The sequence below is a fragment of the Pleomorphomonas sp. JP5 genome (assembly GCF_023721815.1).
Classification (GTDB): Bacteria; Pseudomonadota; Alphaproteobacteria; order Rhizobiales; family Pleomorphomonadaceae; genus Pleomorphomonas.
Map to the genome: position 1 here is coordinate 230,687 of NZ_JAMDLI010000008.1, position 110,736 is coordinate 341,422.

Below are 110,736 nucleotides of genomic sequence, written 5' to 3' on the forward strand. Positions count from 1 at the left end.
AGGGCCTTGAGGCCTTTCTCGGCGAGCTGACGGGCGGCACGAGCGGTCAGCTTGCGACCGGCGCCCACCACGACTTCGCCGGTGTCGGCGTCGATGAGGTCGGCGACAGCCTTCATGCCCTTCATGCGATTGGCATCGTAAGGCATGCGCCAGCCGTCCTTGGCGCGCTCGTAGATGATCTTGTTGTAGAAGGTGTCGAGGATTTCCTCGCCGTCGAGACCGAGGGCGAACATCAGGCTCGTCACCGGGATCTTGCGGCGACGGTCGATGCGCGCATAGACGATGTCCTTGGCGTCGAACTCGATGTCCAGCCAGGACCCGCGATACGGGATGATGCGCGCGGCGAACAGAAGCTTGCCCGACGAGTGGCTCTTGCCCTTGTCGTGGTCGAAGAACACGCCCGGCGAACGGTGCATCTGCGAAACGATGACGCGCTCGGTGCCATTGACGATGAAGGTGCCGTTGTCGGTCATGAGCGGCATGTCGCCCATGTAGACGTCCTGCTCCTTGATGTCCTTGACCGACTTGGCGCCAGTATCCTCGTCGACGTCGAACACGATGAGACGCAGCGTCACCTTGAGCGGCGCCGCGAAGGTCATGCCGCGCTGGCGGCACTCATCGACGTCGTACTTCGGCGCCTCGAACTCGTAGCGAACGAACTCGAGAAAGGCCGTGCCGGCGAAGTCGGAAATCGGGAACACAGACTTGAAAACGGCCTGGAGGCCCTCCTCGGGACGTCCGCCCTTGGGCTCCTCCACCATGAGGAACTGGTCATAGGACGCCTTCTGGACCTCGATCAGGTTCGGCATCTCGGCAACTTCCCGGATGTCTCCGAAAAACTTGCGGACACGCCTGCGGCCGTTGAACGTTTGCGCCATTGCTTCCCTCGTACACCGTGATCGGCAGACCGGAACCCTTTGATACGCAACGCTCTCACGCCGCCGAAGGGCTCGGGACAAACCGACCGTCGACCGACAGGCCAAGTCTTTAGCCAATTCGATCCGATTCGGGCCAAAAAAAGGCCATCTCAAAAACAACCGTTGGGCGGCCCGATTTTGTCGAGCCGCCCACCGTCATAAATGCTAGGTCGATTACTTGACGTCGACCTTGGCGCCAGCTTCTTCAAGCTGCTTCTTGATCTTGGCGGCCTCGTCCTTGGCAACGGCTTCCTTGACCGGCTTCGGAGCGCCTTCGACCAGGTCCTTGGCTTCCTTGAGGCCGAGACCCGTGATGGCACGGACTTCCTTGATCACGTTGATCTTCTTGTCACCGGCGTCGACGAGGATGACGTCGAACTCGGTCTTCTCTTCCTCAGCGGCGGCCGGAGCGGCACCACCGGCGGCGCCAACGGCGGCGACGGCGACCGGAGCAGCGGCGGACACGCCCCACTTCTCTTCGAGGAGCTTGGACAGCTCGGCGGCTTCCAGGACGGTCAGGGCCGACAGTTCATCGACCAGCTTGGCAAGATCAGCCATTTCACTTCTTCCTTCAGTAACGGTTCGAACCAGATTTTTGTTTCAGGTCGAACGGCCTCACGCCGCTTCGTCCTTCTTGGCATAAGCCCCGAACACGCGGGCCAGCTGGCCCGCGGGTGCCTGCAGAACGCCTGCGACGCGTGTCGCCGGGGTATTGATCATACCCAGCAGCTTGGCGCGCAGTTCGTCCAGCGACGGCAGGCTCGCGAGAGCCTTGACGCCGTTGGCATCGAGGTTGGTCTTGCCGAGGGCACCACCGAGAACAACGAGCTTGTCGTTGGTCTTGGAGTACTCGACAGTGACCTTGGACGCCGCAACCGGATCCGCCGAATAGGCGATGACGGTCGGACCTGTGAACAGGTCAGCAATGTGCTCGGCATCGGTGCCTTGAAGAGCAAGCTTGGCGAGGCGGTTCTTGGCGACCTTGACCTTGCCGCCGGCATCCCTCATGCGGGCGCGATACGCCTGCAGGTCAGCGACGGTAAGGCCTTGGTAGTGGGACACGACGATGACGCCCGCGCCCTTGAACGAGGCGTTGAGTGCGTCGATCAGTTCCCGCTTTTCCGCTCTATCCACGGCCTGTCTCCAGATAAACGACAAGGTTTTCACCCCGTCGTCAGGTTGCTGTTGCCACGCCTTCGCCCGATGGCTTGGCGCGACGCTCGCGGCCTGTCCGCCAACCCGTTCCGGAAAACCGGCGTAGCTGGAGGGAAGAGTTCGAACCGGTACTCGTCATGGGAAGAACGGCGAACCGCCCTTCGGATGATACGGATCTCACTCCCGTCTCATGCAGGCCCCGACGTCACCCCGAAGGGATCGGTCCGGTAGGCTTAGGTCACGGCACAGGCCGGACACCCGCAATCTCGGACAGGGTCGGCGCCTCCTTGAGGACGGATCCTCGGGGAAGCCACCGATCCCGCCGGCCGTAGCCGACGGGAAACTCTTGGCGCCCTCTCGGGAGCCGCCGGCCCGAAGGCCGGAACTCATCGTCAGGAAGCCGCGCCCAGGGAGCCGACTTCCACCTTCACGCCCGGTCCCATGGTCGAGGAGACCGACACGCGCTGCAGATAGGTACCCTTGGCACCCGTCGGCTTGGCCTTCTGGACGGCATCGACGAGCGCACGGACGTTGTCCAGCAGCGCCTCGGCAGAGAACGAAGCCTTGCCGACGCCGGCGTGGACGATACCAGCCTTCTCGACGCGGAACTCGACAGCACCACCCTTGGAGGCCTTGACGGCAGCGGCGACGTCCTGCGTCACCGTACCAACCTTCGGGTTCGGCATCAGGCCGCGCGGGCCGAGAACCTTGCCGAGACGGCCGACGAGCGGCATCATGTCCGGCGTGGCGATGCAGCGATCGAAGTTGATCTCGCCCTTCTGGATCGCCTCGACCAGCTCCTCGGCGCCGACGATGTCGGCTCCGGCGGCGGTCGCCTCATCGGCCTTCAGGCCACGGGCGAACACGGCGACGCGGACGGTCTTGCCAGTGCCGTGCGGCAGCTGGACGACGCCACGGACCATCTGGTCGGCATGACGAGGATCGACGCCGAGATTGATGGCAACTTCGACGGTCTCGTCGAACTTGGCCGTGGCGCGCTCCTTGATCAGGCCGAGGGCCTCGGTGAGCGGATAGAACTTCTTGCGATCGATGCCTTCGCGGCTCGCGACGACGCGCTTGGGAAGCTTGGCCATATCGGTCACTCCGCGATCTTGAGGCCCATGGAGCGGGCAGAGCCCTCGACCATGAGCATGGCGGCGTCGATGGAGGTGGCGTTCATGTCGACGAGCTTCTTCTCGGCGATTTCACGCACCTGCGCCTTGGTGACGGAGCCGGCGACGGCGGCGCCCGGCGTCTTCGAGCCCTTGTCGAGACCGGCGGCCTTCTTGAGGAAGTAGGTCATCGGCGGCGTGCGGAGCTTGAAGGTGAACGAGCGGTCCGCATAGATGGTGAAGAGCACCGGGATCGGCATGCCCTTTTCCATACCCTGCGTCTGCGCGTTGAACGCCTTGCAGAATTCCATGATGTTCAGGCCGCGCTGACCGAGCGCGGGGCCGATCGGCGGCGACGGGGTCGCCGAACCGGCCGGTACCTGAAGCTTCAGGTAGCCAGTGATTTTCTTCGCCATTTTCTTCTCCTCGTCGGCGTGGCCGGATGAGCCGGTTCGCCTTCAGGTTCGTGGTCGGAGGACCGTGTCCCGGCGGCGATGGCCGGGGCCCCTCTCCCACGGGGTGGGTGCCGACCGGAAAACCGGACGGCGAACGCGACACCGGCGAGCCGGCATCGCAAACGTGCGTCAGACCTTTTCGACCTGACCGTATTCGAGTTCGACCGGCGTGGCTCTACCGAAGATCGACACCGCCACCTTGAGGCGGCTGCGCTCCTCGTCCACTTCCTCGACAAGGCCGGAGAAGGACGCGAACGGGCCGTCGGAAACCTTGACCTGCTCGCCGATCTCGAAGCTGACGGAGGGCTTGGGCCGCTCGACGCCAACCTCGACCTGATTCATGATGCGCTCGGCCTCACGGTCGGGAATGGGAACCGGCTTGTTGTCGGACCCAAGGAACCCGGTAACCTTCGGCGTGTTCTTGATGAGGTGGTAAGCCTCGTCGGTCATGTCCATGCGCACAAGGACATAACCCGGGAAGAACTTGCGCTCGGCCGCCACCTTGCGACCGCGACGCACCTCGGTGATGCTCTCGGTCGGCACCAGAACCTGCTCGAAGAGATGCGCGAGACCACGCTGCTGCGCCTGCTCCTTGATGGAGTCAGCCACCTTCTTCTCGAAATTCGAGTAGGCGTGGACGATGTACCAGCGTTTTGCCATGTCGATGCTCCCTCGGCGGTCGTTCGTCAGCCGCTGAGGCCGAGCAGCAACCCGACACCCCAGTTCATGATCATGTCGGCGACCAGGAAGAAGATCGCCGCGAGGATGGCCATGATGAACACCATGGTCGTCGTGATCGCAGTCTCGCGCCGGGTCGGCCACGTGACCTTGCCGGCCTCGGTCCGAACCTGCTGCAGAAACTCAAGGGGGCTAGTCTTGGCCATACATCCACTCATGACGGTCGGGCGCGCGGAACGGCAGTTCCGCGCGCCACGAGATAGGAACCGTTATCTATAGCGTTCGACAGGTCCACGCAAGAGGGAAATGGCAGGGGCAGCAGGGCTCGAACCCGCGACCTGCGGTTTTGGAGACCGCCGCTCTACCAACTGAGCTATACCCCTAGACTTCCGCTCGCGGACGTCAGTCCGATCGCTTATAGCCGAACCGGCTTCCGGATCAAGCACCAAAAACGCGGTGCGCCCTTCTTACCGATTCCTGCCGGCGGGGCAACCCCCGCGCGGCAATTTCTTTGTCTCCCGAACGACTTGGCTGTGGATCAGCCCGGAAATCCGGGAGATTCCGGCGACCGAAGCCGCCGGATAGGTATCATCACTCGACGATGGCGGCGACGACGCCGGCGCCAACGGTACGACCGCCTTCACGGATGGCGAAGCGGAGCTTCTCTTCCATGGCGATCGGAACGATCAGCTGGACGTTCATCGTCACGTTGTCGCCCGGCATCACCATCTCGACGCCTTCGTTCAGCGTCACCACGCCGGTCACGTCCGTCGTGCGGAAGTAGAACTGCGGGCGATAGTTGGTGAAGAACGGCGTGTGACGGCCACCCTCTTCCTTGGTCAGGATGTAGGCTTCGGCCTTGAACTTCGTGTGCGGGTTCACAGAAGCCGGCTTGCACAGCACCTGGCCGCGCTCGACGTCTTCACGCTTGGTGCCGCGCAGCAGAGCGCCGATGTTGTCGCCAGCCTGGCCCTGATCGAGCAGCTTGCGGAACATTTCGACGCCGGTCACCGTCGTCTTAGTCGTCGGACGAATGCCGACGATCTCGACTTCCTCGCCGACCTTGACGATGCCGCGCTCGACACGGCCGGTCACAACCGTGCCACGACCCGAGATCGAGAACACGTCTTCGATCGGCATCAGGAACGGCTGGTCAACCGGACGCTCCGGCTGCGGGATGTAGGCGTCGACTTCGCGCATCAACTCGAGGATAGCGTCGTGGCCGAGCTTCGGGTCGCCGTTCTCCAGAGCAACCAGGGCGGAACCCTTGACGATCGGGATATCGTCGCCGGGGAACTCGTAGGACGACAGAAGCTCGCGAACTTCCATCTCGACCAGCTCGAGCAGCTCGGGGTCGTCGACCATGTCGCACTTGTTCAGGAACACGACGATGGCGGGAACGCCAACCTGACGGGCGAGCAGGATGTGCTCGCGGGTCTGCGGCATCGGGCCGTCGGCGGCCGAAACCACCAGGATCGCGCCGTCCATCTGCGCGGCGCCGGTGATCATGTTCTTCACGTAGTCGGCGTGGCCTGGGCAGTCGACGTGAGCGTAGTGACGGTTCTCCGTCTCGTACTCGACGTGCGCCGTGTTGATCGTGATGCCACGGGCCTTCTCTTCCGGAGCGGCGTCGATCTGGTCATAGGCCTTGAACGTCGCGCCACCGGTCTCCGCGAGCACCTTGGTGATCGCAGCGGTCAGCGACGTCTTGCCATGGTCAACGTGACCGATCGTGCCGATGTTGCAGTGCGGCTTCGTCCGCGAAAACTTTTCCTTGGCCATCGCTTCGTCTCTCTCGAAAGGTTTGTGGGGCCTTTTCGTGCGCTGCCCCCGAACCGGGGCGGCCGGTCGGCGGGTCGAATAGTGCCTTTTAACGCAAGGTTCAAGCCCTGATTGACGCCGCTCTCCCCGCAAAGAGCAATCGGCGCCAAGGCTGAGCCATATGGACCGCTTTCCCTGAAATTTCAAGCTCACCACAGGGCTAAGGTTGCCGTCAATATGCGTCCGCGGTTCGCGCCCCGATACGGCGACCAAGACCGACATCGTAACGGTGCGCCGACGCTCGACAATCGGAACGACAACCGGCGGCCCACCGGCCGGCGATCGCGTGGTCGACGCGAGCCCCGGACCGGCCAAAGCCGGAGCGGCACTAACACGTTCATCATTCCCAAGGAGAAATAACCCGTTATTAATGGTGGCGGCGCTTAGCTGAGCGAGAGGAGAGCTGGCGTGAAGTGCAGAACACGCGCGCCAGATGGAATTTCGGAAACGTCGATGAATCAACAGTTCTCCCTGTTCCTCTCCCGCGTCGTCGCCTCGCTGCTGGCAATGGTTCTTGCCCTCTCCGCGATGGGATTTTTTCTCGTCTGGGTTGCTCGATCGATCGACAGCGAAGACATCCGGAGGCAGGCCGAGCTCGCCGGTTACGCCATCGGAGAAGTTCGCGCCAACATCTCGCACAACCAGGAGAGTTCGACTTTCTGGGACGAGGCGGTCAAGAACACCGCCGGAGGTGGCAACGCCGAGTGGATCGACGGCAATCTTGGCACATGGATGCACACGTTCTTCGGCATCGACGAAGCCTATGTCCTCGATGAACAGAACCGGCCGATCTATGCCTTCGCGGACGAGCGGCCGAAGGCGGCCGCATTCTTCGAGTCGCGCCGCGACGTGCTGGCGCCTTTCCTGCAAGCGTTGCGAGCCAAGATCGCTGCCGGCGAACCCCCGGCCGAGGGAAGCCAGGAACTGTCCGTCGGCGTGGCCGACTATGTCTACATTGCCGGCCGTCCGGCGATCGTCAGCGCCAAGCCGATCGTTTCCGACTCCGGCGAGCTGGAGCAGCCCCTCTCGACCATTCGGATTCACGTCGTCGTCCTGTATCTGGACGGCGCCATTATCGACAGGGTCGGGCAGTCGCACGTCCTGGAGGATTTGAAGTTCGTCGCCTCTGGACAGGGCGACCCCAGGCGTAGCTCGATATCCCTGTCCAGCAGCATCGGGAGCGCCGTCCTCTCGTTCCAGTGGGTGCCCTTCCGTCCGGGCCAGCGTCTCCTCGCGTCGCTCTCGCCAGTTCTGGCCCTGGTCGGGTCGGTGTTGCTGATCGGCACGCTGGTCATCTCGTCGGCGTCCTACCGGCGCAAGCTGGACAGGATCAGGAACGAAGAACACATCCGCTACCTTGCCACCCACGACCCTCTCACCGGCCTTCTCAACCGCTCGGCCTACGAACGGGCAGCAGACGAACTGATCGAGCAGTTTTCCACCCGCCAGCAGTCCGATCCCCTCGCCTTCCTGTTCATGGATCTCGACCGGTTCAAGCAGGTCAACGACATCCTGGGCCATCAGGTGGGCGATGCCGTACTGGTCGAGTTCGCGAGGCGCACGTGCGAGATCCTGCCGGCCAATGCGCCCGTCTACCGCGTCGGCGGAGACGAGTTCGCCGCCCTGATCCCCAACAGGACCCGGCGAGAAATCGAGCAGCTTTGCAGCCAGCTCATCGATAGCCTGGTCGAGCCGATGGAGTTTGACGGGCGGCGCGCGTTCGTCGGCGTCTCCATCGGCGTTTCGATGGCCCCCTACGACGGATCCGACCGGGCCGAGTTGAACCGCAAGGCCGACGTCGCCCTCTATCATGCCAAGACGGCCGGGCGGCGCCGTTTCTCGATCTTCGGCACGCAGATGGACGACGCCATACAGAACCGGGCGGCCATGGAGGCGGAGCTTCGCGAGGCGCTTCGGACGAAGAAGGGGTTTTCCGTCGTCTACCAGCCCAAATACGCCGGCCACGGCAGCCACATGCTTGGCGTGGAAGCGCTCGTTCGCTGGGAGCAACCCGGACGCGGGATGATTTCGCCCGCGCTGTTCATTCCGATCGCCGAGGAAGCGGGCCTCATCGCAGATCTGGGCCTGTGGGTGCTGGAAGCTGCCTGCCGGGACGCCGTCGCCTGGCCCGTCGAGCACCTGGCCGTCAACGTGTCGCCCGTCCAGCTGCGCACCGCCGGCTTTGCCGAGACCGTACTGGACACGTTGGAGAAGATCGGCTTCCCGGCCAGCCGGCTCGAGCTGGAGATCACGGAGACGGACTTTGCAGATGCCGAGGAAGCCGGCATGCAGACCATCAAGACCTTGAACGCGGCCGGCATCTCGATCGCCATCGACGATTTCGGAACGGGGTCGTCGACCTTCGAGCGGCTGAGGAACATCGACTGCGACCGCATCAAGATCGATCGAAGCTTCGTGAAGAGCATCACGGAGTCCGAGGGCGACTCTGAAATCGTGCGGGCGATGATCGCCATGGCGCATGCCAAGGGCCTCAAGACGACGGCGGAAGGCGTGGAAACCGCCGAACAGAGGGATATTCTGCGCTCTTTCGGCTGCGACGAGCTGCAAGGCTATCTCCTCGGCAAGCCGATGCCGCCACAGGACCTCACGCAGATCCTGAACGAGACCGAGACTCTCGCGAGGTAGGAAGCCGTCCGCCGGCCACGCCCCCCCCCCTTTCAAGCCCCCTTCCCCACCGAACCGGCGTGCGCCGTTGGCCGCCCGATGCCCCCGACGCTCACCGAACGCTCCGCCGAACGTGATCGCACGAGCCATTTACTCCCGGCCTAGGTAATATACTTATCCAATTGTAAGGGCTGGCAAGTCGGCAACGACGAGACAGCCCCCCTCGGGCCTTGGACGACGAGCCGCCGAATTCCGCGAGGGCGTTTCCGGAGAATGACAATGCAGATCGGAATGATGGGACTGGGCCGGATGGGCTTCAACATGGCGCGGCGGCTGATGGCGGACGGTCATGAGGTGGTCGCCTACGATCTCAACCGCGACAGCGTCGCCGCGCTCGAAAAGGAAGGCGCCATCGGTGCGTCCTCCATCGACGACCTCGTGGCCCGGCTGAAGCCGCCGCGCGCCGTCTGGCTCATGCTGCCCGCCGCCGTCACCGAGGGCGCCGTGCGCGACCTTGCGGCCCATCTCGCCGCCGACGACGTCGTGATCGACGGCGGCAACTCCAACTATCGCAACGCCGTCGACCTCGCCGCCGAGCTCGCTCCGACCGGGGTTCACTTCCTCGACGTCGGCACGTCGGGCGGCGTGTGGGGCGCCGAGCGCGGTTACTGCCTGATGATCGGTGGCGATGCCGCCGCCGTTGCCCGCCTCGATCCGATTTTCGCGACGTTGGCGCCTGGGGGCGATCCGTCGTCCGGCACCGCCGAGCGCGGCTATCTCCATTGCGGCCCGGCTGGCGCCGGCCACTTCGTCAAGATGATCCACAATGGCATCGAATACGGCATGATGGCCGCCTATGCCGAGGGGCTGAACATTCTGAAGTCGGCGAACGCCGGCGCCGAGACGCGCAAGGCCGACGCCGAGACCAGCCCGCTCGATGAGCCCCAGTATTACCGCTACGACCTGGACGTCGCCGCGATCACCGAGGTGTGGCGACACGCCAGCGTCATCAGTTCGTGGTTGCTCGACCTGACCGCCTCGGCGCTGGCCGCCGAACCGGACCTCGCCTCCTACAAGGGCAACGTCGCCGACTCCGGCGAGGGCCGCTGGACGCTCAAGGCCGCCATCGACACCGGTGTGCCGGCGCCGGTGCTGTCGTCGGCGCTCTACAGCCGCTTCTCATCGCGCGGCAACGACGAATTCGCCAACAAGGTTCTGTCGGCCATGCGCCAGGCGTTTGGCGGACATATCGAAAAGCAGGGAAAGGGGCACTGACATGCCGAGAGCCATCAAGGAAGCCCACAACGGCCGGTCGGACGCCCTGGTCATCTTCGGCGCCACCGGCGACCTCGCCCGCAAGATGATCTTCCCCTCGCTCTACCAGATGGTCCGGCGCGGCAACCTCAATGAGCCCATCGTCGGCGTCGCCCGCGAGGGCTGGAGCGTCGAGAAGCTGCTGGAGCGGGCGCGAGAAAGCATCGCCGCAAGTTGCGGCGATATCGACGAGGCGACCTTTGCCAAGTTCGCCGGCCTCGTGCGCTTCGTTCCCGGCGACTACCAGGACCCCTCCACCTTCACCCGCCTCGGCGAGGCGCTGTCGGACCGGCGGCGCGTTCTCTATTACCTCGCCATTCCTCCGTCGATGTTCGCTTCGGTGACGGCCGGCCTCAAGCAGGCCAACCTTGCGAACGGGGCCCGGTTGATGGTGGAGAAGCCCTTCGGCCGCGACCTCTATTCGGCCCAGGAGCTCAACCGCGTCCTGCATGCCGTGTTCAAGGAAGACGACCTCTTCCGCATCGACCACTATCTCGGCAAGGAAGCGATCCAGAACCTGCTCTACTTCCGCTTCGCCAACTCCTTCCTGGAACCCTTGTGGAACCGCAACTACATCGACAGCGTCCAGATCACCATGGCGGAGGACTTCGGCGTCGAGGGGCGCGGCCGCTTCTACGAGGAAGTCGGCGCGCTGCGCGACGTGGTGCAGAACCACCTCGTCAACGTGCTGCTGCTGCTCGCCACCGAGCCGCCGGTCAACGCCCTGTCCGACGACCTCATCGACGAGAAGGTCCAGGTGCTGAAGGCGATCCGGCCGCTGGAGGAGCGCGATGTCGTCAGGGGCCAGTTCGAGGGCTATCGCACCGAGCCGGGCGTTGCCACCGACTCGCGCGTCGAGACCTTCGTCGCGGTGCGCCTCTACGTCGACACCTGGCGCTGGCAGGGCGTTCCCTTCTACATCCGCGCCGGAAAGAACCTTCCGGTGCGCGCCACCGAGGTCGTCGTTCGCTTCAAGCGCCCGCCGCTCGAGGTGTTCGACCCGATCCGGCCGGGCGAGGCCAACTACATGCGCTTCCGCCTGGGACCGGAGGTCTCGATCGGCATCGGCGCCCGGCGCAAGGCCAACGGCGGCGAGATGGTCGGCGAAGCGCTGGAGCTCACGGCTGTCAGCGACGGCATGGACAACATGTTGCCCTACGAGCGGCTGATCGGCGACGCCATGAACGGCCGTCGCCAGCTCTTCACGCGCGAGGACATGGCCGAGCTCGCCTGGCAGATCGTCGAACCGGTGCTGGAGGCGAGTACCGCCCCGTCTCTCTACAAGCCCGGCACCTGGGGGCCGAAGGAAGCCATGGCCGGCTTTGAGCCCGTCGGCGGATGGGTCGACCCCAAGAGCTGAGGAGCTATCCTTCCGTTCGCCGTGGAACGATCAGTTGAACAACCTGAGAGAGAGCGCCAGAGACTGCGGCAGCGGGGTCCACAGCCCCGACCGCAGGCCGGTCGTTCTCAGGGCGGCGGCGGTCCAGGTGTTGCAGCCGAGCAGGATATTGAAGAGGCCTCGTGCCTCAAAGAAGCGGTCATAGGCTCCGTAACCGGCGCCCGGGATCGCCGCCGTGGCGCCACGCTCAGAGGCGAAGCTGTCGGCAACGAAAGCGATGAGCTTCTCCAAGCCGCCCCGATCCACATCGAAAACCGCGACGCCGGGCTGGGCGGCAAGAGCGGCTCCGGCAACGTCGACGTGCAACACCGACCTGTCGACGGTCAAGGCGCGCAACACCGGAAGCGGCTTCAGGTCGGCCCAGGTTGGGGTTTCGAGATAGAAGGCGCGGCCGCCCCAACCGACGATCAGCCATCGCGCCTCGGGATGGCCGACCGGAATGCCCGACGCCTCCAGAAAGGAAAACGTCGAGCGCGTCGCGCTATCGAGCGGAATGGCGATGTCGGTGTGGATCGGTCCGGAGAGCACGAGGATGCGCCGGAGATCATCGGGACCGGAAGAGGACCTCACCGGCGCGAAAAATGGCCGAGGAACGATCGCGCCACCGACCAGCAAGAGCATGAGCAGCAGCAGCAGGCCGATCAAGGCGATACGAACGGATGTCATGGCGCCTCGTCTTGTACTGTCCGGTTTCCGGAACGCTTGGCGCGACGGCAGTCTTTATGCCAACGTCTCCAGGAGAGCGATCCGCTCAGGCGAGCTCCACCCGATCGCGGCCATTGGCCTTGGCGCGATAGAGCGCGGCGTCGACACGCCGGAAGAAGGCGCCTGCGTCTTCACCGAGAACGACCTCGCCGACACCGATGCTGACGCTCAGTCCATCCGCGGACAGTCTGGCTTCGGTAACGGCCGACCGGATGTCGCTGGCGAGCGCCGAGGCCAGCCCCATCGTTGTGGCCGGCAGCAAGAGCACGAACTCCTCCCCACCCCAACGCGCGACGCAGTCGGACTGGCGGGACCGAAGGCGCAGGGTGTCGGCCAGACAGCGCAGCGTGTCGTCGCCGGCACCATGGCCATACCGATCGTTGAGCTGCTTGAAGTGATCGATGTCGATCACGATCAGCGAATAGGGGCTGCCGGTGGTGGCGTGAAGCCGTTCCGATTCCTTCAGGGCGATCTCGAAGCGCCGCCGATTGGCGAGACCGGTCAGGGGATCGGTCAGGGCGGCGTCCTCCAGACGGGCCTCCAGCAGCTTGCGATCGGTGATGTCCAGAAGCACGCCATTGAACACGACGTCGCCGTTGGGCTGGCGACGTGTGCTTGCCCGACCGAGCAGCCACTTGCCTTCGCCCATGCCCCCGATCGGGAACTCCCGTTCCCAGGCGCCGAGCCGCCGGGCTGCCCCCCTGAGGCTGCGCACCAGACCGACCCAGCCGGGCCGTGTCAGCAACGGCGAGAGCACGGCGGGAGATGTCGGATCGTCGCCGTCTGCGAGACCGAGAAGGCTCCTGGCGGCGCCGTTGAAATAGGTGATCTCGATCTCGCCGCGCGGTTTCATCACGGCGCGGAAGACGGCGCCCGGGATGGCGTTCATGAGGTCGGCGACCTCGTCCTCGCGCTGGCGTTCACGGGTCAGATCGGTGAAGCTCAGGACAGCGCCTTTCACCTCATCGCCAACCCGGATGGGGCTGGCGACGAGCCTGACGGGAAAGAGCGTGCCGTCTTCCCGGCGCATGGTGCATTCCAGTCCCTGAACGGCCGCGCCCGTCGCGGCGGCCTCGAGAACGCGATGCGCCTCGCCGTCCATCGGCCGGTCGGCCGTGCCGAGAAAGCGCCGGATATCCAGCTTGATGACTTCGCTTTCGTGAAGAAAGCCGAAGGCCCTGACCGCCTCGGGATTGACGAAGGTGAAGGCACCGGCGTTGTCGATGCCACAGACGCCGACGTTGACGCTTTCGAGCAGCAGCCGGTTGAACTGCTCCCCCTCGATCACTTCCGTGATGTCCTGGACGACACAGAGCAGCAGCTTGCGGTCCACGAGATCGATCGGACCGGCATAGACATGCACGTCGCGCACCGTTCCATCGGCCAATCTGTGCCGGAAACGCTGCGGGTAATGCCCGCCGGACCAGGAGGAGATCTCCCGCATCACGGCCAGCACCGCCCGGCCGAGGGTGTTGATGTCGTAGACGTGAAGCTGCCTGAACTCGTCCCGGCTGTAGCCGTAGAACTCCAGCGCCTTCTTGTTGGCGTCGACGACGGCTCCCTCGCTTTCGGGGTCGATCAGCAGAATGGGCGCCGAGTTGGTGCCGAACAGGGTATCGAAGAGAATGCAGCGGGTATCGTTCAGCGTCGGACAGCGCAGCAACATCCCCGTGCACTCTGGCCCGGCACAGCTGGAAGCCAGATCGGGTCGTACCGCCGGATACACATTTTGCTCGCCCATCGTCGAACCTCACAACCACTAATCGGCAAAAACCGATCGATGGTCAGCCTGTCGCTCCCAACAGCGCCCAAACTACCCAAAAAACTCTTAAGCTTCCATATGTTGTGGATCACCCCACCCAGGGCCCAAGCGCTTGGCGCGTGATCGGCGTCGCATCGCGCCGGGCCCATTCGGCGCCGGCTGCGGGCATCAATTACCGCGCAGGGGCGCCGTTCCTCTCCGCCCAGGTCTTGCCGAGCCCGTTGTCGTCCACGCCGGACCGCTCAACTTGCGAACACGACTTCGCGACCATTCATCAAATCGACCGCCCGCAAGTGTCATCCGGAGGCCATTTGAGCGTGAACGGAAGCCACCTAAATGACGGTCATCGGCAGCGAACAAAACCTCCCCGCTGCCAAGCATGAAACGAACGCTGATACAGAAATTGGAGTTTTGAAATGAAGACCTCCCTCATTGCCTCGCTCGCCTTCGCCGCCGTTCTGGTTCCCTCGCTCGCCAGCGCCGGCTCGCTTTCCTTCGACCCGGCCGCCGGCACCAACGATCCCAACTTCGTCGCCGCCCCGGTCAACGTGAACAGCGCCAACGCGCTTGCCGCCAAGGCTGACGCCGCCCGCTATGCTGAAGCCGCCCAGGCCGCCAAGTCCGGCGCCATCATCGGTACGCATGGTTCGGCCACCGGCGCCAGCGTGGTGACCACCTTCGACCCGGCCGCCCGCGACAACGACCCGCAGTTCAGCAGCGCCGTCGTGATCGAAAACCCGGCCAACGCTGAAGCCGCCAAGGCCGACGCCGCCCGTTATCCGAAGCCGGTCTTCTATCGCAACGCCAGCGAAGAGTGGGAACACAACCTCCGCGGCTGATCTCGATCTAAGGAGATCGCCTCGGGTGAGGGAGGGGCCGGCCGTCGACTCCAGCGGCCGGCCATCCCCACCCCTTGATGCCCCCTCTTGATGACATCGACTGGAGTCACAGCAAATCGGCTGCCCGGAGGGGCGGCCGATTTCGCGTTTCGACAGCCGCCCCGGCAAAGGGGGCGATTTCACTCTGAGCGCAGGACGCGACCGTCCGAATACGACAAAGCGCCCGAACCGGTCAGATATCGAGCGCTGGACGTCGTCTGGATCAATCGTGGCGACCGGGTCGCCGCACCGTCAGAAACCGAGGTTGCGGTTGCGGCGAGTGAGGTTGCGTTCGCGCGCCTCGAGATCGTAGCGGTCGCCGGCTTCGTAGATGTAGGCCAGTTCCATCTCTTCGGCCGTCGGAACGCGGAGGGCCTTGGCAGCACGCTTCAGAGTGGCGAACATTTCGTCTTTTCCTTCTTCCAGACCGGAGGTTTCCGGCCTCTTTCTCTCATTTCTTTCGACGCCCAAAACATAGCTCCAAAAGTCCCTGCGACCTAATCGCAAGTTCTGAAAGCCATGTTCAGATTCTCTATCGGTCCGCCGCGGTGGACGACTGTCGCTCGCCGGTCGGGCAAGACTCTGGCATGGGTAAATTTGCTTAGAAAGCCATTGCCAATGTTGAGCTTCCGTGCAGATGATGCGGTGTCGACAAGAGCCCCGGGGAAGGCCGATCATGAAGCGATATTTGTTTGGTGCCGCTGTTTTCTCGATGGTTGCCTTTCAGGCACCCCTTGCGTCCGCCGGTGGGTGCGGAGACATGAAGCCGCCATCGCCCGAAACGAACATTCCGACCGGCGTCCGCTTCACCAACGACACCAACTCCATGGTTCGAATCTATTGGTCGGACTTCGACGGGCAACTGAAGGACTACGGTCTGGTTCAGCCGGAAGAGACGGTCGGATTCAAGACCTACGTGCACCATCGCTGGTATGTGGAACTCTACATGTCGGACGAGGCCCTCTGCGCCGGGCCGGTTTCCGCTCCCGACACGGAGACCTGTGACATGCGCCTCATGTTCGATGGAGAACGGGGGATGATCGACATGGACGGCGGCTACTGCGACTACTGACGGAGGGTATGGCGCGTCCGTCGGTTTCCGGCTCGCAATGCCTCGCATACGACAAAGCGCCCGAACCGGTCAGGTCGAGCGCTCGAGGTCGTGTTGCTTGTCGGCTTGGCGCCGATCAGGTCTCAGAAGCCAAGGCCACGGCTGAGGTTGCGCTCGCGGGCTTCGAGGTCGTAACGGTCGCCGGCTTCGTTCAGGTAGGCCATGTCGCGCTCGGCCTGGGTGGGAACGCGGAGGAACTTGGCGGTGCGCTTGAGGGTGGCGAACATCTCGGTTTTCCTTCTTTCAGACCGGAGGTTTCCGGCCTCTTTCTCTCTTCTTTCTTGACGCCCCCAATATAGGCCCGGCTGCCACCGTGGCCTAATCGCAAGTTCTGAAGAGCAGCTTCAGATTCTCTTTGGATAATGGTTGGTTAGCGACAGGCGAGGTGGTGAGCGTCTCCGGCCGAGCCCCCGTCGCCGCTGTGTCGGGCATGATCCGATATTGCCACAATGCCATGAGAGCCTGTTGTGTGTTCACCCTGGGCATGCGCGATGCTTTTGCCGGACTACGATACAAAATAGATCTTTGGAGACACATCCTCCAAAACCCTTTTTGTATTGAACGGGCGTTACATGAGGCGTATGAGGCTACTCGGCGAATTATTCTTAGTCTTGGAGACATTCTAGTGAACGAATACGATGATATGACTACCCTCGATATAGCGGCAAGCATTGTTGCTGCCTATGTGGGCAACAACTCCCTGCCGACGCCTGAGCTGCCTGCGCTCATCGCCAGCGTTCACGCCGCCCTCATTCGAGTCCGTGGAGGCTCTGCCGCCGGCAGCAGCCAGGAGCCGACGGCCGAACCGGCCAAGCCCGCCGTTCCGGTCAAGAAGTCGGTCACCCCCGACTACCTCATCTGCCTTGAGGACGGGAAGAAGTTCAAATCGCTGAAGCGCCATCTTCGCACGCACTACGACATGTCGCCCGAAGAGTACCGCGAGAAGTGGAACCTCCCCAGCGATTACCCGATGGTCGCGCCGAACTATGCCGCCGCTCGCTCGAACCTCGCCAAGCAGATGGGCCTCGGCCAGCAGCGCAAGCGGTCTGCCTCCTGATTGCTCCGGCAGGCGAGCGTCATCCGGCCGGAGTGAAGCGAAGGCCGACAAGATGAAGCGTCACTAGCAGGAGCCTGAAGCACCAAAGCCCCGCCCTCACCGGCGGGGTTTTGTCTATCGGCATCGTCCTTGGCCGGACTGCAAGAACGACAAAGCGCCCGAACCGGCCAGGTGTCGAGCGCTTGACGTCGTCTTGCTGCGGGTGCCCGTCAGAGACCGAGGGTCCGGTTGAGGTTGCGGCGGCCGAGGTTCCGTTCGCGAGCCTCAAGGTCGTAACGGTCACCGGCCTCGTTCAGGTAGGCCATGTCGCGCTCGGCCTGGGTCAGGGGGCGCAGGAGCTTGGCGGTACGCCTGAGGGTGGCGAACATCTCGATTTTCCTTCTTTCAGACCGGAGGTTTCCGGCCTCTTTCTCTCATCTCTTTGACGCCCTCAATATAGGCGAGGAAAGGCTTGCGACCTAATCGCAACTTCTGAAGGGGGGCTTCAGATTCTCTTCGGCGGGGCGGTGTCGTCGGGCGCGGTTGTCGTGGTCGCGTCGGGCCACCGGCCGAATGCCCCGAGGCCGAGTGCCCCGAGAATGTCGGATGGCACCTTTCGCCGCAGTTCCGGCGGCACAATGCGCTCCACCCTGCCTGCCAATAGCCGCCGGTAGCGCCATAGCGCGCTGCGCATCTTGGACAGTTCATCAAGAGCCAGCGCACGAAGCTGGGGCGGCGATGGCGGGAAGGAGAGGTTCGGCTTGTCGCCAAGGGATGCCACATCGCCCTTGATCCAGCGCTTGGCCGCCGCTTCGACCGTCCAGGCAGGCACATCCTCAAGGGCGATGTCATAGGCTTCCGAACGGGCTTCGATAACGGCGTCGCTCATGTTGCCGGCGGGGAACGCGGCGAGGAGCTTTGCGACATGCCTCAACGCACTGAACGCGTCGGGCCTGGCCTCGGCATACGGCGCGACCTCATCCACCAACTGCAACAAGATCGATCGTTCCTCCGGCGTGAGAGCCCGGCTCAAGGTCGGGGTTCGGCTCGCCGCCTCCGTGGGCTGCAAGGTGCGCTCCAGCTCGGCGAGCGAAGGCGGCAAGGATAGCGTCGTGGGGCGATGCTGCAGCAGGTTGGCGAGTGCTGCGGGAAGCGCGGAAGGATTGGACACGGTTCGACTCCGGTGCGGGTTTCAGACGATTGTCGCGAGCCTGGTAGACGGCTTCGGTGAAGTAGCTCCAGGAACGGATGCTCGACGGTCCGGCCCGGCTACATCGGGCCCGGATGGTCGGGAGAATGTCGGCCTGGAGATCGCAGCCGTTGCGGATCCAGTTCATCGGCTCGGAGAGGACGATGAGCCCTGGCGCCGAGGCGAGCTTCGCCAGCGCCTCTCCCCCGGCCTCCGTCAGTTCCTCGCCCAGCGTTTCGCCATCCGGCTTCGAGATCGGTCGCGGTTCGGGCTCCGGTACCGACCGACGTTCGGAAACCGGGTCGCGCGCCTCGTCCGGTGTAGTCTGGGGGGATATAGGGGGGTGTTTGGGGGTGTGGGGGAAAGAGGGGGGAGAAGGGGGATACCCAGAGGTGTCGGGCGACTGTCCGGTGACCGTCGCGTGACCGTCACGCTTCCTGTCCCGCTCCCGGCGCTTGCGCTCGGTGCCCCTGGCGCGACGCTCGGCCTCGACGGCGGCGCCCTCCTCCACCGCCCGGACGGCGAGGACGATGGCGTCGATGGGCGCGCCGGCGGCGGCCATCTGTTCGATCAGGCCGGCAATGCTCATCGATCGGCCCCGCTTGCCCAAATCCCCATGTCCACCCTCCCGTCCCAAAGGGAACTTCACCTTGCAAAGGCTTGGAGCCCTCGCTGCGTGACTCAGTCATACGGGATGAGGGTTGCCGCACTCGAATGAAGGGCGGGAGATGGGGCACGATCTGAGAGTCGCGACACGAAGACGCGGTTGTGAACGCATCAGGAATATGGTCGGCAGACACCTTCAGACGGCACCGGTCCCAGCGCCGCGAGACGGCCGGCTTCACGCTCGTGAAGGTCATCCGGTTCCGTCGCAAGTTCAGGAAAGGCGACAAAACCTCACTGTTCCAACCAGTCTGTTTGGGATGTGTTGGAGGGAGGCTTTCTCCTTGCCGCTCCTCTGGTCAGCCTGACCGGCAGGGATTTTCCGCTTTAGGTGCAGAACGAGATTGCCCGGCCGATAGAGCGCTCGAAGCATGTGAAGAGCCTGACACGGTGCTGACGGCTCTCTCGTACTGAGCACCCGAGCCAAAACGCAGGGCGACAGCCCTTCGGGAGGCTACGAGTTTGGCGCCAATAGTGCGGCGGGAGCGTTCGCGGCCTGGGAAACATGCCCAAGACAACGCTGAACAGGGTATTTTCTAAAGAGATCTGGAGCGGGTGAAGGGAATCGAACCCTCGTATTCAGCTTGGAAGGCTACCGAAAAAACCTGCGAAAACAATGCTGCCGTGTCAGGCATTTTTGACCGCGTGTCACCGGCTGTTCTCTATATGTACACTTCGTTTCGGACAGAAGCGATGGAGCTACCCCCATGACCAACCGCAGCCCGCAAGACCCATGGCTCATTTGATGGACTTATGTCTACTCGCCTGCCTTGCTCTTTCTGGCACTGATCTCGCAGAGAACGCCAAGGGCTACAGCGATTACAATGAACTTCATACCCTGATCGATCGCCTGTCCGCTGGTGAATGATCCGAAGTAGCGACGCGACAAGGCAACTCTGCTTTCCATATCGGGCGAAGCGTAACCCACGAAGACGCCCATTGCACAGCGTAGGAAACCGAGCGCGAGGCCTAGATAGGCAATCACTTTTCCAACTCGAGTGAAGAACATAGCGCCGAGGTCTCCCGTGTCCTGTCGTAAGTCGCCACCTTGGCGTGCAGACACAAAGAAATCAACTGCTAACACTCCGTGCCCTCCTCGGAGATCCTCAACGATCCCCGATCCCCCTGGAGGATGGCCGAGGCCCTATGAACACCACGGGTGCCGCGCCCCATCCCACTCCCGAGCGAGGCCTTCGTCGACGAGTATGAGCCCGATAGACCTGCCGTCGGCCCGATGAACTGTGCGGAGCTTGCGACCATATCTGTCCTCGTCGCGATCCGCCTTCCGGAGGGTGAACGGACCGACGTTGAGCAAGTCACGAAGGCGCGCCTTTGCCCTCTCGCCGAGCTCCCGCTCATAAGCGCACCTGGGCGGGCTAAGCTCCGGCGTGTCGATATCGGCGATGCGGATCTTGGTTCCATCAAGCCAAATGGTGTCGCCGTCGACAACGCATGTCCTGGAGATCTTTGAGCAGTATGAGAATGAGCGCTCATAGACGGTCGATTCAGCTGCTTGCGAGGGCTTTAAGCTCGCGGGGATGAACCCAGATAGGCGATCGCCGACAGTCTCAAACGCCGCAGCGCCAGCCATGAGCACCCCGAATACCAAGAACCCAACCAAGGAGTTCCTCCGGCGGAAGTAGCGCCGCCGTCTCGGTCTGAACTGTCGAAAACTGTTTTGGCGCCACCCGTACACAATCCCCACCCCTTCAAGTCATCATTGCACCGATGGCCTAACGCAACCTTTCCTGAGCGTTTGCCGGCGCAGCGCGGCGAAGAAGCACTAGAACAATAGACGAACAGATGCCAGTATGGGCGCGGATGACGAGGAGCCGCTGCGATGTGCAATCTCTACAGTCTCACCAGAGCTCCGGCCGCGATCCGAGCAATCGCCAAAGCGATGGTTGACCAGACAGGCAACCTTGAGCCCCTGCCCTCGATCTTTCCTGATCAGTTGGCGCCGGTGGTTCGCAATGGCGATGACGGCCGCGAAATTCTGAGAATGCGTTGGGGAATGCCGGGACCAGCCACTTACGGCGGCGCGCCTATCACGAACATTCGGAACACCGATTCCCCGTGGTGGCGCCGTTGGCTTGGCCCGGACAGCCGTTGCGTCGTCCCCGCGTCGTCGTTCTGCGAATATCTCGACGCAAAGCCCCGCAAGATCCCCACGTGGTTCGCGTTGGACGAAGACCGGTCGCTGTTCTTCTTTGCCGGCGTTTGGGCAACATGGACCGGAACACGAGGGACCAAAGCGGAGCCCGTGACTGGCGAGCACTTGCTGTACGGCTTCCTCACTACCGAAGCGAACGCGGAGGTGAAGCCGGTCCACCCAAAGGCAATGCCGGTTATTTTGACCACAGAGGAAGAAGTCGACGTGTGGCTACGCGCGCCCTGGAAAGAGGCTCAGTCCCTCCAGAGACCTCTTCCAGACGGGGGGCTGACGATAGTGGCAAGCGGCAAGAAGGAAGATGCTTGAGTCTGTGCCGGCCTACCTGTCGACAAGACGGGCCGTATACCAAGGATTCTCGCCGTATTGCATGGTCTGACCATTGCCTATTGGATCGAGGAATGTGGAGCGATAGGGATCACCCACTTCGCGACAACAGTTGATGATCTCCTCTGACACCAAGTCAGCGCAGACCAGCCGTTGCAAAATCACCGATATGCTTTCCCGGCTGTAGGAACCCGGAAATTCCCAGTGGCCCACCTCGTCGAGACTGTCATGCTTGATTATTTGCCAGACTTTCTCACCCATAATCGTCCCCCACTAGCTTTGACAATTTTATGGGGGACGACAACTTATGCCTATGCTCAAATAGGCCATGTTTGAAGTCTACGCTTAGCCCGTTCGTCATTAGAAAAGATCGAGCGAAAATCGCAAGGACTACTTGCGTGGCTCCTCCCTCTCCATCGCTTGCCGCAAGTACCTCAGATCCGTTTTGATCTCGGCAATATCTTGGAGCACGCGAGTCGTGTCGGCTCGGCCGGCTCTTCCGTCCGTTTCGATCTCGCCAATGCGCCGATCATGATCCGCGACTTTCGCCTCCACTCCGGTAATGGACGTCTGTAAAGCGGTCCAGCCACCTGCGAGTGCCATCGCCAAGGTCGCGAGAGCAACAACGGTCGACAGGTTTAGACTCTTCCTGAAGTCAGGCATCATCGCGCTTTCTTTATAATTGCATCATTTCCCAGGGCGCGCTTCAGCGCGTCGGGATCGGTTTGAGCGAGACACACGGCGGCGGCCGGCTTCAACGGCGTGACAAGCTTCAGCCCCGCGCCACCTTCAGGGGGAACCGTCGCGCAAGCCGTCGCAATCGCGGCCACCGCCAGCAGCGAGGCATAGGTCGCGAGGCGAAAGGCCATCGAGCTTTTCATCAATCCGCGTCCTTTCCTCATAGGCCTTCACCGAGGCCCGCGCCTGTCCGGCCCGCTCGATGTCCCTGCCGGTTTCGATCAGCCACCACGCGGCCAGCAGGAGGGCGACAGTGGCTATTCCAGCCAACACCAGCCGCCAGTTCTTGAGGGCCACAGCGATCACGCCCGCATCTCCTTGCGGATGATCAGGAAGGCCGCCAATGCAGCGGCACCGACGATGACAATGGAAATAGCCCACGACAGCGGGCCATTGCCGGACGCCGCCGTGGCAAGACCGCCGCCCACAGTGGTCGCAGCCGCCAGGACTTCCGGCCGTGTAATCGCCTGCTTGATCGTCGAACCAGCCGACACCGGAGCGGAAGCGCTGGAAACGAACGCACCGGTCGACCACAAGCCAGCTTCCGCCGCGCGCCGATTGACGAGCCCCTGGACCACCTTGCCGCCCGCCTTGTTCCACTTGGCAAGCTCCGACGGGACGGCTTCGTAAGCGCCCGCGTTCAGCTTTCTCAGCAGCGTCGATTTCAAGAATGCGGCGTTACCCACATTGAAGGCGAACGACACCAGGGCGCCAAACTGAGAGTCGTTGAGCGGCACTTTCACCGCGCCATCGACAGCTTGTTCGGCCTCACCGAGATCATGCCGAAGCAGCTCCGTTGCCTTCGCTTCGGTGATGGACAGTCCGTGGCCGACCCGGAAAGCGGAATCGCTCGTGTGGCCGTATCCGATCGTCCACACACCCGCACTGTCCTGGTAGGAACGAAGGCGAAGCCCTTCCCACTGCTTGATCTTCTCAATGGCGAGGTCGGATGTGGTTCGCATCAAAGTCTCCGGATCGCTTCAGAGCGACATGGCATCGCGCCAAGCCGCGTCAATCTGATCGGCCGAGAGGCCGAAGGTCTGCCCGAGCGTGGCGATCAGCGGGTGGTCCCTGCGGTACTCACTTGCATAGTCCCACTCGATTTCGGCTTGGTCTCGTTGATCCTCCGGCAAGGCGTCGATCGCTGCTGCGACGTCGGCCGGCTTGATGCCAATCTTGAGAAGGCCTAGCCGGAGCTGTCGGGCTGAGAGTGGCATGAGCGGAGCCGGTTCGGTCGGGGGTAGGTCCGGAGCGGTCCATACGCCGTTGATCAGCTTCCAACCGATGCCGGCCTCGGACGGCAGCGCGCTCGTGTCGACACCACCAAATGCAGAGGCATCAACGTCATCTGCTACGACAATCGAGTTGGTGATCTGATCGGCTTCGATAATATGGATGATCTTAGCCATCATGCAGCTCCTTCCCCCTTGATCGGGTAGATGAACAGGGCGCCCCCGGAGCCTCCGGCTCCGAATTGGTTTGGGCTAGTGTTAATTCCCCCTCTGCCACGGGTTCCCGGTGTATAAGCACTGTCCTCTGTCCAGACACTGGCCGGCGTATTTGTTCCGGGCGTGATGCCGACGGCGTTCTGATAGGTGGCCGTGCTTAGCCTGACGCCCGCCAAAAAATCGATGAGTCGACCTGCGACAAACCCCTTGGCGTCCTTCCAGGCAAATGCTTGGTCGACGTAATCACCACCTGTCCCAGTGCCAGGCGCTCCGGAGGCTCCGGTGTTTGTTTTCCCTGGGCTGGAACCACCACCTCCACCCGTTGCGGTCAGGTCCGCGAATGCACTGTCGCCGCCAGCGACGCCCGTATTACCACCAGCTCCGATCGTCACCGGGAGCACGTCCCCTGGCGTGACGTCCACCACCGCCATCGATAGGCCTCCGAAGCCGCCGTATCCCCCCGTATAGCCACCAACAGCCCCGTTAGCGCCACCACCACCGCCACCAAACAGAATGGCAAAGATGCGCGTCAGACCTGCGGGGACCTCCCACGACCCTGTCGCGTTGATAATCGTCGGAGCAAGCAAGGCATCAAGAGACGAGCCGAGAGCATCGAACGCCGCCTTGAGGCCGGCGGGATGCACTGGCAGATCGTCGCGCTCGCCGGCAATCGTTACGGCAGGGGGGGCGAAAGCCATCGTGAAGGCCAGATCGGCAGTCAGGTCCGCCTCTGCCGGCTCCGCATCGGTGCCGGCGACGCCATCGAGGACCAGGCCAGAGCCAACCTTGAGCTTGCGCGAGACAGAGGCATACTCCGAAGGATCAAATGTCTGAGCAGCTTCGGATGCTGCCACCGCCGCTTTGGCTGCGGCTGTAGCAGTTGCTGCGGCCGTCGTTAGCTCGATAAAGCCGCCCGCAGCAACGGGGTTCCCATCAATATCAAAGCCCAGAAGCTGCCCTGACCTCTTTACCTTTGCAGGAAGCGTCAGGTCTCCCTCGCCGACCGGCACCTTCAGCGAGCGCGTGAACTTCGTCCACATTTCGCGCATCGCCGCCATCAGCAGCGAGAAGGCAAAGTTGAAATCCCGAGTACCATAGGGCGCCGTGGCCTGGATGGTCCGGCGCGGACGGAAGTTGCCGAAGATCTCCAGCTTGCCAGCGGAGATCGGGGCATTCAGACGAACGTAGGCATCCGTCACCGGAGCCGGGGTGAGCGTTGCTCCGTTCGCAGTGGACCGGATCGTGTAGCCGCTCGTCAGCTCGAGAAGATCGCCATCGAGATAGACCGAAACGTCGGCTGCCTCGCCGAACAGAGGAAACCCGAGCGCAAAATCAGTAGTCGCCGCCGTCGGCTGATAGGCAGCGTAGCGGTCTTGATCGAGGACGGGCGGGATCGGTGACGTGCTCATGGCTGGACCATGTCATCGCCGCCGCTCCCTCGCACTGCCCCGGAGTTTGCTCAGCGCCCTTCCATCTTGTCGAACAGGCGACGAAGGGCGAAGTGGTTCTGAAGCCAAGCCCAGCGGCGAAGAGCATCAGTGTCGTTCGCCGTCCACGTGCCTTGCGACAGGCTGTAGAGAGGCCCCTGAAGCCGCTCCAGCCGCCCATAGGTCGGCCCGAGGAAACTGGAGAGAGCCGACCGTTGGGCGTAGCGAGAAAGAGGGCGGTCCGAACCGATAAGCCTGAAAAAGTCGGTCTGCCCGGCAAACAGTTTTGCCTGAGCAGCATTAATGTCGCTGACCCATCCGGAGATTCCGGAGCGGTTCACCCCTTCCTTGACCCAGTCCTGCGGCTTGTCGCTTGTCTGCTGACCGGTCGCCACCGCATAGAGCTTATAGCTCAGCATGCCGGCCGCCAGGGTGGATACGAGTCCAGAGGCGGTGCGCGCGTCCCGGCGCTGAAGGTTGGCAATGAACACCCTCTCATGGGCGGCAGCGGTGAAGCCGCGGAACTGCCCCAGCAGCGCGCCGACTGGCCGGGAAAGGAACAGGGGCTTCTCCTGTCCCGGAGACACCACGGCAATATCCGCTTCGCGGGCAATCGCGGCCTCGAAAGACTGCCGCGCTTCGGCATCCGCCCAAGTAGCCGTTTCCGGCAGCATCACCCCGTCTACCGGCTCAACGCCGGACGCTTGATGTTGCTGCCAGATGCGAGCGGCCTTGTCCGGAGCGATGTTCGCCGCAGCCAGGTCGCGCACGTCCGCCTTGCTTGCCTTGCCGGCGGCGACGCGCTGGCACATGCGCAACAGCTCATCACTGGCGGCGGAGGACGCCATCGTTTTCATGAGGTCGGTGAACGGCGCCATGCCGTTGGCGATCATCGACTTGTCACCGGCCCAGCCGGCTAGCTTCTCTACTCCCGAGCCAGCTTTGTAATAGTCGATCACGTCGCCCAGCTGGCGACCATTGAGAGCGTGATGCGCATCGAGGGCGAGCCCCATCGCCTTCGCCTGCCGGCGCGCCGTGGGGTTGAACTTCGTGTCAGCAATCAGGCCCTTGAAAAACGGACGCCAAGCCGAACGGAACGCTCCCTCCAGTCCGAACCTGAACACGACACCAGTCGCGTCATTCAGGCTCGAAATCAGAGAGGATCCCATATCCGTCGCAAGCCCCCAACTCCGGAGCGCTCGGGCGACCGAAGCCAACTTCCTGATGCCTGGATCGGCGCTGTAGCCGTAGACACCGCGCACTCGGTCTCGGATGGCGGCCAGATCGCGAACAACACGCTGCTTCTCTGCCTCCAGCTTCACCCTCGCTTTCTCGGACTTGAGCTGAGCCGCCTTGGCCGCGTACTCCTCCGTCACCTTCTTCAAAGCCTCGGTCATGCGAACGTCGCCGAACCGACGGGTGAGAAGGATGTCCGGCACGGTGGTCCTGAGGAAGGCATGCAGTACCTCCGTGGGCTCACGGACAAGGAACTGGCTCACCATAGCGGTGGGGATGGCGAACTCGCGCTCGTTGAGTGAGCCGCGCACCTCCCCGCCACCGATCCCACCATCAGCGTGAGGCGTTGGCTCGTCATAGGGGAGCCGGCCGTCCGGAGTACTCAGAATGCGGTCGGCGATCTGGTTCGCGCGATCCCTCAGCTCCTGTTCGCCCAGGTTCCTGTTGGATGCAAGAATGCGGCGAACGGCGCGCTCGACCGCGTTATCGGCGGAGGTCAGTCGCTCCCCACGCCCCTGATAGGTTCCATCTGCCTTCGCAGTTTCGCGCTCGGCTTCTGCCTTGGCGCGAGCCTTCAATGCGGCCTTGACCTCGGCCGTAGACTTGCCTTGCCACTTTCCTAGCTCTTCCTCGATCTGCTTCCTTGCGCCACTACGGAGCTCCTGTAGAGCCTCAAGATCTTCGTAGAGCTTGTCGAGCTCGGCCGACTTGCCGCTTACTCGGTCTTGAAGCTCATTGCCCCGGTTTCGGACACGTGTTTCGAACACCGCGCCACCGAGAGCACTCTGGATTTTTGCTTCGCGCTCGGTCCTGAGCTGCCGGCGTATTTTAGTGAGCTGCTTTTTTAGAGGGGCAATCGCTCGGTTGATGTTGTCTCGCTCTTTTTCCAGAGCCATCAAGTCGTCAGCACCAAGACCGATACGCGCTCGCTTTGCCGAACGAGACGCTTCCCGGATGCCTTCGCGCAACATACTGCGCGCCTCGTCCACGGCGTCGGCAAATGATGACAGAGCATCGATGTTCTCAATGAGACCGCCGCCCTGCTTCACTTTCTGTCCGGCACCGATCAGTTTGAAGATCAGGCTGTCGATTTCCTTGATGTCCGGATACCGCTCTTTCGCTTCCCCGATCTCGCGACGCAGGGCTTCCAAGCGCTGAAGGGGCTCCTGGATCTGGCTGGATACCTGGCGTGAAAGCTCGCGTAGCTCGTCGGACTTCGCGGTCATGTCCTCTGAACGACGGAATGCGAACTGGTTGAGCGAAGTGAGTTCTTCCGCCCGATTTTCGACCGACGCTATTTGGCGCTCGCGGGTTTCAATCGCGCTCTGCTTCTTGTTGATCCGGTCGTCGAGATCGTCGGCATGGGTCTGCCAACTTGCAACTCGGTTTTGAATTTCCGCCTTTGAGGCCTGCTGCTTCTTGAGCCAATCGGTGGTCGTCGCAATGAACTCGTCACGCTTGCGCGTAACCGCAATCTTGTTCCAGAGACGAGGCACGAAACTCTCATCCCCAGCCGGGGCGCCCACCTCACCGAGCAGCGCCCGGCCGTCGGCCCCGACGGTTTCCTGAGCCGCCTTCTTCACTGGCTCCAGAATGGTTTTGCGAATGTGTTGGGCGACCTGTTGCACCTGAGGAACCGGGCTGGCGTCACCAGAGTAGAGCGCATCGAAGACGGCCTCGTTGAACTCCTTTGGCGACATGACGCCTTCAGGCGTCGTTCCTCGCAGTTGTTCCCAGCCGGCGCGGAGCATTGGCGCTTTCGGCGCATTGGGACCATAGCGATAGTCGACATAGGCGTTCTTCAGAACGTCGTCGGCCTGGGCGAGAGCTGGCGCGGTCCACTGGCGAACGGCACGGTCCAGCGGAGGCAATCCATCCCCGGTTGTCGTGATGCCCTTCTCGTTGTCGGTGAACATGCGCGGCGTCTCGGCAAGGTCCGCCAACGTGCGGCGAGCTTGCACCGATTGGCTGGACCAAACGCGCCCCGTCGGCGACAAGCGGTCGCTTACGTTCTGGAGCGGCTTCGGAAGGTAGGGGATTTGCTCAAGCTGCCGAGCGTCCGACGCCGCTGCTCCGGCGGCCTGCGGCATCGGTGCGCCGGCAATGTGTGCCGTAGCGTCAGCGCGAAGCTGATCCATCCCTTGAGTCAGCGAAGCGATCTCGCCTTTCGTCAAATAGCCGAGGCCAGCGCCGAGTAAGCCAGAGAGGATCGTTGCGGACGCTACGTTGCCCGCCCCCTCCTCCCAGCCGCGCCCAGGCTGAGTTGCCTGTAGAAACGCCTCGCCGGTGCCGGCCTGAACTGCCCCGAGGGCAGCCGACCGAGAGGCGACGCGCGCTATCTTCATCCCCTTGGCGGCACCTGACAGAACATCAACAAACGGGACGTAGTTGAGCGGATCGACGGCACCAACGCCGATCTGCGCCACAGTCCCGGCCCACCCAGCGTCCGATAACGTCCGAAGGCGCTCCTCCCGAGCGTCAATGCGCGCCATCAGCGCTCGCGCCGCCGCCTCGTTCGGAACGCCTATGAACTCGTCGCCATACTCGGCCTCGTACCGGCTTCCCCGGATCAACTCGAAGGGATTGAAGTCTGTTTCGAGTCCAGCCGTTGGGTCTGTCGACAGGAGGTCATAGACCTTGCGGCCAAACTCCCAGGCCGCATATGGCACTCCCTCTTTCCAGGCTGCTTTGACAGTGCTGGCGTAGGTGGGGCCACTTGCTAGAGGATCCGGCGGGGTGACACCCGTCATCTGACGCGGCGCGCTACCGACCTCGCTCAGAACATCGGTTTCAGCGATCAGGGGCATTCGATCCTCACGGCAACTGGTAGGGGCGAGCTTCGTCACGCTCTTCGAGACTGAGCGGCTTCCCAATGCGAGCGAACGCCCGCTGGTCCGCGTCGCGGCGCTCGCGCTCGGCGGTCACTGGGGCCTGCGCAGCGGCACGGTCAGGCTGGAAGCGGAGCGGCACCCCGGGCGACTGCTCTAGGAGGTGCCAAGTTCCATCATCGGCCTGGACCACGACGCGATACGTCGGCGGCCTCTTTGATGAGACCCCGGCTTCCGTCAACTGATCGGCGACAAGCCCATAGTTCTCAGGCAGGCGACCGCGAACCTCTTTCCCTGTCGCGAAGGAGACGAACTCACTGGCCAGCGGCATGAGCGCCTTCGCCACAGTGCTGGTCTCGGGGTTGAGGCCAAAATGCTTCTCCACGTCGGCAACAAGCTGTTCCCGGATGTAGTCGTAGGAGCCATCGACGGGTTCGAGATACTTCTCCGGCGGGTTCGCCATGATGCGCCCATCATTGGCGACCGATGGCCCCCATTTCTGCGCGACCTGTTTGGCCGCGAACTCGGCCGCCGCGCTTTCGTTGCCACCGTTCCGCACGAACGCCTCAGAGAACTGACGAGAGAAATCCGCGTAGAGCTGGCTTTCGCTACCGAGTGGGCCATCGGAAATCGGCGCAACGCTGGTCACGTAGCCGGCAGGGTTGAACCAAGAGCGATTGTCCAAGAGACCAACGACATCCGCCGGGTTCGGATAGCTCTTGGCAAACACCTTGGACGCCTGCTCCGACAGAGTTTTGCGCGCCTCCTTGGCCGCTGGATCGAGCGCGGCCATTCGCTCTTTTTGGAACTGCTCAGGCGAGACGAACGACAGCTTGGATTTCCACTCCTCAAGGTCGCCCGCCGCTTTGGCACCGAACAGCTCGTTGAAGTCGAGCGGCATCTTCCGATCGACCTGATCCATGAAACCGAAGGCGCTTGATGCCTTTTGCCAATCGGGACTTGCCGACATCGCGACGATCGCGCCCGATACGGCTTTTGACGAGAGCGTGGCTTTGAGGCTGTCACGGTCCATCGCCGCAAGGCTGTTCAGAGTGCCGGTGATGACGGCGGCCGACTGAGACCGCATCACATCTCCAAAACGCGCCTCTTCGGCCGGCGTAAGCAACGAGGGCTGAGAGCCGGAGTGAGCTGCGATTTTCTGGTTGTCGCGGAAGCGCGCTTGCAAGGCCGTCGGCATCATGTCCGGAGCGTCCAGGGGGAGCGGAGCCCGCAGGCTGGGTAGATCCATGCCGAGCCGCTGGCCGGCGGCGTGAGGGTCACTCTTGAACTGCGCAACGAGGCTTTTCGCAGTGTCCTCGATGTTCGGGATCAGTGCCTTAAGTTCGGTGTTGGTGCCGCGTCGAATCTCCTCAACCGTGCTGCCGACGAAAGCCTGGAACTGATCGGCCGGTAGGTCCTGGGCGGCTTCGGCCATCTTGGACCGAACGGCGAGTTCGGCATATTTCCGAGCGTCGTCAGGCGTACCGGCCAGTTGGATCAGGCTCCCGAGCGTGCGAAACTGGGTAGGGTCCGGCACCTCAAACGCGTTCAGGGCCGTGAGCATCTTCGGGATCTGTGCGCCGATCAGGTCGCGCGCGACCTTGCGGAAAGCCAGGAAATCGTAGGCGTCACCGGTGGCTGCCTGCCCTTCGCCGGCGGACATGGCTTCATCCACCACGTAAGAGCCGGTTGAGCCGCCCGCGCCGCTGCTTTGCGCGCCCATGCGCGCATAGTCGGAAAGGCTGGTCCCGTTGGCATCGGCCGGATTGTCGGCGCCGCCGCTGGTCAGATAGCGGATAGCGCCCTCCTTCCCGCCGAGGTGCATCATGTTTCGAATGCCCTCGCGGGTGATCATCACGCCGCCGACGGTCTCGCCAATGAACCGGTCGAGCCCATTCGCCTCGATGTCCGAATCCATTCTGGCGATGTGCAAGCGGAAGGCCTCCTGCTGCGCGGCGGGGTTTGCGCGGAAGTCGTCGAGCGTCTTCACCTCGGGAAACCCTGGAATGGAAAAGGTGCCGCTCCACTTACCCGGCGCGTCCTTCCCTGACTTCGACCAGGTCTTCAGGTTCTCGCCGGCTCCAGGTGCGTAAAGGCCAAGATCGGCAAGGCGCGGAGCGCCAAACTGATAGAGGCCCGCATAGCCAAACCCATTGACCACGCCGGGCCGACCACCGCTCTCGGACTGTAGTAGCGAGTTATCGCCCAGCAGTCCCGCGCCACGCGCCGCGAGTTCGGCCGGGGTCAAGGCTTGGAGCTGACGGGTCGTATCGGCCTGATGTTTGGCGGCCATGATGGACTGGATTTGCCGGTAACCGCCAGCGCTGGAAAGGTCGCTGATCAAGCCATCGAGGGTCGACTGAGGAACGTCGATACCTGAGTTCAGCGCTTGCACCGTCCGATCCACTTCCGGAGACAGCGACGTGACGATGGCGCGCTTCTCTTGCTCCTGACCGCGAACGTAAGCGTAGCCCATGGCGCGATAGCTCTTGCGGTCGCTCGGGCTGAGATCCTTGAACTGAGGATCGGTTTCGAAGCCATCGGCAAGCTCCAACGCGCCCTTTGCGCTGCCCCCGTTGGCCGGATCATAAGCTCGCTCGACGGCTCCCATGGTCGCCTCTGCGGCGAGCATGCTCGTCAGCCGGGTCATTCCCTGTTTTGCCAGCTCCGGCGAAATGCCACTTCGCGGGTCGGCGGCCAGCACCTCATAGGACTTCTGGATGTCGGCGACGGCCTTCTGAAACTCCGGCCCATTGTAGGCGGACCTCGCCAGTTGGGCGGCGTCGTTGGTCATCAGGTCGATGTGACCGAGCAACGTCTTTGCGTTGGCGGCGCTGTCGAGGGTGGCGCGCTGTTCGATCGCCCGGCGCATGTACGGGGTGGCGATCTCTTCGGCCTGCTGCTGGAGCCGGAGCTGATCGCCGCCGGTGGCATTCTGAGCGGCGCCGATGGAGACTTGTCTCCACTGCTGCGCAAACCATTGCGGATCGCCGCCGCCACCGCCCTGTTCCTTGGGCGCCCAAAGCTTCGTGTAGAGCTCCTGAGCCTGAAGGCCGAGCGACGTTTGCGTCCGAGCCCCCTGCGCGGCGAGCGCCGTATCTCGATAGGCATCAGCGGCGCGCCCAACGAGACCGGAGCCAGGAATCTGTTGGACGACGATTTTGCCGTTCGCGTCACGCTGGACGGATTTGTAGCCCTCCTCCTCGCCGGTCTTCTTCCCATAGCTCAGAGCGATGTCGTCCACGGTCCCTTTCAGGCTATCGAAGGCGCCAGCCCACGCGGAGCCAAGGCGGGCATATTCGCCGGCCGACACCATTGAGTTTGGCGCTTCGGTGAGCGCGGGAGCACTCCGAACGGACGGAAGAAGATCAGCCACCGAACACCCCCTTGAAAGCCCCGTCCTGCCCCATCTGGTAGAGCCCGCCAGCCAACCCGCCGAACGCCTTCAGCATGCCGATCCCGGCGTACTGCTTGGCTGCCGACTGGTAGAACTTGGCGTCGGACGCATATTGCGTTGCCTGCGCTCGGATGCCGGAAACCTTGGCAATCCGCTCGTTGTCCGAGACGCGGCGGTTTTCATCCGCGATGGCTTGACCGGTGGGGCTATCGGACAATCCCACGCTTGAACGGATCGCCGAGATATTGGCGAGGGTCGTTCTCAGGTCGTCTCGATAGTAAGCGTCGGTCGCGTCCGCGTTGGCGCGAGCCGCCTGCCCGGCATAGGTCGCCTGCTGTGCCTGATGCTTTGCGCCGGCGGCATTGGCGTTGCCTTCCGAGATCGCCGAGGCGGCGGATAGACCCAACGACGCGATGCCAAGTGCAACCCCCATCAGATGGTCACCTCCATGCCGATTTCGACGATTTCCAGGCTGCCGGGGCGATCCTTGACGAGCGGACCAGGACGAGGGTCCATGTGGCGCCCCATCTCTCGGAACTTGTAGGTGTTCTCGCGCTTCGCCGGTGCGCTGCCGCCTTCCTCGCCCCATGCCACGGGCGGGATAGAGCGCCGCCCCCACGAGAAGCCGGTCGAGCGAAGCACCGAGACCATGACCTGACGAACGCGGCGGCGGCGCTGGGTCTGTTTGTAGTCGGTACCGCCGGAGACGTGCGGGACGAAAGGCTCGATGGTCGACGCCCAGGCGCGGCCGGCAAGGATGCCCGCCGAGGAGAAGTCGTCGTTGGGGAGCGTGACAAGGTTGCCGTCCTCATCGATTTCGCGGTTCCCGAGATCCCGACCTCCGTCCTGAAGATCAACCGTTTCCCCTGCCCAGAACCAAAGCGGGCCTTGGCCTTCACCGGCCGCAAGGCTCGCCATGATGCCGTTGAGGGTCACGACGCCGTCCATGTCGACGTCATCGGTCATCCGCTCGACGATGGTCGCGCCCGAGTACTGGACGTTGAACAGAATGTCGGTACCGAGTGCCGAAACCCACTTCACCGAGCCGGCGCCGGACCAAGGCGACCAGCCAACCCACTGCCGATTGCTCGCCATCCGGGCCACGGCCATGGTGCCGTCGGCGTTGACGACATGCAGATATCGCTCGGAAAAGTTGGCGTCGCCTCGCGAGAAGGCCATGCAGACAGGCGTCTTCAAAAGGTGGTCGGCCAACTCGTTGATGTCCGTTGCCTCGTAGGGCTTGTTCGCGGCACCGAGGAGGGTAATGGCAATGGCGCGCCGAAGGCCGACGTTCAGGAACACGATGCCCTCGGTGGTGATCGCCGGACGCACGGGACCGCAGCCGTCGGATGAGACCTGGATGAACTGGACGTTGCCGGGCTTGAGCGGGACGCTGGAGCTGATTGGCACGTAGAAAACGCCGTCGTCCGTGAACACGAACTGATCCGGGCCGCCGAGCATGTAGAGGACATGTTTGCGGCCGGGCACGAGTTCGAAGATCGCGTTGTTGGCGTCGGCGCCAACCAGGAAGTCGGTGTAGGTGTCGAGCGATGACCAGATGACACCCTCCGGAAGGGCCGGGAGGTCGAAGAAGGTCAAGCGCGTCCGGTCATAGAGGCACGCCTGCGGCCAGCCACGGCGGGCAGAGATCGCCTGTTCGTCCCAGTCGGCTGTTGGCTGAGGGTCGGCAGCGGCGACCGCCGAACTATCCGACCGGCTGATCGGTCCGATGATCTTCTCCGACGCCTGAAAGCCCGAGAAGACGGACTTGATCTGAACAGTAATCGTGTTGCCAGCGACGGCGGTCACCTCGCCGGTCGCATTGCTGGTGTAGCCGCTCACCACGTGCCCGACCAGGAAGCCATCCGTGCTCGCAAGCGTGATGACCTGAGCCGGTGGAAGTGGCTGGAGCACCGTGCCGGTGCCGACTGTCGGGCTCGTGATCGCCGTAATGAGGATCTGGTAGGTCTTGTAGCGGATCACCGTGCCGATGAGGTCGGAGGTCAAGAACGCCGCGGAGAATGTGAGGGTGATCGATCCGCTTCGCGCCGACGGCGTGAGCTTGATCCCATAGCTTTCCGGGAAGCGATAAAAGGGCGCCCTGATCTCGCCCTGGGCGCCGGTGGTGAAAGCCCAATTGCTGAACGACCACGTGCCGTCCGACGCGCGCTTGACGACGCGCGTCATCATTCCGGGGAAGCAAATGACGATGTCGCTGGAGATGACCGCGAAGGAAACCTTGCCAACTGTTGCCTCGGTCCAGGGATAGCCCGCGTCGGAGGTGACGAGCGCGCCTGTCGTGTCCCGAATGATGATCGTGCCGGCGCCAAAGGACAGCCGATACCGGAGGTCGCCCGGCAGCATGACGGTTTCGGTTCGTCCCTCCTGCCGGAACAGCGCCATGCGCCCCGGCCGATCGGTGAGACCGCCGGAGCTCATCATGCGCCAGTTCTCCAGTCGGCGCGCCCCGCACTGAACCTGCTGCACGTCATCGCGGTGCTTCAGATCCTCGCGTAGCTCCCCGCCTGAGAAGTCGACTTGCCTGACGATGTGTGAGGCCTGGGCCATTCCCTTACCTCACCGCTTGGCCGCTCGACACGGCATAGCCGCCGCGCCGGATGCGCCGCGCCGCCCTGAGCTTGGAGTTCAGCATCGCCTTCGGCGGCTTCTCCTGACCGGTGCGCGTAGCCGCCTCGCCGAGCATGGCTTCCGCCTTCATGTCGACGCGCTCGGCTTCGCCGGTGTCCTCGTTCAGGCCGCGATAGGCATGCGCCATCAGCTTCAGGCGCAAGGTCTCGAGAAAAGTTGGCGGCCACTGGTCGGCCGAGGGGATGCGGATGAACCGCGCGACCGGCACGTACGCCCCGGCGGTACAATGAACCTTGTTGTCGATGATGTCGTAAATCGCCGGCACATCGTTGATGGTGACGGACTTCAAGTGCAGGCAGCCAACCGGCTTCGTGAAGACATCAGCAAAGCGTGGATCCTCGCTGGCGCCGATCCGCGCCATGCTCGCCATGAGTGATGCAAAGCCCCAATCGCGACGTTCGATCAGAAGCGACAGCTCGGTCTCGTAGGCGTCGTCCATGACGAGCCATTCCGGGCTGTCGTCGCCTTCAAAGTCGACCGGGTTGTTGCTGGTCCGAATAAGCGCGGAGTTGATGAGCGAGAGCTTGTCGTACATGCCGTGAGCAGACAGGAAACCGGCGCAAGATGCACTGCCCCGGCATACGCGAACCCAAATATAGGATTTGCAAACTAGGCCTGAGATTAGCTCGCCTAGAACCAAGGAATATGTTCTCGCTTTGGATTCTGTGTGCTCTTAATGTTTCTTGATACGCCACATCTATGTAGAGAAGCGCTATGGATGACTGGTCCATGAGCAATGAACGTCAGTTCGTAGAAAATACTCTCGGACTGAGGTTCAATTTCCTCCTCGTCTTTGTTTCAATCATTGCAGGCGCAGCAAGCAGGCCCGACATATATGAAGTTATAAGATCTTTAATGCTTACTTTTGCCACCGTTATATGCTTTTTACTTTCACTTGCGATAGAAAGATCGAGCAATCAACTTGATATAATTATCGAACAACTAAAGAATACCCCTGATCATCCGATAAAAATAGTCCGAGAAAAGGTGGGAGAATCAGGGAGCAGAAGGTGGATAATAGGAATAGTCATTCCTCGTATATGCTGGATGATACTTCTGGTTTTTACCGCAACAAGCTGGTCTTTTTCTTTATATTATATAGTAAATCCAAATAACTGAAGACACAAAAAGACCCGATGCGAACCGCACTGAAACAGTGCCCGTGCTTTATTTCGGGCCTGCTGCATGAACGTTTTCTTTAATTTTCTTCCCTTCTTGACGACTTTTTGTCCACCTCACTTGTCCTAGCGGTTTCGCCGTCATCGGGCGTGACCTCCAACCAAGGCTCAGCGGACCACTCCGCAGGAAACCGAGCGATGGCGTTGCGAGCATCCACCTCGAACATGCGGACCTCACCCTGAACCTTGTGATAGGCGTTCATGTACATGGAAGCGTTCCTCGTTAGGCGAGATCGGGCGAGATCCACGCGCTCAGCGTGATCGATGGCGTCGTTCCGCCGATCAGCGCGTAGAGCTGGAGATAGCGGAAGACGTAGGCGCCCATCAGGTTGGTGAAGGGGATGGTGAACTTGGTGGCCGACCGGCCCGTCATCGGAACGGGATAGGACGCCGGACAGATTGTCCCGAGAAGCCGGCCAGCCGAGGCGGCGGCGAAGTCGCGCGCCGCGAGCATTTCGACGTTGCCGTTCCCCCAGGCCGCATCATTCGAGCCGAGCAGGAAGAGCTTATAGGTCTCGTCGCCGCTCGAAAGGTCCATCGCCGAAACGTCGAGGTTGAGATAGCCATCGAACCGGCCGGGCATGATGTCGAGCTGGGCATTGAGGGCGTTGACGTAGCCCGACGCAGCGAGCGTCTGCGGGTTGGCGAAGGCCATCGCAGCATCGAACGGAACAGCGCGCTCGGGCAGGATCGACGGCAGGGGAAGATTGGTAAGCGCCATGTTGTCGGCTCCTTACTGGACGATGGTCGCGGCGGTGACGGAGGTGAGGCGGGCCACCGAGCGCGGATGCTCGCGGGCGATACCCCAATCCCAGCTGATGTGATCCGACAGGAACGGCGAACCGACAACAGCGCCCTCGTCGACCACGTCGAGCGGGGTCTGCTCGATGACGTAGAGACCGCCGTCCCGAAGGCTGACGCAGTAGATGGACGCGGTCTGAGCGAGACCACCGCCAACACCAACCTCGGTGAAGGGCAGAAGGTCGGGCGTGTCGTCCGGCTCGTAGCCAAACAGGATCGGCAGGCCCTTGTAGCGCATGATGCGCCGGCCGAGGTTGTCGGTGTCGTTGTCGTAGGCGATGGACTGGCCGGTTAGGTTGGAGTTGCGAGCGGCAATATCGAGGAACGGCATTAGGCCGCGCGGGAACACCCAATGCGTCGGCTTGTTGACCAGCCAATAGAGCTGATCGAGGCTGGCGAGCGACAACGGCGCGCCGCCGGCAGCAACCGAGTTGTGCAGCAGATTGGTGTTGAGGCTCTGGCAACGCACCTGAAGGCCGTTCGGCTGCTTGGCACCGGTGGCCGAGTTGTCGCCCTTGATCATGACCTGACTGAAGTACTGGCCGAGGGCGATGGTCTTGAGCTCGCGCTGCTTGTTGCGATGGTCCGGGCCAAGGCGGGCGACGAGCGCGCGGTCGACCTTGATGTACTCGTCGATTGGGAAGGTGTCTTCCTCGCGCAGATTAAACGAACCCGTCGACTCGTTGCCCTGAGAGTTGAAGTTGCGGAAGCCGACTGTCGGAACGCTGCTGATATCCGTGAACGCCCGCTTGCCCTGGACGGCAGGCAGGATGGGCGTTGCCGCCATGACGTCGGATACCCTGACCATGTTCTCGACGAACACACGCGTTGCGCTGTCCTGAGGCATGGTCTGGGCATATTCCGCCATGGTGATCGGCGCGGAAATGGTGGGAGTGATGGGATTCATCAGGGTCTTTCTCCGTTACGAGCGAGCCTTGCGGGACTCGATCGCCGCCATCCGCTGGCGGAAGGTCATGGTTTCGTAGCCCTCGATTTCGTGAGGGTCGGTCTCGGTTCGGCCGGAATTGTTGAAGGATGTTCCACTCTGCCGAAGCAGGGTCTCGAAGGCTTCGACGGCGGCGGCTGTCGCCATCAACGGCAGCAACGCGCGCCCCTTCTCGCCGAGCCGGCCAACCAGCGAGTTGGTAACGGCATCGATCCGCTTGCCCGCGTTGTCGCCGAGCTTGGCGCGCTCTTCGGAAAGGCGGTTGTTGTAGGCGGTTCGTTCGGCGATCTGGCGCTGAACCTCGAAACCGACGAGTGACTGGAACTCCGCCTTCGTGAACTTCTTCTCGAAGGCCAGCTCGCGCGCCGCCTTCAGGGCCGGGTCGTTCTCGTCGAGTTCGACACCGTCCGGCAGGCCCAGGGCGGCCACATCGACGACATAGCCGCCAGCCTCGGCCGGCGTATCGGTGGCGCGCTCTTCAGCCTTGGCCTTGAGGTCGGTGAGGGTGGCAGTCAGGTCGGCAAAGGCCTTGCCGAACTCGTCGGCCTTGAGGCCGTTCTCGTCATCCCAGAACTCGGCCGGGATGGTCTCGGGTCGCGTGGGTAGCTCCGACACGGGATCGGTAGCGCCGGCATTGCCTTCGGCGTCGGCCGTGATCTGGTCGTCAGCCGAGGCGGCCGCGTCGGGCTGCCCCTCGGTGGGTGTGCCGAGCGGCGCGGTCTGTCCGTTCTGTCCCTGGTTGTTGTTGTTCACCAGCATCGCTGTCGCGTGGTCCTTCAAGCAAACTGAGGATTTCGCGGACCATGCTAAGTCGACCGACTTCCTCCCGCACTGCCCCGGACTTTTGCCCCGGCGTCGGGCCGCGCATCAGCTTCTCGGCCAGAAACTCGCGGATAACAGCGCCGTCGCGCGTACCGCCGACGTTGGCGAACGCGGCGAGGATTTCTTCCTTGGTGTAGATCATTTGCCCCTCGCGGATCGTCAGGACACACCGGGCGCGCCGATCGAGCCCGGCTGTAGCTGACCGCCGCCGCCGCCAATGCCGGCGACCTTGGCGAGCATGTCAGTGGCCTGGGCGATCTGGTTCTGATCTCGGAACGCGACCACGTCGCCGCCGCCCATCTTGTCGACGATGTTCTTGAGCGTCACGGTGCCGTCGACCGCCACCTTGGTTTCTTCCGGGAACAGCTCGGCACCGATCTGCAAGGAGCGGACGGCGTTGCTGACTTCCTGCTGGTCCTGAGCGCGCCGCGCCGGATTGTCCGCGACGACGGAGACAATCTTGCCGCTCTGCCCCGGATATTCGATTTCCTTGAACAGTCCGCGCTCAAGCCCGATGAACCGGAACCGTGTGAAGATCGCGCCCGGCCCCTCCTCCCAGAAGACGACGCCAGGGGTACCGATCTTGCGCTGAGCAAGGGCCATTTCGTCGAGCCACTGCGTCGCCGTCGGCGGCGTGTCGCCGCGCTGCTGGGGGAAGTCGTTGTAGAACAGCCGGCGGACGCGACGCTCGCGCTTGTCCTGGTCGAAATAGACCGCGTCGAGCCGGTTGGGCTCGTACATCTTCCGGACCGCGTCCTGTGTCCCGTTTCGGATCGGATACCAAGCCCCCGGCTCAACCCCGTCTTCGACGTTGACGAAACTGTCGTCCGGATAGGTCATCGGCGGCCGAAGGCTCAGGTCGATGTTGTCGACCTCGGCGGCGGCCATCTCGTCGAGAACTCGAAGATCGGGTGCCGCCTTCAGAAGCGGACCATTGCCGAAAGCGAACTCCGAATGACGGTTGAAGGTGACGGGGACGAATGGGCATGAGCCGGCGCCAACCAAGACCTTCTCGTAGACCAGCTCTCGGTTGACCATTTGGACGTACTGCCAAGTCTCCTCGGACTTGGCGTAGTCCCGCCACCACCCCCAGGTCACTGAAGCCTGACCGTTGGGTTTGTCGGCAATGGCCTTGGTGAGCTTGTCGGAGAGCTTGGCGTCCTTCTCGATCAGCGCGCGGACGAAACGGTTCTTGGTGTAGCGGACCACGAACCTGTCGCCGATCTTGCCGTCGGGACCGATGTTGATCTCCATCTCCCGGAGCGGCACCGCGTAGCAGGAGACGGAGCTGTGTAGATCCTTGGTGTCGATGAGAAGGCCGAACGTGCCGACCGCGCCGTCAGGGTTCAGTGCCTTGCCGATCTCCGAATAGAAGTTGCTCTCCCAGATCAGCCCGAACACCTTGCCGCGCTGCTCTTTGCAGGCCTCTTCGACCTCCTTTTTCACGACCTCCTCAACTTCGATGCTGGGGCGCTGGTTCGCCCACATCACCCCTTCGGGCATGAAGGAGTTGAGCAACGTCGTCGCAAAGTTCTCCGTCTCCTCGATGGCGATGGAGGTCTGAAGATCCACGTCATCCTTGGGCGGCGTTGCCGAGGCGGCGGCGGTCGAGGTGACATTCCGCGCCTTCTGCGGAGCTGCGAAGAAGTAGGCCTCCTGAATGTCCGGGGCGAAGCGCGCCTTCTGTGCTCGGGCGTCGGCGAGCCGGTCCAGCGTTTCCTTCTGCAGGTCCGCCATGCTCAGCGCGCCCCGCCCAGGAGGAGCTTCAGAACCGAGCTTTGGACGGCGTCCGACGTTCCAGTCGGGTAGCCCGTCATGATCGGTGCCGCCTGCGAGCCCGTCGCCGGAGTGGTCGCGAACCGGCCAAGCTGAGAGGTTTGGCCCTGAACGTCCTTCTGGATCGACGTGTAGTCGTTCTCCTGGTTCCGCTTCTCGACCGCAGCGAGAACCGGATCTTCCTTCACCTCAACCTTCGGGGCTCTCATAGCAACTCTCCGCCTTGTTGGAGCAATTCTCGCAGAAAGCCATCGGGGCGCACTGCCCTGGACCGGACCCCGAGAATGTGAGCCACCGTCGGCACACACCAGAAGCCGAGACGCCAATGCCGCCCGGTCTTTCGCTGGAGGTTGATACGAACGATCTTTGCGCCGTTGGCGGTCCAGACCTTGAACACGTCGTCGGCGTCTTCGTCGGCCACGACCGAAAGCCGCATCCAATCGATGGCGGGGTCACAGAATACCCACGCCCCGGTACTCGGCACCTGACCGAAGCATGAGACGTGCTTGTATCGGCCAGGGATAAGCCGCACCCAACGTGAAGCGCAACTCGGATGGAAGCAGACGAACCACGTGAACGGGGTCTCGATGGGAAGCGCGAGCGAGCTGTCACCCATGGCTGAACGCCCGGCTTGAGTTGGCAGTCTGTAAGCGTCCAGGCGGCGCGGCTGCCCTATGAAGCCTGAGGCTGGCCACACCGCGACGGCGAGCGCCGCGGCTAAAGCGCGCCGACTGACCGCCGGCAGCGCGAGACGGCACATAGGGCGTCGGCCGGTTCGCCGCGTCGAGGCCGACCATCGCCTTCCCCTCGCCCATGCCGAGTACCATGTACTGGAGCGCGTCCGCCGGGTTCGACCACTGATCCTTGACCGGCTCCAGCTTGTTGAAGTCGTTCTTCCGATAGTGGTACTTGCCCTGCATCGCCATCTTGATCGTGCGAGCGTTCGCCGTGACGAGGAACTTCGGCTTCCCGTCGACAAGCTGGGTCAGGCAGTATTCGACCGCCTCAAGGCGCGTCTTGATGTTGTTGGTCGGCACCGGCGCCGGCTCGACGATCATTCCATGCTGGCGGAAGATGTCGTAGGCCGTGCGCTCGTCGGCCTGGGTCTTGTCCGCGCCCTTCGGGTCACCATGGAAGCGCACCCGGAAGCCCGGATACTTCCGCTCAAGCAGCGCCTTCACCTTCGGGGCAAAGACCGTCGCGCTCTCGTCTCGGCCGATTAGCTCGTCATAGACGATCACCCGCCCATTAACGCTCTGTCCGATGATCGCCGACGGCTGCCGGCCAAAGTCGAGCCCCACATGCAGATCGTGGCCGCGCACCGGCGAGAGGATGCGATTGACGAAGTGGATCTCCGGCCGGAACGTCGGCCAGACCGGCGAGCCTTCGAGGATCACCGTCACCACGTTCATGATGCGGCTGTCGATCCAGCTCCGCGTCTTGCCCTTGATCTGGTCGAGATAATAGTTCGGCTTCAGCCACTTCACGTTCTCAGCGATCGGATTGTCTTCGTAGCCGATGATCGAGCCGTCGGCGTCGCGAATGGCGATGAGGCCCGGCGGCTGCATGAAGAAGCCCCATTCGACCGGCCAGCGAAGCGCCTCGCGCTCTTCCTCGGGCATGCCGTCGGGGAAAGGAACCTGACCGGTCATCATGCCGGTCCAGTGGTCTTCCTCCGGCGCGTTCATGTCGAAGATCACGCCCGACCACGTGCAGCCGCCATCCTTGACCGCCGGATACCGGCCGGCGCGGCTGGTTGCCTCGTCGAACAGATCCTTCGGGATGTACTGCATTTCGTTGAAATAGAAGCCCGTGTACTCGCCGGAGCGGAGCTTCTTCACGTCGTCCGGCTTATCGAGCGCCAGGAAGTCGACCTCGATGACCATGTCGTCGAGGCGAATGACGTGCTGATAAGGGATCGACCACCGAAACTTGCCGTAGACCTCCTCGGGGAAGGTGTCCAACCAAGTTCGGATGGTGGTGTTCTTGAGCTCGGGATAGGTGTTGCGAACCACCGCCCAGCGGGTTCGCCGAATGCCGTACCGATCCGGCCGCTGCTCCGAGGCGAGCGCGTAGAGCAGCATGTTCGCGCCCTTCGACTTGCCCGAGCCGACCGGCCCCTGAATGCCGATCACGGGCTTTCGACACAGCAGGAACTCAACGAGGATCGCACCGTCAGGCTCGTAGATTTGCCGGCCGTCCGGGGTGAAGCGGATCTCCGGCATCAGCGACGCTCCAGCCCGTCATTGAGAACGGATTGCTGAACGACCGAGATGCCACCGAGCAGGATATGAACCGAACCGGCATCACCACGCCGCCACCCGGTCAGCATGCCGCTGTCGGAAGTCTCGGCAGCGATGGCGAACGATACGATCTCTCCGCGCACGGCCATCGCATGGATGTCGCCGAGCATTTCGACGATACGGGCGTCAGGCTCGTTGGAAGGGATCGCAGCCCCAGGGAATGCGATGATCTTGCCGTCGTCGGCCATAGCGTCTCCAAACTTTTTAAGCTGAAAAAAACTCGGATTTGTTTTGGGGAAGTTGTGTGTGTGGAGTTGGAGCTCTTGCGAGGCGACCGGTTTTTCCGGGCGGGGTCCGTCCGTGCCGCACTGTCTGCGAGCTACCCCCCTCCCCCCTCCGATGTGTCGTCCGGAGAGTCGTGGCACTCGCCATCGCTTGGCGTCACGTCGATTATGCGAGCATTTCCAACGGGTTGCGCATTCGCATCAACAGCCGTCCCAGCTGAAGACGGGGCATTGATGACGATGACATAGCCGCGCGACTGCCCCGGAGCTGCCGAGCCCTGCTCCTGATCTGCCAGTTGTTCCAAGGCCTTAACCGCCTGAACCACCGCTAGGCTGTTGTCGCTGGTGTCCCGAACGCGTTGCAGGGCGTGGATGTTGCCGGCCCGAGCGGATGAGCGCAGCACTTTCTCCTCAGCCTTAATCGCTGCGAGTACGGCAGGGTCACGCATCCAGCGGTAGGCAGTCCTTTCGGGAATACCGAGCTTCTGGAATACATGGGTGAATGGCAATCCATCCCAGACAATCGACTGGACGAAGGGTATCTGCCTCCTGGAGAGAACCGAGAGGTGACCATCTGGGTTGGCTATTCCCCCTAGGGGAGAACTAGCTTGTGTCTGGGTTGGGTTGAGGCTCTGGGGTTGGGCCTGAGGCTGAGCCTGGAGGGTGTTTGTCTCCTCGCTCATGCTGCTACCTCTTCCCCCTCTATGAGGGGACGTCCATGCTCATCGAGCTTGACGAGGACGAGGGCGACGTTGAGCGCACCTAGGACGGCGGCAAGGGAGATCGGGCCGAAGCACTTATAGCCCGCCTCTAGCTTGGCGGTGTACCCGTCGGCGATGAACGCGACGGTGTCCATATCGATCTGGGAAAGGCCCTGCCGCTTACGTTCAGCGACAAGCTCAGCAAGAAGGGAGTTGTAATCCCTGATTATCGGGTTTCGCATTGGTGCGGCAATCTCTCGCCGCGACCACGTCACTTAAGGCACTGATGAATCTATCAGAACAGGGATTCCGGGGCAACTAGAAACGCGGACATTTGCAGAACGACAGCCAAGGCAGACGACCAGCACTGACCTGCCCGCCGCCCCCTCCACCGCTGGAGCGTCATGCAGCCTTTGATTAATGCTACTACTAGAAGGAGTGGGGGGCTTAATCGTTTCCCGTATTGCCTGCTTTCTCTGCCCGCGTAAATTGTCCGCCTCAACAAGGAGAACGAAATGCGCGCAGCCTTACTCGCCGTCCTACTTGCCCTCACCGCACTCCCCGCCTTTGCCGGCTCATGCGATCACTCTTGGCAGTCTGCCAGCGACGGTTCGAGATGCGGTGGACGCGCTGCCGATCAGCGGCCCGGTGGCGATTGATCCATCACGCTAGATAAAGCGTTACTCAACCCCGCCGGTGTCGTACCGCGCGGGGTTGTTTCATTCATGAGCCTTGGGCGGTCTTTGTTTGTCCGCCCCGTTGGCCACTGCCTCATTCCCCTACTAGGAAGACAATCATAGCGCGAATTTCTTCCGATCGCCTAACCCTCTGATAACACCTCCTCATTAGCTTTCTGACAAGTTGCAGGTTACCTATTGGGGCTGAAGTTGAAATGCGAAACGAGTTTGAACAGTTCATTCAGAATTTTCCAGATCCTCCGGTGATCGGAAACGGCTCCTTCAAAATAACCCCGCTCAGGAATACCGTACTACCAAATCTGAGAACACTATTTAGGGGGATAGTTCACGCCAAAGAAAATCTCACCTTCGATCTCAGCATCGGTGATCGTGATTGGACATACACACCTTGGGTCGCAATTCTAGATAAACGCATAACAAAGTCGGTCCAAAGACAGTACTATATTGTCTACCTCCTCAGCAAAGGGAAAGATCGACTTTACTTGACGCTCGCTCAGGGTTGCAATGACTTGAGAAAATCCGCCGGGATGAGGGTGGCTAGACGCGAGCTCGCCTCGCGCGCCTCGGTCATGCGCGGGCGCGTCGAGAGGCATGCTTCGCGACTGGCCCCTGTTGAGATGGATCTTAATACTAACGGCTGGAGAGCCAAACTATATGAGACAGGGTGTATCGTAGCCCGTGAGTACGATGCACATCACCTTCCGACCGATAGGGAAATGATCGAAGACCTTGAGGAGGCTCTAAGGCTATATAAGCACCTTGTAAGTGAAGGTGGCTGGACAACTGACGGCGATATCCTGCAGGAGGCTGAAGAGGCTGGCCTTGCCGATAAATCCCTCAAGGAAGCAAAGCGCTACAAGGAGCATCGTGCTATCGAGCGCAGCCCAGACCATTCGCGTAAGGTCAAGGCGGCTCAAGGGACACGGTGCCGTTGCTGTGGGTTTGAGATGTCTGAAGTCTATGGGGCCATCGCAAAGGAAATGTGTGACGCCCATCACCTCGTCCCGTTGAGCGACCTCAAGAATGGGCAGACGGTTCTCCTTGACCCCCGCAAAGACTTCGTCGTGCTGTGTCCTAGCTGCCACCGTGCGATTCACCGCCAAAAGAATGTAGCCGATCTAGGTCAGCTCAGAGAATCCTTGATGCCGGGAAAGCTTGGATACTTGGCGGAAACCAACGTGAAGAAACTTAGTTGGCGCGGGTCTTCGAAATAGACATGAGCGCTCCAACTAAGTTGCCACCTTTGCGCCGCGTAACGGAGTGGGCGACGCTATCCGACGCCCTGGCTCTTTTCCGTACTCATTTCGTCACGCTTGCGGTCAGGTAGCCTTGCGACCTTGCCCGGCGGAGGATCCGGGCGAGAGGTCGCAATAAGCCAGGTACCCTTTCGCAAGGTGATGAACTGCTTTGGCCGCTCGGAGACGGTACATTCAAATGCTGCCCGACCAACGGTAGCCGAGTGGCTGGCAGTTAACAGCGCTTCTCGCCGATTACCGTCTTTGCTCCATTCCTCGATGTGGAACGGCATCCAGCGCAGCGGGTCGTTTCCCTCGAGCTTCTTGACCAGATACGCGGAGGCCGGCGGGGCACCGCAGAACCGACAACGCGCCCGGTGGACGAACTCCGATATGACGCGGTGCTTCGTTCGAGCTCGTAGCCGCTGGAGATCGAAGCGCACGGACACCCCGCAGGCTTCGCAGTTCAGTTCGAGGCTCTGCCAGCGCCCCAACAGCGCGGCTTTGAACGTGACCTCGAGGATAATGGACCTGTCTTCCATGCCCTCTAGATACTACCAGAACGAATAGTGAACAACTGACAGGAGTCCGACAGGAGCGAGGCGAACAGGTAGGGATTAGTACGAGGACATACCCGGTTGACATATGCATCGTTACGATGCATATACCATCCATCGAAGCGCAAGGCTTCGAACTCATCCAGAGGCCAAAGCCTCGAACTCAGTAGGTGATAACGTGACCACCCAGCCCGATTTCTACATCGTCAAAGACGGCCGCCCGCAGAACTACTTCTCGAACGGGGATGCCGCCCAGGCGGAGCTTGACCGTCTCAAGACCGATCCGGAGACCGCGACCGAGTATGTCTCGGCCATCGCCATTCCATGTGACGAGTTCTTTGCGCTTCGAGAAGCCGAATACCTCGAACGGCCGCCGGTCGAGATCACCGAAGAGCGTTACGACGATCTCTTGAACGTCATGCCTCCGGTCCATTGGAGAACAGCGGACGGCGTGGAGCGCTTCCTTCTTTGTGAGGCTGAAACCGGCCGCATCCACCTCGCTTGCGCCAAGCGAAACGGGCGCTTCCTGACCGTCTTTGTTCGGCGCGGGGATCTGTCGACCTATCCGACCGCCGCCACCTTCGACGCCCTTCCGGTGGAGGCCTGAGCCATGAGCAGCATTGCGACTTTCATCGACGGCACCCTGACCGTCACCACCGAGCACGGCACCGAGACGATCTCCGTGCAGGATATCTCTCACAACTGGAATGCCCTGTCGCATTTCCCGGAACGGCGCGCATCGATGGAACTTGGAGCCCTTGCCGAGCGCTTGAACTCGTTCGCCGACCACGTCCAGGGGCTCATTGAGATGGGCGGAAGGCTGGACGCGGTGTCCGAGGTGACGGAGTTCGCCAGCCGACAAATCAGCCTCACCCGCCGCTCCTGGGCTCTCGAAAGCCGGTGCATGTCGGCGTTCATCGTCGGCCCGGCCAAGTTCCCGACCGAACGGAACCGCAAGCGAATGAACAGCGCGGACAAAGGGCAAGAGCTCATCCGCGAACACCTGACCAAGGCCAAGCGCGCCGTTGAGCGCCGCGCGTTCCCCCACGGCATGCCGGGGGACGCGATCCGCGCCAACAATCCCGACGCGCCCGAGCTAATCCGAGAGAAAATCGAACGCCTCAGGGCGAACCACTCCCGCATGAAGGCCGTGAACGCGGCGATCCGCTCCGTCAAGAGCGGCGACGAGGCAGAAATGATTGAAGCCGTCATCGACGTAACCGGCTTCACCCGCGCCACGGCTGCCAAGATCGTATGCCCGATAGAGGCTTGGATGGGGCGCGGCTTCCCTGGATACATGCTTTCCGGCGAACTGGCCGAGATCAAGCGACTGGAAGGCCGCCTCAAGAGCATCGAGCGAAACCGCGAACGCGGCGAGGTCGAGCGCATGGCGGAAACAACCGCCGGGCCTCTCCGGATCGTCGAGAACGGTGACGCCGCCCGCGTTCAACTCTTCTTTGAGGGCAAGCCGACGGCGGGCGTTCGCGACGCGCTCAAGTCAAACGGGTTCCGCTGGGCACCAAGCGAAGGCGCTTGGCAACGACACCTGAACGAAAACGGCCGATGGGCGGTTGAAAGGGTGCTGAAGGCGCTAGAGCCGGTCAGCGCCTAAAGCGAAGGCCGGCCCTCTTGGTGGGGCCGGCCTCCCCGACATCTCGCCGTTGACGCCGCGCCCTGTGCGCGGCATAGGCATTTGCAGAGGCGAGAATGATCCAGCTATCAAACAGGCAGCGCAAAGCAGCGGACAGCGTCAGGGGCATCTTGTTGATGATCCCATGGCCTGAGACCGAGCCGACGCCTGATCTCGCCGAGGGTGAAGAGACTGGCGACACGGCGCGAGCCAAGCGGCTTGCACGGGAACTGCTTGAGCCTGGGCTACAGGACAGCGGACTTCTCATCAGGTCAGCCGGAGCGAAGAGAACACCAGCGAGCGCCGGGCACCCTGCCGCGACCTACCTTGCAGTCAAGATCACTGGTCACAGGTGGTTCCATGCCGTCGACCGGCCAGCGCCAACTTTGGCTTGGGTCTCCACTAGTGCCGCTTCACCGGAAGAAACTCCGGTGGCGCACAACTGGGAAACCGATCCGCGCCCGCTATCTGAGATCCTGAAGGCATGGCGCCCGGAAATGACCAGGGCGCAAAAGGCGGATGCTCTGCGCATCCCCCTCAATACCTTCAACCGGATGTGTGATGGCCGGCCGGCTGACCGCGAGGAAACCATCCGTCGCCTGATGATCCTTATCGACGGGACCAGATAGCAGCATTCGAATAGGTGGCATGCGTTCTACGCAATTGGACGTGACGCCTTGAGGATGATGGATCTTTCTTCCATACCTCGAGAAAACTGGGGCTGATAGCCAACATACAAGAGAGTTGGGTGAAGACAGGAATCGACGGGACAAACCAAATTCGTCCGCTTCCACTTGGCAAACATCTCTTGATTGAATCAGCGCATCATATATGCTCGAATAAATTGACCTGAAGAGCTCTCGATGACTCTAAATAATGAAAAGAACCCCAAGCTCCGCAGCTTATCTAGGGCGAAATTCAGAATTCGATCGCGACAACTTAATAATGCACTCACTCGCCGTAGCCGTCTAGATGCATTGGCAGATATCTTTGAGTCATTTCATATCCTTAGAATACTTACAGCACTGGGCGGGGCCGCCATAATTGGGGCACTATTTTCTTACTGGGTTGACCGACAAGATAGTTCTGAAAATAAATTATTCAATTCATGGCAATTGCTCACACAACCCGCAGGTGGTAATTCCGGGAAAGCGGAAGTTATTGGCTATCTTAATACACGTGACTGTTGGATTACTATAAATCTGGCCGCTGGTGAAGGTTATTTATTTGACTATTTTCATGCGAAAGCTCCTGCTAGATGTCTATCTGATTTTATCGGCTACTGGATTCCATTCATGGAGACAGAAAAGCCCCAGTTCGAAGTCTATTTGGACTCCTTCAGACCAGCGAAAACGGTCACAGAGCTCCCTCCGACGAAGGAGACCCATAGGATACATCTCGACAGTGTAGATCTGAGCCGCGTTGGTGACAATGAACGTCCCTACTACAGCGGGCTACGCCTCATATCGTCCTTCACCGAGAATATAAAGATCAGAGAATCCGATTTACCAAACTCTATATTTAGCGGACTATTCCAAAGAGGATTTGATATCTCAGGATCAAATGTCGGAGGAAGCTATTTCTCTGACATTGAATTAAACAATGTCGAATTTAACTGTTCCTCTTTATACAATTCGATATTTATCGGCATTAGTAAGAAATCATCAATTTCGTTTTCATCTATAAAATTCGCAGATTTCTATAAGTCCGTATTTAGAAATATATCAATTGATACCGATAGAGGCCTAGATAATGTAATAACTCCTGAGTCTAGCTTTGTTAGATCAAACTTTACATCAGTCTCACTGTCTGGATTTTCCGGTCACGGAACAGACTACTCCGCAACAATATTCGACGACTTCGAGTACGATGAGCACGTCTTTCAAGGCGCGTTTTTTGTCGCGGCAACATTCAGAAACGGGAGAAGAATATTCAACTACGGTGATGAAAGCATATCCGAATTTCAGGATTCGAACGTGTCTGGCGCGGACTTCACCGAATTCGGTGTCATGCCGGCCAATATGCTGTCTGGATCGTATTATTGTAAAGAATTAGCCCCCCCGTTCCTGCCAGACGATTTTGCAGGAGAACTACCGGTCGAACGTCAGTGTGGGGAGGGGCAACACGGCATACTTGAGTGGGGTTACGGCGACACGTATAATCAAGATGGCGTCCACATCTATCGAGACTACGTTCTAAACCGGAATAGATGGACAAAAGAGCAACTTGAAACGTGTGGAGTTTCGCATCCGGGAGCAAACGATTCAGGCGAGATCCTTGACTTGACCATTCCAGTCGACGAGTAGACCACCAGTCTCAGGGTTATTTTTAGCTCGCTGGAAATCCAGTCTATCTTGCTCGGGCTGGATTGCTCGAACACGCATGGCCAAGACGGAATTTGGTTGCCGGCGCGATCATTGATTGGTTGCAGCGGGGGTAGCCAAAGAAACGCTGCATCATGCCACTCAGGACAGTCTCCAGGACCTAAGGTGTTCGAGAAGCCCCCAACGCCTTACGGGCTTTGCTTGGTTGGGTCACTCTCAGTTCCGCGACGACCAGCCCAAGAACCCTCTCGTTGAACCTGTCGCGCGGCATCGTGAATGCGGAGTGCGGAGCGGCGTCGAACGACAGGCGGATATCCTCACGGCTTGCCCCTGTCATTGCCCTGAAGAGGCTGGGAACGTCTCCCCCATCTTCAACCAGGTAGATCCCTTCTCCCTCGTAACAGGTCGTTGGGAGCACGAAGACGGCATCACCGGGCCTAAGCGTCGGCGCCATGGCGGAGCCGTCGACCCAGTGAACACGGAGCGGCGAAGCCCCCCTGCCTAACCATTCCATCAGCCCCGAGCTGCTTTTCCGCCTAGCCTCGAATTCCTCGCTGCACATTGATTGCTCCAGTCGTTGAACTGACCGAGGAGTGAGCCGGTCCGAGCTTGGTTGCAACCGTCATTTGCTAGGGGGTACGATTCCGGCGTCGCACAACACATTCCTTAACTTTCAGATACTTAGCCTAGAAAGCCACTGATTAAAAATCACCTGCTGAGCGTTTAAAAACAGTCTATTGGCTTCCCCTCACCGCACATTTCAACAAGGTCAAAAGCTGGGGATAACCATAGCGGCGGGGTTCACGGGCCCTCTCCCTGACACCAAAGCCGAACCATGGGGCAAAGGCGTGTCGGGCTTATTGCGCTCTACCTTCGCGAGAAATGAGGCGTATCGTGCTCGGGCTGGATTGGGCTCGCGCGCATGGCCAAGGCGCAAAACAATGGTTGCCTAGGTTGGATCGTTGTTGCCGGCGCGATCATCGCGTGGTTGAGCGGTGGTCACGAGGACCGAAAGGCTGTCACCTCTGTTCCGACGGCCAGCTACTCACCGTCTATCAGATCCTCGGAGATGCCCCCGGCAGCACTCCTCGAAGACACGACAAGCAAGCCCATTCCCCCAGGCAACACTCAAGCGACAGAGCAACGGGGCCGGCCGATGTCGACGACAGCGAACGTCCGCCTACGGTCCACTGAGGCGGCGGACGCGCCCATTATCCGGACGCTGAAGAAGGGAACGGCCGTCGAGGTTTCTGCCTCATCCGGAGACCGGCTCAAGGTCAGCGTCCCTTCGCTCGGTCTCACAGGCTGGGTGCATAGGGACTACGTCGCGGAAGGGACGACAGCGGCTCTCGTTGCGCCCGCACAATCAGCCGCGCCCAAAGCGGCCCCGGCCCTCAAGGCCGCGAAGCCCAGCCCTCCAAAGCTACGTACCCAGCCGGCGCCAGGGAATCCGATCCGAGATCCGGTCTATGGGAGCTGTGATTGCCCCTATGACTACGCAAGGAACGGAAGTCGTTGCGGCGGGCGAAGCGCCTATAGTCGGCCGGGCGGGCGGGAGCCGGTTTGCTACTATGAGTGACGAGCCTACCGGATAGGATAGCCAAGAGAGGACAAGCCAAATGAATGACGAGCTCAAAGGCATCCCCGAACGCATTCTTGGGTTGGCAACGGCAGCCTTGACGCAAGCCAACATGCAGGCCGTCTTCATGGACCCCGGTAACGAGTATTGGCCCACGCTATCGGTACTAAACGCCGCGCATGCAGGCGAGCTCTTCATAAAGGCCGTCATTGCCTATGAGCACCCGCTCCTATTGTTCAAAGACATTTCCGGCCTTGATGACAATCGAACGGACGAGATCGATGTTGACACATTAATTAGACGTGGCCGAACGCACGATTTTGAAAGGCTACCACAAATACTATGGGCTTCTTCGGGAATCCGGATTGCTAACACGAACTGCTTTGAACAACTCCGACGCGCGCGCAATGCTATTCAACATTTCTGCCCACCGGACGACAGCGACCTCGGAGGTCTCTCCCTTGAGTTCATCTATACGATCATTGACCCGCTTATTGCGAGTCAATTTGGTATATTCGCGATAGAATACCATGGAGACCCCAGCGTCAGTTATGACTACCTAGTCCAAACGTTGCTGCGCAGCGAGCTACGTTTTTCAGTGCCCAACGACTTCGACGTTACCGAGATCAGTGTCCCTGAAGCTCTTGAGGCAGCATCGCCCGCATATCGATCATGGTTCGAAGGCGAGCTCAAAAGAGTAGGTAGAGCGGACCTACTGGTGGATTAGGCTGGCCGGCGGACAGTCGTTCCATCCGACAAATCCCTACCCAGGCCACTCAACATCTCAGTTGGCAGAGGTCGGCGCTTCTCCGGCGGGACTTTTCTTGCCACCCTTCCCGCCATAAGCCGCCGATAGCGCCACAGCGCGCCGCGAGCCTTCGCCCATTCGTCGAGCGCGAGCGCGCGTAGCTGCGGCGGCGACGGCGGGAAGCTCAGGTTCACCTTGTCGCCGAGGTTGGCCACCTCGCCCTTGATCCAGCGTCGTGCAGCGGCTTTGACGGTCCAGGCGGGTACGTCCTCGATGGCAATCTCGTAAGCCTCCGAGCGGGCCTCCGCAGCGGCTACGCTGAGGTTCGAGACCGGGAAGGCCAGAAGGAGCCGGGCGACTTCGCGCAACGCCGTGACCGGATCGGGTTTGGCTTCGGCGAACGGGGCGACATCATCGACCAACCGCGACAAGATCGATCGTTCGGCCGTCGTAAGCGCTCGGCTCAGCGTCGGGGTCCGGCTCGCTGCCTCCTCGGGCCTCAAGGTACGTTCCAGCTCGACCAGTGAGGGCGGCAAAGAGGTTGTCATGGGGTGAAGCTGCTGCGGAGCGGGAAGTGCGGGACGGTTGGACATTGTTCGGCTCCGGTGTGGGCTTCAGGCGGTTGTCGCGGGCTTGGTAGACGGCTTCGGTGAAGTAGTTCCAGGAACGGATGCTCGATGGTCTCGCCCTGCTACATCGGGCTCGGATGGCCGGGAGAATGTCGGCCTGGAGGTCGCAGCCGTTGCGGATCCAGTTCATCGGATCGGAGAGGACGAGGAGCCCCGGGGCCCCGGCTGGATTGACCAGCGCCCTGCCCCCGGCGTTCGCCAGTTCCCGACCGAGCGTTTCGTAATCCGGCTCCGAAACCGGCCCCTGATCGAGCGGCGCGTCGCGCGCCTCGTCCGGTATAGTCTGGGGGGATATAGGGGGGGTGTTAGGGGGTGTGGGGGAAAGCGGGGGGGATTGGGGGGTGTCGCGTGACTGTCCCGTGACTGTCGCGTGACTGTCACGCCTCCTGTCACGCTCTCGGCGCTTGCGCTCGGCCGCCTTGGCGCGGCGCTCGGCGTCGACCGCGTCCCTTTCTTCGATCTCACGGACGGCCATGACGATGGCGCTGATGGGAGCACCGGCGGCGGCCATGTCTTCGATAAGGCTGGCGATGCTCATTGGTCGCCCTCGCTTGGCCGCGTCTTCACGTCCGCCTCCAGTTCCGAAAGGAATTTGCCCAGGCTCGCCAGTGCGTCGAGCCGGTGTTCTTTGACCGAGATCGTTCCGAGGCTTGCCCGCGCCGCTCTCACCTCAAGGCTGTTGCCACGGCGGGCAGCGGCCGAGCGGATGTTCTGGATGTGGTCGCGCTCCTCGATGTAGAGAAGGCGAACCAGATCCACATGAGCGGCGATCGGCGAGGTCACCGGATCGCTCCCCACTCCAGAAGGATCGAAAGGGCGTCATCGAGGGTTCGCGCCAGCGCGTAGCGCGCACCGGCGGCGACTACGTCGGCCTCGAACTGCTTTTGCTCGTCCGACTGCCGGCCGTCTTTGCCAGCCTTCAGCTCCAGATAGGCCGCCGCGCCGCCCGGCAGGACGAAGGCCACATCGGCCACCCCTGCCCTGACGCCGAGCCGCTTCAACCGGCTTGCCGTTATCTTGTCGCGCTTCTCACCGTTGGGCACGGCGTACCAAACGACGCCGCGCGCCAACCGCCATTTGAGGTGTTCGACGAGCGACGCTTGAATGTCGTCTTCGTCGTGCCGGCGCCGACGAGCCCGAAGCAACTGGGGCGCGTTCATTTGACCGCCCTGTAGGTTTGGCTGTCTCCAAACAACCCGTCGCCGTTGGCCACGATGTACCCTTTGGCGATGGCATCGAGACAAGTCTTGAGCGGGGCGTCCTTTTGGCTTGGCTCGAACCAGAAGCGGAGATCACCACCGTTCGGAGCGAACGACTTGCATAGGGTCTGGCCTCCAGCCAGACGGATGAGGATGCGGCGGATGCGGACGGGAGTTGACTGCTTTGCCATTTGACCAGTCTCCTAACTCTAGGTGTTTCCCGCCCTCACCTGCGGTCCCCGGAATGAAGGCGATGCCGTTTGCCTTAAGCGACATGGTCGCGATGGTAAGGCCTTCATTCGGAGCCGCAGGATTTGGTCCTATTCGCCGGTTTTCCGCCGTTTACTACTCATCGAGCCATGGTGCGATGCGGTGCGCCAGCGCATGCGAAAGCCGACTGATGGCCAGCGCTAATCTGGTTCTCGATTGCCAGAACAAGGGCTTCGAGGCGGCGGATGTCCTCGCGAACCTGTCCGTATGCATGCTGGGCTTCCTTTTGGAGTTTGGCGTCGGCTTCGGCGCGAATGGCGTCCATTTCCTCAGCCCGGATAAGGCGGGCTTCGCCTCGCCAGATATCTTCGACGCGAGAGACCTTGAGACCGGGCAGGCGCTTCGACAGGGCACGGTGAACAAGGTTGATCGCCTCCTTGACCGATACAAAATCGTCGGTCGCGTTCCGGGCGATCTGCCGAAGCAGAACAGCCGCGTCCGGCGCGGAGCTACGCATTACAAAGTCTCCTTCCGCGTTTTGGTGAAAAGTTCCGAGCTCTCGGTGCAAGAATCCGAGATCTCGGAGGAGAACTCCGACACATTTGTGCTTTCCAACGATATGGTTTGCATCCGTGGAGTCTGCGGTTTTGAAGAAGCGGAGGACGGACACATCATTACTAGAGGAAGAAAGTCGCTCGCTGCGAGCGAAACGCCATCGGCAGCAGCCGCCGCAAGAATTGCCGGTATGTGCCAGTGAGGAATTATGCCCCCGGTCCCTCCCAAGTTTCGACAATGACTGTCACCTCTGGGCATTCTCCAGCGCATGACTGTGTGAATGGTGACACCCGTAGCCCGAGCCACCGCAGTAGGACCGCCGAGCAGGTTGATAATGCTATTCGCAGGTTCGCATCGCATCCATAAAATGTACGTTATTCGTACATGTAAGGCAAGATACAATGTTCGATTTTCAAAATTGGGTCCCAACCAATGATGTGCGATTTTCAACCAATGAGTGATCGTTTCGTCGAGTGGATTCGCGAAGGGCTAAAGCGCCCAGGGAAGACGCAGATTGGCATCGCCAACGCGTTAGGTATTGCGCATCCTCAAATCACACAAATGCTGAAAGGGAAGCGTCGCATCAAGGTCGATGAGATACCAAAGATTGCGGCCTACCTCGAGATCGCAGCGCCTTCAATGGGCGAGCCAATAGAACCACAGCGCGTCCCTTTTGAAGAGAGCAATGCTAACGAGTATCGTGACAATTGGAAGCCCTCGATGCCCGGTGGGCTCCCGCAGATAGATGCTCGTGCAGGTACTGGCCACGGCACTGTAGGGTCAGTAGTCACGCTCAACAGGGGCGGGATTACAACCGGCCATTTGGTCACCCAAGAATGGGTCGTACCTCCCACAGTCCTTGGGACACCCCCCAAGAAAGTGTTTGCACTCCCAGTTGACGGAACCTCAATGGAGCCAGGGCTCAACACTGATGACATCGTGTTTGTCGAGCCAACCGAGCGAATTAAGTCAGGGGAAATTTACGTAATCGACGATGGTGACGGGCCCATGGTCAAGCGCCTGCGTATCGACCGAAATGAGCTACCGCCACGCTTATGGGTTACCTCAGATAATCCGGCAGTCCCCGATTTTTGGCGCCCGTTGGGCGCAGTCCGCATCATTGGACAGGTAATCGGCAAGTTTGTCCGAATGCGAGCAAGATAAGCTCTCGCGAGGAGCGTAGGGTATTCGATTGCGCTAGCGCTTTGGGCGAGGCGCAGGCTACTAAATGTGGTTGGAGAGACGTTTATGGATTTTCCAGATCAATTCGACCCATCTACGTCGATTCTATTTCTAGGTGCGGGATTCGCTCATGCCGCGCACAACATCCAGAACAAACTAGTTCCCCTCGTTAGTGAGCTTGAGGCAGAACTGCGAAGTGAATGCAAACTGCCCCCCGAAGACCGCTCCGAACTGCAGCATCTGGCAGGATATGCGGATAGAAACAACTTAGTCGATATCCACGAATTTCTAAGATCTAACTTCGTTACTTCTGAGCTATCCCCAGATCAAAAGACTATTCTTTCAAAGAAATGGATGCGAATTTTTACAACAAACTACGACGACTCGGTCGAGCTTCATAGCAGTCGACTAGAAAAAACCGAAAAACGCACCTCGTACTCTACGGAAGATCCGGTCCCAAAACACATCTCAAGTAATTCTGTCGTGCATCTCCACGGATACATTCATAAATGCACGGCCAACAACGCCCTCACACAATTAGTTCTCACACATTATTCTTATGCACAACAGCGAGCGATCGAGTCTCCTTGGTGGTCTATCTTTGAACGAGATTTATTAATATCAGAAAACGTATTTTTCTTAGGGTATGAATTAAATGACTTTGAACCCGCTAAATACCTATCACTTAATCCAGCATATATCAGCAAGACGTTTTTCATACTACTTCCAACATCTAACCCCGTGGCCCTGGATAAACTGACGCCGTACGGAACCAGATTGTCTTTCGGAGTGGAAGGGTTTGCAGAGAAGTGCCGGCACGCGAGTTCAAAACCTAAACCAAGCCATCCAGCGGCCCTTCGCTCTGTCCGCTACTTTGACATAGACAAAGACCGTAAGCTCTTCGCTCCCCCCACACCAATCGAAGTTGAATCTCTTTTTTCTCTTGGGCAGTTCAATATTGGTCGTTTGATTGCGACATTCCCAGAATCAAAATATATACTCATCCGGAAAAAGCGCCTTCTCGAGTGCGATGAGGCACTCGATAGCTCCAAGACACTCATAATACACTCACAAATAGGAAATGGTAAGACTATTTTTACATATAGCTTAGCCGCGCACTTAACGGTTTCACACTCAACATGCTTTTTTGTCAGGGACGATTTTGTGCCAACCGCTGATGAAATAGAATTTCTTAAAACAATACCCAAGGTGGTTCTTTTTTTTAGCAACTATGACACTGCATATAAACTTATGGATAGTTTTTCTACCATCAGAGAGGACGCACGATTCGTAATTGAGGTAAATACTAGTACTCAACTCGTTCGCTACAGCGAAATAGCATCAATAGCCACTGGGTCAGTTAGTCGCATTAACCTGAACTACCTATCCGCAGGAGAGTTGCGAGAGATTTTCCACCTGCTAGACAAATGTGGAATTGCACCGAGTTCATTTTTCGACCGGTTTAAAGAGGGAGCCGAGTTCCGAGATATCGTACTTTCCGTATTTGAGAATACGGACGTCGCCTCACGCATCGACAAGGCCATGAAGCCTATTCTCGAAAATGGTGACGCCAAGTTCATTTTCTTATGCTCAAGTATACTTAAAATTCTTGGTCTTCACACTGAAATTGATTTCCTCAGATCAATAGTAAAAATTGACGTTTACGGTGTCATAAAAGGAGCTGGAGAAGTTGCGTACGAGCTTATCGACTTTTCTCAAGATCGAATTACGCCTCACTCATCGATTCTTTCGGAATTTATTGTAAAGAGGTACTTGAAGACATTCGAACTTGCAGGTGCGATTTTTCGTATGGCTTCTCAGGCTGCAAAGAGAATGCACGAGAGCGAAGACCCACAGTCTGAGCGCGCGCGCGCGGGCAGAGCAACGATGGGCTCGCTTCTTCGTTTTAGTTTTCTTTCTAAGTTGTTTGAAGGCCAAGCTGATCGCGACGATCAAATCCGAACGATATACGAGAACGGTAGGGACAACGTTTATATTCAGGATGAGCCATTATTCTGGCTTCAATATAGCATATTTGCACGGAATTTGGGAAGAATACCTATTGCTATTAAACATATGGAAACAGCGTATAACCGTGCGTCTGCGCGACCAGGATTTCTTACCTATCAGCTTGATACAAACAGTCTTGGTCTATACCTAGATGCTGAACGGGCACAGCAGAAAGATGCACCTTTCAAGTATTATGAGAAAATATCTGATTTAATTGAGAGATCGAAGAATATACTTGGCGAAATGAACCACCGGGTCCACGTATTGAAGGCACTCGAGAAAATTTATCCGACTATCGAGTATCGGCATGCCGCACTTACAGTTTCTGAAGCTAATGGCCTAGTTTTTCATCTTAATCTGCTGGTTGGGGTATTCAACGGCTTGACTGTCGAAGAACGTTCCGAATGGGGGACTGATGCAATTAGAGCCTCTTTAGAGCGGGCTGTAAATGTGATCGTCGCCCACAAGAGATAAGATAGGAACGTTATTGCCCTCCGTCGACCGCTGGAGTCGTTGGGACCAGTGATCGTGCGCTGCTGCGACTTGTATGATTGCCGTAACGCGCTTGACTAGTGTGAATGATTTTCGTACATTCCTCTCATCAGCCGCCGATCTGCCTCGGCACGAAGAAGCGGCGATGGAGGTTCTGATGTTCCATTCTTCTGCTGATGCCATCTGGTCTAGCCGCGTTGCGGCCTATCCCGACCGCTTCAACAATGTCGACCTCGTCGATGACGAAGTGACGCTCCCCGCCCACGTGGATATCGAGCTTTCCGGCGGCGTTCTCCTCGGCGGCTTTGAGTGTGAAGTCGACATGCGCCATGACGGCGGCGACTGGATGCTCACCGGCGTTTCCTACTGCTCCGACTTCGGCGGCCCGTCCGACGACTTCGACGCGGAGACGCTGCGGACCAGCGCGCCGGATGGCTCCCTACGGGACCTCGTCCGCCGGGAAGTGCTCCAGCTCCTCAACGGCCAGTACAACAGCCTTGCCGACGCGGCGACGATCAAGGCTCGTGCGGCGTGACCAACGCCGTGGGTGAAGCCCTTGCGGGGTCCGCGTTCGTCGGACTCTGCGTCGTCTGGTTCTTCGGCTGGGTTGCCCTGCCCGCCTAACCCCAAACCTCCCAAGGCGTCGTTCACCCTCCAAAGCCGCGACGCCCAACTGGCCGGCGGCACGAAAGATCGAGCCAGCACGACACGTGCCGCCGGCATTTCCTCAGAAAGACAGATCATGGAAACGGATAACAACGGCGGCGTTGCTGCCGGTGAGTTGCGTCAATTTATCGAACGCGTCGAGCGTCTGGAGGAAGAGAAGGCCGCCCTTCAGGAAGACATTTCCGAAGTGTTCTCCGAGCTGAAAGGTCGCGGATATGAGGTCAAGGCTGTCCGCGCCATCCTGAAGCTCAGGAAGCAAGACCCCGACGAGCGGCAGGAGGCGGAAGCCATCCTCGAACTTTACATGAACGCCCTTGGGATGGCGTGACATGCCCGAGGAGCGAACAGGCGACGCGTATGCTTACTGGCGCGCCGCGCTTGCCTTGGCGGGCGACGGTGGCCGGCTGACACGGCAACAGGTCACCGAGATCGGGCCGCTTACCGCCGATCCCAGGTGCGGCTTCTGGCGCAAGCGCGTCAAAGAAACCGTCAACGGGAAGCGCGTTCAACGCCCTTCCCTCCCTGTTGCCATCTGGTCGACCCCAGAAGGGTTTCAGTGCCTCGTCAACGGCAAACCGGCCGAGGCCAGCGCGCTGTGGAGCTGGGTCTGCACCACTCCGATTTCCGAACAGACTTACCGCGCCGTGGCTGAGCGCCGCGAATGGTGGCCGGAAGGAACTGACAGATGAATGAAGTTGCGACGGTCGAGCACGGCCGGAAGTCCGTCCTCGTCGACATGGCCAACCGCTACGGCATGGAGCCGAAGGTCTTTGCCGACACGCTGCGGGCGACGGTGGTTCCCAAGGAGATCACCAACGAGCAGTTCGCCGCCTTCGTGCTGGTCGCCAAGCAATACGACCTCAACCCGATCCTGAAGGAGATCTTCGCCTTTCCAACGAAGGGCGGCGGCATTCAGCCCATCGTCTCCATCGACGGATGGGCGAACCTCATCAACTCGCATCCGGCTATGGACGGGATGGAGTTCGCCGACGAGCTGAACGACAAAGGCGCGTTGGTCTCGATCACCTGTCGGATCTACCGAAAGGACCGCTCGCACCCGGTCGCCGCGACCGAGTACATGGCCGAGTGCGTACGGAACACCGACACGTGGCGCCAGTGGCCCCGGCGCATGCTTCGCCACAAGGCGATGATCCAGGCGGCCCGCTACGCCTTCGGCTTCGCCGGCATCATCGACCCTGACGAGTGGGACCGCTCGCCCGAGAAGGCCGACGAGACGGTGAAAGCGCCGCCGGCACCGCCCGCGCCCGCTGCCCCAGCCGTCCCGGTGATCGACGCCAAGCCCGAACCGGAGCCAGAGACTGCCCGCCCGCCGGTCGCATGGTTCGAACAGCTTGAAGCCGCAATGCAGGAAGGCGACGTCGCCCAAGTCTGGGCAGACTTCGACGTGGATCGCATTTGCGCCGACGCCGAAGACCGAAATGTCGCGCTCGCCATTGCTCGCAGGTTCGATGCGAACTGGCTGACAGAGGAGGCGTGATGTCGCGCGCCCTCCTCGTCCTGGCGAACGACGTGATCCGTCTCAGGGCCATTGAGTGGATCAAGAAGGCACCGCCGGAAACTCGCGTGGAGTTCAAGGCCCCGCAACGGACGCTCGACCAGAACGCTCGCATGTGGGCGATGCTGACCGACGTTGCCCAACAGCTTCCGTGGCACGGCCAGAAGCTATCGGCCGACGACTGGAAGCTCCTCTTCCTCGATGCCCTGAACTCCGAAATCCGCTTTGTGCCGAACATCGAGGGCAAGGGCTTCGTGAACTTGGGGCGCTCCTCGTCGGACCTGTCGAAGGGCGAGATGGCCGACCTCATGGCTCTCATCGAAGCCTTCGGCTCCAACCATGGCGTTACCTTCCACTGGAGGGAGCCATGACCGGCCGGACCACGGATGAATGGATCGGTGCGACGCCGGACACGGCGATCCCGCCGCGTGTCCGCGTCCGCGTGTTCGAGCGCGCCGGTGGCCGCTGCGAGATATGCGGACGCAAGCTCGGGCCGGCCGACCGCTGGCAGGCCGACCACACCATCGCCCTCGTCAACGGCGGCGAGAACCGGGAACGAAATCTCCGCGTCGCCTGCGATTGGTGCCACGGCGAGAAGACCAAAACGGACGTAGCCGAGAAGGCAATCATCCACCGCAAGCGGGCCAAGCACATCGGCGCGAAGCCGAAAAAGCCGTGGTCGAAGTGGAGAAAACGGATGGACGGCACTGTCGAACTCAGAACCGTAGAAAGGGAAAACTGATGGCGCGCCCCTCGCTTCGCCAATCCGATTTCGTGCGCGTCATGCGCGCCGCCGACCGAACAGGGTCCCGGCTCCAAATCGACATGAAGACGCTGACGGTCCTCGTGATCCCACCCACGGAAGTCGCCAGCCTTGATCTACCCATGCGAGACGATTCCGCTCCGCCTCTGGGTGCCTTCGTCCCCGATGGGCAGGAGAACTTTGAATGAGAAACGACCGGCCGGGTTACACCTCTCGGCGAAACAGAGACGGGACGCTTGTCCGCTACTGGAGCCCGCAACGGGCGGTAGCCGGTGCACCGCCAGTTTTGCCACGCTTCCGTTTTCCTGACGACATGAGCGACGACCAAGTCGCCGCTGAGTGTCGCCGACGGACTGACGAACTCGCCGCGGAACTTCGCAGCCTTGGCGCTCCGCCGCGCTACGACGGGACACTTGGATCCCTGATCAAGATCTACCGCTTCGACAAAACGAGCTCGATCCACAAGGTCAAGCACTCGACCCGGATACGCGACTACGAGCCGAGCCTACGGGTTCTCGCGGCCAGCGTCGGCGCCCGGCGCATTGACGTCCTCAAACGCTCTGACTTCGTCCGCTGGTATGATGGATGGTGGAAGAAGGGGCAGCGTCGCGCAGCCGGAGCGATGAAGCTCCTCCGGATCGTGCTCAGCTACGGTGCCGGTGAGCGGCTTCCAGGGTGCGCCATCGCCCGAGACATCCTCTCGGATATGCGGTTCGAGCAGCCCAAGCCCCGCACTGTCGCAATGACCTATGACCAGTGTCTCGCCATTGTCAGGCAGTCCGCCATAGAGGGCTATCCCTCGATCGGCTTTGTCGAGGCCCTGAAGTTCGAAACAGCCTTGCGTCGGATCGATGTCATCGGCGAGTGGGCACCGCCGCCAGAAGGTGGCCCGTTCCGTTGGCAGGGCCTCACGACCAAGAACCTGAAGGACGGCATCCTCACCCTAAGCACGAGCAAGACCGGAGCCGCTGTAACGCGAGACCTGAGTTTGCTCCCGCTCGTCGTCGAAGCCCTCAAGGCATACAGGATACCTGACATTGGCCCAGTGGTGATCTGCGAGGACACAGGGCAACCGTGGTGGGACAACCGATACACGACGCGCTTCCGAGCGATCCGCAATGCTGCCGGCGTACCCTCAACTGTCTGGTCCATGGACACACGCGCTGGCGCTGTGACCGAAACGGTGGACGCTATGGGCTCGATTGAGGCCGCCCGGGATCTCGCAACACATACGACGATCAAAATGACGAAACGCTACAGCCGAGGTGATGGGCTAGAGCAAAGTCGCAAGATTGCCAAGGCGAGAGTCGCAGCAAGAACGTCAAACGGCGAGTGACACGGCAGTGACACGAGTGACACGGCAGCTCAACGGTAGGTCTGCAACCCATTGTAATATATGGGAAAAACTGGAGCGGGTGAAGGGAATCGAACCCTCGTATTCAGCTTGGAAGGCTGCTGCTCTACCATTGAGCTACACCCGCTTCGAGGCGGGATGTTTAGGGAGACGCGGGCAGCTTGTCAACGGCGGAGGGCGGCGGCGAGGACCGAGATCATCGCGTGAACCACAGCCGGGTCGGCGCGGCGGCCAGTGTGGTTGAGGCGGATGAGGCGTTCAGCGCCGGGCCCGACGCCGAAGGAGAAGTCGGGATCGGCGGCCCGCAGGGTTTCGAGGAGGTGAAGGGCGTCGATCCCCTCGGGGACCGCGAAGGCGGTGACGAGGTTGGAGGCATCCTCGGCGCGCGCCCATGGGGCAAGGCCGAGCGCTTCCAGGCCGTCCCGCGCGGCGGCGGCGGCCTCGCCATGCCGGTCGATGAGGCGCTCCATTCCCTCCGCCTCGACGCGATCGAGGGCGGCGGCGAGCGCCCAGAGCTCCAGCGGCGACGGCGTACCCGGCAGTGCGCCACGACCGATATCCAGCCACAGGCGCTTCTGGTCGACGAGCGATAGCGTAGAGGTCTGCGGCGCGTCCGGACGATCGATCTCGGCCCAGGCGCGCTTGCTGACGGCGACGGCGGAAAAGCCGGCCGGCCCGGCCAGCGCCTTCTGCGGCCCGACCACGACGACATCGGCACGCAAGGCATCGGCGGAGAAATCGTGGCCGCCCAGCGAGGCCACCGCATCGACGATGGTGAGGACGCCGCGCTCGCGCGCAAGGAGCTGGATGGCCTCCAGTGGGTTGCGGATGCCGCTGGCCGACTCCGCGTGGACCACCGCCAACAGGTTCGCGTCGGGATGGGCGTCGAGCGCCGCCTCGACCGCCCGCGCGCTGACCGGCCGCGCCGCCTCGGCGCGAATCTCCACCACGCTGGCACCGGCCCGGCGCAGCCAGCGCCCGAACCAGGCGCCATAGGGGCTGGTGACGATGTTGACGGCCTTGACGCCGGGGCGACCGAGGCTCGCGGCCACCGCCTCCAGCGCCACCACCGCCTCGGCTTGAACCAGAAGCACGTCGCCGGAGGCGCCAATCAGGCGCGCCAGACGGTCGGCGAGGCCGGCCACTCGCTCGGCGGGAAACGGCGGCGTATCGAGGAGAAGCTTGGGGTCGAAGTCGTTCATGCCTGAGGGTTTCCCTTGAGGGCCGGCACCGCGCCGATCAGTTCCCTGAGTGTGTCGGAGGCCGGCGCGGCGATCACGGCCGCCGCCGGTCCCTCCTCGACAATGCGTCCGGCGGCCATCACCGCGATGCGGTGCGACACGGCGCGGATCACGGCAAGGTCGTGCGAAATGAACAGGTAGGCGACGCCGGTCTCCCGCTGCACGTCGACAAGAAGTTCCAGAATGCGGCCACGCACCGACACGTCGAGCGCCGAGGCCGCTTCGTCGAGGACAATCAGGCGCGGCTGCACGGCGATGGCGCGGGCGATGGCCACTCTCTGGCGCTGGCCGCCGGAGATGTCGCGGATCGACCGCTCTTCGAGGCCGGACGGCAGGCCGACCCGCTCGATCAGTTGCCCCACCTCGGCGCGGCGCTTTTCCCTGGGCACCACGGCGTGAATGCGCAGTGCGTCGGCAATGACCCCACCGACGGTGGCGCGGGGATTGAAGGCGGCCAACGGGTCCTGAAACACCATCTGCAGATGGCGGCGCGCCGCGCGCAGCCGACCACCGGAAAGCGCCAGCCAGTCGTCGCCCATGAAGGCGATGGAGCCGCTCTCCGGTGGCACGAGCCGGGTGAGAACGCGCGCCAGCGTCGACTTGCCGCAGCCGGAGCCGCCGACGAGCCCGAGCGTTTCCCCCGGCGCGATGGAGAGCGACACACCGTCGAGCGCGGCGACACGGCGGCGACCGCTGGTGAAAGCGCGACTGAGGTCGTGAGCGACGAGCAGCGGCGCCGTCATGGTGCGCCTCCCACCAGCGGCGGGGTGGCAAGATCGATATGGGCGGCGATCAGCGCGGCCGTCTCGGCAGCCTTGGGTGCGGCCACCACCTCGGCGGTCGGCCCGAGTTCGACCAGCCGGCCACCGGCCATCACGGCCAGCCGGTCGGCAATGCCTGAGGCCAGCGCCAGATCGTGGGTGACGAAGACCAGCGTCATGCCGTCGGCCCGGACCAGTTCGACCAAGAGATCGACGATGGCCGCCTGCACGACGACATCAAGCGCCGAAGTGACCTCGTCGGCGACCAGAAGGCGTGGTCGGGCGGCGATCGCCCCGGCGATCGCCACGCGTTGCCGCTGCCCGCCAGAGAGCTGATGGGGATAGGCGTGCGCCAGACGCTCCGGCTCGGGCAGGTGCACGCGGGAAAGCAGGCGCGCCGCCTCCGCCTCGGCCGCGGCGCGGCTAAGCCCGAGATGGCGGCGTGCGCCCTCGCCCACTTGTTCGCCGACGGTGAGTACCGGATTGAGGCTGGAACCGGGGTCCTGGAAGACATAGCCGATGTCGCGGCCGGCGCGCGGCGCGCCATCAAGCCCCGGCCAGCCGATGGCGCCCGACAGCCTGGCCCGCTCGGGCAAGAGGCCGGCAAGCGCCCGCACCAGCGTCGACTTGCCCGAGCCGCTTTCGCCGATGATGGCAAGGATCTCGCCCGAGGCGATGTCGAGCGACACGCCGGAGAGCGAGGGCGGCGACGCGCGGTGGTAGGCGACGGTAAGGTCGGTGAGGCTGGCGAGCATGGTCATCGCTGCCCTCCCCGCCCCAGCGCTTCGCCGGCCGCCTCGCTGACGAGGTAAACGGCGAGAACGGCAACGACGAGGCCGATGCCGGGGATCACCGACAGGAAAGGCGCGGCGCGCAGCACGTTGCGCCCTTCCGAAATCATCGACCCCCAGGTGACCACGTTGGGGTCGCCGAGGCCAAGGAAGGACAGCGCCGCTTCAGTGAGGATGGCGGCGGCGACGATGACGGCGGCCAGCGCCAGCACCGGCGGCAGTGCGTTGGGAAGGATCTCCTTGAAGGCGATTTCCAGCGGATGCATGCCGATGACGCGGGCGGCGGCGACGTAATCGCGCTCGCGGATCGACAGCACCTCGGCGCGGACGAGGCGGGCCGGCTGCGCCCAGGACGACAGGGCGATGGCGATGATGACGGTGGTAAGCGAGCCGCCGGCCACCGACACGAAGGCCAGCGCCAGCAGGAAGCCCGGCACGATCTGGAAGGCATCGACGACGCGCATCAACGCTTCGTCGACCAGCTTGCCGGCAAAGCCGGCAATGGTGCCCACCACCGATCCCACCAGGATCGAGGCGGCGGCCGCCGCAAGACCGACGATCAACGACGTGCGGGCGCCGTGAAAGAGGCCGGCCAGCACGTCGCGGCCGAGCCGGTCAGTGCCGAGCGGCAGCGCCGGGTCGGAAAAGGGCGGCAGCAGCGCCGGGCCGGCAATGCGCAGCGGATCGCCGGGGAACAGCCATGGCGCCAGGAGCGCGGCGGCGGCGATGGCGGCCAGTAGCACGAGGCCGACGGCGCCGGTGGGGATGGACATCAGACGGCGCAGAAAGCTCATGCCGCGCCCTCCGAGGCGCCGATGCGCGGATCGAGCACGGCATAGAGGAGGTCGACCACGAGGTTGACGAGGATCACCAGCACCGCCGACGTCAGGATGATGCCGATCAGGAGCGGCGCGTCGCGCCCGGCCACCGCCTCCTGCGCAAGGCGTCCGAAGCCGGGGATGGCGAACACGCTCTCGATCACCACCGATCCCCCAAGCATGCCGGCCGATTGCAGGCCGAGCACCGTGACGACCGGCAGCAGCGCCGCCCGCGCCACGTGCCGCCATACGATGCGGCGTCGGGTGAGCCCCTTGGCACGGGCCGCCAGCACGAAATCCTGCCGCCAGATCTCTGCCATGGCGGAGCGCATGACGCGCAGGAACAAAGCCAGATAGATGAAGCCCAGCGCGGCGACCGGCAGCGCCAGATGGCGGGCGATGTCGACGGCGCGGGCAAGGCCGTGCTTGCCGGAGGCGATGGTCTCGATGCCGGCGATGGGTAGCCACCTCAGCGACACCGAGAAGACCAGCACCAGCACGAGGCCGAGCCAGAAGCCCGGGATGGCATAGAGCGTCAGCGCGCCGATGGAGAGCACCCGGTCGCGGAAGGAGCCGGGCCGGCCGCCGGCAACGACGCCGAGCAGCGAGCCGAGCCCGAAGGACAGCGCGGTGGCCGAGCCCATCAGCAGCAGCGTCGTCGGCAGTCGCTCGGCGATGAGCGCCAAGACCGGCCGCTCGAAGGCGACGGACCAGCCGAGATCGAGCCGGCCGAGCGCCGTGATGTAGAGCAACAGGCGCGAAAGGAGCGACTGGTCGAGGCCATATTGGGCGCGCAGGCTGGCGGCGAGCGCCGCGTCGCCACCGCCCGATGACAGGAGATAGGCGTCGACCGCGTCGCCCGGCGCCGCCTCAAGCATCAGAAATGTGGCGACCACGACGATCAGCAACACCGGAATGGCGCTGATGGCCCGCCGCCTGACCAGGGTCAAGGCGCGACGCACGTTTCAAGTCTCCCGGCTGCACGATCCGGCCCGGATATGCAGACATCCGGCATGACATCCTTGAAGAGCATCCGGCCGGCGGAAGGCAAGGTAAAATATTCTCCCAACAAGCCTCCGCCGCCCCTCGTCGTTGCGTCGCCTGGAGAAAACGGACACCGTCGGCGCCAAAGGATGGAGCACTGCCGCAGATGACGGATGACTACACCGTGAGTGTCGAGAGACCCAGCATTGAAGACTATTGCCGCCTGCGCCGCGTGGCCGGCCTGACGCCGCGCAGCGAAACGGCGGCCGCCGCCGGTCTGCCCAACACCGTCACGGCGGCGCTCGTCCGGCATGGCGAGCGCGTGGTCGGCATGGGGCGTGTGATGGGCGACGGGCTCTGCTACCAGATCGTCGACATCGCCGTGGAGCCCGATCACCAGGGGCGCGGCCTCGGCAAGGCGATCATGTCGGCCCTGATGGAGGAACTGCGGCAAATCGCCCCGGCGGAAGCCTACGTCAGTCTGATCGCCGACGGCGACGCCAAACACCTCTACGCCCAATATGGCTTCGAGCCGACAGCGCCCGCGTCCATCGGCATGGCGCAATGGATCGGCCGATAGATTCGTGTGGAAAAGTGGTGCCGGCGGAGAGGATCGAACTCCCGACCTTCGGTTTACAAAACCGCTGCACTACCGCTGTGCTACGCCGGCGCGGAGTTTCGAATAGCCGAACGCACGGTCAGGCGCAACCCTGACCGCACACGGCTTCAGCCGATAGCCTTGCGCACCATGTAGAGCGACAGCACGGCGGCGTTGGAGACGTTAAGGCTCTTGATCTCGCCGGGCATGTCGATGCGGGCGAGCACGTCGCAGAGTTCGCGGGTGCGCTGACGCAGCCCCTTGCCCTCGGCGCCGAGCACCAGACAGACCGGCGCGGCAAGGCGCACCTCGTCGAGCGGTTCCGGGGCTTCCGAATCGAGACCGACCACCGTGAAGCCGGCGGCCTTCATTTCTTCGAGCGTGTCGCCGAGATTGCGGACGGTGGTCACCGGCACGACGTCGAGGGCGCCGGAGGCCGATTTGGCCAGCACGCCGGATTCGGCGGCGCTGTGGCGCGTCGTGGTCAGCACGGCATCGACGGCGAAGGCGGTGGCCGAGCGCAGGATGGCGCCGACGTTATGCGGATCGGTGACCTGGTCGAGCGCCAGCACGACACGGGCGCCAGCCATTTCCAGCGTGGTCAGCGGCTTGAGCGGCTGGACCTCCAGCGCACAGCCCTGGTGCACGGCCTCGGAGCCCAGCAGCCGGTCGAGCACGTAGGGAGACGCCTCCTCGACCACGATCGGCAGCTTGCCCTCGGGAAAGCGCTCGGCAAGGCGGGCCTGCGCGTTGCGCGTTGCGAGCAGACGCAGGGCGGTTCGGCGCGGATTCCTCAGCGCGAACTCCACCGTATGCAGACCGTAGAGCCACAGCGCCTCGCCAGCCTCGCGCTCGCGCTTGGGACGGGGACGGAACTCGCGCGGGCCGGACTTGCCGTCGGGCCGCCCCTGCGGGCGGCCGGGCTTCCTGAAGGGACGCTTGGAAGAAGGTGTATCGTCGGACATGCCGCGCTTATAGCCGTGGCGTCCGGCCGGCGCCAGAGGCGCGGCTTTTTCTTCGCCAGCCGTCCTCGACCCACCCGCGCGTTTCCGCCTTCCGTCTGGGGACAATCGCATTGTCGACAAAACAATCGGGCCATGGGGTTGACAGCGCCCGGCATGGTCGCCATAAGAGCGCCCGTTCAGCCAACGCCTTCGGGCACCGGCGGAGCGGGATGGGAGAATGTCCCGAGCGGCAAAGGGGGCGGACTGTAAATCCGCTGGCTAGGCCTTCGTAGGTTCGAGTCCTACTTCTCCCACCATCTCATTTTCCTTTGCATCGATTTCCGAGTTTGTTTTTGCAAACGGGCGAGCGGTCGACCTTGGCCCTTCGCACGGCAGCTGGCATGCCTTGGCGCGGCAAACCTGTCCGGAGCCCGGCGGACCTGGTGCCCGGTCGACGAATGGGGACACTTCCAGGCTGCAAATCGTTGATCTGAGCGCAGATTAAAGGTTGTGACTCACTCGGCAACGTGTAGTTTGTCGCCACTATCAGTACGAGTATGAGTCATGCTCGATGTTTTCGACTGCGCGATCAGCGCATGGTCCGACGCCAAGCCAACCGACGCGAAATCCGCCCAGCTCGTCGTAGACAAACTCGGGCAGCCGGCAGACCAGTCGACGAACATCACTTTCCTGCAAGTGGCCGTGGACGATCCCTACGATTTCCGCTGCGAGGCTCGCCGTCACAACGTGGACATGCGCTCGGAGTGGACTCGACTGGGCGAGTATGCCGACAGCGATTACGTCCTGTCCTTCCTCGTGCCGTTCTACCTCGACGCCCGCGAAAGCTCGAGTCCGAGCACAGATACCGTTCAGGCCAAGATCCAGGACGTCTTCGCCATTTACGACCGGCTGCTACTGCCCTGTGGCGGCAACGGTCGCCGCGCCGAGTTCCTGCTGTCGTTCACCAGGACTCGGCTCGTCGTTCCGCTGGCACCCAGACTTCAGCCGGTTTCCGGCGAAGACTCGATCGTCTTGTCCCTCCTGGCCCAGGGTCATTCACGAACCGCCGTCGCCGCCCGTCTCAAGCTGTCGGTCCGAACGGTCGATGCCATTCTGGATCGACTGTGCAAGGCTTTTGGCGCATCGACCGAGGCCCAGCTTGTCGCCATGACCATCGCGCAGGAACTCGTCCGCGCGAGGTAGGCCACCTCTTGCCGGCTCTGTTCCAGTCGATCATCCCGGCAACCGACTACGCCCCCAATCCCACAATCACCGACTCCAGCTCCGGTCGGGTAGAAAGAGCGGCGGCGGCTTCCCAGACGGCGGAGAGGCGGTCTGGTGGAGTTTGGCGGAGGTCGGCGACGATGCGGGCCGGGCGGCCGGCCAGGACGACGATGCGGTCGGCGAGGCTGACGGCTTCGGTGAGGTCGTGGGTGACGAAAAGGACCGCCACGCCGGTTTCGCTGGCAAGGCGACGCACCTCGACCTGAAGGTTGCGCCTCAGGCCAAGGTCGAGCGAAGCGAAAGGTTCGTCCATCAGCACCAGATCGGCCCCGGTGGCGAAGGCTCGGGCGATGGCGACGCGGGCGCGCATGCCGCCCGACAGCTGTCTCGGTCGCTTGCCCATGTCGCCCTCGCCGAAGCCGAGACGCCGGAGCCAGGCGGCGGCGATCTCGGCCCGCCGGGGGGATTCCTCGCCTTCCAGCACCAGGGCGACGTTACCGAGGGCGGTCGCCCAGGGCATCAGGCGCGGCTCCTGGAACACCATGGCCGTGCTGGCAAAGCCGTTATTCACCCTGCCCGACCAGGGCTGGGTGAGCCCGGCTGAAAGGCGCAGCACCGACGTCTTTCCAACGCCGGAGGCGCCGAGCATGACAACCAGCTGACCGGGTGGAATGGTGAGGTCGAGCTCTTCGAGAACCGATTGATGCCCGGCCTGCCAGGTGGCTTTCTCAAACCGTAGCATCAGCCTCGTTCCTTGGCGTAGCCGATGCCGACGCAGGTTGGTCCGGTGGCGCGGGCGGTGGTGTCCGCTGCCCGGTTGCCGCGAATCCAGCGCCGGAGCGGGCCGAGCAGCAGGCCGTCGGTCACCAGCAGGAAGACGACGACGAGCCAGATCCAGGCCATCGCCTCGGCGAGGTCGAGATGGGCGCGGGCGGTGGCGAAGGCGCCGCCGACGCCGCTACCGTCGCCCAGCACCTCGGCCGTCAGCGCCACTTTCCAGGCGAGGGCGAAGGTGGTGGAAAGGGCTGGCGCCACGTGGACCGCCAGCTCCGGCAACAGCAGGCGGAAGAAACGGGTGCGGCGCGACAGCCTGAAGACGTCGGCCATCTCGACGAGCCCCCGGTCGCGCGCCTCCACGCCTTGCAATGTCGAGGCGAACAGGATCGGCGCGGTCGTCACCGTCACGGTGAACAGCGGACTGAACAGGCCCGGGCCGAACCACAGCAGCGCCAGCACAACCCAGGCGACCGGTGGAATGCCCAGAACCGTGACGGCCATCGGACGCAGCGTGGCGCCGACCGACGGTCGCAGACCGCCCGCCAGTCCGAGACCGAAGCCGATCGCCGTGCCCAGGGCGGCACCGCCCACGGCGTGCAGCAGCGTGGTTCCGAGCTCCCGACCGACGCTGCCAGAGGCGAGCAGGGCGAGGAAGGCCCCGGCCGTATCGCCCAGCGACGGCAGCACGAACGGGCCGGAGACCCGGTTGACCACGCTCCAGCCGACGGCCAGCAGCAGCAGGCCGAGGCCGCCGAACAGTCCATCGCCGGCCTGGAAGCTTCGGATGCTCATCCCGGCAGGTCCATGTAGAAGTCGTCGGGCGGCAGCTTGCCGCCGAGCGAGGCCGGCTCGAGCTCCAGCAGCGCTTCGTAGAAGGCGACCAGCTCGCCCTTGACCGACGCCGCCGAGACGACGTCGATGTTGAAGTGGTCGAACGCCTTCTCGAAAAGCTGCGGCTTCATGTCCATGGTCTTCTCGGCCAAGGCCGCCGCCGCCTTCCGGTCGGCGAATACATGGTCTCGCGAGGCGGCAAGCCCGCCGCCAAGGGCGGCGACCACCTCGGGAGCGGTGTCGATCAGCTTCTCGTGCAGTGCGACGGCGACCATGGGAATGCGGGCCTTGCCCTTGTGGACGCCCCAGAGGTCGTTGAGGTTGAGCACCCGCCGCAGCACCCGCCCCTTCTGCCCGGCCATCATGATGGCGGCCGTGGTCGGCGGTTCGGACAATACGGCGACGTCGACCTTGCCGGCGGCCAGCATTTGCGCCGCCTCGGGCGGGGTCTGGACATACTGCAGATCGAAGTCCTTGTCCGGGTCCATGCCCTCCATGCGGGCGATGGCGCGAAACACCAGGTCGGGCATGTCGTGGCGGAAGAAGCTCAGCACGGTCCGACCGGCAAGATCGTGCATGGTCTTGATGCCCTCGTCAGCGGCGACCACCGACAGGTGGCCCATGCCGATGATGGCGGCGAGCTTCAGCGGCATGCCGCGATTGACGAGGTTCGCCGGCACATGGCTGGGCGTGGAGTAAAGCAGACTGCTTTCCGACACGATGGCCGCCCTGAGGTCGTCGGTCGTGCGCCAGAGGCGGAAACTGGCATCCGGCGCGACCTTGGCGAGGCCGCCGTTGGCGACGAGATCGGAGAGAACGACCGTCGCCCCATTTGGCGCGCCCAGCACCTGCAAACCGTCAAGCGTACCGGCATGGGATCGGCGACTTGCCCCAAGCGCCGCCAGCGTCAGTCCAGCGCCCACAAAGGCGCGTCGCGTCATGAAAGCCATTCCGATCCCCCTTCTCGCGGAAGCGGCTCAGCGCGTCGTCCCCGGACTTGCATCCGTCGTCGAAACCAGTGTCGGGGCCGGCTGCGGAACCGCCGCATCGTTATACTATGAAGTATATAACGATGCGGCGAATGCACCGTCAATTGCAGCCGGCCCTCCGAAATGCCCATTTTCCCGCCGCTTTGCCGCTCTGGGTGCAACCCGGCGGGCGGTCTCCGCGTTGAAGGTAGAGGTGACCTTCAAGGAGACGACGATGAGAATCCGCATCATGCTCACATTGCTGATCTACCTGATCGTGCAAGGTGTCCTGTTCGGCATCGGCATGGTCATCGTCATGGCGACCCCTCTGGAAGAACAGGCGGACGTGCTGGTGCCGTGGGCTGTCGGCCTGAGCTTCATCATCGCCGTGCCCGTCGCGATGGGCATCGCCCCCAGAATGAAGGCTTGGCGCGAAATGCGCAGTCGAAGACGCACCGAGGAAACAAGGCTTTAGCGGCTTTCCAGCCGGGGCGTGGCGGCGCAGACGGCGCCGGCTAGAGCACGTCCGGCGAACTCTGGTTCGCCAATGTGCTCTATCTCTTTGTTTTCACACAACTCCGGGCGCAAAACCGGTATCCACTTTTGCTGGAGTTGCTCTAGATGTTCGCCCCGGAATCGAGGCTGCCGTAGCTTGCCTTGGCGAGCTTCGTCAGCGTTTCGCGCGGCAGACTGCCCACCAGCACGCAGCCGAGCGTTTCCACCTGCCAGGAAACCGCCGTGAGATCGCCCTTCGTCGTGAAGCGCATGGCCGCTTCGCCGCCTGCCTCGGGCACGACGTAGAGCGTCACGCGGCTACCGTCCCGGTTTTCATACATCAGCAGCGCCGCCGCGCCGCGCGCCGCCGGCAACAGGCGGCCGCCGACGAGGGAGAAGCCTTCCGGCGTGAGATCGGGGAGGATCAGGCTGCGATCGAGGCGCTTGGACAGCCACTTGGTAAGATGCGCGCCTTCCTCGCCCCCCACTTCCACCGGGTGCAGAACCTCGGGCGTGTAAAGGGTGTGGGCGGCTTCCGCCTCGCTCACCAGCGTCATCTCGGCCGCATCGGGCACGATGAGGCCACGGCCGATCCAGCCACCGCCGGCGCCGAGAACGACGAGCACAAGCGCCGCCGCCGTCGCCATCGCAACGCGGCTGATGTTTCGGCGCCGCTCGGCTGCGAGACGCCATGGCGACAGTCGCGCCGGCGGCGCTTCCTCGGCCACGTGACCGAAAAGGGAGCGCAAGGTCGCGGTCTGCGCCCGCCAGGCGGCGACGCGTTCGCGATCGCTCGGATGATCGGCGAGGTGGGCTTCGACCGCCGCCAGCCGCTCGGGCGTCAGTTCGCCGTCGACATAGGCGTTGAGGTCAGCCTCGGTGATGGTGGTCTTGCTGTTCATTTCACCGACCTCAGTCTCGGTCCCGGTCCATCAACCATGGTTCGAAGGGCTTCGCGCGCACGACCTATGCGTGACATCAGAGTGCCCACGGGGATGTCCAGAGCGCCGGCCGCCTCTGCGTAGCTCAGCCCTTCCAGCGCCACAAGCAGCAGCGCCTCGCGCTGTTCGACCGGCAGGCGATCGAGCGCCGCCGCCGTCTCGGCGAGAGCCAGGCGCGCGCCTTGCGTGGCCGGGCTTGCCGGTTCGACGGACAGAAGCTCCAGCGCTTCCGGCTCGGGTGAGCCACGCCGCTTGCGGTGGTCGTTCCGGTGGAGATTGATCATGATCTTGAACAGCCAGGGGCGGACCGGACCGATGGGCCGCCACAGGCTCTGCTTGGAAATCGCGCGCTCGAGGCAATCCTGGACGAGATCGTCGGCCCGATCGGCATTGCCGGTGAGCGCCCTTGCGTAGCGTCGCAGGGCGGGCACCAGCGTTTCGATATCGTCCAGGAAGCCCGGCATGATCGACCTTATAGCAACTCGCGAAGATGCTGACGCATCCGCTCATTGAGGCCATTGCGGATTTCTCATTTGCATCAGGTGCATGAGAAATCCGCAAGCGGAATACCAAGAGTCATTTTCAATGCTTCTTGGTATTACTCCTTGGCGAGGTGCCAGACGCCACCCACGCCGTCGCCGCTGACGTCACCCGGCTTCTTGTCGCCCTGCCAGAGGTAGAGCGGCATGCCCTTGAAGGCCCACTGCTGCGAGCCGTCCTTGCGGGTCACCAGCGAGAACTCGTCATCGGCCATGGCGCCGGCGGCGGCCGTCACCGGCGGCCACTTCACGGCGCAATCGCCATAGCAGTTGGAGACGCCGGCGGCATCCTTGTCGAAGGTATAGAGCGACATGCCCTTGGCGTCGGTCAGAACCTCGCCCTTGGCGGTGTCCATCGTCTTGATGGCGCCGGACGCATAATCCTCGGCGAAGGCCGGAACGGTGGCGGTGGCAAGGCCGGCGAGCAAAGCGGAAACGATCAGTTTGTTCATGGGGTAACCCTCCTCGGGAGACGCAGGGGATCCAGCTCCCGAAGACAACAACACCACCAGCTACGTTTTATTCCGTAGATCGCCAACTTTTTTCTCGAATGACCGATCCCGACCGCTCGCACGTCTCACGCGGCGATCCGCCAGCCGTCGTCCGCGCGCTCCAGAAGCGGCGTCGCGAACGAGCCGACGACCCGTTCCGGCCATATCGGCGACAGGTCGGCGAGCGCGGTTCGCCAGCGCTCGGTCTGAAGCATGGCGGCGCCGATCGCCACCGGCTCGACGTCGGCGGCGGCCATCAGCCGGAGGCCGGCGACGATGGAGGTGCCGGAGGAGATCACGTCGTCGACCAAGGCGACACGCCGTCCTTTGAGAAGCGGCAGCATGCGCGGGTCGACGTAAAGGCGCTTCACATGATGGGTGGTGACCGAGCTCATGGGCACCGACAGTTCCTCGACGTACCAGAACTTGCGCGACGTACCGCAGGGGACATAGCGCGAATGGCCGAGCCGTTCGGCGACGGCGGCGGCCAGCGTCAGGCCCAGCGTCGGCAGGCCGACCACCACGTCGGGCGAGAAGGGGCGCAGACGGGCGGCGAGATCGTCGGCCAGCGCCGACAGGACGGCAAAGCTCGCCTGATTGACGATCAGCGAGGCCAGCCCATGCCGGCCGTCGGCGAGTGCCCTGATCGGCAGACGAAGACCTCGGCCATCGGCCAGGCGGGCGGTATAGGCATCGGGGAAGGGTGCTCCGCCGGCATCGGCCCCGGCCGGAAGGATGGACTGCCAGTAATCGTGCGGCTGCATGCGAGGCCTCGTTTGTCGCCCCGATGTACAGGCAAGTGGCCGGCATGAAAAGCGGAACGATTTCGCGTCGGAAGGCGCCAGCCCGCGCCCTCGCAGCGAGTACATCGCCATATTTCGGCTACAGGCGAAAAATAGTTCTCGGGACCGTTGCCGCCTGCAAAATCATCCCTGTAACATCCGCCTGCGCGGATCGACAGTGTCACCACGATCGCATCCGCGACGGTTCGATCGCCGAAGCTATCGCCGGAGCCCAGCATGACCTTTGCCGCCCTTTCCCGTCGTGGCCTTCTCAAGGCCTCCCTTCTCCTCGCCGCCTCCACGGCGCTGTCGACCACCCGCCTTGTGGCGCAGGAGCCGACGCGACTGATCGTCGCCGCCGACAGCGAGCCGAAGAACCTCAACCCGGCGGTGGTCGCCTCCAACGGCGTGTTCTTCCTGTCGAGCAAAGTGATCGAGCCCTTGGCCGAAGCGTCCTTCGACGGCGAAAACGGCCTTGCGCCGCGCCTTGCCCTCTCCTGGACCGGCAGTGACGATGGCCTCTCCATCACCTTCAAGCTGCGCGAGGGCGTCAGCTGGCACGATGGCCAGCCCTTCACCTCCGAAGACGTCGCCTTCTCGGCGCTGGAGGTTTGGAAGCCGCTGCAGAACCTCGGGCGTTCGGTGTTCGCCAACCTTGAGGCGGTCGACACGCCGGACGCGCACACCGCCGTCTTCAAGTTTTCCAAGCCGACGCCGATCCAGCTCATCCGCAACGCGCTGCCGGCCGTCACCGCCGTGCTGCCCAAGCATGTGTTCGCCGACACCGACCTCAAGGCGGCGCCGACCATCGACAAGCTGGTGGGCACCGGCCCGTTCAAGTTCACCGACTACAAGCCCGGCGAGTATTACCTGCTGTCGAAGAACGACGCTTACTGGGAGAAGGACGAACCCAAGGTGGACGAGATCGTCTTCCGCGTGCTGCCTGACCGCGCGGGTGCCGGCGCGGCGCTGGAAGCCGAAGAGATCCACCTCGCCGCCTTCTCGGCCGTGCCGCTCGCCGATCTCGACCGCATATCCAAGGTGCCGGGCATCAAGGTGATCTCCAAGGGGTACGAGGCGCTGACCTACCAGCTCGTCGTCGAGATCAACCACCGCCGCAAGGAGCTCGCCGATCTCAAGGTACGGCAGGCCATCGCCCACGCCATCGATCGCGACTTCGTGGTCAACACCATCTTCCTCGGCTACGCGGCCGCCTCCACCGGCCCGGTGCCGAAGAATGCGCCGGAGTTCTACACCGGGGACGTGCCGACCTACGACTTCAGCGTCGACAAGGCCAACGCGCTGCTCGACGAGGCCGGCTACACGCGCGGCGAGGACGGCACCCGCTTCCAGCTGAAGCTGTTGCCGGCGCCCTATTTCAACGAGACGCGCCAGTTCGGCGATTATCTCCGGCAGGCGCTCGCCGCCGTCGGCATCGACGCGGTGATCGTCAACAACGACGCCGCCGCGCACATCAAGGCCGTCTATACCGACCACGCTTTCGACCTCGCCGTGGCGCCGCCGGTGTTCCGTGGCGATCCGGCCATCTCCACCACCATCCTGGTGCGCTCTGGCACGCCCGACGGCGTGCCCTTCTCCAACCAGGGCGGATATGCCAACGCCGAGCTCGACGCGCTGATCGACGAGGCAGCGGAAACGGTGGATACCGCCGCGCGCACGGATCTCTACAAGCAGTTCCAGAAAGACGTCGCCGCCGACCTGCCGCTGATCAACGTTGCCGAGTGGGGCTTCATCACCGTGGCGCGCGACAGCGTCGAGAATGTCGCCAGCAACCCGCGCTGGGCGGTGTCCAACTGGGCCGACGTGGCTTTGAAGAGCTGATGCGATAGGGAGCCTCGCAAACGGGGCTCCCCTACCCTCCGGTCGTGTTCATGTGCCGCCCCTTGACCGAAGGGATACCGGTGCGGTCGATGACGAAGTCATGGCCGCGCGGCTTGTGGGCGATGGCCTCAAGGATCGCCCCGTCGAGCAGTTCGTCGGCCTCCGAGGCGCGGAGCGGTGCCCTGAGGTCCACCTTGTCGTCCTGTCCAAGGCACATGTAGACGGTGCCGGTGCAGGTGACGCGCACCCGGTTGCAGCTTTCGCAGAAATTGTGGGTCATCGGCGTGATGAAGCCGAGGCGGCCGCCGGTCTCACGCACGGTCACGTAACGCGCCGGGCCGCCGGTGCGATAGTTCGTGTCGTCGAGCGTGAAGCGTCGGGCAAGGTTGGCCCGGACCTCGGTCAGCGGCAGATACTGCGATAGGCGGTCGCCGTCGATCTCGCCGAGCGGCATGGTCTCGATCATCGTCATGTCGAAGCCACGCCCATGCGCCCAGGCGAGCATGTCGGCCAGCTCGAACTCGTTGACGTCTCTCAGCGCCACCGTGTTGATCTTGACCTTGAGGCCGGCGCGCACCGCCGCGTCGATGCCGTAGAGAACGTTGTCGAGGTTGCCGGTGCGGGTGATCGCCTTGAACTTGTCGGCGTCGAGGCTGTCGAGCGACACGTTGATGCGGCGGACGCCGCAGGCGGCGAGCTCGTCGGCGAAACGGCCGAGCTGCGAGCCATTGGTGGTCAGCGTCACCTCGTCGAGGCTGCCGTCGTCGAGATAGCCTTTCAGAGAGCGGAACAGCGCCATGATGCCGCGCCGGACCAGCGGCTCGCCACCGGAGACGCGAATGCGGCGGACGCCGCGCCGGATGAAGGCGGCGCACAACCGGTCAAGTTCTTCCAGCGTCAGAAGGTCGCCGTGCGGCAGGAATGTCATGTCGGTGGACATGCAGTAGACGCAGCGGAAGTCGCAGCGATCGGTCACCGAGACGCGCAGATAGTCGACGCGCCGGCCGAATGGATCGATCAGGTTTGAAACGGACTGCATAGGACTGCGCTCACCTCGCCCCCGGACCGGCCGGGGCAGCGACGATAGCCCAAGCCGCCGGTCGAGGAAACCTCCAACCGGCGCTCATCTTTAGACGCATCAGACCTAGACCTGCTTGTCCTTGTCGAGCTGGATATAGGACAGCGGCAGGGCCGTGGTGTACTTGATCTGCTCCATGGCGAAGGCCGAGGAGACATCGGAAATCTCGATCTTGGCGATCAGGCGCTTGTAGAAGGCATCGTAGGCCTCGATATCCGGCACCACGACGCGCAGCAGGTAATCGACCTGCCCGCTCATGCGGTAGAACTCCACCACTTCGGGGAACTCGCGGATCAGTTCGGCGAAGCGCCGCAACCACTCTTCCGAGTGCTGGTTGGTGACGATGGAGACGAACACCGTCACCTTGGTGTTGACCGACCTGGGGTCGAGAAGCGCCACGCGGCGCAGGATGACGCCGTCTTCCTCAAGCTTCTGGATGCGGCGCCAGCAGGGCGTCGTCGACAGCCCCACCCTCTTGGCCACCTCGGCCACGGGGATGGTGGAGTCTTCCTGGAGGATCGAGAGTATTTTCCTGTCCAGCCGGTCCAACATGATCGTGCCCACCTCGATCTGAAATGACTTTCTATTTTGCAAGTCAATGTGACGCCAAATAAGAATTTTTTTCCTAGCCTTGTCAAGCGGCGCTAGGTCGAGATGCCCCGCCTCGGGGCGTCGCATACCATTTGTTAACCATAAGAACGAACCGGGCGTTAGGGAAAATTGGGCTTTAGTGTGGCCGAACAATTGGCTGGAAGTTGGCACTACGCATGATCCTGGGCTCGGACCAGTCGCAGACCGCTCGCCTGGAGCAAAACAGGCAACGCTCGATGCGCCGACGCGACGTGACGCGCGCTGTGCGGGATGTGCGTGAGCGCCTGTCTTCGGATTCCGGCACGCGCCCCGCCTTCGATTATGAGATCCTGCTGGAATACGCCCGCAACCGCCTGTCGAGCTGGTTGCCGGTGGGCCTGCTCATCCTGGCGCTCGGCGGCACCGCAGCCTACTGGATGACATACCGGTACGTCGCGATCTGGGCCGGCGCGGTGTTCATCGCCCACACGTTGATCGGCCTCACCGCGCGGCGCTTCAGCCAGACGCCGGCCGGGGCGGTCAGCCTCAAGTACTGGCGCCGGCAGTTCATGATCGCCGAGGGGCTGTTCGGGCTCGTCTTCTCCGCCCTGTTCTTCCTGCCCGGCGCCACCTTCGGCAACACGGGCACCTTTACCTTCGGCGCGTTGCTCACCGCCATCGCCGTGCTGGCCATGGTGGCAAGCAACCTGCCGCGCGCCGTGGTGTTCAGCACGCTGCCGATCGCCATCGGCGGCGCCCTGAAGCTCGCCATGGGCCGGGGCTTCGTCGACTATTCGATGGCCAGTTTCCTGGTGCTGGCGGAAGTCTTCTTCGTGCTGCTCGCCTATCGCCTCTACGAGTCGACGCTCACCATGATGGAGTTCCGCGTCGAGAAGGACGCGCTGATCGTCGAGCTCGAACAGGCCAAGGTCATCTCCGACGACAGCCGCCGCCGGGCCGAGGAAGCCAACCTCGCCAAGTCGCGCTTCCTAGCCACCATGAGCCATGAGCTCCGCACCCCGCTCAACGCCATCCTCGGCTTCTCCGAGATCATGATGAACGAGGTGTTCGGGCCGGTCGGCAACGAGCACTACAAGGGATACGCGGCCGACATCCATACGTCGGGCCAGCATCTTCTGAAGCTGATCAACGAGATTCTCGACCTGTCGCGCATAGAGGCCGGCCGCTACCAGATCAACGAGGAAGCGGTGACGCTGTCCTTCCTGGCCGAGGAATGCCACCACCTTCTGAAGCTCAAGGCCAAGTCGAAGAACCTGACCATCATCGAGCAGTTCGAGCCGGACCTGCCGAAGATCTGGGCCGACGAGCGGGCGGTGCGTCAGATCATTCTCAATCTGCTTTCCAACGCGGTAAAGTTTACCCAGCCCGGCGGCGAGATCCTCATCCGTCTCGGCTGGACGGCCGGCGGCGGCCAGTATGTGTCGGTGCGCGACAACGGCCCCGGCATTCCCGAGAACGAAATTCCCATCGTGCTCCAGGCCTTCGGCCAAGGGTCGCTTGCCATCCAGACCGCCGAACAGGGTACCGGTCTCGGCCTTCCCATCTGCGTGGCGCTGATGCAGATGCACGACGGCGCCCTCGATCTCCAGTCGAAGCTACGCGAGGGAACCGAGGTGACCATCACGTTCCCACCGTCGCGTGTCATGGAAGTGATGCCCCCCATCGAGGAGGGCTCTTCCGGGCGCGGAAAGCGGGCCGGACAACGCCACTACGCCTGAAGCTAGGAGCCATTCCGAAAAACCGCTCCATCGGCTATCACTGCTTTCCCAACGGGAAACAGTCGCGCCATGGATGACCTTCTGCTTGTTGCCGCTCTCATCGTCTTCACGATCCTCATCGGTTCGGTGCTCGGCATCGTCGCCTTCGCCAGAACTCGCGAGCTGCGGCAACGCATCGAGCTCCTGGAAATCGCTTTGCGCGCGGCGAAGTCCTCGGCGCCACTCGCCGGGGCGGTGTCCGTAGCCCCTCCCGAGGCCACGCGAGCCGACGATAGTATCGAAGCTCCCTCCCCTGCCCCCGAAACGCCGAACCCTGCCGCCGACGATGGCGACAACGGCGAACGTATCGACGAGTTGCCGCAGGCAGCCGTGGTCGAACCGATCGCCGCCCGAACCTCGCTGGAAGAAAAGATCGGCAGTCGCTGGGCCGTCTGGGTCGGCGGGCTGGCGCTCGGGCTCGGCGGCATCTTCCTCGTCCGCTACTCCATCGAAGCCGGTCTGCTCGGTCCGGCGGCGCGGGTGCTGCTCGGCCTCGTCTTCTCGACCGTGCTGCTGGCCGGCGGCGAGTGGCTCCGCCGCTCGGGCTTTGCCGAGGCAGCCGACGGCCCGACCCGGCGCGCCTATGTTCCCGGCGTGCTGGCCGCCGCCGGCGCGGTGTCGGCCTTCGCTTCAGTCTATGCCGCTTACGGCCTCTATGGCCTGGTCGGTCCGGCCTTCGCCTTCGTCGCGCTTGGCGTCGTCGGCATCGCCACATTGGTCTTGGCGCTCCGTCACGGACCGGCGCTGGCCGCGCTCGGCCTCATCGCCGCCTATGCGACGCCCCTTCTCGTCTCCAGCAACGAACCGGCGCTGTTGCCGCTGGTGGTCTATCTCGCCGCGGTCTCCGCTGCCACCTATGGCGTCGCGCGCCTGCGCCTGTGGCGCTGGCTCGCCATTACGGCGACGGCCGCCAATGTCCTGTGGTCGCTACTGCTGTCGGTCACCATCGTGACCATCGGCCACACCGCCGACCAGCTCTACGTTGCCGCCCATTTGCTGATATCGCTGCTGCTAGCCGCGGTGGTCTTCGTGACCAGCCACGCGCCACGCGACCGCACGACGGATGCTGCTTTCGACAGGACGGCGCTCGCCGCCATCAGCCTGTTCGTGCTGCCGCTCATTGCCTTCGTGGCAGCCGCCGGAACGGGAGCGCTGACCGTCACGCTCATCGCCATCATCGCGCTCATGCTGATGGCGCTCGCCTCGGAATGGCCGGCGGCGCGTGGCCTCGCGGTGACGGCGCTCGTCGTCACCCTCCTCGCCTACGGCCTTCTCAACGTGACGGTGTCCAACATCGTCATCGACCCGGTCACCGGACAGCCGACCGTCGCCGACTTTGCCGACCTTCTGGCCTCGCCCTCCGGCAGCGACTATCTCGGCATCGGCATCCTGTTCGGACTGATCCTGACGGTGGCGGGTCTTGCCGGCGCCATCGCCTCGCGCGGGCGGCCGCAACTTTCCGTGGCAGGCGCTTTCGCGTCGCCGGGGCTGATCGTCTTCGCCTATCTCAACACCAGTCGCGATCTCTCGGCCTCGCCGGCCTTCGCCGTCGCGGCGCTGGTGGCGGCGATCTATCTCGCCTCGGTGACCGAATACCTCGGCCGCCGCCTCGCCAGCGATGCCAAGGGGCGCGACGGCGCCATCGCCGCCTATGCTGTGGGCTGCATCACCGCACTGGGCGCGGCGCTGACCATCGCCTTCGAGCGGGGCATGCTGACCGTCTCGCTGGCGCTGCTGGTGGCCGCCATCGCGTGGGTGGAAACGCGACGACCGGTCGCCGCGCTGCGCCCGACCGCGCTAGCCGTCGCCGCCGTGGTGGTCGCCCGCGTCGCCTGGGACCCGCGTATCGTCGGTGGCGATCTCGGCACGACAATCCTGTTCAACCCGCTGCTCTACGGCTACGGCGTGCCGACACTGGCCTTCGCCTATACGGCCTGGCGCTTCGGCCGTACGCCGGGCGATCCGCGTCTCGTGCCGGTGTTCGAGGCGCTGGCCGTCGTCTTCACGGCGCTGACGGCAACCGTCGAGGTCCATCACGCCATGAACGGCGGCGATCTCTTCGCGCCCGTTTCGAGCCTTGCCGAGCAAAGCCTCTTGACCATGGTGATGCTGGCGATCTCGCTCGGCCTCAACTGGCTCGGCGCCCGCCGTCCGTCGCCGGTGATGATCTGGGGCGTACCGCTGTTCGGCGGCTTCGGCCTGATCATGGCGGCCATCGGTCTACTGATCGTCAAGAACCCCGTACTGACGGGCGAGTGGATCGACGGCGGCGCCTTCGATGGCACGCTGCTTCTCGGCTATCTCGGGCCAGCCGCTCTCGCCCTGTCGATCACCGGCGTCGCACAACGCCGCAAGGACCTGCCACGCTATGCCGTTCCGATCGCCGCCACGGTCGGCGGCCTGCTCATCGCCATGTGGGCGACGCTGGCCGTGCGCGCCGGATGGCATGTGGGCAATCTCGGCTGGGGCGGCGTGGAGGAAGGCGAGCTCTACGCCTACTCGGCCGTCTGGCTGGTGCTGGGTCTCGTCGTTCTGTCCATCGGCTTCCTCACCGCGAGCCGGGCGGTACGCACGGTGGCGGCGGTAATCGTCGCCGGCGTGGTGGCCAAGGTGTTCCTGATCGACACCGCCGGCCTCACCGGGGCACTCAGGGCCTTGTCCTTCATCGGCCTCGGCGGGGTGCTGGTAGCGATCGGCCTTGCTTATCAGACAGTGCTGCGCCGCCAGCGGAAAGACTTGCCGGGGAGCTGAGGCGGACGTACCTTCTCGACCCCGCCGAAGCCGGCGGCCGAGATTGATCGCCATGGTTCCAACCCTGCCGCTCAGGCATCTGCGCCGCCTTGCCGGCATGAAGCAGTCGCACCTTGCCGACCTGATGGGCGTCACCCAGCCCACGGTCTCGCGCTGGGAGAACGGCAGCCTGCCGCTGACCCTCGAGCAAGCGCGCGCCTTGCAGGCCATTTTCGCGGCGCGCCCAGATCCGGCGCAAGACGCGGCCTTGAAGCGACTGGTCGAGACATCGACGAGTCCGGTCCACCTCATCTGCGACCGCACGCACCGGCTGCTCGCCGCTTCGCGGGCGCGCGCCGCCGACTGGCGGGCCAGCATCGACGACTATTTGGGACGATCGCTGCTGGTCTATGCCTCCGATGAGATCCTGGCGGCGGAAGCCCGCCTCAAGGAGTTGGGCTGGTACGACGGCGAGCTCGGATCGCTCGCCTTCGACACCGGCGCCAACGGCGACCCCGACATTCCCATCCGCCCCGGCCCGATGCTGTGGGAGCGGGTGCGGCTGTCCGACGGTTCTGCCGGCCGACTCGTCACGTCCTTCTATGATCGCCCCGCATAAAACATGCGTGGAATCTGACCGAAAGCGTTGCTAGCCGTCGTCCAAAAGGATTGACGATGATGACCCGACGCTGGCCGACCATTCTTCTCCTCTGGTTCGCGGGGGTGCTTGCCGCCGCCCAACTCGGCAAGATGGCGGCACTGATACCGGCCATTCGCGCCGATCTCGACCTCTCCCTGACGAGCGCCGGGCTGATGGTGTCGCTGATCGAGGCCGGAGGCGCCAGCCTCGGGGCCATCGCCGGCATCGTAGCCGCTCGCTTCTCCGGCCGCGCCGTGCTTGCGATGGGCGCGGGGCTCGTGGCGACGGCCGGCATGGCGGCGGCCCTGGCGCCCGACGCGACGCTGCTTTACGCCGCCCGCCTGATCGAAAGCATCGGCTACCTGATGGTGGTCATCGCCGCGCCAAGCCTGATCGCCATGACGGCCGGCCGTGACAGCGGCGCGGCGCTGGCCCTCTGGAGCACTTTCGTGCCCATCGGCATCGCCTCCGGCACCATCCTGTCCGGCCTCGCCGCCAGCTGGATCGACTGGCGTCTGATTCTCGTCTTCTGGGCGCTGGCCGTGCTGACGACGCTGCCGGGAACGCTCCGCCTGCCGACCATGGCCGAGCACCGGCAGACAGGGTTCGCGGTGCCGCCGCTGGCGATCTGGGCGCTCGCCCTGGGCTTTGGCTTCTACACCACGCTGGAAGTGGGCGTCCTCGGCATGCTGCCGGCCTATCTGTCGGACGCCTGGGGCCTGTCGATCGGCTCCGCCGGCGTCATTACCGGCGTCGCATCGGCCGCGACGATCGCCGGAAGTTTCGCGGCGGCACGCCTGATCGGAAGCGGCGATGACGCGCGACGTCCGCTGACGCTGGTCGCCATCGGTCTCGCGGTACCGGCAGCGCTGTTCTTCGTCGGCTTTCCCGGCGAAGGTCTTGCGTCGGCGTTGTCGGGGCCAGCCGTCGCGGCGGCGGTGATCGCCGCCAACGCCGTCTCCGGCCTCGTCGCCGCCGTCGCCTTCGCCCGTCTGCCGATGCTGTTGCGCCGAAGCGGCGCGGCCCTGTCGCTGATCACCGCTTCGAACGGCGTGTTCGCGCAGTTCGGCGCGGCGGGCTCGCTGATCGGTCCGCCGCTCGTCGGCTATGTGGCGAGCCACGGGGGCTGGTCGGTGGTCGCACCGGTGGTGGCGGGGTTGTCGCTCGCCTCGTTCGCCGGCTTTGCGCTGGGAGAGCGAGTCGCCGCTAGAGGATAAGGACCGATCAGGCGATCAGGTGTTCGCGAAGAATCAGACAGCCGAGGCCGATCAGCACCAGACCGCCGACCACTTCGGCCGACCGTCCGAACCTGTTGCCGATCAGCCGCCCCATCATCACTCCGCCGGCCGACATCAGAAAGGTGGTGGCGCCGATGGCGGCCACGATGACGAGGATGTTGGCCTTGACGAAGGCGAGCGATACGCCGACCGCCATGGCGTCGATGGAGGTGCCGACGGCGGTCATCAGCAGCGTCACCGGGGTACCGATGAAGCTGACTTCCTCGCCCTCCTCTTCCGCGTCGCGAAAGGCGAGGAGAACCATGCGGCCGCCGACCAACGTCAGCAGGCCAAAGGCCAGCCAATGATCGAAACTCGCCACATAGGAACTGGCGGCGGCGCCCGCCGCCCAGCCGACCAGCGGCGTGATCATCTGCACGATGGCGAAGACCGCGCCGACCAGCAGGGCATCGCAGAAGCGGCACTGGCGCCGAAGGCTCGCGCCGCCGCCGACCGAAGCAAGCAAGCTGTCGATGGACATGCCCACGGCGAGCACGGCGATGGAGATCGGAGACATCGGCGGGTACCAGTCGAGCGCAGAACCGGATGGCGTCGTCACATCTCGCCCGTAGATGGCGCCACCACGGTCTTGCCGAGCCTTTTGGCCGACCGCGCCACGCAATGAGTGCGAGCATGTTGACGCGATCCCGTCTTCATCGACGGTGGCTACTCCCCGATAGGGTTCGGATACCCAGCCCAAACCACAAAATCAAGCAATTTCAAATACTTATATGAAAATGACAATCATTTGCAACTACAAGATCCAAACCGCGAACGAGTTAGGATTGGCTATGGCATTGACAAAACTGCCATTCTGCTTTCGAGCATGCGCGAGCACCGGAAGGCCCCTCCCGCCCTGCACGAGGCGAATGGCACCCATGCCCGGAGCGGCCGGCGACCAACGTCGCGGGTCGCTCCGGTGGTCCCCATCACTTCTCCAAGCGGGCAATCAGGCTCGACGTATCCCACCGGTTGCCGCCGGAGGCCTGAACGTCGGCGTAGAACTGGTCGACCAGCGCGGTGAGCGGCAGGCGGGCGCCAGTGCGCCGCGCCTCGTCGAGCACGATGCCGAGGTCCTTGCGCATCCAGTCGACGGCGAAGCCGAAATCGAACTTGCCGGCTGTCATGGTCTGCCAGCGATTCTCCATCTGCCAGCTCTGGGCAGCGCCCTTGGAGATGGCGGCGATGGTCTTCTCGACGTCGAGACCGGCCGACTTGGCGAAGTGGATGGCCTCGGCAAGGCCCTGCACCACGCCGGCGATGCAGATCTGGTTGACCATCTTGGCGAGCTGTCCCGAACCGGACGGGCCCAGGTGAACGATCATCTTGGCATAGGCATCCATCACCGGCTCGGCGGCGGCGAAGCTCTTGTCAGTGCCGCCGACCATGATGGTCAGCGCGCCGTTCTCGGCGCCGGCCTGGCCACCGGACACCGGCGCATCAAGGAAATCGAGGCCGAGGGCGGCGGCCTTTTCCTGAAGTTCGCGGGCGACACCGGCCGAGGCGGTGGTGTGATCGACGAAGATAGCGCCAGGCTTCATGCCGGCGAACGCGCCATCCGGACCGAGCACGACGGAGCGGAGATCGTCGTCGTTGCCGACGCAGGCAAACACGAAGTCGGCCTCCGTCGCCGCTTCGCGCGGCGTCGGCGCAGCCCGCCCGCCGAAGGCCTCGACCCAGGCCTGCGCCTTGGCGGCGGTGCGGTTGTAGACCGTCACCTCGTGCCCGCCCCGCGTCCGGAGGTGACCGGCCATCGGGTAGCCCATAACGCCGAGCCCGAGAAATACGACCTTTGCCATCATGAACCTCATCTATCCATTCACAGTGTTTTCGCTTATTGTCGTAGGCGCTTGTTCTTGCCGCATCTATCAAATGACGCGGTGGCAAACCAGATGGCGGCGAAGCCGCGGCGCGGGGAACCCTATCGCCGCTGACGCGTTGAAGTCACCGACAGGACCAGATTTGGAGGCAGTCATGAAAGTTCTCGCTATAGCAGTTACCGTGCTGGCACTCGGCCTCGGCGCCTGCGCCAACCAGACGCCCACCCAGCAGCGGGTCACCACGGGCGCGGCCGTGGGCGCGCTGGGCGGCGCGGCGGTCGGCGCCATTGCCGGCGGCGGCAAGGGAGCCCTGATCGGCACTGCCATTGGCGGCATCGGCGGAGCGGCCATTGCCGGTGCGACCGCGCCCCGCGAAGACTGCATCGCCTATGATCGCTACGGCAAGCCCTACCGGACCGCCTGCCGCTAACGGCCTGAAACGGCCGGACAGCCTCCGGCTTCCATAAGAATGCTCGCAAGGCCCGAAGCCCATCGCTTCGGGCCTTGTCGTTTTGGGCCTCATCGCCTGAGGTGACGCGTCAGGCGACGTTCCATCATCTCCCACAGCCTACGCAGAACCTCCACGGTGATCAGATAGATCACCGCCGCCCAGATGTAGATCTGCAGGTCGTAGGTCTTGGAGAAGGCGTAGCGAGTCTGCCCCATCAGGTCGAGGACGGTGATGATCGAGGCGATGGCCGAGCCCTTGATCATCAGGATCACCTCATTGCCGTAGGGGCGGAGGGCGGTGATCAGGGCCTGGGGCAGGATGACCTTGAACATGGTGGTGAAAGGCCGCAGCCCCAGCGAGTCGGCCGCCTGCCACTGGCCGGACGGCACGGCCCGGATGGCGCCGGCGAGAATCTCCGCCTGATAGGCCGCCGTATTGAGTGAGAAGGTGAAGATGGCGCAGAAGTAGGCGTCCCGGAAGAACACCCAGAGGCCGGCCGCCTTCAGCACATCGGTGAACTGGCCGGCGCCGTAGTAGACGAGGAAGGTCTGGGCCAGAAGCGGCGTGCCACGGAAGAAATAGGAATAGCCGAAGGCGATGCCGCCGATGATCGGATTGTGCGACAGCCGGCCGATGACGACGGGGATGGAGATCAGCGCCCCGAGCACGATGGACATGGCCACCAGCTTCACGGTCACCCAGATTCCACTCAGGATTCGCGGTCCGTACTTCGCCACTTTCTCGGGGTCGTAGCCGGCGACAAGCATGTAGACGATGGAGAGGGCAAGGGCCGCCCACAGCATCATCAGCACCAGACCGGTGATCCGGGCGCTCGTCCACGTGCGGCGCTTCGCCACTGGAGGACGCTCGGTGGAGGGGGCGTCGACATAGGTCATCAGCGTCTCCCCTGCCCGCGCTCGGCCCAGGCCGAAATGCGGCGCAATCCGACGGAGGAGATGATCGACATGACGAGATAGAGCGAGCAGGCCACGAAGAAGAAGAAGAAGGCCTGCTTGGTGACCCCGACGGCGATGTTGGTATTGCGCAGCAGATCGGTGAGACCGATCACCGACACCAGCGACGTGTCTTTCAGAAGGATGAGCCACAGGTTGGACAGCCCCGGCAGGGCCAGCCGGACAAGCTGAGGAACGATGATGAGCAGCATGGTGCGAAAGCGGGAAAGGCCAAGCGCGTAGGCGCCCTCATACTGGCCGACGGTGATGCCCTTGAAGGCCGACAGGAAAACCTCGCTGGCATAGGACGAGAACATCAAAGCCAGCGCGATCATGCCGGCGAGATAGCTGTTCACCTCGAAGGCGCGCCCGAACAGAAGACGCCAGAGCGCCGACATGGCCATCTGACCGCCGTAGTAGATCAGGAACAGCGTGAGGAGCTCGGGAAGGCCGCGAAAGATCGTCGTGTAGACGTTGGCGGCCTTGCGCAGGAGCGGCTCGGAAGAATTCTTGGCGACGGCGATCAGAAAGCCGATCAGAAGGCCGAGCGGCAAGGTCGCCAGCGCCAGCGTCACCGTCACCAGCACACCATGCGCCAGTTCGTCGCCCCAGCCGCTGTCGCCGAAGGCCAGCAGTTCCATATAATTGGCCATCCGGCCGGTCTCCCCGTCGACACCCCTGCCATGATGGCCCGTTCCGCCACCATTTCCCGCTCACGAGCCGCCGCTTCTGTCGATCGGGTCGGTCAACCTGATCGGCGGGTGCCCTCGCGGGACTCTCGCCTTACAACAAGCGCGGGACTGCCGTCAAAAAGCAAATCCCGCGCCGTTTCAATCGGTGATTATGAGTACTCGAAATCAGCCGCCGTAGACGTCGAAGTCGAAGTACTTCTTGTTGATCTCCTCGTACTTGCCATTGGCGCGGATCGCCTTGATGGCAGCGGAGAACATGTCGCGCAGATCGGTGTCCTCCTTGCGAACGCCGACACCGGCGCCAGGACCGTGAATCTCGAGCACCGGAGTAACCATGCCGACCAGCTTGCAGCAGGCGCCAGCTTCGGTCTTCAGCCACTCCGACAGGACGACGCTATCATCGTTGGCGGCATCGAGACGGCCGTTGGCGAGATCGAGCTTGTACTCGTCGGCGGTCGGATAGGACTTGAGCTCGCTTTCGGTCAGGACCTTCTCGACATAGTCGGCGTGCATGGTTGAAACTTGGGCGCCCACGGTCTTGCCGGCGAGATCCTCAGGCGTGACGCCCTTGATGTCCGTGTCCTTGGGAGCAACGATGGCCGGCGGCGTGTTGTAGTACTTCTCGGAGAAGTCGATGACCTTCTTGCGCTCCGGCGTAATCGACATGGAGGCGATGATGCCGTCGAACTTGCCGGCGAGCAGCGCCGGGATCATGCCGTCCCAATCCTGGGCGACCACCTCGCACTCGACCTTCATCTCCTCGCAAAGGGCGAGCGCGATGTCGACGTCGAAGCCCTTGAGCTTGCCGTCGGTGTCGACATAGTTGAAGGGCGGATAGGCGCCTTCGGTACCGATGACGACCTTCTTCCACTCCTTGGCCGATGCGCCACCGAGCGACAGCGCCAGCAAGGCGGCGGCGGTGACGAGTGTCTTGGCAAACTTCATGATTGTCCCCTCTAGATCCGTTTGATCGACCGCCACAGTCGGCACAAGCGATCGCCCCGACGATCGTTGCTGCCGACAGACGGCTCCCTGTTCGTTTTCGGCGCGGCCGCCGGAGGAACTGGTGTCCTTCCTTGAAGTGACCTGCGCTGCCAAACCTTCCGCGAACCGACGCTCTGCCTAAACCTTGGGCTGGCGCCGATCCGCCTGCATCTTCATCTCATTCCGCGATCGGATGCAACCGGGGACATTATTGCGCCTGCCTAGATTCCGCACGCCGGGATGACCACGGACGACCCGAGCCGATCAGTTCGGCGGCGAAGGCAAGGTCGTCAGGCGTGTTGACGTTGAAGAACGGGTCGACCGTTCTGGCCCCGACACGGATCGGCGCGAACGGAACGCCGCGCGCGCCCTCGGCGGCGAGAAACGTCCCAACTCGCCGCTCCGCCCCGCCGACGAGGAACGCCCGAAGCCTTGGCGTGACCGAAAGCGGCCACAGCGCGCAGAGGGGCGCTTTCCCGCTCGGCCCCTCGGCGAACAGGATAGTGTCCGACCCGTCGGCACTGGCTGCCAGCGCGTCGGCCAACCCGGCGGGCAGGAACGGCAGATCGACCGGGACGGTCAGAAGGTGGGATGTCGGCGATGGCAGGGTCGTCGCGCGAGCAAGGCCGGCGAGAACGCCGGCAAGCGGCCCCTCGAAAGTTGCGCTCTCGTCATGGACGACGGGAAGCGCCAGGTCGGGCAAGCCGAGGCCGGGCGGCAGGTTGACGGCAAGATCGCCGACCTGCGGCGCCAGCGCCGCCACCGCCCGCGCCAGCAGCGTCGCACCGGCAAGTTCGGTCAGCGCCTTGGGCGTCTCCCCGCCCATGCGACTCGAGCGCCCTCCGGCGAGGATGAGACCGGCAAATCCGTTCATCCGGCGATAGAACGGCATGGAAGGAAAACCGACAAGCCCTCCGGAGTCATCCGCATGATTGCCCTGTCGCAAATACACTCCCGATCGCACGCTTTATGGATTAGGTAAGAGCCAAACAAATCGGAGCACGCCATGCCAAGCCTCAAGGAACAGGTCGCCGCCGCCCTCAGCAAGCTCTCCATGCCCGGCACCGGCAAGGATATCGTCGCAGCCGGCGCCGTGTCCGACATATACGAGAAGGACGGCAAGGTCATGCTGTCGATCTCCGTGCCGGCCGACAAGGCCTCACGGTTCGAGCCCATCCGCGCCGCGGCGGAAGCCGCCGTGAAGGCCATCCCCGGCGTCGTCAAGGCGACGGTGGCGCTGACCGCCGAGGTGGCGCCCGGCAGCGCGGCGCCCAAAGCGGCAGCGCAGGATCATGGCCACGGCCATTCCCACGCCATGCCGGCCAAGAACGGCATTCCCGGCGTCAAGTCGATCATCGCGGTCGCCTCGGGCAAGGGCGGCGTCGGCAAGTCGACCACGGCGGTGAACTTCGCGCTGGCTCTTTCGGCGCGTGGCCTCAAGGTGGGCATTCTCGACGCCGACATCTACGGCCCGTCCGTGCCGCGCCTGATGGGGCTTTCCGGCGACAAGCCGGAGGTCAACGAGGACCGCACGCTGGCGCCGCTCGAGAACTACGGCGTCAAGGTGATGTCGATCGGCTTCCTGGTCGACGAGGAAACACCGATGATCTGGCGGGCGCCGATGGCCGTGTCCGCCCTGACTCAGATGCTGCGCGAGAGCGCTTGGGGCGATCTCGACGTGCTGGTGGTCGACATGCCGCCGGGCACCGGCGACGTGCAGCTGACCATGGCCCAGCAGGTGCCGCTCACCGGCGCGGTCATCGTCTCGACCCCGCAGGACCTCGCGCTGCTCGACGCACGGCGCGGCGTCGCCATGTTCCAGAAGGTCGAGGTGCCCGTCCTCGGCATTGTCGAGAACATGGCCTATTTCATCTGCCCGAACTGCGGTACCCACCACGATATCTTCGGTCATGGCGGCGCCGCGCAGGAAGCGCGCCGCATCGGCGTGCCCTTCCTCGGCGAAGTGCCTCTTGAGATGAAGATCCGCGAGACGTCGGACGCCGGCCTGCCGGTGGTGGCCACCGAGCCGAACGGCCCGCACGCCGAATCCTATCTGGCCATCGCCGGCCAGGTTCTGGACACGCTCGCCGGCAAGCCCCAGCGCGCCGCGCCCCGCATCGTCATCGAATAAGGGCAGCCGAACATCCCGGAAAGAAAAGGGCGCTTCCGCCAACCGGCGGGGCGCCCTTTTTCATTCAGACGGCCGGGTCAGCCCGGCTGGCGAGCGTCTGGTGGCGAACCCGCTCGCGGTAGAAGATGTAGATGCCGGAGCCGACGACGATGGCGATACCGAGAAGCGTCAGGAGATCGGGCACGTCGCCCCAGATGATCCAGCCGAGCACAATGGCGAAGGGAATGGTCGAATAGCGGAACTGGGCGACCAGCGAGATGTCGCCGTGCCGCATGGCGTCGATCGAGAACTGAACGCCGAAGATGCAGGTGAGGCCGGCGATCACGATAAGCCCGAACTCAATCGCCGTCATCGCCTGCCAGACCTCGGTCGCCGACAGAAGACCGCAGGCGATCGTGACCATGATCTGGGTGGTGAGCGTCACCACCGCCGAGTTGGTGTCCGGCGCGATGAAGCGGGTGGAGAGCTCACGGACGGTGACGAAGGCCACCGACAACAGCGGCAGCAGCGCCCAACTGTTGAAGCCCTCGGGACCGGGGCGAACGATGATCAGGATGCCGCAGAAGCCGATGACCACCGACATCCAGCGCCGCCAGCCGACGAACTCGCCGAGAACGAGGGCGCCGGCAGCCGTGATGGCCAGCGGAGCGCCCTGCGAGATGGCGGACGCGTTGGCGATCGGCAGGTGAACGAGGCCCGAGAGGTAGACCACCGTCGCAAAGCCCTCGCAGATCGAGCGCGTCACCACGAAGCGCGAGACCTGCGTCCGCATGTTCGGCAGAAGGCCCATCCGCCAGACGGCGGCGAACACGATCGCCGTCGCAATGAGCGATCGGATGAAGAGCACCTCGCCGATCGGCAGATCGTCCGCCACGGCTTTGACGATGGTGTCGTTGATGAGAAAGAACAGGCAGCAGAGCAGCATCGCAACGATGCCGCGCAACGTCTCGCGAAAGTCGGTCATTTGGTGGGGGGCGCCTTCAAAGCGATCGATTCGGCGCACTATCGTTCATGGAACGATTCACGGCAAGTCGGTCGTTCTCAGGCCGTCTCGGAGACTCGTCTCAGCGGTCGCCGATCGCCACCACCGTCCGCCCGGCGATGCCGCCGTCGGCGATGCGACGGGCAGCGTCGATCGCCTCTGGCAGCCCGATCACCCGCGTCATCGCCGCGAGCCGGTCACGATCGACGATATCGGCAAGCCGGCTCCAGATCGCCTCGCGCCGCGCCGTCGGCACGTGAACGCTGTCGACGCCGATCAGGCTGACGCCTCGCAGGATGAAGGGAGCGACGCTGGTCGGAAGATCCATGCCGGCGGCGTTGCCGCAGGCGATGGCCGCGCCGCCTGCCTTCAGCATCGACAGCACATGCGCCAGCATGGTCGAACCGACCGTGTCGACGGCGGCTACCCAGCGTTCGCGAGCAAGCGGCTTTACCGCCCCTTCGAACACCTCACGACCGATCACCTCGGCGGCGCCGAGCCGGCGCAGCCGCTCGGCCTGTTCGGGACGCCCGGTCACCGCCGTGACGCTCCACCCTGCCCGCGCCAGCAGCATGACCGCCAGGGAGCCGACACCACCGGCCGCGCCAGTCACGACGGCCGGCCCGTCGGCAGGCGTGAGACCGAGACGGCCGAGCCTGTCGAACCCCTCGGCAACGGTGAGGCCGGCGGTGCCCAGCGCCATCGCCTGCTCCGGCGACAGGGTTGGGGGACGACGGACCAGCCAGTCGCCCGAGACGCGCATCCGCCCTGCCCAGCCGCCGAGATGCGTCTCGCCGATACCCCAGCCAGTCAGGATCACCTCGTCGCCCGGCCGCCAGCGCGCGTCTTCCGAAGTCGCCACCGTTGCGGCAACGTCGACGCCTGGCACCATGGGCCAGCGACGCACCACGGGAAGGCGGCCGGTCACGGCCAGTCCATCCTTGAAGTTCACCGCGGAGGCACGAACGGCAAGCGTGACATTTCCATCCATCAGGTCACGGTCGAAAAGACGGCCGAACCGCGCCTGTGTCTTCCCATCCCCATCCCGTTCAAGCACCACCGCAGCGAAATCCGTCATACTCAGTCCTTTCAAAGTCATCCGGTCATTTACCACGATGACCTGTCCGCCGACATCCCCGTTCCATCCGGCGATCGGCGTTTATCGCGGAAACCCGCCGCCGCCGCCCCATCGACCAGAGCGCATTAACGGCTTTTCAAGGTTAATCCGGCAGCATCGGACCAGGGATCAGTTTCGTTTCCGTCATCGTTTGTCTCAGTCCTGTTCCCGCCGGAGGCCGTCAGTCCATGCGTCGCGTTCCTCGTACCAGAGTCCGGCCCGGACACGGGCGCGTCGGGCTCGCCGCCGCAGGCGCGTTGTTCGTCGTCGCGGCCGCTTTCCCCACGTCCGTCGCCTATCAGGACATCGCCAGCCTCGTCGTCGACTCCATCAGCCCGGAGACGCGCTGGGCCGTGACGCTCGGCGTCGGCCCTGGAGGTGAAAGCAAGGTGGTCGCCCCCCGTCTCGGCGAGGTCAACGACGCTGCGGCGCGGCTCGAGATGAACGATGGGTCCATCGTCATCGAAGGCATGGGCGACGTCATCACCGGCGCGGTGGGCAACTCGGCCTTCGTCCCCGACGAGGATCGCATCGACCGCAGCTGGAAGGGCGACCTTCCGATGAGCGTCACCACGCCGCCGACGGCGCGGGGCTTTTCCGCCGGCTCGCTTACGCTGGGCGACGCCAGCCGCCTGACACCGCCGTCCGTGCTTCCCACCATGGCCTTTTCGGCGTCGTCGGCGCCGCTGTCCGTTCTGGCGGTATCACGCTTCATCGGCCCCAAGCCGACGACCGCCGTCGCCGACCTCGCGCCGACCACCATGCCGCTGCCCAAGCCCGACCAGACGATCCTGGTGGCCGCGAGCTATCCCTCGCGAGCCTATGCGCCCGCCGAGACCGGCGCCGCCGCTTCGGCGCTGCTCGCCGCCTACGCGCCCGACAGCTCGGTGGTCAGCCAGGACATGTTCGCCTCGCTGTTCGCCATGCCGGGCGACAAGCCCGAACCGCCGGCACCCGTGGTGCGCCCGGGCGATCACTGGTGGGCGGCCAACCCGCTGCCGGCCAACGTCTGGGACGACGCGCAGCAGAAGTGCCTCGCCGAGGCGATCTATTTCGAGTCCCGCTCCGAGCCGCGCAAGGGTCAGATCGCCGTCGCCCAGGTCGTGCTCAACCGCGTCAAGAACCCGGCCTATCCCGAGACCATCTGCAAGGTGGTCTACCAGAACCGCGACAGGTACAACGAGTGCCAGTTCTCGTTCGCCTGCGACGGCCGACGCGACGTCATCTTCGACAAGGTATCGTGGCGACGGGCCAAGCAACTGGCCGGAGAAGTGACAAGCGGCGCAGCCTGGCTCGACGAGGTCGGCACCGCCACCCACTATCACGCAACCTACGTACGGCCGAACTGGGCCAGCGTCTTCAAGAAGAAGGCGAAGATCGGCATGCACGTCTTCTACCAGACGATCAACGGTGGCTGGAGCTGAGCCAACAGGTTCGTCCGGCCGGTTTTGTTGACGATCCATCGGGTCTCTTGTCCATTCGCGCGTCTATTCGGGGATGACATTTTTCCCCGAACCGACTAATCAGACGCAGCATTGCAAGACGACCGGCGACACGCCGGGAGGACCCGAGGACCACCATGCCCGATCTTCTCATTGAGCTCTTCTCCGAAGAGATTCCCGCCAGCATGCAGGCGAAGGCCGCCGACGATCTCAAGGGTCTGGTGACGAACGGTCTGGTGAATGCCGGTCTGACCTACGAAAGCGCCGGTGCCTTTGCGACGCCCCGCCGCCTTGCGCTGACCGTTCACGGCCTCAACACCCGCTCGCCCGACATTCGCGAAGAGAAGAAGGGTCCGCGCACCGACGCGCCGGCCGGCGCCATCCAGGGCTTCCTGCGCGGGGCCGGGCTCGACGACATCGCCAAGGCGCGCGTCGTATCCGACCCGAAGAAGGGTGACTTCTACGTCGCCGACCTGCTCAAGCCCGGCCGCGCCGCCGAGACGATCATCGCCGAGCTGATGCCCCAGGTCATCCGCAGCTTCCCCTGGCCGAAGTCACAGCGCTGGGGTTCGGGCTCGCTCACCTGGGTGCGGCCGCTGCACTCCATCGTCTGCACCTTCGGGCCGGAGACCGAGGAGCCCGTGGTCATCGACTTCGAGGTCGAGGGCATCCGCTCGGGCAACATCACCTACGGTCACCGTTTCCTCGCTCCCGAGGCGATCAAGGTGAAGCGCTTCTCCGACTATGTCGAGAAGCTCGAGAAGGCCAAGGTGGTGCTCGATCCGGCCCGCCGGCGCGAGATCATCCTCGCCGACGCCCGCAACCTCGCCTTCGCCGCCGGCCTTGAGCTGGTCGAGGACGAGGGGCTGCTCAACGAGGTCGCCGGTCTCGTCGAGTGGCCGGTCGTGCTGATGGGCGCCTTCGATGCCGCCTTCCTCGACGTGCCCGACGAGGTGATCCGGGCCACCATCCGCGCCAACCAGAAGTGCTTCGTGCTGCGCGACCCCAAGACGGGCCGCCTCGCCAATCGCTTCATCCTGACGTCGAACATGGCGGCGACCGATGGCGGGGCCACCATCATCGCCGGCAACGAGCGCGTCATCCGCGCCCGCCTGTCGGACGCCAAGTTCTTCTGGGACGGCGATCTCGCCATTCCCTTGGAAACGCTGGTGCCCAAGCTCGAAGGCATCACCTTCCACGAGAAGCTCGGCAGCCAGGGAGATCGCGTGCGCCGCATCGTGGCGCTTGCCCGCGAGATCGCGCCGCTGGTCGGCGCCGATGCCGACAAGGCCGCCCGCGCCGCCCTGCTCGCCAAGGCGGATCTGCTCTCCGGCGTCGTCGGCGAGTTCCCCGAGGTGCAGGGCCTGATGGGGCGCTACTACGCCGCGCATGCCGGCGAGGACGCGGCCGTCGCCGCCGCCATCGAGGAACACTGGAAGCCGCAGGGGCCATCCGACCGCGTGCCGAAGGCGCCCGTCTCCATCGCCGTGGCGCTCGCCGACAAGCTCGACACGCTGGTCGGGTTCTGGGCCATCGACGAGAAGCCGACGGGCAGCAAGGACCCCTTCGCGCTGCGCCGCGCCGCGCTCGGCGTCATCCGCATCATCCTCGACAACGGCGTTCGCCTTCCGCTCTCCGCCTACGCCAGCAAGACGCCCGATCTGCTCAACTTCTTCGCCGATCGCCTGAAGGTACAGCTGCGCGAGCAGGGAACCCGCTTCGATCTGGTCGACGCGGTCTTCGCGCTCGGCGGGCAGGATGACCTGCTCCTGATCGTCAAGCGCGTCGAAGCTCTGGGAGCGCTTCTCGCCACCGACGACGGAAAGAACCTCCTGGCCGGCTACAAGCGCGCCGCCAACATCCTGAAGGCCGAGGAGAAGAAGGGCACCACCGTCGCGGACGCCGTCGACGCAAGCCTGTTCAAGGAAGCCGAAGAGAAGACCCTTGCCGCTGCCGTCGAAACGGCCGCGCAGGCCGCTCACGACGCCGTCGATACCGAGAACTTCGAAGGCGCCATGAAGGCGCTCGCCACGTTGCGCGCGCCGGTCGACGCCTTCTTCGAGAAGGTTCTGGTCAACGACGCCGACGAACGCGTGCGCGCCAACCGCCTCGCTCTCCTCACGGTGTTGCGCAACGCCTGCCATCAGGTTGCGGACTTCTCGAAGATCGAAGGCTGAGCTCGATTACATCAGACAATACAAGCCGCTTGCCCCTCTGGGCGGGCGGCTTTTTTGTTCGCTCTCGGAACAAAATCAACCTGAAATCGTTACGAATTCGGCTTTGCTTTTTTTACGCGCATATTTGGCGAAAATGCTTGGCATATACGACTTTCGGCGTATTCTGATTTCAACATCTATCGCCAATCGGATGAGTGTTGTTGACCTTCTCGCTCTTCTCTCCGCACGACAGCCTCGCCTCCATCCTCCTCCCACATTCGGGCGCCTGCGTCTGTTCCACCGACGGCAGCCACGACATGTCCCACCTCTTGCGGGTGTGGAAGAACGCGACCATCATCTCCGACAATGAGGGCGGCGATACGGAAGTGCTGGCGGCGGCCGTGCTTCTTCACGACTGCGTCGCCGTCGAAAAGAATTCGCCCGAGCGACCTCTGGCCTCGCGGATGTCGGCCGACAAGGCGCGCGAAATCCTGGCCGGCATCGGCTGGCCGGAGGACCGGCGCGAGAAGGTGGCGCATGCCATCGAGGCGCACAGCTTCTCCGGCGGCATCGAGCCGATCACGTTGGAGGCGCGCATTGTTCAGGATGCCGACCGACTTGACGCCATCGGCATGATCGGGGCCGCTCGCTGTTTCTACGTCGCGGGCCGGCTCAACAACCATCTCTACGATGCCGGCGATCCTTCCGCCGAGGAACGGCCGCTCAACGACAGCCGTTTTGCGCTCGATCACTTCATGACCAAGCTGTTCAAGCTCTGCGAGGGCTTCAAGACGGCGACCGGTCGTCGCCTCGCGGCCGAGCGGCACGCGCGGCTGCAACGTTTCTACAACGACTTGCTCGAAGAGATCTGACAACCGGCCTACAACAGGCCCTTCAGGCGGATCAGCCCCAGCGCGGCGACCGTTGTCGCGTCGCGAATGATGCCGTTCGCGATCATCGTCTCAACCTCGGCGAAGGCAAAAGCGCGCGAAACGAGATCGGCTTCCTCGGCTTCCAGAGCCGTCGCGCCTTGCAAGAGGTCTTCGGCCAGGAAGACGTGATAGCGCTGCGACGAGTAGCCGTAGGCGAGAAAGAGATCGCCGACCCTTGTCATCTTCCCGGCAGTGAGCCCGGTCTCCTCTGAGAGTTCGGCCCGGGCGACATCCTCGGGAGGGACGTCCGGACGCGTTTCCCAGGAGCCTTGCGGCAGCTCCCAGTAGCGACCGGACACCGGATAGCGATACTGCTCGACGAGATGGATCAGGCCGCGCGGCCGGTCGATGGCGGCGATAGCCACGAAATCCGGCTTCTCCACCACCCCGTAGATGCCGCGCGAGCCATCCGACCGTTCGATGGCGTCCTCGCGGACGCGCATCCAGCGGTTCTCGTAGACCACACGGCTATCAAGGGTGCGAAGGTCCACCGTCGCTGGAGCCTGTTCGGCGAGCCCTGGCCCGCCAACATGCTCCAGCCCTTTGTCGTCAGGCAGTTTCGACCGCAAAACCGGTTCCCACTTATGCTGAGACTGCTCTAGATCAAGCCGTGCTCGGCCATCCAGGCGGAGGTGATCGCGGCCTGGCTGCGCGAAGTGATCTTCAGCGTTTCCAGGATCTTGCCGACGTGCGCCTTGACGGTCGCCTCGGAAATCCCGAGCTGATAGGCGATCTGCTTGTTGAGGAGACCGTCGCCAAGGAGCTGGAAAACCTTCAGCTGCTGGGGCGACAGTTCCGCCACAAGCGCCGAACGCTCCAGCACCGCCTGGGACACGGCCGAGTTGTCGGCGCCTACCTCGATGATGGTGCCGCCGTCGAGCACGGTCTCGATGGCCGCGGCCAGCATGTCCTCGGACGAGCGCTTGCCGATGAAGGCCCGGCAGCCGAGATCGAGACAGCCCTGCGCCAGTTCCTCACCGGAGTTGGACGAGTAGACCGCGACAAAGGCCTTGGGCGCCAGGGAACGGACGTGCTTGATGGTGTCGAGGCCGCGCATGCCGGGCATGACGAGGTCGGTAATGACCAGCGTGTTGTCTCCGGTGTCGAGCACGGCGTCGGCGAGTTCGTCATAGCTGGTTGCCAGGATCGGCTGCCTGAAGCCGAAGCGTTTCTTCAGGATGCGCACCACAGCCGACTGGATGATCGGATGGTCCTCGGCAACGATCGCCGTCCAATTCTGGCCGACGTCGGCCGGCTGTGCGTCTTCTACCCGCTCGTTCATCAATCCACCCTACCCGCTGGAACGAAATGACCATTACATGTTCGGATAATTGGGTCCCCCCGCTCCCTCCGGGACCGCCCAATCGATGTTCTGGTTGGGGTCCTTGATATCACAAGTTTTGCAGTGAACACAGTTTGTGGCATTGATTACATAACGCGGTCCGGTATTTGGCTCGTTTATCCACTCGTACACGCCCGCCGGGCAGTAGCGGGTGGATGGACCGGCGAAAACATCAAGCTCGGACATCTTCTGAAGGTCGGGATCGAGCAGCCGCAAATGCACCGGCTGGTTCTCTTCGTGGGCCGTTCCCGACAGGAAAACCGAGGACAGCCTGTCGAAGGTAAGCTTGCCGTCCGGCCTCTGGTAGTCGATCGGCTTGAAGCTTCGGGCCGGCTTCAGGCAGTCGGCATCGGCCTTGCCGTGGCGCAGGGTGCCGAAGGGCGAACGGCCGACGAGCGTCTCCAGCCACATGTCCAGCCCGCCGAGAGCGATGCCGAGCAGCGTGCCGAAGCGTGACCACAGCGGCTTGACGTTGCGTACGCGCCTGAGATCCTTGCCGATGGCGGACGCCTGCCAGCCAGCCTCGTAGGAGACCAGCTCGTCACCGGAACGGCCGGCGGCGATGGCCTCGGCCACCGAGTCGGCGGCAAGGATGCCCGAGTGCACGGCATTGTGGCTGCCCTTGATGCGCGGCACGTTCATGAAGCCGGCCGAACAGCCGACCAGCGCGCCGCCGGGGAAGCAGAGCTTGGGCACCGACTGCCAGCCGCCTTCCGTAAGCGCCCTCGCGCCATAGGAGATGCGCTTGCCGCCCTCGAACGTGCCCCGGATGAGCGGATGCGTCTTGAAGCGCTGGAACTCCTCGAAGGGCGAGAGATACGGGTTCTCATAGTTGAGATGGACGACGAAGCCGACGGCCACCTGGTTGTTCTCGAGGTGATAGAGGAACGAGCCGCCGCCGGTGCCACCATCGAGCGGCCAGCCGAAGGAGTGCTGGACCAGGCCGGGCTTTGCCTTGTCGGGCGCCACCTCCCACAGTTCCTTGATGCCGAGGCCGAACTTCTGCGGCTCCCGCCCCTCGTCCAGCCGATAGCGCTCGATCACCTTCTTGGACAGCGATCCGCGCGCGCCCTCTGCGAACAGCGTGTATTTCGCCAGAAGAGCCATGCCGCGCTGATAGTTGGGACCAGGCTCTCCGTCCTTCTTCACCCCCATGTCGCCGGTGGCGACGCCGATCACCCGGCCACTGTCATCATACAGCACCTCGGCGGCGGCGAAGCCCGGATAGATCTCGACGCCGAGCGCCTCGGCCTTCTCGGCCAGCCAGCGGCAGACGTTGCCCAGCGATACGGCATAGGCGCCGTGATTGCTCATCAGCGGCGGCATCAGGGCATTGGGCAAGCGGATGCCGAAGGACTTGAACAGAAAGAAGAACCGGTCGTCCGTAACCGGCGTCTTGAACGGGTTGTCCGGATCGTCGCGCCAATCGGGCAGCAGCGCCGAGATTCCCGAGGGATCGACCACCGCGCCCGAGAGGATGTGAGCCCCCACCTCGCTCCCCTTCTCGAGCACCAGAACCGAGATGTCCTGCCCGGTTTGGGCGGCTCGCTGCTTGATGCGAATGGCGGCTGCAAGACCAGCCGGCCCCGCCCCGACGATCACGACGTCGAATTCCATGGACTCGCGCTCGGGCAGCTCGGTGGTCATGAGTGTCTCTCTGTTCGGGTAGCTGATCGCCAGTTCGCGTGCATCATTCGCGCCAAGCTCGCCCGGCAATACCTGGGTGAAAACACGGACCATGCACAACGGAGCCCTTCAACCACGATCCGTCGATGCGATCAAACGCTTTCGAGGTGGGTTTGACGCCTTGGACCGGGTGCAGCGTTTCCTCTCCGATCGTCCTGCTCTATAGAAGGACCATGCCGTCCGATCAGACGCCCCTCCCCCCCGGCTTCGATGCCGCCGCGACCCTTCTTGAGTGGTACGCGGCGATGGGCGTCGACGTGACCCTGGCCGATGCCCCGCTCGACCGGTTCGAGGAGAGCGCCAAGGCGAGAGAGGCGGCGGAAAGCCGCGCGGCCCGCCGCCAGGCACCGGCCGTCCCGCGAGGCGCCGCGCCGGCCATGGCCCCTGCGTTGCAAGGCGCCGATGTTCGACCGTTGAGCCCACAGGGCCAGACGGCACAGGTGCCGACCGAGGCAACGGTGATGCAGGCGCGCGAGGCCGCTCAGTCGGCCAAGACGCTCGACGAACTCAAGGCGCTGATCCAGGCGTTCGACGGCTGCAACCTCAAGCTTACCGCCAAGAACACCGTTTTCGCCGACGGCAATCCCGCCGCGAAGCTGATGCTGATCGGTGAGGCGCCCGGCCGCGACGAGGACATCGAAGGGCGTCCCTTCGTCGGCCGCTCCGGCCAGTTGCTCGATCGCATGCTGCACGCCATCGGCTATGGGCGGAACGAGAACGCCTATATCGCCAACGTCATCTACTGGCGTCCCCCGGGCAATCGCGATCCGTCCGACGTGGAGGTCGCCATCTGTCGGCCGTTCATCCTCAGGCAGATCGAGCTGGTCGACCCGGAGCTGATCGTCTTTCTCGGTGCACAGCCGGCCAAGGCGCTTCTGGGTGGCGACGCCATCAAGCAAGGCATCAACAAGCTGCGCGGCCGCTGGTGCGAGCTGGAGACCGGCGGCAAGCGCTTCAAGGCATTGCCGACATTCCACCCCGCCTATCTTCTGAGGACGCCGATCAAGAAGCGCGAAGCATGGCGCGACTTCCTGACGGCCAAGGTCTTCCTGGAAAACGGCGGCATGCTGCCGCCGACCTGACAACGCAAAAAGGGCGGCAACCCCGTTACGGATCGCCGCCCTTCGTTCCGATTTCGCGGATAATCAGTGCAGCAGCTTGCCCGCAACCGAAGCGACGCGCGCTCCATAGGCACGGGCCGTCTCGAGGTCGCCTGCCGGCACTTCGTTGGCGCCCGCGTCCGACGGCGTCGAAACCAGCAGCCCGACCGAGCCGCCGAGATTGTTGACGTCGTCGCGCGTCGACGCCTTGGTGTTGGCCGGCATCAGCCCGAGGCTGACCCAGATGCCGCCATGCTGGGAGGCCAGCGTCTGCAGGCCGATCAGCGTCACCTGCTTGTCGCCGTTTAGGCTGGCGGAGTTGGTGAAGCCACCGAACACCTTGTCCTGCCACTTGCGGGTGAACCAGGCCTTCGAGGTGGCATCGGCGAACTTCTTGAACTGCCAGCTCGAGTTGCCCATGTAGGTCGGCGTGCCGAAGATGATCGCATCGGCCGCATCCAGCTTGGCCCAGTCCGCTTCGCTGACGTTGCCCTCGGCATCGATGGGAATCAGCTCGGCCGCGGCGCCGGCGGCGACTTCCTTGGCGACGACTTCCGTGTGCCCATATCCCGAATGATAAACGATTGCGACCTTGGCCATATCAAACCTGTTCCTTGTCGGGGCGATGCCCGAATACTCGCAAAGCGCCTGGGGCGCGTGACTGGTTCAATTCGGAAGGCTTGCGACGCGACGTTTCGCGGCGCACTCCAGAAAGGCACCCCGTAAAAAGTGCTTAATCCGAATTGTGGATATAGGAATAGTTTCGCGGCCACAGGGCTTCAAGAGAAGCTGTCCATTCGTTCGGTCAACACATTGTCAACCTGACGTGAACAAAAAGCCAGTCCGCCCGTAGCCGCACGGGGCGGGACGCGGCGGTAGTGGAAAAGGCCAGTCGGTCTGTAAGCCGGGTTCTGTGAGCGGTTTCCCGCCCGACGACCATTCATCTGGGACGCCCGTCGCCGAACGCCTCTTGCAACCAACCCGGACGACTGACCCGGAAACAGGCTGGGCCGAAGCCCGCGTCATCCCTATTCGGTCTTGCTCCCGGTGGGGTTTGCCCTGCCGGTCCCGTTACCGGGCCCGCGGTGGTCTCTTACACCACCTTTTCACCCTTACCCCGGCGCGCCGGGGCGGTTCGATCTCTGTGGCACTTTCCCTGAGGTCGCCCTCGCCGGGCGTTACCCGGCACCGTGTTTCCGTGGAGCCCGGACTTTCCTCCCGGACGGGCTTTCGCCCCTTGTCCGCGCGGTCGTCCAACCGACTGGCGGGAGCCGTGTGGCACGCCCCCGCCTGAAGGTCAAGTGAGGGATCAGAGCGAGGCGACGTAGGTGGTCACTTCGGAGCAGTAAGCGCGGGAGATGCGGTTCATGCGGGTTGCGCCATGGCCGGCGTTGTAGCGGAGAATGGTGCCGCAGGTGTCGCCGCCCGCCAGCTTGTAGGCGCCGGCAAGATAGGCCATGCCCCACTTGAGATTGGTCTCGACGTCGTAGAGGCCGGCAGCGGTGCCGGAGTAGCCGAGACCGCGCGCCGTCTGCGGCTTGATCTGCATGAGGCCGATCTCGCCGTGACGACCGCGCGCCTTCGGATTGAAGCGGCTCTCATGGCGAACGACCGCCTCGGCCAGTTCGGCCGGCAGGCCGGCAGCCTTGGCATGGGCCGCGATGCGACTGCGGAGGGCGGCGCTAGCCCCGCCCTTCGGAGCGGAGGTATCGAACTTTTCGCTCGCAACCGTGTCAGTCTTGGGCCCGAACAGCAGTTCGTAGATGTTGTCGGGCTTGTCAGCCTCGGCGACCGGGGTCGGAGCTTCGGCTTTGCCGGACCGGGCGGTGTCTGCCATGGCCGGCGCCACGAAAAGGCTGGCGAGAAGAGTGGCGGCTGCAAAGGTCTTGATCAGGGTCATGCGGTCTCTGTTCCATTGCCCTCCCAGTGATGGGGCAAGGAACTGCCGGACAAATCGGGCCACGCAGGGCCGTCAATGTGGCACATGCCAGCCATGCAGCCCAGAAATCGTACCCATCTTCGCCGCATTGATCGTGCAGCCGGCGAAGGATCACTCCCCTCGGGATGCCGCGAAAGCGGCCGCGACACGCTCTAGCGTATCGAGCGTCGACGTGTCGGCGCGCCCATCGATATGGGTCGGCCGCCAATGACGCTGAAAGGCGCGAACGACGGTTTCCGTGCGCTCGTCGAAAACGCCGTTCGGCGGCACGTCGAAGCCAACGGCCGCCAAAAGCCGTTGCAGATCCAGGACCTTGTCGCCCTCGTCGCCGAAGGTCAGACTGTCGCCGTGATCGAGCGGCGCCGATGGCGCCCACAGGCCGACGCCGAAGGCGGCGCACCACTCCCAGGGGAACAGTTCGCCAGGGTCTTCCTTGCGATCCGGGGCGACGTCCGAGTGGGCGACCACCTGATGCGGCGGGATGAAGTGCCGGGCGAAGATCGAGCGGCACAGCCCGATTACCGCCTCAATCTGCCGGTCGGGAAACGGGCGATAGCCGAATTCGTGACCGGGATTGGCGATCTCGATGCCGATGGATCGCGAGTTGAGGTCGGTCACACCCCGCCAGAACGAACGCCCGGCGTGCCAGGCACGGCGGTTCTCGTCGACAAGTTGAAAGATGCGACCATCCTCGAACACGACATAGTGGCTCGAGACCTGCGAACGAGGGTCGCACAGCCAGTCGCGGGCGCCCTCCTCGGAGCGCATGCCGGTGTAGTGCAGAACCAGATGATCGATGGCGTTGCCCGGCGGCCGATGCCCAGAGTTGGGGGAGGACCAGGCGCGATCGATATCATGAGGGTTCATTGTGGCGGCTGTAGCCTCTTCCACGAGAGCGTCGGAAAGTCGTAGAGCGCGCCGGTCCGCCCGTCCGTCGCCTCGAGGATCGAGACGATGTGAGGTGCGAGATCAGCCGGCGTTGCGAGCGTGTCCGGGTCCTCGCCGGGCATGGCCTGGGCGCGCATGCGCGTCCGGAGCGGTCCGGGGTTGAGAAGATTGACGGTAATGCCGAAGTTCTTGACTTCCTCGGCATAGGCCAGGGCGAGCGCGTTGAGCGCCGCCTTCGATGACGCGTAAAGCCCCCAGAAGGGCGCGCCCTTCCAGGCGGCGGCCGATGAGATGAACAGGCAGCGGCCAGCCGACGACTGGCGGAGGAGCGGATCGAAGGAGCGGATCAGCCGGTAATTGGCCGTCACGTTAACGGCGAAGGCCTGATCCCACTTCTTGGGGTCGATATGGCCGACCGGCGCCAGGCCGCCGAGAAGTCCGGCGTTGCCAACCAGGGCGTCGATGCGGCCGAAGCGCTGGTTGAGCGCAGCGCCCAGTTCGTCGATGCGAGCGGGGTCGGCAAGATCGAGCGGCACCAGGGAGGCGGAGCCACCGGCGTCGCGGATGGCGTCGTCCAGTTCCTCAAGCCCACCCTGCGTGCGAGCGACGGCGACGACGTGCCATCCGGCGCGACCAAGAGCCAGCGCCGTCTCATAACCGATGCCGCGCGAGGCGCCGGTCACCACCACAATGCGTTTTTCTGTCACCTCAGCCCTCCCGGTCCGCGATCAGCCGGCATCGGCCAGAAGCGACAGCTGCCGCACCGGCCCCGAGCCGGAAGCGTCGGTCAGCGCGGTCGGATAGTCGCCGGTGAAGCAGGCATCGCAATATTGCGGGAGCTCGTTGTTCCGCGCGGCGGAGCCAACGGCGCGATAGAGGCCGTCGATCGACAGGAAGCCGAGGCTGTCCACCTGGATGTAGCGCGTCATCTCCTCGATCGACATGCGCGAGGCAAGGAGCTTGCCCTTCTCGGGCGTGTCGACACCATAGAAGCAGGAGTCAGTGGTCGGCGGCGAGGCGATGCGCATGTGCACCTCGGCGGCGCCGGCCTCGCGCATCATCTGCACGATCTTCAGCGACGTGGTACCACGCACGATGCTGTCGTCCACCAGGACGATGCGCTTGCCCTCGATCACCGTGCGGTTGGCGTTGTGCTTCAGCTTGACGCCCATGTGCCGGATGGTGTCGGTCGGCGAGATGAAGGTGCGGCCGACGTAGTGATTGCGGATGATGCCGAAATCGAACGGTATGCCCGACGCATCGGCAAAGCCGATGGCCGCCGGCGTGCCGCTGTCGGGCACCGGGATCACGACATCGGCCTCGGCCGGCGTCTCGCGCGCCAGCTCGGCGCCGATGCGCTTTCTCACCTGATAGACCGACGTACCGGCGTAGACCGAATCCGGCCGGGCGAAATAGACATACTCGAAGATGCAGAAGCGGGACGGCCGGCGGTCGAACGGGCGCAGACTCTCGATGCCGCGCTCGGTGACGACCACCATTTCGCCCGGCTCGATCTCGCGGACGAAATGGGCGCCGATGATGTCGAGCGCACAGGTTTCGGAGGCGAGAATGACCGCGCCATCGAGATCGCCGAGGATCAGGGGACGGATGCCGAACGGATCGCGGCAGCCGATCATCTTCTCCTGGCTCATGCAGACGATGGAATAGGCGCCTTCGACGGTGCGCAGCGCGTCGACCACCTTGTCGACCATCGCCGCCTTCTGGCTGGTGGCCACCAGGTGGAGGATGGTCTCGGTGTCGGAGGTCGACTGGAAGATGGCCCCCCGGCGCTGCAGGTCGCGCTGGATGGTCATGGCGTTGGTCAGGTTGCCGTTGTGGGCCAGCGCGAAGCCACCGGCCGACAGTTCGGCATAAAGCGGCTGGACGTTGCGGAGGCCGGAGCCGCCGGTGGTCGAATAGCGCGTGTGGCCGATCGCCCGGTTGCCCGGCAGTCGGGCCAGAACCTTGGCCTTGGTGAAGTTGTCACCGACGAGGCCGATATGCCGCTCGGTATAGAACTCCTTGCCGTCGAAGGTGGTGATGCCGGCTGCCTCCTGTCCGCGGTGCTGCAGGGCATGCAGCCCCAGCGCGGCAAGCGCGGAGGCATTTTCCACGCCGAACACGCCGAACACGCCGCATTCCTCGTGGAATCGGTCGTCTTCGTCGGCAGCAAACGGGTCGAGGGTGAAATCGTCCATGGTCGGCCTACCCACTTTCGAGATTTCATCTGATCCCGGCTGATTGCCTCGCAAGGCCGGGGATGCCGGAAAATCCAAGGCGTTCCGCCGGAGCTTCCGAAAGGCAAACAACAAAAGCCGGCCTTGGCCGGATTTCACATCGTCGGCACGAAAGTACTCTCAAACGCTCCGGGCGCCGGAGTTCATCGCGCAGGCAGGCATATAATGCATTCGGCGCAGTCTTCAAAACGTCAAATGCGCCGGACGGATCCGACGCATTCGCATATCGTGACCAAAAGACCGCTCATGGCTTGGGCGAGTTGGTCGACTGAATGAGCTGGTCGAGGCCGCTCTGCTCGCCCTGCCGATAGGCGCCGTCACTCGGCGCGGGGGCGCCGGGGGCCGTATCGTCGACGGGCGGCGACGCATCGTCGCTATCGGGCATGGGCGTTCCGTCATCGATGTTCGGATTGCGAAACTGGTCGAGAACCCGCTTCTCGGGGTCCTCGGGCAGTGCCGCCATCAGCTGGGCGCCAAGAGCGTTGAGCAGAGGTCGCGACTTGGCCTGCGCCACCCAGGTCGGCTGCGAGGCCTCGTCGTGGATGAACCAGTTGAAGAACAGCATGCCGACCACGACCAGCAGCAGCCCGCGCGCCGCGCCGAACACGAAACCGAGCGTCCGGTCGAGCGGGCCGATCCGGCTGTCGAGCACATAGTCGGAGATGCGCATGGTGATGAAGCTGACGATGATCAGCGTGATCACGAAAACGCCGCCAGCCGACGCCACCAGAGCAAGCTGCTTCTGCGAAATATGCGGCTGAACGAAAGGAAGGACATCGTCGTAAAGCAGGAACGCTGCCACAGCGGCCGCCACCCAGGCAGCAATGGACAGGACCTCGCGCACGAAACCGCGGATCATGGCGAGCAACGCCGAGATCAACATGACAACAATGAGGATCCCGTCGAGTAGAGTAATCGACATCTCTGCCCCTTTGGCGGCTGAAGCCCTGCCCCTGATTCCTTCACGCCGTTACCGAATTAACGCTAACGATCCAAACTCGCAAATTCAATCAATCACGGCAACGACATGTCTTGTCGTTTCGATTATCCACGCTGCTCTCGACGCGGCGCGCCCGTGCCATCGGCGGCGATGCGCGTGACCAGATCGACGAGCTGTGCCACCGCTGCCCGCTTCAGGCCGTTCGGGGCCTCGCCGCTGGTCAGCTTTGGCCCCACGGCACGGACGAACCCCAGCTTCTCCGCCTCCTTGAGACGGGCCGCGGCGTGGGCGACGGGGCGGACGGCTCCCGACAGGCTGACCTCGCCGAAGTAGACACAATCGTGCCCGAGCGGCGTGCCGGCCAGCGAAGAAACGAGCGCCGCGGCGACGGCGAGATCGGCCGCCGGTTCCTGGATGCGAAGCCCACCCGCCACAGCCAGATAAACGTCGTGCTGGCCGAATCGCACGCCGCAATGCGCTTCCAGGACGGCAAGGATCATGGCGAGACGACTACCGTCCCAGCCAACGACGGCGCGGCGCGGCGTACCAAGCGAAGTCGGCGCCACCAGCGCCTGGATCTCGACCAGCATCGGCCGCGTGCCTTCCATGCCGGCGAAGACGGCGGCGCCGGCCGAAGAGCCGTCACGCTCGCCCATGAACAGTTCGGACGGGTTCGGTACCTCGCGCAGGCCGCCGCCGGTCATCT

The 110,736-nt window shown here is 63.2% G+C and carries 117 protein-coding genes, 4 tRNA genes, 1 other RNA gene and 1 riboswitch (2 of these 123 only partly in view); of the genes, 40 read left to right on the top strand and 82 right to left on the bottom strand.

The genetic code is table 11. The annotated features are described in order from the left end of the window. The 9 genes from rpoB to tuf all read right to left on the bottom strand — a co-directional run. Positions 1-878, bottom strand: partial view of a DNA-directed RNA polymerase subunit beta gene (rpoB, locus tag M4J40_RS12305; protein WP_251754445.1) — the start only. The gene continues 3,259 nt to the left of window position 1, outside the view; only the first 878 of its 4,137 coding nucleotides appear in the window; its start codon is at positions 876-878; its stop codon lies off the left edge, out of view. Between the two features lie 213 nt (positions 879-1,091). Beyond that, positions 1,092-1,475, bottom strand: coding sequence for a 50S ribosomal protein L7/L12 (gene rplL / locus M4J40_RS12310; RefSeq protein ID WP_251730782.1), 384 nt, complete (start codon positions 1,473-1,475; stop codon positions 1,092-1,094). A 57-nt stretch (positions 1,476-1,532) separates the two neighbouring features. Beyond that, complete coding sequence (rplJ, locus tag M4J40_RS12315; RefSeq protein ID WP_251754446.1) at positions 1,533-2,051, bottom strand: 50S ribosomal protein L10; 519 nt, start codon at positions 2,049-2,051, stop codon at positions 1,533-1,535. A gap of 413 nt (positions 2,052-2,464) precedes the next feature. After that, complete coding sequence (rplA, locus tag M4J40_RS12320) at positions 2,465-3,166, bottom strand: 50S ribosomal protein L1 (RefSeq protein ID WP_251754447.1); 702 nt, start codon at positions 3,164-3,166, stop codon at positions 2,465-2,467. Positions 3,167-3,171: 5 nt separating this feature from the next. Beyond that, on the bottom strand, positions 3,172-3,600 hold the full coding sequence (gene rplK / locus M4J40_RS12325; RefSeq protein WP_251754448.1) for a 50S ribosomal protein L11: 429 nt from the start codon (positions 3,598-3,600) through the stop codon (positions 3,172-3,174). A gap of 168 nt (positions 3,601-3,768) precedes the next feature. Next, positions 3,769-4,299, bottom strand: a complete 531-nt coding sequence (gene nusG, locus M4J40_RS12330; RefSeq protein ID WP_100083497.1) for a transcription termination/antitermination protein NusG — start codon at positions 4,297-4,299, stop codon at positions 3,769-3,771. Positions 4,300-4,325: 26 nt separating this feature from the next. Beyond that, positions 4,326-4,523, bottom strand: a complete 198-nt coding sequence (secE, locus tag M4J40_RS12335; protein ID WP_026789304.1) for a preprotein translocase subunit SecE — start codon at positions 4,521-4,523, stop codon at positions 4,326-4,328. 101 nt (positions 4,524-4,624) lie between these two features. Next, a tRNA-Trp gene (locus M4J40_RS12340) sits at positions 4,625-4,700 on the bottom strand. Between the two features lie 208 nt (positions 4,701-4,908). After that, positions 4,909-6,099: an elongation factor Tu gene (gene tuf / locus M4J40_RS12345; protein WP_251754442.1), complete on the bottom strand. Its 1,191-nt coding sequence runs from the start codon at positions 6,097-6,099 to the stop codon at positions 4,909-4,911. Between the two features lie 492 nt (positions 6,100-6,591). On the opposite strand from tuf, the gene M4J40_RS12350 reads away from it, so the two are divergent. The 3 genes from M4J40_RS12350 (at position 6,592) to zwf (ending at position 11,437) form a co-directional block, all read left to right on the top strand. Further along, the gene (locus M4J40_RS12350) at positions 6,592-8,784 is read left to right on the top strand and encodes a bifunctional diguanylate cyclase/phosphodiesterase (RefSeq protein ID WP_251754449.1); all 2,193 of its coding nucleotides are present in this window, start codon (positions 6,592-6,594) and stop codon (positions 8,782-8,784) included. 258 nt (positions 8,785-9,042) lie between these two features. Then, on the top strand, positions 9,043-10,038 hold the full coding sequence (gnd, locus tag M4J40_RS12355; RefSeq protein WP_251754450.1) for a phosphogluconate dehydrogenase (NAD(+)-dependent, decarboxylating): 996 nt from the start codon (positions 9,043-9,045) through the stop codon (positions 10,036-10,038). A gap of 1 nt (position 10,039) precedes the next feature. Continuing rightward, a complete protein-coding gene (gene zwf, locus M4J40_RS12360) occupies positions 10,040-11,437 on the top strand; it encodes a glucose-6-phosphate dehydrogenase (protein ID WP_251754451.1) in 1,398 nt (465 codons plus the stop codon). 30 nt (positions 11,438-11,467) lie between these two features. Here zwf and M4J40_RS12365 read toward each other — a convergent pair whose 3' ends face one another. Both M4J40_RS12365 and M4J40_RS12370 read right to left on the bottom strand, forming a co-directional pair. Beyond that, the gene (locus tag M4J40_RS12365; protein WP_251754452.1) at positions 11,468-12,142 is read right to left on the bottom strand and encodes a TIGR02117 family protein; all 675 of its coding nucleotides are present in this window, start codon (positions 12,140-12,142) and stop codon (positions 11,468-11,470) included. Between the two features lie 85 nt (positions 12,143-12,227). Then, positions 12,228-13,847, bottom strand: coding sequence for a diguanylate cyclase (locus M4J40_RS12370; protein ID WP_251754453.1), 1,620 nt, complete (start codon positions 13,845-13,847; stop codon positions 12,228-12,230). Between the two features lie 512 nt (positions 13,848-14,359). On the opposite strand from M4J40_RS12370, the gene M4J40_RS12375 reads away from it, so the two are divergent. After that, positions 14,360-14,782 (top strand): hypothetical protein, encoded by a 423-nt coding sequence (locus M4J40_RS12375; protein ID WP_251754454.1) that lies wholly within the window; start codon positions 14,360-14,362, stop codon positions 14,780-14,782. Between the two features lie 291 nt (positions 14,783-15,073). Here M4J40_RS12375 and M4J40_RS12380 read toward each other — a convergent pair whose 3' ends face one another. Next, positions 15,074-15,226, bottom strand: coding sequence for a DUF3563 domain-containing protein (locus M4J40_RS12380; protein WP_251754455.1), 153 nt, complete (start codon positions 15,224-15,226; stop codon positions 15,074-15,076). A gap of 355 nt (positions 15,227-15,581) precedes the next feature. Between M4J40_RS12380 and M4J40_RS12385 the strand changes: the two genes are divergently transcribed. Next, entirely contained in the window at positions 15,582-15,893 is a 312-nt protein-coding gene (locus M4J40_RS12385) for a hypothetical protein (protein ID WP_251754456.1), read from the top strand. 122 nt (positions 15,894-16,015) lie between these two features. Here M4J40_RS12385 and M4J40_RS12390 read toward each other — a convergent pair whose 3' ends face one another. Beyond that, positions 16,016-16,159 (bottom strand): DUF3563 domain-containing protein, encoded by a 144-nt coding sequence (locus M4J40_RS12390; protein ID WP_251754457.1) that lies wholly within the window; start codon positions 16,157-16,159, stop codon positions 16,016-16,018. A 416-nt stretch (positions 16,160-16,575) separates the two neighbouring features. Here M4J40_RS12390 and M4J40_RS12395 point away from each other — a divergent pair, with 416 nt between their 5' ends. Then, positions 16,576-16,989: a MucR family transcriptional regulator gene (locus tag M4J40_RS12395; RefSeq protein WP_251754458.1), complete on the top strand. Its 414-nt coding sequence runs from the start codon at positions 16,576-16,578 to the stop codon at positions 16,987-16,989. 209 nt (positions 16,990-17,198) lie between these two features. On the opposite strand, the gene M4J40_RS12400 is transcribed toward M4J40_RS12395, so the two are convergent. The 5 genes from M4J40_RS12400 to M4J40_RS12420 all read right to left on the bottom strand — a co-directional run bounded on the left by M4J40_RS12400 (position 17,199) and on the right by M4J40_RS12420 (position 20,441). Beyond that, the gene (locus M4J40_RS12400) at positions 17,199-17,357 is read right to left on the bottom strand and encodes a DUF3563 domain-containing protein (RefSeq protein ID WP_251754459.1); all 159 of its coding nucleotides are present in this window, start codon (positions 17,355-17,357) and stop codon (positions 17,199-17,201) included. A 116-nt stretch (positions 17,358-17,473) separates the two neighbouring features. Beyond that, positions 17,474-17,965: a hypothetical protein gene (locus tag M4J40_RS12405; RefSeq protein WP_251754460.1), complete on the bottom strand. Its 492-nt coding sequence runs from the start codon at positions 17,963-17,965 to the stop codon at positions 17,474-17,476. Next, positions 17,946-18,746, bottom strand: a complete 801-nt coding sequence (locus tag M4J40_RS12410) for a hypothetical protein (RefSeq protein WP_251754461.1) — start codon at positions 18,744-18,746, stop codon at positions 17,946-17,948. Before M4J40_RS12410 ends, M4J40_RS12405 begins: the two co-directional genes overlap by 20 nt. Positions 18,747-19,577: 831 nt before the next feature. After that, entirely contained in the window at positions 19,578-19,904 is a 327-nt protein-coding gene (locus M4J40_RS12415; RefSeq protein WP_251754462.1) for a hypothetical protein, read from the bottom strand. A gap of 60 nt (positions 19,905-19,964) precedes the next feature. Then, positions 19,965-20,441, bottom strand: a complete 477-nt coding sequence (locus M4J40_RS12420) for a thermonuclease family protein (RefSeq protein ID WP_251754463.1) — start codon at positions 20,439-20,441, stop codon at positions 19,965-19,967. Positions 20,442-20,660: 219 nt separating this feature from the next. Between M4J40_RS12420 and M4J40_RS12425 the strand changes: the two genes are divergently transcribed. After that, entirely contained in the window at positions 20,661-21,299 is a 639-nt protein-coding gene (locus M4J40_RS12425; RefSeq protein WP_251754464.1) for an SOS response-associated peptidase, read from the top strand. A gap of 12 nt (positions 21,300-21,311) precedes the next feature. Here M4J40_RS12425 and M4J40_RS12430 read toward each other — a convergent pair whose 3' ends face one another. The 10 genes from M4J40_RS12430 to M4J40_RS12475 all read right to left on the bottom strand — a co-directional run bounded on the left by M4J40_RS12430 (position 21,312) and on the right by M4J40_RS12475 (position 35,575). Then, positions 21,312-21,578: a hypothetical protein gene (locus M4J40_RS12430; protein WP_251754465.1), complete on the bottom strand. Its 267-nt coding sequence runs from the start codon at positions 21,576-21,578 to the stop codon at positions 21,312-21,314. Positions 21,579-22,106: 528 nt separating this feature from the next. Then, complete coding sequence (locus M4J40_RS12435; RefSeq protein ID WP_251754466.1) at positions 22,107-22,361, bottom strand: hypothetical protein; 255 nt, start codon at positions 22,359-22,361, stop codon at positions 22,107-22,109. Continuing rightward, positions 22,358-23,017 (bottom strand): lysozyme, encoded by a 660-nt coding sequence (locus M4J40_RS12440; RefSeq protein WP_251754467.1) that lies wholly within the window; start codon positions 23,015-23,017, stop codon positions 22,358-22,360. Before M4J40_RS12440 ends, M4J40_RS12435 begins: the two co-directional genes overlap by 4 nt. Before the next feature lie 18 nt (positions 23,018-23,035). After that, positions 23,036-23,464, bottom strand: a complete 429-nt coding sequence (locus tag M4J40_RS12445) for a hypothetical protein (RefSeq protein WP_251754468.1) — start codon at positions 23,462-23,464, stop codon at positions 23,036-23,038. After that, positions 23,464-24,912, bottom strand: a complete 1,449-nt coding sequence (locus tag M4J40_RS12450) for a hypothetical protein (RefSeq protein ID WP_251754469.1) — start codon at positions 24,910-24,912, stop codon at positions 23,464-23,466. Before M4J40_RS12450 ends, M4J40_RS12445 begins: the two co-directional genes overlap by 1 nt. A 50-nt stretch (positions 24,913-24,962) precedes the next feature. Next, positions 24,963-28,592 (bottom strand): hypothetical protein, encoded by a 3,630-nt coding sequence (locus M4J40_RS12455; protein ID WP_251754470.1) that lies wholly within the window; start codon positions 28,590-28,592, stop codon positions 24,963-24,965. A 388-nt stretch (positions 28,593-28,980) separates the two neighbouring features. Continuing rightward, positions 28,981-32,370 (bottom strand): hypothetical protein, encoded by a 3,390-nt coding sequence (locus tag M4J40_RS12460; protein WP_251754471.1) that lies wholly within the window; start codon positions 32,368-32,370, stop codon positions 28,981-28,983. Further along, positions 32,363-32,824, bottom strand: coding sequence for a hypothetical protein (locus M4J40_RS12465; RefSeq protein ID WP_251754472.1), 462 nt, complete (start codon positions 32,822-32,824; stop codon positions 32,363-32,365). Before M4J40_RS12465 ends, M4J40_RS12460 begins: the two co-directional genes overlap by 8 nt. Beyond that, positions 32,824-34,959, bottom strand: a complete 2,136-nt coding sequence (locus M4J40_RS12470; protein ID WP_251754473.1) for a hypothetical protein — start codon at positions 34,957-34,959, stop codon at positions 32,824-32,826. The genes M4J40_RS12465 and M4J40_RS12470 overlap by 1 nt, the downstream gene beginning before the upstream one ends. Before the next feature lie 4 nt (positions 34,960-34,963). Then, positions 34,964-35,575: a hypothetical protein gene (locus M4J40_RS12475; RefSeq protein WP_251754474.1), complete on the bottom strand. Its 612-nt coding sequence runs from the start codon at positions 35,573-35,575 to the stop codon at positions 34,964-34,966. Positions 35,576-35,769: 194 nt separating this feature from the next. Here M4J40_RS12475 and M4J40_RS12480 point away from each other — a divergent pair, with 194 nt between their 5' ends. Next, complete coding sequence (locus tag M4J40_RS12480) at positions 35,770-36,159, top strand: hypothetical protein (RefSeq protein WP_251754475.1); 390 nt, start codon at positions 35,770-35,772, stop codon at positions 36,157-36,159. 282 nt (positions 36,160-36,441) lie between these two features. Here the strand turns inward: M4J40_RS12480 and M4J40_RS12485 are convergent, their stop codons facing one another. From M4J40_RS12485 to M4J40_RS12535, 11 genes are all read right to left on the bottom strand, one after another. Then, on the bottom strand, positions 36,442-36,939 hold the full coding sequence (locus M4J40_RS12485) for a hypothetical protein (protein WP_251754476.1): 498 nt from the start codon (positions 36,937-36,939) through the stop codon (positions 36,442-36,444). A 12-nt stretch (positions 36,940-36,951) separates the two neighbouring features. Further along, positions 36,952-37,926: a major capsid protein gene (locus M4J40_RS12490; RefSeq protein WP_251754477.1), complete on the bottom strand. Its 975-nt coding sequence runs from the start codon at positions 37,924-37,926 to the stop codon at positions 36,952-36,954. Between the two features lie 15 nt (positions 37,927-37,941). Further along, on the bottom strand, positions 37,942-38,718 hold the full coding sequence (locus M4J40_RS12495; protein WP_251754478.1) for a hypothetical protein: 777 nt from the start codon (positions 38,716-38,718) through the stop codon (positions 37,942-37,944). After that, positions 38,630-38,929, bottom strand: a complete 300-nt coding sequence (locus tag M4J40_RS12500; protein WP_251754479.1) for a hypothetical protein — start codon at positions 38,927-38,929, stop codon at positions 38,630-38,632. Before M4J40_RS12500 ends, M4J40_RS12495 begins: the two co-directional genes overlap by 89 nt. 17 nt (positions 38,930-38,946) lie before the next feature. Continuing rightward, positions 38,947-40,524, bottom strand: a complete 1,578-nt coding sequence (locus M4J40_RS12505; RefSeq protein WP_251754480.1) for a portal protein — start codon at positions 40,522-40,524, stop codon at positions 38,947-38,949. Positions 40,525-40,526: 2 nt separating this feature from the next. After that, complete coding sequence (locus M4J40_RS12510; protein WP_251754481.1) at positions 40,527-40,772, bottom strand: hypothetical protein; 246 nt, start codon at positions 40,770-40,772, stop codon at positions 40,527-40,529. Beyond that, positions 40,769-41,179, bottom strand: a complete 411-nt coding sequence (locus M4J40_RS12515; RefSeq protein WP_251754482.1) for a hypothetical protein — start codon at positions 41,177-41,179, stop codon at positions 40,769-40,771. The genes M4J40_RS12510 and M4J40_RS12515 overlap by 4 nt, the downstream gene beginning before the upstream one ends. Continuing rightward, on the bottom strand, positions 41,172-42,788 hold the full coding sequence (locus M4J40_RS12520) for a hypothetical protein (RefSeq protein WP_251754483.1): 1,617 nt from the start codon (positions 42,786-42,788) through the stop codon (positions 41,172-41,174). Before M4J40_RS12520 ends, M4J40_RS12515 begins: the two co-directional genes overlap by 8 nt. Then, a complete protein-coding gene (locus tag M4J40_RS12525) occupies positions 42,788-43,054 on the bottom strand; it encodes a hypothetical protein (protein WP_251754484.1) in 267 nt (88 codons plus the stop codon). The genes M4J40_RS12520 and M4J40_RS12525 overlap by 1 nt, the downstream gene beginning before the upstream one ends. 131 nt (positions 43,055-43,185) lie before the next feature. Next, a complete protein-coding gene (locus M4J40_RS12530) occupies positions 43,186-43,773 on the bottom strand; it encodes a hypothetical protein (protein WP_251754485.1) in 588 nt (195 codons plus the stop codon). After that, on the bottom strand, positions 43,770-44,033 hold the full coding sequence (locus M4J40_RS12535; RefSeq protein WP_251754486.1) for a hypothetical protein: 264 nt from the start codon (positions 44,031-44,033) through the stop codon (positions 43,770-43,772). Before M4J40_RS12535 ends, M4J40_RS12530 begins: the two co-directional genes overlap by 4 nt. A gap of 650 nt (positions 44,034-44,683) precedes the next feature. Here M4J40_RS12535 and M4J40_RS12540 point away from each other — a divergent pair. Beyond that, complete coding sequence (locus tag M4J40_RS12540) at positions 44,684-45,703, top strand: MrcB family domain-containing protein (RefSeq protein WP_251754487.1); 1,020 nt, start codon at positions 44,684-44,686, stop codon at positions 45,701-45,703. A 56-nt stretch (positions 45,704-45,759) separates the two neighbouring features. Here M4J40_RS12540 and M4J40_RS12545 read toward each other — a convergent pair whose 3' ends face one another. Then, positions 45,760-46,266 (bottom strand): hypothetical protein, encoded by a 507-nt coding sequence (locus M4J40_RS12545; RefSeq protein WP_251754488.1) that lies wholly within the window; start codon positions 46,264-46,266, stop codon positions 45,760-45,762. 193 nt (positions 46,267-46,459) lie between these two features. Between M4J40_RS12545 and M4J40_RS12550 the strand changes: the two genes are divergently transcribed. From M4J40_RS12550 to M4J40_RS12565, 4 genes are all read left to right on the top strand, one after another. Further along, positions 46,460-46,888 carry a hypothetical protein gene (locus M4J40_RS12550; RefSeq protein ID WP_251754489.1) on the top strand — a complete coding sequence of 143 codons (429 nt, stop codon included), beginning with the start codon at positions 46,460-46,462 and terminating at the stop codon, positions 46,886-46,888. Between the two features lie 3 nt (positions 46,889-46,891). Beyond that, entirely contained in the window at positions 46,892-47,893 is a 1,002-nt protein-coding gene (locus M4J40_RS12555; protein ID WP_251754490.1) for a hypothetical protein, read from the top strand. Between the two features lie 95 nt (positions 47,894-47,988). Next, on the top strand, positions 47,989-48,540 hold the full coding sequence (locus tag M4J40_RS12560; RefSeq protein ID WP_251754491.1) for a hypothetical protein: 552 nt from the start codon (positions 47,989-47,991) through the stop codon (positions 48,538-48,540). A 666-nt stretch (positions 48,541-49,206) separates the two neighbouring features. Next, positions 49,207-50,217 (top strand): pentapeptide repeat-containing protein, encoded by a 1,011-nt coding sequence (locus tag M4J40_RS12565; RefSeq protein ID WP_251754492.1) that lies wholly within the window; start codon positions 49,207-49,209, stop codon positions 50,215-50,217. Between the two features lie 178 nt (positions 50,218-50,395). On the opposite strand, the gene M4J40_RS12570 is transcribed toward M4J40_RS12565, so the two are convergent. Then, the gene (locus M4J40_RS12570) at positions 50,396-50,797 is read right to left on the bottom strand and encodes a hypothetical protein (RefSeq protein WP_251754493.1); all 402 of its coding nucleotides are present in this window, start codon (positions 50,795-50,797) and stop codon (positions 50,396-50,398) included. A 594-nt stretch (positions 50,798-51,391) separates the two neighbouring features. On the opposite strand from M4J40_RS12570, the gene M4J40_RS22615 reads away from it, so the two are divergent. Next, positions 51,392-51,814, top strand: coding sequence for an SH3 domain-containing protein (locus M4J40_RS22615; protein ID WP_405030749.1), 423 nt, complete (start codon positions 51,392-51,394; stop codon positions 51,812-51,814). 40 nt (positions 51,815-51,854) lie between these two features. Beyond that, positions 51,855-52,541: a hypothetical protein gene (locus M4J40_RS12575; protein WP_251754494.1), complete on the top strand. Its 687-nt coding sequence runs from the start codon at positions 51,855-51,857 to the stop codon at positions 52,539-52,541. Here M4J40_RS12575 and M4J40_RS12580 read toward each other — a convergent pair. Genes M4J40_RS12580 through M4J40_RS12600 form a run of 5 tightly spaced genes read right to left on the bottom strand, consistent with a single transcriptional unit; the run spans position 52,538 to position 54,581 of the window. After that, positions 52,538-52,984, bottom strand: a complete 447-nt coding sequence (locus tag M4J40_RS12580) for a hypothetical protein (protein ID WP_251754495.1) — start codon at positions 52,982-52,984, stop codon at positions 52,538-52,540. The two genes, M4J40_RS12575 and M4J40_RS12580, sit on opposite strands and share 4 nt — an antisense overlap. Beyond that, positions 52,974-53,729: a hypothetical protein gene (locus M4J40_RS12585; protein WP_251754496.1), complete on the bottom strand. Its 756-nt coding sequence runs from the start codon at positions 53,727-53,729 to the stop codon at positions 52,974-52,976. Before M4J40_RS12585 ends, M4J40_RS12580 begins: the two co-directional genes overlap by 11 nt. Then, positions 53,726-53,974, bottom strand: a complete 249-nt coding sequence (locus tag M4J40_RS12590; RefSeq protein ID WP_251754497.1) for a hypothetical protein — start codon at positions 53,972-53,974, stop codon at positions 53,726-53,728. Before M4J40_RS12590 ends, M4J40_RS12585 begins: the two co-directional genes overlap by 4 nt. Then, entirely contained in the window at positions 53,971-54,351 is a 381-nt protein-coding gene (locus tag M4J40_RS12595) for a hypothetical protein (RefSeq protein WP_251754498.1), read from the bottom strand. Before M4J40_RS12595 ends, M4J40_RS12590 begins: the two co-directional genes overlap by 4 nt. Continuing rightward, the gene (locus M4J40_RS12600; RefSeq protein ID WP_251754499.1) at positions 54,348-54,581 is read right to left on the bottom strand and encodes a hypothetical protein; all 234 of its coding nucleotides are present in this window, start codon (positions 54,579-54,581) and stop codon (positions 54,348-54,350) included. The genes M4J40_RS12595 and M4J40_RS12600 overlap by 4 nt, the downstream gene beginning before the upstream one ends. A 53-nt stretch (positions 54,582-54,634) precedes the next feature. Here M4J40_RS12600 and M4J40_RS12605 point away from each other — a divergent pair, with 53 nt between their 5' ends. The 10 genes from M4J40_RS12605 (at position 54,635) to M4J40_RS12650 (ending at position 63,120) form a co-directional block, all read left to right on the top strand. Next, positions 54,635-55,357: a hypothetical protein gene (locus tag M4J40_RS12605; RefSeq protein ID WP_251754500.1), complete on the top strand. Its 723-nt coding sequence runs from the start codon at positions 54,635-54,637 to the stop codon at positions 55,355-55,357. Between the two features lie 251 nt (positions 55,358-55,608). After that, positions 55,609-56,319 (top strand): LexA family transcriptional regulator, encoded by a 711-nt coding sequence (locus M4J40_RS12610; RefSeq protein WP_251754501.1) that lies wholly within the window; start codon positions 55,609-55,611, stop codon positions 56,317-56,319. A gap of 84 nt (positions 56,320-56,403) precedes the next feature. Beyond that, positions 56,404-58,821, top strand: a complete 2,418-nt coding sequence (locus tag M4J40_RS12615; protein WP_251754502.1) for an SIR2 family protein — start codon at positions 56,404-56,406, stop codon at positions 58,819-58,821. A gap of 175 nt (positions 58,822-58,996) precedes the next feature. Then, positions 58,997-59,374, top strand: coding sequence for a hypothetical protein (locus M4J40_RS12620; protein ID WP_251754503.1), 378 nt, complete (start codon positions 58,997-58,999; stop codon positions 59,372-59,374). A gap of 207 nt (positions 59,375-59,581) precedes the next feature. After that, the gene (locus M4J40_RS12625; protein ID WP_251755593.1) at positions 59,582-59,833 is read left to right on the top strand and encodes a DUF2312 domain-containing protein; all 252 of its coding nucleotides are present in this window, start codon (positions 59,582-59,584) and stop codon (positions 59,831-59,833) included. Position 59,834: 1 nt separating this feature from the next. Beyond that, positions 59,835-60,194, top strand: a complete 360-nt coding sequence (locus M4J40_RS12630; protein WP_251754504.1) for a hypothetical protein — start codon at positions 59,835-59,837, stop codon at positions 60,192-60,194. After that, positions 60,191-61,003, top strand: coding sequence for a recombinase RecT (locus tag M4J40_RS12635; protein ID WP_251754505.1), 813 nt, complete (start codon positions 60,191-60,193; stop codon positions 61,001-61,003). Before M4J40_RS12630 ends, M4J40_RS12635 begins: the two co-directional genes overlap by 4 nt. Further along, positions 61,003-61,392, top strand: a complete 390-nt coding sequence (locus M4J40_RS12640; protein ID WP_251754506.1) for a recombination protein NinB — start codon at positions 61,003-61,005, stop codon at positions 61,390-61,392. Before M4J40_RS12635 ends, M4J40_RS12640 begins: the two co-directional genes overlap by 1 nt. Then, positions 61,389-61,763: an HNH endonuclease gene (locus M4J40_RS12645; protein ID WP_251754507.1), complete on the top strand. Its 375-nt coding sequence runs from the start codon at positions 61,389-61,391 to the stop codon at positions 61,761-61,763. Before M4J40_RS12640 ends, M4J40_RS12645 begins: the two co-directional genes overlap by 4 nt. A 205-nt stretch (positions 61,764-61,968) precedes the next feature. Continuing rightward, positions 61,969-63,120 (top strand): hypothetical protein, encoded by a 1,152-nt coding sequence (locus M4J40_RS12650; RefSeq protein ID WP_251754508.1) that lies wholly within the window; start codon positions 61,969-61,971, stop codon positions 63,118-63,120. 71 nt (positions 63,121-63,191) lie between these two features. Here M4J40_RS12650 and M4J40_RS12655 read toward each other — a convergent pair. The 6 genes from M4J40_RS12655 to M4J40_RS12680 all read right to left on the bottom strand — a co-directional run bounded on the left by M4J40_RS12655 (position 63,192) and on the right by M4J40_RS12680 (position 67,711). After that, a tRNA-Gly gene (locus tag M4J40_RS12655) sits at positions 63,192-63,265 on the bottom strand. Positions 63,266-63,302: 37 nt separating this feature from the next. Next, the gene (locus M4J40_RS12660) at positions 63,303-64,340 is read right to left on the bottom strand and encodes an alanine--glyoxylate aminotransferase family protein (protein WP_251754509.1); all 1,038 of its coding nucleotides are present in this window, start codon (positions 64,338-64,340) and stop codon (positions 63,303-63,305) included. Beyond that, on the bottom strand, positions 64,337-65,122 hold the full coding sequence (locus M4J40_RS12665) for a dipeptide/oligopeptide/nickel ABC transporter ATP-binding protein (RefSeq protein ID WP_251754510.1): 786 nt from the start codon (positions 65,120-65,122) through the stop codon (positions 64,337-64,339). Before M4J40_RS12665 ends, M4J40_RS12660 begins: the two co-directional genes overlap by 4 nt. Continuing rightward, the gene (locus M4J40_RS12670) at positions 65,119-65,901 is read right to left on the bottom strand and encodes an ABC transporter ATP-binding protein (RefSeq protein ID WP_251754511.1); all 783 of its coding nucleotides are present in this window, start codon (positions 65,899-65,901) and stop codon (positions 65,119-65,121) included. The genes M4J40_RS12665 and M4J40_RS12670 overlap by 4 nt, the downstream gene beginning before the upstream one ends. Continuing rightward, on the bottom strand, positions 65,898-66,725 hold the full coding sequence (locus M4J40_RS12675) for an ABC transporter permease (protein ID WP_251754512.1): 828 nt from the start codon (positions 66,723-66,725) through the stop codon (positions 65,898-65,900). The genes M4J40_RS12670 and M4J40_RS12675 overlap by 4 nt, the downstream gene beginning before the upstream one ends. After that, on the bottom strand, positions 66,722-67,711 hold the full coding sequence (locus tag M4J40_RS12680) for an ABC transporter permease subunit (protein WP_251754513.1): 990 nt from the start codon (positions 67,709-67,711) through the stop codon (positions 66,722-66,724). The genes M4J40_RS12675 and M4J40_RS12680 overlap by 4 nt, the downstream gene beginning before the upstream one ends. Positions 67,712-67,899: 188 nt before the next feature. On the opposite strand from M4J40_RS12680, the gene M4J40_RS12685 reads away from it, so the two are divergent. Further along, complete coding sequence (locus M4J40_RS12685) at positions 67,900-68,313, top strand: GNAT family N-acetyltransferase (RefSeq protein ID WP_251754514.1); 414 nt, start codon at positions 67,900-67,902, stop codon at positions 68,311-68,313. Between the two features lie 15 nt (positions 68,314-68,328). On the opposite strand, the gene M4J40_RS12690 is transcribed toward M4J40_RS12685, so the two are convergent. After that, positions 68,329-68,403, bottom strand: a tRNA-Thr gene (locus M4J40_RS12690). Positions 68,404-68,459: 56 nt separating this feature from the next. Beyond that, positions 68,460-69,296 (bottom strand): RNA methyltransferase, encoded by an 837-nt coding sequence (locus M4J40_RS12695; RefSeq protein ID WP_251754515.1) that lies wholly within the window; start codon positions 69,294-69,296, stop codon positions 68,460-68,462. Positions 69,297-69,507: 211 nt separating this feature from the next. Here M4J40_RS12695 and M4J40_RS12700 point away from each other — a divergent pair. Then, positions 69,508-69,592 (top strand) — tRNA-Tyr (locus M4J40_RS12700). 247 nt (positions 69,593-69,839) lie between these two features. Next, positions 69,840-70,478, top strand: a complete 639-nt coding sequence (locus M4J40_RS12705) for a hypothetical protein (protein WP_251754516.1) — start codon at positions 69,840-69,842, stop codon at positions 70,476-70,478. 46 nt (positions 70,479-70,524) lie between these two features. Here M4J40_RS12705 and M4J40_RS12710 read toward each other — a convergent pair whose 3' ends face one another. From M4J40_RS12710 to M4J40_RS12720, 3 genes are read right to left on the bottom strand one after another with little or no spacing between them, the layout of a single operon-like run. Further along, positions 70,525-71,241, bottom strand: a complete 717-nt coding sequence (locus M4J40_RS12710) for an ABC transporter ATP-binding protein (protein ID WP_251754517.1) — start codon at positions 71,239-71,241, stop codon at positions 70,525-70,527. Beyond that, positions 71,241-72,068 (bottom strand): ABC transporter permease, encoded by an 828-nt coding sequence (locus M4J40_RS12715; protein ID WP_251754518.1) that lies wholly within the window; start codon positions 72,066-72,068, stop codon positions 71,241-71,243. The genes M4J40_RS12710 and M4J40_RS12715 overlap by 1 nt, the downstream gene beginning before the upstream one ends. Continuing rightward, entirely contained in the window at positions 72,065-73,048 is a 984-nt protein-coding gene (locus M4J40_RS12720) for an ABC transporter substrate-binding protein (RefSeq protein WP_251754519.1), read from the bottom strand. Before M4J40_RS12720 ends, M4J40_RS12715 begins: the two co-directional genes overlap by 4 nt. On the opposite strand from M4J40_RS12720, the gene M4J40_RS12725 reads away from it, so the two are divergent. After that, entirely contained in the window at positions 73,047-73,550 is a 504-nt protein-coding gene (locus M4J40_RS12725; RefSeq protein ID WP_251754520.1) for a hypothetical protein, read from the top strand. The two genes, M4J40_RS12720 and M4J40_RS12725, sit on opposite strands and share 2 nt — an antisense overlap. Before the next feature lie 142 nt (positions 73,551-73,692). On the opposite strand, the gene M4J40_RS12730 is transcribed toward M4J40_RS12725, so the two are convergent. The 4 genes from M4J40_RS12730 to M4J40_RS12745 form a co-directional block, all read right to left on the bottom strand. Continuing rightward, a complete protein-coding gene (locus tag M4J40_RS12730) occupies positions 73,693-74,472 on the bottom strand; it encodes an anti-sigma factor (protein WP_251754521.1) in 780 nt (259 codons plus the stop codon). Next, entirely contained in the window at positions 74,469-74,975 is a 507-nt protein-coding gene (locus tag M4J40_RS12735) for a sigma-70 family RNA polymerase sigma factor (protein WP_251754522.1), read from the bottom strand. The genes M4J40_RS12730 and M4J40_RS12735 overlap by 4 nt, the downstream gene beginning before the upstream one ends. Positions 74,976-75,109: 134 nt before the next feature. After that, positions 75,110-75,502 carry a hypothetical protein gene (locus M4J40_RS12740; protein ID WP_251754523.1) on the bottom strand — a complete coding sequence of 131 codons (393 nt, stop codon included), beginning with the start codon at positions 75,500-75,502 and terminating at the stop codon, positions 75,110-75,112. A 125-nt stretch (positions 75,503-75,627) separates the two neighbouring features. Beyond that, positions 75,628-76,305: a phosphoribosyltransferase gene (locus M4J40_RS12745; protein ID WP_251754524.1), complete on the bottom strand. Its 678-nt coding sequence runs from the start codon at positions 76,303-76,305 to the stop codon at positions 75,628-75,630. 255 nt (positions 76,306-76,560) lie between these two features. Between M4J40_RS12745 and M4J40_RS12750 the strand changes: the two genes are divergently transcribed. After that, on the top strand, positions 76,561-78,165 hold the full coding sequence (locus M4J40_RS12750; RefSeq protein WP_251754525.1) for an ABC transporter substrate-binding protein: 1,605 nt from the start codon (positions 76,561-76,563) through the stop codon (positions 78,163-78,165). Between the two features lie 31 nt (positions 78,166-78,196). Here the strand turns inward: M4J40_RS12750 and moaA are convergent, their stop codons facing one another. After that, positions 78,197-79,204 (bottom strand): GTP 3',8-cyclase MoaA, encoded by a 1,008-nt coding sequence (gene moaA / locus M4J40_RS12755; RefSeq protein ID WP_251754526.1) that lies wholly within the window; start codon positions 79,202-79,204, stop codon positions 78,197-78,199. 105 nt (positions 79,205-79,309) lie between these two features. Next, entirely contained in the window at positions 79,310-79,792 is a 483-nt protein-coding gene (locus M4J40_RS12760; RefSeq protein WP_311134145.1) for an Lrp/AsnC family transcriptional regulator, read from the bottom strand. Between the two features lie 218 nt (positions 79,793-80,010). Between M4J40_RS12760 and M4J40_RS12765 the strand changes: the two genes are divergently transcribed. The 4 genes from M4J40_RS12765 to M4J40_RS12780 all read left to right on the top strand — a co-directional run bounded on the left by M4J40_RS12765 (position 80,011) and on the right by M4J40_RS12780 (position 86,178). Then, a complete protein-coding gene (locus M4J40_RS12765) occupies positions 80,011-81,552 on the top strand; it encodes an ATP-binding protein (RefSeq protein ID WP_251754528.1) in 1,542 nt (513 codons plus the stop codon). A gap of 69 nt (positions 81,553-81,621) precedes the next feature. Then, positions 81,622-84,342 carry a DUF2339 domain-containing protein gene (locus M4J40_RS12770; RefSeq protein WP_251754529.1) on the top strand — a complete coding sequence of 907 codons (2,721 nt, stop codon included), beginning with the start codon at positions 81,622-81,624 and terminating at the stop codon, positions 84,340-84,342. Positions 84,343-84,394: 52 nt separating this feature from the next. Then, positions 84,395-84,940, top strand: coding sequence for a helix-turn-helix transcriptional regulator (locus tag M4J40_RS12775; protein WP_251754530.1), 546 nt, complete (start codon positions 84,395-84,397; stop codon positions 84,938-84,940). Positions 84,941-84,996: 56 nt separating this feature from the next. Further along, complete coding sequence (locus tag M4J40_RS12780) at positions 84,997-86,178, top strand: MFS transporter (protein ID WP_251754531.1); 1,182 nt, start codon at positions 84,997-84,999, stop codon at positions 86,176-86,178. Positions 86,179-86,185: 7 nt separating this feature from the next. Here M4J40_RS12780 and M4J40_RS12785 read toward each other — a convergent pair whose 3' ends face one another. Both M4J40_RS12785 and M4J40_RS12790 read right to left on the bottom strand, forming a co-directional pair. Further along, on the bottom strand, positions 86,186-86,797 hold the full coding sequence (locus M4J40_RS12785; RefSeq protein ID WP_311134125.1) for a manganese efflux pump MntP family protein: 612 nt from the start codon (positions 86,795-86,797) through the stop codon (positions 86,186-86,188). Then, a riboswitch (yybP-ykoY riboswitch) is annotated at positions 86,754-86,925 on the bottom strand. It overlaps the preceding gene by 44 nt. A 242-nt stretch (positions 86,926-87,167) precedes the next feature. After that, positions 87,168-88,037 (bottom strand): NAD(P)-dependent oxidoreductase, encoded by an 870-nt coding sequence (locus M4J40_RS12790; protein WP_251755595.1) that lies wholly within the window; start codon positions 88,035-88,037, stop codon positions 87,168-87,170. A gap of 175 nt (positions 88,038-88,212) precedes the next feature. On the opposite strand from M4J40_RS12790, the gene M4J40_RS12795 reads away from it, so the two are divergent. Further along, positions 88,213-88,488, top strand: a complete 276-nt coding sequence (locus M4J40_RS12795) for a glycine zipper domain-containing protein (protein ID WP_251754532.1) — start codon at positions 88,213-88,215, stop codon at positions 88,486-88,488. Between the two features lie 89 nt (positions 88,489-88,577). Here M4J40_RS12795 and M4J40_RS12800 read toward each other — a convergent pair whose 3' ends face one another. The 4 genes from M4J40_RS12800 to M4J40_RS12815 form a co-directional block, all read right to left on the bottom strand. After that, a complete protein-coding gene (locus M4J40_RS12800) occupies positions 88,578-89,405 on the bottom strand; it encodes an ABC transporter permease (protein WP_251754533.1) in 828 nt (275 codons plus the stop codon). Then, positions 89,405-90,115, bottom strand: a complete 711-nt coding sequence (locus tag M4J40_RS12805) for an ABC transporter permease (protein WP_251754534.1) — start codon at positions 90,113-90,115, stop codon at positions 89,405-89,407. Before M4J40_RS12805 ends, M4J40_RS12800 begins: the two co-directional genes overlap by 1 nt. A 204-nt stretch (positions 90,116-90,319) precedes the next feature. Continuing rightward, entirely contained in the window at positions 90,320-91,099 is a 780-nt protein-coding gene (locus tag M4J40_RS12810) for an ABC transporter substrate-binding protein (protein WP_251754535.1), read from the bottom strand. A gap of 247 nt (positions 91,100-91,346) precedes the next feature. Beyond that, the gene (locus tag M4J40_RS12815) at positions 91,347-92,030 is read right to left on the bottom strand and encodes an NTP transferase domain-containing protein (protein ID WP_251754536.1); all 684 of its coding nucleotides are present in this window, start codon (positions 92,028-92,030) and stop codon (positions 91,347-91,349) included. 114 nt (positions 92,031-92,144) lie between these two features. Between M4J40_RS12815 and apbC the strand changes: the two genes are divergently transcribed. Beyond that, the gene (apbC, locus tag M4J40_RS12820; RefSeq protein ID WP_257235213.1) at positions 92,145-93,269 is read left to right on the top strand and encodes an iron-sulfur cluster carrier protein ApbC; all 1,125 of its coding nucleotides are present in this window, start codon (positions 92,145-92,147) and stop codon (positions 93,267-93,269) included. Between the two features lie 64 nt (positions 93,270-93,333). Here the strand turns inward: apbC and M4J40_RS12825 are convergent, their stop codons facing one another. Beyond that, the gene (locus M4J40_RS12825; RefSeq protein ID WP_251754537.1) at positions 93,334-94,233 is read right to left on the bottom strand and encodes a DMT family transporter; all 900 of its coding nucleotides are present in this window, start codon (positions 94,231-94,233) and stop codon (positions 93,334-93,336) included. Positions 94,234-94,333: 100 nt separating this feature from the next. Further along, the gene (locus M4J40_RS12830; RefSeq protein ID WP_251754538.1) at positions 94,334-95,329 is read right to left on the bottom strand and encodes an MDR family oxidoreductase; all 996 of its coding nucleotides are present in this window, start codon (positions 95,327-95,329) and stop codon (positions 94,334-94,336) included. 227 nt (positions 95,330-95,556) lie between these two features. On the opposite strand from M4J40_RS12830, the gene M4J40_RS12835 reads away from it, so the two are divergent. From M4J40_RS12835 to M4J40_RS12845, 3 genes are all read left to right on the top strand, one after another. Beyond that, positions 95,557-96,792 (top strand): cell wall hydrolase, encoded by a 1,236-nt coding sequence (locus M4J40_RS12835; protein ID WP_251754539.1) that lies wholly within the window; start codon positions 95,557-95,559, stop codon positions 96,790-96,792. A gap of 155 nt (positions 96,793-96,947) precedes the next feature. Next, positions 96,948-98,987 (top strand): glycine--tRNA ligase subunit beta, encoded by a 2,040-nt coding sequence (gene glyS / locus M4J40_RS12840; protein ID WP_251754540.1) that lies wholly within the window; start codon positions 96,948-96,950, stop codon positions 98,985-98,987. Between the two features lie 200 nt (positions 98,988-99,187). After that, complete coding sequence (locus M4J40_RS12845; RefSeq protein ID WP_251754541.1) at positions 99,188-99,838, top strand: HD domain-containing protein; 651 nt, start codon at positions 99,188-99,190, stop codon at positions 99,836-99,838. Between the two features lie 8 nt (positions 99,839-99,846). Here M4J40_RS12845 and M4J40_RS12850 read toward each other — a convergent pair whose 3' ends face one another. From M4J40_RS12850 to M4J40_RS12860, 3 genes are read right to left on the bottom strand one after another with little or no spacing between them, the layout of a single operon-like run. Next, positions 99,847-100,467, bottom strand: coding sequence for an NUDIX hydrolase (locus M4J40_RS12850; protein ID WP_311134127.1), 621 nt, complete (start codon positions 100,465-100,467; stop codon positions 99,847-99,849). A gap of 29 nt (positions 100,468-100,496) precedes the next feature. Further along, complete coding sequence (locus M4J40_RS12855; protein ID WP_251754542.1) at positions 100,497-101,180, bottom strand: response regulator transcription factor; 684 nt, start codon at positions 101,178-101,180, stop codon at positions 100,497-100,499. A gap of 33 nt (positions 101,181-101,213) precedes the next feature. Then, a complete protein-coding gene (locus M4J40_RS12860; RefSeq protein WP_251754543.1) occupies positions 101,214-102,887 on the bottom strand; it encodes an electron transfer flavoprotein-ubiquinone oxidoreductase in 1,674 nt (557 codons plus the stop codon). A 212-nt stretch (positions 102,888-103,099) separates the two neighbouring features. Here M4J40_RS12860 and M4J40_RS12865 point away from each other — a divergent pair, with 212 nt between their 5' ends. Beyond that, a complete protein-coding gene (locus tag M4J40_RS12865; RefSeq protein WP_251754544.1) occupies positions 103,100-104,008 on the top strand; it encodes a uracil-DNA glycosylase family protein in 909 nt (302 codons plus the stop codon). A gap of 63 nt (positions 104,009-104,071) precedes the next feature. On the opposite strand, the gene M4J40_RS12870 is transcribed toward M4J40_RS12865, so the two are convergent. The 8 genes from M4J40_RS12870 to radA form a co-directional block, all read right to left on the bottom strand. After that, positions 104,072-104,626 carry an NAD(P)H-dependent oxidoreductase gene (locus tag M4J40_RS12870; RefSeq protein WP_251754545.1) on the bottom strand — a complete coding sequence of 185 codons (555 nt, stop codon included), beginning with the start codon at positions 104,624-104,626 and terminating at the stop codon, positions 104,072-104,074. 284 nt (positions 104,627-104,910) lie between these two features. Next, an RNA gene (gene rnpB / locus M4J40_RS12875) (RNase P RNA component class A) lies at positions 104,911-105,291 on the bottom strand. A 44-nt stretch (positions 105,292-105,335) separates the two neighbouring features. Then, positions 105,336-105,926, bottom strand: coding sequence for a lytic transglycosylase domain-containing protein (locus M4J40_RS12880; RefSeq protein ID WP_251754546.1), 591 nt, complete (start codon positions 105,924-105,926; stop codon positions 105,336-105,338). A 150-nt stretch (positions 105,927-106,076) separates the two neighbouring features. Continuing rightward, a complete protein-coding gene (locus M4J40_RS12885; RefSeq protein ID WP_251754547.1) occupies positions 106,077-106,832 on the bottom strand; it encodes an N-acetylmuramoyl-L-alanine amidase in 756 nt (251 codons plus the stop codon). After that, positions 106,829-107,560 carry an SDR family oxidoreductase gene (locus M4J40_RS12890; RefSeq protein WP_251754548.1) on the bottom strand — a complete coding sequence of 244 codons (732 nt, stop codon included), beginning with the start codon at positions 107,558-107,560 and terminating at the stop codon, positions 106,829-106,831. The genes M4J40_RS12885 and M4J40_RS12890 overlap by 4 nt, the downstream gene beginning before the upstream one ends. 21 nt (positions 107,561-107,581) lie before the next feature. After that, positions 107,582-109,051, bottom strand: a complete 1,470-nt coding sequence (purF, locus tag M4J40_RS12895) for an amidophosphoribosyltransferase (protein ID WP_251754549.1) — start codon at positions 109,049-109,051, stop codon at positions 107,582-107,584. Positions 109,052-109,334: 283 nt separating this feature from the next. After that, on the bottom strand, positions 109,335-110,012 hold the full coding sequence (locus M4J40_RS12900; RefSeq protein WP_251754550.1) for a CvpA family protein: 678 nt from the start codon (positions 110,010-110,012) through the stop codon (positions 109,335-109,337). A gap of 122 nt (positions 110,013-110,134) precedes the next feature. After that, on the bottom strand, positions 110,135-110,736 hold the final stretch of the coding sequence (radA, locus tag M4J40_RS12905; RefSeq protein WP_251754551.1) for a DNA repair protein RadA. 814 nt of this gene lie beyond the right edge of the window; only the last 602 of its 1,416 coding nucleotides appear in the window; its start codon lies beyond the right edge, outside the window — the gene reads right to left on this strand; its stop codon occupies positions 110,135-110,137.

Bases quoted from the DNA above. Each gene is read 5' to 3' on its own strand.
- rplL (WP_251730782.1), bottom strand. From the start codon at position 1,475: ATGGCTGATCTTGCCAAGCTGGTCGATGAACTGTCGGCCCTGACCGTC.
- rplA (WP_251754447.1), bottom strand. From the start codon at position 3,166: ATGGCCAAGCTTCCCAAGCGCGTCGTCGCGAGCCGCGAAGGCATCGAT.
- rplK (WP_251754448.1), bottom strand. From the start codon at position 3,600: ATGGCGAAGAAAATCACTGGCTACCTGAAGCTTCAGGTACCGGCCGGT.
- nusG (WP_100083497.1), bottom strand. From the start codon at position 4,299: ATGGCAAAACGCTGGTACATCGTCCACGCCTACTCGAATTTCGAGAAG.
- secE (WP_026789304.1), bottom strand. From the start codon at position 4,523: ATGGCCAAGACTAGCCCCCTTGAGTTTCTGCAGCAGGTTCGGACCGAG.
- tuf (WP_251754442.1), bottom strand. From the start codon at position 6,099: ATGGCCAAGGAAAAGTTTTCGCGGACGAAGCCGCACTGCAACATCGGC.
- M4J40_RS12350 (WP_251754449.1), top strand. From the start codon at position 6,592: ATGAATCAACAGTTCTCCCTGTTCCTCTCCCGCGTCGTCGCCTCGCTG.
- gnd (WP_251754450.1), top strand. From the start codon at position 9,043: ATGCAGATCGGAATGATGGGACTGGGCCGGATGGGCTTCAACATGGCG.
- zwf (WP_251754451.1), top strand. From the start codon at position 10,040: ATGCCGAGAGCCATCAAGGAAGCCCACAACGGCCGGTCGGACGCCCTG.
- M4J40_RS12365 (WP_251754452.1), bottom strand. From the start codon at position 12,142: ATGACATCCGTTCGTATCGCCTTGATCGGCCTGCTGCTGCTGCTCATG.
- M4J40_RS12370 (WP_251754453.1), bottom strand. From the start codon at position 13,847: ATGTTGCTGCGCTGTCCGACGCTGAACGATACCCGCTGCATTCTCTTC.
- M4J40_RS12375 (WP_251754454.1), top strand. From the start codon at position 14,360: ATGAAGACCTCCCTCATTGCCTCGCTCGCCTTCGCCGCCGTTCTGGTT.
- M4J40_RS12380 (WP_251754455.1), bottom strand. From the start codon at position 15,226: ATGTTCGCCACTCTGAAGCGTGCTGCCAAGGCCCTCCGCGTTCCGACG.
- M4J40_RS12385 (WP_251754456.1), top strand. From the start codon at position 15,582: ATGAAGCCGCCATCGCCCGAAACGAACATTCCGACCGGCGTCCGCTTC.
- M4J40_RS12390 (WP_251754457.1), bottom strand. From the start codon at position 16,159: ATGTTCGCCACCCTCAAGCGCACCGCCAAGTTCCTCCGCGTTCCCACC.
- M4J40_RS12395 (WP_251754458.1), top strand. From the start codon at position 16,576: ATGACTACCCTCGATATAGCGGCAAGCATTGTTGCTGCCTATGTGGGC.
- M4J40_RS12400 (WP_251754459.1), bottom strand. From the start codon at position 17,357: ATGTTCGCCACCCTCAGGCGTACCGCCAAGCTCCTGCGCCCCCTGACC.
- M4J40_RS12410 (WP_251754461.1), bottom strand. From the start codon at position 18,746: ATGAGCATTGCCGGCCTGATCGAACAGATGGCCGCCGCCGGCGCGCCC.
- M4J40_RS12425 (WP_251754464.1), top strand. From the start codon at position 20,661: ATGTGCAATCTCTACAGTCTCACCAGAGCTCCGGCCGCGATCCGAGCA.
- M4J40_RS12430 (WP_251754465.1), bottom strand. From the start codon at position 21,578: ATGGGTGAGAAAGTCTGGCAAATAATCAAGCATGACAGTCTCGACGAG.
- M4J40_RS12440 (WP_251754467.1), bottom strand. From the start codon at position 23,017: ATGCGAACCACATCCGACCTCGCCATTGAGAAGATCAAGCAGTGGGAA.
- M4J40_RS12445 (WP_251754468.1), bottom strand. From the start codon at position 23,464: ATGGCTAAGATCATCCATATTATCGAAGCCGATCAGATCACCAACTCG.
- M4J40_RS12450 (WP_251754469.1), bottom strand. From the start codon at position 24,912: ATGAGCACGTCACCGATCCCGCCCGTCCTCGATCAAGACCGCTACGCT.
- M4J40_RS12465 (WP_251754472.1), bottom strand. From the start codon at position 32,824: ATGGGGGTTGCACTTGGCATCGCGTCGTTGGGTCTATCCGCCGCCTCG.
- M4J40_RS12470 (WP_251754473.1), bottom strand. From the start codon at position 34,959: ATGGCCCAGGCCTCACACATCGTCAGGCAAGTCGACTTCTCAGGCGGG.
- M4J40_RS12475 (WP_251754474.1), bottom strand. From the start codon at position 35,575: ATGTACGACAAGCTCTCGCTCATCAACTCCGCGCTTATTCGGACCAGC.
- M4J40_RS12480 (WP_251754475.1), top strand. From the start codon at position 35,770: ATGAGCAATGAACGTCAGTTCGTAGAAAATACTCTCGGACTGAGGTTC.
- M4J40_RS12485 (WP_251754476.1), bottom strand. From the start codon at position 36,939: ATGGCGCTTACCAATCTTCCCCTGCCGTCGATCCTGCCCGAGCGCGCT.
- M4J40_RS12490 (WP_251754477.1), bottom strand. From the start codon at position 37,926: ATGAATCCCATCACTCCCACCATTTCCGCGCCGATCACCATGGCGGAA.
- M4J40_RS12500 (WP_251754479.1), bottom strand. From the start codon at position 38,929: ATGATCTACACCAAGGAAGAAATCCTCGCCGCGTTCGCCAACGTCGGC.
- M4J40_RS12505 (WP_251754480.1), bottom strand. From the start codon at position 40,524: ATGGCGGACCTGCAGAAGGAAACGCTGGACCGGCTCGCCGACGCCCGA.
- M4J40_RS12510 (WP_251754481.1), bottom strand. From the start codon at position 40,772: ATGAGAGCCCCGAAGGTTGAGGTGAAGGAAGATCCGGTTCTCGCTGCG.
- M4J40_RS12515 (WP_251754482.1), bottom strand. From the start codon at position 41,179: ATGGGTGACAGCTCGCTCGCGCTTCCCATCGAGACCCCGTTCACGTGG.
- M4J40_RS12520 (WP_251754483.1), bottom strand. From the start codon at position 42,788: ATGCCGGAGATCCGCTTCACCCCGGACGGCCGGCAAATCTACGAGCCT.
- M4J40_RS12525 (WP_251754484.1), bottom strand. From the start codon at position 43,054: ATGGCCGACGACGGCAAGATCATCGCATTCCCTGGGGCTGCGATCCCT.
- M4J40_RS12530 (WP_251754485.1), bottom strand. From the start codon at position 43,773: ATGAGCGAGGAGACAAACACCCTCCAGGCTCAGCCTCAGGCCCAACCC.
- M4J40_RS12535 (WP_251754486.1), bottom strand. From the start codon at position 44,033: ATGCGAAACCCGATAATCAGGGATTACAACTCCCTTCTTGCTGAGCTT.
- M4J40_RS12540 (WP_251754487.1), top strand. From the start codon at position 44,684: ATGCGAAACGAGTTTGAACAGTTCATTCAGAATTTTCCAGATCCTCCG.
- M4J40_RS12545 (WP_251754488.1), bottom strand. From the start codon at position 46,266: ATGGAAGACAGGTCCATTATCCTCGAGGTCACGTTCAAAGCCGCGCTG.
- M4J40_RS12555 (WP_251754490.1), top strand. From the start codon at position 46,892: ATGAGCAGCATTGCGACTTTCATCGACGGCACCCTGACCGTCACCACC.
- M4J40_RS12560 (WP_251754491.1), top strand. From the start codon at position 47,989: ATGATCCAGCTATCAAACAGGCAGCGCAAAGCAGCGGACAGCGTCAGG.
- M4J40_RS12565 (WP_251754492.1), top strand. From the start codon at position 49,207: ATGGAGACAGAAAAGCCCCAGTTCGAAGTCTATTTGGACTCCTTCAGA.
- M4J40_RS12570 (WP_251754493.1), bottom strand. From the start codon at position 50,797: ATGTGCAGCGAGGAATTCGAGGCTAGGCGGAAAAGCAGCTCGGGGCTG.
- M4J40_RS22615 (WP_405030749.1), top strand. From the start codon at position 51,392: ATGTCGACGACAGCGAACGTCCGCCTACGGTCCACTGAGGCGGCGGAC.
- M4J40_RS12575 (WP_251754494.1), top strand. From the start codon at position 51,855: ATGAATGACGAGCTCAAAGGCATCCCCGAACGCATTCTTGGGTTGGCA.
- M4J40_RS12585 (WP_251754496.1), bottom strand. From the start codon at position 53,729: ATGAGCATCGCCAGCCTTATCGAAGACATGGCCGCCGCCGGTGCTCCC.
- M4J40_RS12595 (WP_251754498.1), bottom strand. From the start codon at position 54,351: ATGAACGCGCCCCAGTTGCTTCGGGCTCGTCGGCGCCGGCACGACGAA.
- M4J40_RS12600 (WP_251754499.1), bottom strand. From the start codon at position 54,581: ATGGCAAAGCAGTCAACTCCCGTCCGCATCCGCCGCATCCTCATCCGT.
- M4J40_RS12605 (WP_251754500.1), top strand. From the start codon at position 54,635: ATGAAGGCGATGCCGTTTGCCTTAAGCGACATGGTCGCGATGGTAAGG.
- M4J40_RS12610 (WP_251754501.1), top strand. From the start codon at position 55,609: ATGAGTGATCGTTTCGTCGAGTGGATTCGCGAAGGGCTAAAGCGCCCA.
- M4J40_RS12615 (WP_251754502.1), top strand. From the start codon at position 56,404: ATGGATTTTCCAGATCAATTCGACCCATCTACGTCGATTCTATTTCTA.
- M4J40_RS12620 (WP_251754503.1), top strand. From the start codon at position 58,997: ATGTTCCATTCTTCTGCTGATGCCATCTGGTCTAGCCGCGTTGCGGCC.
- M4J40_RS12625 (WP_251755593.1), top strand. From the start codon at position 59,582: ATGGAAACGGATAACAACGGCGGCGTTGCTGCCGGTGAGTTGCGTCAA.
- M4J40_RS12630 (WP_251754504.1), top strand. From the start codon at position 59,835: ATGCCCGAGGAGCGAACAGGCGACGCGTATGCTTACTGGCGCGCCGCG.
- M4J40_RS12635 (WP_251754505.1), top strand. From the start codon at position 60,191: ATGAATGAAGTTGCGACGGTCGAGCACGGCCGGAAGTCCGTCCTCGTC.
- M4J40_RS12640 (WP_251754506.1), top strand. From the start codon at position 61,003: ATGTCGCGCGCCCTCCTCGTCCTGGCGAACGACGTGATCCGTCTCAGG.
- M4J40_RS12645 (WP_251754507.1), top strand. From the start codon at position 61,389: ATGACCGGCCGGACCACGGATGAATGGATCGGTGCGACGCCGGACACG.
- M4J40_RS12650 (WP_251754508.1), top strand. From the start codon at position 61,969: ATGAGAAACGACCGGCCGGGTTACACCTCTCGGCGAAACAGAGACGGG.
- M4J40_RS12660 (WP_251754509.1), bottom strand. From the start codon at position 64,340: ATGAACGACTTCGACCCCAAGCTTCTCCTCGATACGCCGCCGTTTCCC.
- M4J40_RS12665 (WP_251754510.1), bottom strand. From the start codon at position 65,122: ATGACGGCGCCGCTGCTCGTCGCTCACGACCTCAGTCGCGCTTTCACC.
- M4J40_RS12670 (WP_251754511.1), bottom strand. From the start codon at position 65,901: ATGACCATGCTCGCCAGCCTCACCGACCTTACCGTCGCCTACCACCGC.
- M4J40_RS12675 (WP_251754512.1), bottom strand. From the start codon at position 66,725: ATGAGCTTTCTGCGCCGTCTGATGTCCATCCCCACCGGCGCCGTCGGC.
- M4J40_RS12685 (WP_251754514.1), top strand. From the start codon at position 67,900: ATGACGGATGACTACACCGTGAGTGTCGAGAGACCCAGCATTGAAGAC.
- M4J40_RS12695 (WP_251754515.1), bottom strand. From the start codon at position 69,296: ATGTCCGACGATACACCTTCTTCCAAGCGTCCCTTCAGGAAGCCCGGC.
- M4J40_RS12705 (WP_251754516.1), top strand. From the start codon at position 69,840: ATGCTCGATGTTTTCGACTGCGCGATCAGCGCATGGTCCGACGCCAAG.
- M4J40_RS12710 (WP_251754517.1), bottom strand. From the start codon at position 71,241: ATGCTACGGTTTGAGAAAGCCACCTGGCAGGCCGGGCATCAATCGGTT.
- M4J40_RS12715 (WP_251754518.1), bottom strand. From the start codon at position 72,068: ATGAGCATCCGAAGCTTCCAGGCCGGCGATGGACTGTTCGGCGGCCTC.
- M4J40_RS12725 (WP_251754520.1), top strand. From the start codon at position 73,047: ATGAAAGCCATTCCGATCCCCCTTCTCGCGGAAGCGGCTCAGCGCGTC.
- M4J40_RS12720 (WP_251754519.1), bottom strand. From the start codon at position 73,048: ATGACGCGACGCGCCTTTGTGGGCGCTGGACTGACGCTGGCGGCGCTT.
- M4J40_RS12730 (WP_251754521.1), bottom strand. From the start codon at position 74,472: ATGAACAGCAAGACCACCATCACCGAGGCTGACCTCAACGCCTATGTC.
- M4J40_RS12735 (WP_251754522.1), bottom strand. From the start codon at position 74,975: ATGCCGGGCTTCCTGGACGATATCGAAACGCTGGTGCCCGCCCTGCGA.
- M4J40_RS12740 (WP_251754523.1), bottom strand. From the start codon at position 75,502: ATGAACAAACTGATCGTTTCCGCTTTGCTCGCCGGCCTTGCCACCGCC.
- M4J40_RS12745 (WP_251754524.1), bottom strand. From the start codon at position 76,305: ATGCAGCCGCACGATTACTGGCAGTCCATCCTTCCGGCCGGGGCCGAT.
- M4J40_RS12750 (WP_251754525.1), top strand. From the start codon at position 76,561: ATGACCTTTGCCGCCCTTTCCCGTCGTGGCCTTCTCAAGGCCTCCCTT.
- moaA (WP_251754526.1), bottom strand. From the start codon at position 79,204: ATGCAGTCCGTTTCAAACCTGATCGATCCATTCGGCCGGCGCGTCGAC.
- M4J40_RS12765 (WP_251754528.1), top strand. From the start codon at position 80,011: ATGATCCTGGGCTCGGACCAGTCGCAGACCGCTCGCCTGGAGCAAAAC.
- M4J40_RS12770 (WP_251754529.1), top strand. From the start codon at position 81,622: ATGGATGACCTTCTGCTTGTTGCCGCTCTCATCGTCTTCACGATCCTC.
- M4J40_RS12775 (WP_251754530.1), top strand. From the start codon at position 84,395: ATGGTTCCAACCCTGCCGCTCAGGCATCTGCGCCGCCTTGCCGGCATG.
- M4J40_RS12780 (WP_251754531.1), top strand. From the start codon at position 84,997: ATGATGACCCGACGCTGGCCGACCATTCTTCTCCTCTGGTTCGCGGGG.
- M4J40_RS12790 (WP_251755595.1), bottom strand. From the start codon at position 88,037: ATGGCAAAGGTCGTATTTCTCGGGCTCGGCGTTATGGGCTACCCGATG.
- M4J40_RS12795 (WP_251754532.1), top strand. From the start codon at position 88,213: ATGAAAGTTCTCGCTATAGCAGTTACCGTGCTGGCACTCGGCCTCGGC.
- M4J40_RS12800 (WP_251754533.1), bottom strand. From the start codon at position 89,405: ATGACCTATGTCGACGCCCCCTCCACCGAGCGTCCTCCAGTGGCGAAG.
- M4J40_RS12805 (WP_251754534.1), bottom strand. From the start codon at position 90,115: ATGGCCAATTATATGGAACTGCTGGCCTTCGGCGACAGCGGCTGGGGC.
- M4J40_RS12810 (WP_251754535.1), bottom strand. From the start codon at position 91,099: ATGAAGTTTGCCAAGACACTCGTCACCGCCGCCGCCTTGCTGGCGCTG.
- M4J40_RS12815 (WP_251754536.1), bottom strand. From the start codon at position 92,030: ATGCCGTTCTATCGCCGGATGAACGGATTTGCCGGTCTCATCCTCGCC.
- apbC (WP_257235213.1), top strand. From the start codon at position 92,145: ATGCCAAGCCTCAAGGAACAGGTCGCCGCCGCCCTCAGCAAGCTCTCC.
- M4J40_RS12825 (WP_251754537.1), bottom strand. From the start codon at position 94,233: ATGACCGACTTTCGCGAGACGTTGCGCGGCATCGTTGCGATGCTGCTC.
- M4J40_RS12830 (WP_251754538.1), bottom strand. From the start codon at position 95,329: ATGACGGATTTCGCTGCGGTGGTGCTTGAACGGGATGGGGATGGGAAG.
- M4J40_RS12835 (WP_251754539.1), top strand. From the start codon at position 95,557: ATGCGTCGCGTTCCTCGTACCAGAGTCCGGCCCGGACACGGGCGCGTC.
- glyS (WP_251754540.1), top strand. From the start codon at position 96,948: ATGCCCGATCTTCTCATTGAGCTCTTCTCCGAAGAGATTCCCGCCAGC.
- M4J40_RS12855 (WP_251754542.1), bottom strand. From the start codon at position 101,180: ATGAACGAGCGGGTAGAAGACGCACAGCCGGCCGACGTCGGCCAGAAT.
- M4J40_RS12860 (WP_251754543.1), bottom strand. From the start codon at position 102,887: ATGACCACCGAGCTGCCCGAGCGCGAGTCCATGGAATTCGACGTCGTG.
- M4J40_RS12865 (WP_251754544.1), top strand. From the start codon at position 103,100: ATGCCGTCCGATCAGACGCCCCTCCCCCCCGGCTTCGATGCCGCCGCG.
- M4J40_RS12870 (WP_251754545.1), bottom strand. From the start codon at position 104,626: ATGGCCAAGGTCGCAATCGTTTATCATTCGGGATATGGGCACACGGAA.
- M4J40_RS12880 (WP_251754546.1), bottom strand. From the start codon at position 105,926: ATGACCCTGATCAAGACCTTTGCAGCCGCCACTCTTCTCGCCAGCCTT.
- M4J40_RS12885 (WP_251754547.1), bottom strand. From the start codon at position 106,832: ATGAACCCTCATGATATCGATCGCGCCTGGTCCTCCCCCAACTCTGGG.
- purF (WP_251754549.1), bottom strand. From the start codon at position 109,051: ATGGACGATTTCACCCTCGACCCGTTTGCTGCCGACGAAGACGACCGA.
- M4J40_RS12900 (WP_251754550.1), bottom strand. From the start codon at position 110,012: ATGTCGATTACTCTACTCGACGGGATCCTCATTGTTGTCATGTTGATC.